Genomic DNA, 115,343 nt, shown 5'->3' with positions numbered 1-115,343 from the left:
CCCACCCTGAGATCGAGATCGTGGCACGCGTGGAAGCCGGTTACCTTGCTGCGCCGGCTCAGGCTGCGACGCAGGACATCTTGCAGTCGAACCCGGACCTCGACGTCGTGGCTGCTTCGAGCGATGCGATGGCTGCGGGGATCGAGCTGGCTGTGAAGGCGGCGGGAGTTGAGGACCAGGTGAAGATCATCGGCCTGGCTGGGGGACAGCGGGGCCTGGCGAAGGTCCGCAGCGGAACTTGGTTCGGCACGGTGATGATGTACCCCTTCGATGAAGGCATGTATCTGGTGGACCAAGCGGTTCGCGCGGTGCGCTCGCAACGGTTCAGGGCTGGCATCAACCCGGCTGAGGAGTTGGCCTGGCCCATGGTGTTCACCAAAGAGAACAGCGCGGAGTTCGGAGACTATTCCGGACAGTGGGCTGGCTGAGACCCCCACACCTTCAGACATCTAACTTGAGCCGGGAAACCCGGCGGATTTGGGCCGGGAATCGGCCAGGAAAGAGTTTGCTATGCGATTCGCAGTTGACACTGGTGGAACTTTCACTGATCTCGTGATTGAGGATGACGACGGCACGCTGCAGGTCTACAAGTCGTCGACGACTCCGGACGACCCTGTGGAAGGTGTGCTGAATGTTCTCTCGGTTGCCGCTGAGGCTCGTGGAGTTGAACGGTCAGAACTCCTGGCTGGTGATGGTTTGTTCATCCATGGAACGACGAGGGCCATCAATGCGATCTTGACTGGCGGTACGGCCAGGACTGCGTTGCTTGCAAGTGAAGGACATCCGGACACTCTGTTGTTTCGGGAGGGGGGACGGACTGACCCGTTCAACTACACCAAGGCCTACCCGGAGCCGTACATTCCGCGGTCGTTGACTTACGAGGTTCCGGGGCGTATTGGCTCCGCAGGTGAGGTCGTGCGTGAGTTTGATGAAGCTGCAGTTGTTGCGCACATCGGCGTGCTCAAGTCGATGCAGGTCGAGGCGGTGGCAGTGTGTCTGCTGTGGTCGACGCTGAATCCTGCTCACGAACTGCGGGTCGGTGAGTTGCTCGATGAGCACCTGCCGGGTGTTCCTTATACGTTGTCGCACCAGCTGAACCCGATTTTGCGCGAGTACCGGCGTGCTTCGTCCACGGCGATCGATGCTTCGCTCAAACCGCTGATGCAGGAGTACTTGGGGAGTCTTGAACGACGTCTTCGTGAAGCAGGTTTCGATGGGCGGGTGTTGATTCTTACTTCGAATGCGGGTGTGTTGGATGCATCGTTTGTGGCTGAGCAGCCGATTCACTCGATCAATTCCGGTCCCTCGATGGCTCCGGTGGCGGGCCGTCACTACGCGCTTGTTGATGCAGACGCCGACACTGCAATTGTGGCTGACACCGGTGGCACGACATATGACGTGAGCCTGGTCCGTAAGGGCAGGATTCCGACCACTAGTGAGACGTGGATCGGCGAGCCGTTCTTCGGACACATGACTGGGTTTCCCAGTGTTGATGTGAAGAGCGTGGGGGCCGGCGGCGGCAGTATCGCCTGGGTTGACGAGGGTGGGCTGCTCCGGGTGGGGCCCCAGAGTGCGGGTGCGAAGCCGGGACCGGTTGCTTATGGTCGCGGAGGTACGCAGCCCACCGTTACTGACGCGAGCCTTGTCCTTGGCTACATCGACCCGGCGTACTTCTTGGGTGGGAAGATGAAGCTCGACATCGATGCGGCTCGGGTGGCGATTGAGGAACATGTCGCATCGCCTTTGGGGCTGAGTGTCGAGGACGCTGCCTCAGCCATCATGACGCTGGTCACTGAGGGGATGGTTACGGCCATCGAGGAGATCACTCTGAACCAGGGAGTTGATCCCGCCAAGGCAGTGCTGGTCGGTGGGGGCGGTGGCGCGGGTTTGAACTCTGTGGCTATTGCTGCACGACTCGGCGCTGAACGTGTGGTCATCCCTGAGACGGGTGCGACGCTGAGTGCGGCCGGGGCGCTGATGAGTGACCTGAAGGCTGAGTACGCCATGACCCTGATCACGAACACGGGAGTGTTCGACTTTGAGAGCGCGAACGCTGCTCTGGCCGAGCTCGAGGGCCGGTGCCGACAGTTCGCCAGCACGGTGGGAACAGCCGATGAGTCAGTTCACATTGAGTTCGCGCTGGAGGCAAACTATCCGCAGCAGGTCTGGGAGTTGCAGGTTCCTCTTGCCGGTGATCGGATCGAGAACGAGAACGATCTGCAGTCGTTCCGCGACGATTTCCATGCCCTTCATCTCGACGTTTTCTCGGTCAACCAGGAGGAGGCCGAGATTGAGGTGATTGGTATCCGCGCGGTCGTGCGCTGTCGACTTCGTGAGGACAGCGTTGGGCGGGTTCCGAGGAACCCTGGCAATGCGACTTCCGGGATTCGTCGTCTCATGTATTTCCCGGAGACTGGTTACGTGGAGGCTGAGGTTTACCGGCTCGAGTCGATGCCTGTCGACGAGGTATTCCGCGGCCCAGCGGTCGTGGAATCCCCGTTCACCACCGTGGTGATCGACCCCGGTGCAACGGTGACCCGAGGAGACTCAGGGAGCCTTGTCCTGACACCTCCCAACCAGGCCGCCGATCAAGGTGATCGCAAAACGGTTTCGGTCGCCTCAGATCCTGCCCAACTTGCTGTCCTCACCAACCGAATGCAGGCCGTGGTGAGATCGATGCAGAACACGCTCTTCAGGACAGCACGATCGGGGTTGATCAACACTGGTCGCGACTTTTCCTGTTGTTTGGTCACGGGTGGTGACGAACTCCTTGCTGCGGCCGAGAGTCTTCCCATCCATGTGCTCGCCGGTCCCGACCTGAGTGCACAACGGATGAAGGAACTGCACCCCGAGCTTCACGCCGGCGACGTCTTTCTCCACAATTCACCGTACGCCGGGAACTCGCATGCGGCCGATCATTCCCTCATCGCCCCGGTCATCGACGCGGATGGGATCCACCGGTTCACTGTCGTGGTCAAGGCTCACCTGGCAGACTGCGGTAACGCCATCCCAACTACCTACAATTCGGTTGCGCGTGACGTCTACAACGAGGGTGCACTGATCTTCGATTGCGTGAAGGTCGAGGACAGGTACAACCGCGTCGACGACGTGTTGAGGATGTGCCGGCTGCGACTGCGAGCACCCGAGATGTGGTGGGGCGACTATCTGGCCATGATGGGTGCGGTGCGTACCGCTGAGCGCGAACTGCTCGGACTCGGCGAGGAATATGGCTGGGACGTCCTGGAGGAGTACGTCGATGCGTGGTTCGACTACAGCGAGGACAGGATGGATCGGGCGATCAGGGCGTTGCCTGCTGGGAAGGCGAGCGGGAACACTGCATACGACCCGTTGCCAGTCCCCGGACTGGAAGCCGGCGTTCCCATCAACGCCAAGGTCGAGGTGCGATCCGGTGAAGGAATGATCGCGATCGACCTCACCGAGAACCCCGACTGTGTCCCCGCCGGAGTCAACACCACTGAAGCCACCGCCCTCACCGGCGCGATGATGGGCGTATTCAACAGCATCGGTCCCGGCGTCCCCACGAATGGCGGCAGCTTCCGTCGACTTGACATCACCCTGCGCGAAAACTGTGTCGCGGGAATCCCACGGCACCCGGTCAGCTGCTCATCAGCGACCACCGGGATCCCGGAACGGATCATGAGCGCTGTGCAACAGGCCATCGCCGAGTTGGCTGACGGTTCCGGTATGGCCGCCTCTGGAGCATGCTTGTCCCCATCGAACGCCATCGTGTCGGGAACCGATCCACGTCATGACACCCCCTTCGTTGACATGCCGTGCCTTGGAGCTACCGGCGGCCCCGGAAACCCATGGGCCGACGGCTGGCTCTCCTACGCCGGGGGCTGCGCAGGCATGAACGCATGGGAAAGCATCGAGTTGGCAGAAATACTCCGTCCGATGCGCATCGAGACTTCACGGCTGCTTCCTGATACCGAGGGCGCCGGCCAATTCCGGGGGAGTAACTCTGTCCTGGTGGAATTCACCCCCGTCGACACCTCGATGGAATGTTCGGTGACCACGGACAACACGGTGTTCCCGGCGGGAGGTGCACGTGATGGGCTGCCCGGCGCTGCTGGCTGGGCAGGGGTTCGTGACACGGACGGACAAGAGAAGCAGGTGAGTGGCTACGCGCACCTGGTCCTGTCACCAGGGGAGCGACTCATCTCTAAGTCCAGTGCTGGCGGAGGCTACGGATCGCCACACCAACGCGACCCCGAACAGGTCCGTCACGACGTCGTCGAGGGATACATCTCGAAGAACAGGGCCGCAAGCATCTACGGCGTCATCGTCAACCCCGACGGCACCATTGACACGACACCACGAACCACTCGGTCGGCTCCTCTTACCGAAATTGCCGAGCGCAATGCTTCCGGAGAGTAGAGATACGCGCCTTCCGCTCATGCGCCTTGAGGGTGTGGCGAAACGATTTGGAGGCGTGCAGGCGGTAAGCGGAATTGACATCGCTATACCGTCAGGGACTGTGGTCGCCCTCGTTGGCGAAAATGGTGCAGGTAAATCCACTCTGGGCAAGATAATCGCTGGCGTCCATCGTCCGGACTCCGGACGGATACTGGTAGATGGCGTTGAGGTCACTCTGGGATCGCCCCGGGATGCACTGAGTCACGGGGTTGCATTGGTGGCGCAGGAACTCGCCCTAGTTCCAGAGATGAGCGTTGTCGACAATGTTTTTCTCGGGTTCGAGTCTCGAGGTAAAGGATTCATCCTTGACCGAGGCAACCGGCGACGATTTGAAGAGCTGCGGCATAGCGTGGGATTCGACCTTGATCCAGACGACCTGGCTGGGAATCTCCGAGTTGCTGATCAGCAGAAGGTCGAGATCCTACGAGCTCTTGCGAGGGACGCCCGGATCATCGTCATGGATGAGCCTACTGCAGCCCTCACTCGTGAAGAGGCTCAAGGACTTTTCACGATAGTGCGTCGGCTCACCAGCCAGGGGACCTCGATCGTCTTCGTCTCTCATTTCCTCGAGGACGTGCTCGGACTGGCTGACACCATCGTCGTGCTCAAGGATGGCAGGCACATCCGGACGACTTCAGCTGCGTTGGAGACTCCGGCCTCGTTGGTGTCTTCGATGATCGGGAAAAATGTCGACCTCTCTATGCCTGATAAGCGACACGTACCCGATTCCGCGCGATGCCTTTTGTCGGTCCACGGGCTAACTCGCTCTGGCGCTTTCGAGGACGTGTCCTTTGATGTTAGGGCTGGTGAGATCGTCGGGTTGGCTGGCCTGATGGGATCGGGTCGGACCGAGGTCTTGCGAGGGATATTCGGTGCTGAGCGAGCTCGAGGAACCATCGAAGTCGACGGAGTCGCAGCGCGCATGACCCACCCTCGGGGGGCTACGAAGCGAGGGATTGGCATGATCCCCGAAAGTCGCAAGGACCAAGGCCTGATCATGGGGCAGTCGATCCGGAACAACATCACCTTGGCGAGTCTCCGTCGGCACAGCCCCTTTGGCTTTGTTTCCAAACGAAAGGAAATGTGGACGACCGATCAACTCCATGGGCGGCTCGACATTCGCACGCTTGACAGCGAGGCACCCGTGCTCGCCTTGTCCGGTGGAAATCAGCAGAAAGTGCTGTTCGCCAAATGGCTAGCCTTTGGTGCCAAAGTTCTACTTATTGATGAGCCAACACGAGGGGTGGACGTTGGGGCCAAAGCGGCCATTCACCAACTGATCACCGACATCGCAGCCCAAGGAGTGGCGGTTGTTCTTGTTTCGTCGGAACACGAAGAGGTAGTCGGTTTGGCGCATCGGGTTCTCGTGCTGAGAAGGGGCCGCATCGTCGAAGAGCTCGCCGGAGAGAACCTTACAGAGACCCGGGTTGTGCAGGCCGCCTTGGGTGCGATCCCCCGAGTGTCACCACCCATCGCGAACCTGCATGTCCAGGACAATCACATGATCTATGAGGAAACCTCATGAATGCTGCCATCGATATCCCAACTCAAGGTGCTCAGCGCTGGTTCCGGTTGGCTCCGCTGCGCGATTTCGGAATTGTGTTTACCCTCATCACACTATTCATCGCATTGGCTCTCAGTTCGCCGGCCTTTTTCACGCAGAGGAATCTGCTCAATATCGCTGATCAATCGGCGCCGCTTGGGATCCTAGCTTGCGGTGCGACGCTTGTGTTCATTGCAGGCGGGTTCGACTTGTCAGCCGGTGCGACCTTCGGATTGGCGGGTGTCATCGCTGCGACGGTCGCACTCGAGGTCGATATTGTGTCGGGTCTACTGGCCGGAGTTCTATGCGGCGCCGTTGTGGGGTTGGTCAACGGCATGCTCACGACAGTTGGTCGCATCAATGCGCTGATTGCAACCTTGGCCTCGAGTGTGATCATCACAGGCATTGCGCTGGTGATCTCGGATGGAACGTTGATCCGCGTAGATGATGAACGGTTCACAACGCTCGGACAGGGCCAGATCTTCGGGGTCTCTTATGCCGTTGTCGCCTTCGCTCTCGTCGTCATCCTTCTAAGTCTGGCCTTGCACCGCATGACGTGGGGTCGCTATTTGTATGCAGTCGGCGGGAATGAAGAAGCCGCGAGGCTGTCCGGTCTGCGAGTCAACGCGTTGCGAACCACTACCTACGTCGTTGGTGGTGCCCTTGCCGGGCTGGCTGGAGTCATCGCCGCATCCCGCGTCGGCACTGGCCAAGCTAACGCGGGAGGAAATGACCTTGTCCTGGATGCGATTGCCGCCGTCGTGATTGGTGGGACTTCCATACTCGGGGGAGCGGGTGCAATCTGGCGGACTGTCGTAGGCGTCTTCGTTCTGGCACTCATCCAGAACGGTTTCAACTTGCTGGGTGTGGATATTGTTTTCCAGCGCTTCATGTTCGGACTGATTCTCCTACTCGCCGTGGGGATCGATGCCCGAGCGCGGCGAGATTCGCGATGAAGCAGCCGCTAAAATCAGAAAATCTCCAAGAATCGAGACCGTCATGAAGCCTCAATCTTTCACCTATCATGTCGCTCGGTCGGCAGCGGACGCCTTGGAGCTTCTAGCCGCTGAAGGCGACGATGCGAAGATCATCGCTGGCGGGCAGAGCCTAGTGCCGCTCATGAATTTTAGACTCGCCCGTCCGACCGCGCTGATCGATATTTGCCAAGTTCCGAATTCAGACAAGATTGTGATGGATGATTCGGGTCTCCGATTTGGGTTCAGCGTGCGGCATAGTGACGCCCTGCGGTCATCTCAGGTGCACGGTGCGTCGCCCTTGATCGGTCAGGCGTTGAAGTGGGTCGGTCACGAAGCGATTCGAAACTGGGGCACGTTGTGCGGCAGCACGGTGCATGCAGATCCTGCGGCCGAGTTGCCTGCAGTTTGGCTCGCGTTGGATGCAGAAATGGTTATCCTTGGGCCGCGGAGCGAGCGGCGACTTTCGGCGGAATCCTTCTTCAGATCATATTTCACGACCGCTTTGCAGTCCGATGAGATGCTCACGGAGATCCATGTCCCGCATGCTCCTGACGTCAGACTCCGACGGACAGCGTTCCACGAGATAGCTCGCCGCCATGGTGATTTTGCGATCGTCGGCGCGGCCGTGGTCATTGATCTGGATGAGGAGCAGCGAATTTCTTCTGCACGAATCTCGGTAATGGGTGCTGGCGAAGTTCCATTGCGTGTGCACTCCGCAGAGGCCCTGTTGCTAGGCGCGCGCCTCGACGATGTTCAAGCGCACGCGAGTGCTGAGGCAGAAGTGCGCAGTGTCATTCGGCCGCCCGACGACAGTCACGGATCATCTGAGTTTCGAAGGAAGGTGACCGGCACGTTGGTTCGTCGTTCACTTGCCGACTGTGCGGGGTTCCCATCGATGCTAGGAGATATGGCATGACGAGCGAGCAGCAACTCCACCGCGTGAACGTGATCGTTAATGGTGAACTCAAGTCGGCTCAGGTTCCGGCTCGCATGTTGCTTAGCGACTTCCTGCGTCATGAACTCGGACTTTTTGGAACGCACGTGGGATGCGAGCAGGGCGTTTGTGGCGCGTGCACCGTTGTCATCGACGAGAAGATTGCTCGCTCGTGCACAACATTCGCGGTTCAGGTCCAAGGCAAGGAGATCCGGACCGTCGAAGGGCTAGCGAGTGACGATGAACTACATCCGATCCAGGAGTCGTTTCGTCGCTGCCACGGACTCCAGTGCGGGTTCTGCACTCCAGGCTTCTTGATGGCAACCGAGGCACTGCTTGCCGAGAACAATGATCCCACCGAACATGAGATTCGTGATTTCTTGTCAGGAAACGTGTGCCGATGCACCGGATATGTGGGCATTGTCGCAGCGGTAAAGGACGCGGCCTGTCGTCTGCGTAGCGGGGAAGGGGAAGGCGAATGACGGACAAAGACATTTCCGCAGGGAGGTATGTGGGCGCGCGAGTAGCGCGTTCAGAGGATCCGCGCCTAATGCGGGGCCAGGCGCGCTTTCTGGATGACGTTGAGTTGCCCAGAATGTTGCACGCCGCATTTGTGCGCAGCCCCCTGGCTCACGCACGCTTGCTCAGTATCGACGTGGAAGCAGCTCAGCAGGTGCCGGGAGTCGTAGGGGTTTTCACCCTGGAGGATCTCGCCGGCGTCGGTCCGATCCATGCGATCGGCCCGCGCCCTGAGGTGAAGTCAATGGCGCGAGCCGTGTTGGCTGATGGCAAGGTTCGCTTCGTTGGTGAAGCTGTCGCCGTCGTGGTTGCCAGTTCTCGCTACATTGCGGAGGACGCATGTGAACTCGTCGAAGTTGAGTATGAGGAACTCACCGCGATCTCAAGCGCCAAGTTGGGGATTATGCCGGGTGCTGAGGTGCTGGACGAAGCTATGGGCGACAACCATATCTCCCATATTGAACGAACCGGAGGAGGAGATGTCGAACAGGCCTTCTCTGAAGCGGAGCACGTTGTCGGAATCTCATTTCATCATGGTCGGGTTGGAGCGCTTCCATTGGAGACGCGTGGTGTCATAGCTGATTGGGACCAGGGCACCTCCACCATGCGAATCTGGAATTCCACACAGATGCCGCATTTACTCCGGGCGCTCATCGCCGGGCCCTTGGGCTTGGCAGAGACTAGACTCGAGATCTTGGTGCCCGCGGTGGGAGGCGCCTTTGGCCTCAAGGCCAGTGTGTATCCCGAGGATGTCGTTATTCCAGCGGTTTCTCGGTTGATAGGCCGGCCGGTCAAATGGATTGAAGACCGCTACGAAAACTTGGCCGCGAGTTCGCACGCCAAGGAGATGGACATGGAAATGGAAATTGCCGTGGCACCTGACGGCAAATTTCTTGGAATGCGAGCCAAGACTCTCAGTGATTCCGGTGCCTACTCGATGCCACCTTTCCAGGCGCACCACGAATCACTCGGCGCGGTGAACTGTATGACCGGAACCTACGACATTGCGGCGGCAAGTTATGTCGCCGATGCCGTCCTGACCAACAAGGCGCCCCTCGGCGTTTACCGTGGAGTTGGTTGGACCGCTGGCCAAACAGTCCGGGAACTTCTCGTTGATAAGGTGGCAAGGACCATTGGTCGCGATCCAATCGAATTACGTCTTCAGAATTGCATTCCGGATGAGCCTTACAATTCGGTGATCGGTCCTCGTTACGATGGAGGAAGTTACCGCCGAGCGTTGGAAATGGCCACGGCCATGGTCGATTACGTCGGGATTCGTGACCGTCAAGTTGAACAACGGCAGCGGGGACGGTATGTCGGTGTAGGAGTCAGTCCGTATGTCGAACCTACTGGGTTTGGAGCGCGGATCGGGAACGAGTTGGGTTACCCAGGAAAATACTATGATACCGCGTCCATTTCCATTCAAGTAGATGGCTCCATTTACGTAATGACTGGCCTGCATTCTCAGGGTCAGAGCCACGAGACTACTTTTGCCCAACTGGCAGCAGATGGTTTGGGGGCGCGAATTGAGGATATCCGCATTATTCAGGGCGACACGAAAAGTACCCCATATTCAGGTGGGACGTACGCCAGTCGGAGCGCACTCATCGGCGGCGCAACCATTGGCCGCGCGGCAGCTGAGATGAAGGGACGTCTGAGGGCTCTCGCTGCGGACATGCTAGAGGCGAGTGCTGAAGACATAGAGATATCGCGAGGTAAAGCCTTTGTGCGGGGGGCTCCGTCGCAAAGCAAATCCATCGCCGAGATCTCTGCCTATGTGCACTTTGGTGGTGGATCTTCGATCGTTAACCTAGACGAAGGGGCATTGTCGGTATCAAGCTCCGCAGCTCCGGACGGCAGCTACAGCAACGGCTGTGTAGCGGCAGTAGTCGAAGTGGATATCGATACCGGGAAGGTTCACGTCGAAAAGGTGGTCTCCGTAGAGGATTGCGGAGTCATGCTTAACCCGATGGTGGTGGAGGGCCAGGTTGCGGGTGCCATCGCGCAGGGTATTGGTGACGCCCTGTTGGAAGAGCACTCCTATAATGAGGACGGTGTCCTGATGTCGGCGAGTCTTCTTGACTACCTGTATCCGTCCTCGATGGAGGTGCCTGACATCGTCGTGGGTCACATTGAGACTCCTGCTCCCGGCGGGCATGGTGGGTTCAAGGGTCTAGGCGAAGCTGGCACTATCGCAACGCCGGCAGCAGTTTTGAATGCTATTACCGACGCATTGAGTCCGTTCGGAGTGCAGTTAGATAGTACTCCCGTGGGGCCGAGCAAGTTGTTGGGTTTGATCGAGGATGGACGTCGCGTTCAGAACGATGTGACATTGAATTGACTCTCGGTCTTTCTAACGAGGTCGCTCTGCGAAGCTTCCGGGGGTCGAGAGCATCGACTGTTGGGATCGGAGGAACCGGGAAAACTGGTCCGCTGCCTGCATCCGACCTGTTAGGCAGCACGATCAGGAGGTGGGATAGTTTACTATCCCACCTCCTTGGCTTTCCCTAGTCGGACAGTGCTTGGCGCGATTCTTTGGGATATGGGGCACAACTCCGAATGCGCGAGCCAAGCGGGGGATTGCAGACGACTGAGCCAAGTCGATTACATGTGTCACAAAAAGTAGAGGTGACCTGTGGCCGAGTCGAGTATCTGTGTATTTTGATGCGTCCCGTTGCGAGCAGTGGAGGGCGGCACCAACTGGAGCCGGGTGGCGGGCATCAGGAGAGACCCGACCTGAGGCGCCACCAGTAATGCCAGAAGCTGGCTCCGCGCCGACGTCCAAACCGATCAACTACACAGTGGATCGCTGCTCAAGTTTTGTACACGAGCGGCTTCGGTTCAGTCATCAAGAGTGGCCGTACCCGAACGCCTGAGGATGGTGTGAGCCTTGAGGGCAAGCCACAAGTCGCACACGTCTTCGGTTGAGGAAAGTTGTCGGCCGGTGAGGCTTTCGATGCGACTGACGCGCCCGATCAAGGTCTGTCGATGAACGAAGAGCCGTTTTGCTGTCGCCTTCCAACTGCGGTTCTCTTCCAAGAAGGCGATTAGCGTGCTAACCAACTCGGTCCCGCGAGATGCGTCATAAGTTATGAGCGGACCGAGTACGTTCTCCACGATTAACTCGAGGCCACTTGACTCCATCGGCAACCATTGAGGCGATGGGGCGTCGACATATTGCTGGAGAGGCTGTTTGGCCGCTACCGCAGAGCGCAAGGCCCAACGCGCCTGCCGCTGACATGCCAGCAAGTCAGTGTCGCCCGTAGAGGGTGAACTCAAGCCGATTGCGCTTTCGGGAAGGTGCTTGCTAAGGACGTTGGCAAACGTATCCAGCGTTCCCGTGCTAATCCTGCTGAGAATCGCGCCTCTCTCGCCACGCTTGGTTACGTAGTGCTCGAAGCCATGTTCGACCAAGTAGTTGTGCACGTCGTTCCAGCCGTGCGAGGTCTCATCGAGCGCTACGATCGCGAAGCAAAACTTCTGGCCTGGATCGGTGTCCGTGAAGAGCTCACCTATCGTGTGGCTCTGTTGTTGATCCGACTCATATAGGATACGTGCAAGACGCTCACTTCCTTCGCGACGTACTTGTTCCCGGTGTTTGAGTAGGTCGCCCGCAAGGTGGCTTAGGATCGTTCCGACGTGATGCATGGAAAGCAAGTCTGGTTCTTGCTGACCTCTAATCCGTGTCACCAGCACACCAACCGGTCGCAACTGGACGTGCACCGGGAGCAAGTAGACGGCCCCCTCATTTTCGGGCAGAGTCACCTCTTCTGGGTAGCGGATGGCTGGGTTATCAAGCACTCGGTCGATGACGTCCTGCGGGACGTGGAAAGCCGGTACATCGATTTCCTCAAACAGCGATGCGCCGCTGCGTGTCACTGCCCATATGCGGAAGCCGGTGACCTGTTCGAGTCGACGGACTATCTCGCCAGTCTCCATCAGACTTTGACTGGCCTCACCGAGAACTCCGTAGGTGCGAAGGTGCGTCGTGAGGCGTCGATGCAATGCATCCTGATTAGCTAAGGCCACAGTTTCCGAGATGGCAATAAAAGGTACGCCGCCACTTACCTCGACGAGGGGGACTTGGAGATCCTCCGATAGCTGGAGGAGTTCCGCGGAAAGGGATGGCGCGTGCATACCGACGCCGATGGCGACTCCGGAAACGCCGATATCGGACAGGCGCTGCAGATAGGTGACCTGGCTCGCGACATCTTTCGGGATTGCCAAACCTGTGGTCATCAGAAGTTCCTTGCCTCGAAGCCATCTAGTCGGGTCCTCCAGTTCGCTGAGATGCGCCCATCGGACGTGCTTGTGGACACCTGAAGCGCCAGCTATCAGGGTGCAGCCCAACTCGGGATGTTCCAGCAGCTGTTCAATCGTGATCATGCTTGCCGTTGCTCCGTTCGATGACGTCCTGTGGTGGAAACTGCAAAACGAATTCAGTCGCCTACGAGCCCGGTATGCCCAGCAGCCCTCAGGTGTTCATGCGGACAATTTCCATACATTCGTCCTGTGACACTACAACCCATCGAAGTGGCTGCGACAGTGGGTAGCCGCCCCAACGTCCGAGCGCCACTGGGTATAGGCACTGATCGATGTAGTCACCAGTAGAGTGTGCGCATTTTGGGGTCCGAGGATGCTGAAGTTGAGGCGCAGGGCTCGCTCAAAGTTCCAATATCAGGTCACGTGTGCTTGCGGGCGACGTCGGTGTCGGAGTCGCCATGGCAAGTCATACTTTCGTCCACTGTCCCAGGCGAACCGTGGTCACACACACTGCGGAGAGAATCTTTTTGGTGACTTTGGAGGATGTATGACCAGGCAGAGCAGTTTCGATATCAGCCAGCACTCGCTTGATGGTGAGGTCCACGCCTGATGAATGAGCCCGACGTTACGCGGTCACAGCCCCGAGTCGTCGTACTCGGCGCCGCCGGCGAGGTTGGCGCATGGGTTGCACGTGAACTCGCGGATTGCGCTGACATTGGCAGCGTCCTCCTGCTCGACGTGGACAGCAAACGGCTCGAGGAGGTTGTGGCGAGTACCAATGGGTCGCACGTGGAAGGGCAGGTGGTAGATCTTGCGGATCGTGATGCCATGCTCGCCGCTCTGCGGGGTGCTGATCTCCTCATGAATTGCACGAGCTTGACCCTGTTCGACGAGGTCATCACCTTGGCGATCGAGGCGGGAGTTAATTATGCGGACCTCATCTCGGAACCCACCTCGGCCCAGCAGCGTGCAGCGGCAGATGCCGGCATTACGGCTGTGTCTGGTCTGGGGTCGAGTCCAGGTCTCACCAATGTGCTCGTCCATCATGCACATCAAGAACTCGCTTCCGTCGAGGAGGTGCACATCCAAGGAGTGGCTTGGCGGGCAGTGGCGCCTTCCCCGGGACTGCTGGATACAATTCTCTGGGAACTCGCGGATGACACGCCGACACGGCAGTACTTCCAGAACGGGCGATATCACTGGGCCGCGTCCATGGATGGCTCACGGGTTGCGGAGTTCCCCGAACCCATCGGGAAGCAGCACGTCTACATCGTCTCTCACACCGAGCCGCGGACACTTCCCAAGCACTTTCCTGAGTTGAAATTCTGCGCAATGCGTGTGACCTGGCCGGTCGAGCTCATGAATGATATCCGCATTTTGAACAAGTATGGGCTGCTCGATTCAGCGGAGATCCCTGGAATGCCAGGTGTGACACCGCTGGCTGCGACCCGTGCTCGGATCTGGCAGAAGTGGGGTGGCGTGCGCACTGCTCCCTGCCTACTCTTCACACAAGTGGAAGTGCTTGGAACTCAGGACGGTCGAACCATTCGCCGGGTGTACGACCTCACGCATCCCGTGGACTGGGGAGATGTCGCCACAGGTAGACAGACCGGCATTTGTGCAGCAGTGGGAGCCCATCTGCTCGCCAAGCATGGATCCGGACCAGGAAAGGGCTTCGTTGACCCCGAGGTCTATTACGATCCGAATGAGTTCATCGCCGAGTTGAGGAAACGAGGGACTCTCGAGCTCACATGGACGGATAGTGAAGTTTCGACCAGTCTGCCACTTGAGCGGGGTAACTGAGAGCACGATAGGCGCCACACGCCGCGCTGGTACTGACGATTCGACGAGATAGATAGCTTGACGATCTGTGCTTCGAGTCTCCTGGGGCACGAAGCACAGATCGTGCACCCTGGACGGGTTTAGAGGAGTAGGCAGGCATGGAGAACTACACGGTTGACGTGATCGCAGGCGATGGGATCGGGCAAGAGGTCGTCCCTGCCGCACTCGGCTGTCTGGATGCGGTGGCGCGACGAGATGGGTTCAGCTTCGATTGGCGGCACCGTGACTGGGGGGCGGATCGCTACCGTCTAGATGGTGAAATGATGCCAAGAGACGGGCTTGACCAGATCGCCGACGGAGACGGGATCTTCCTTGGGGCTGTGGGAGATCCTGAGATTCCAGACCATGTCAGTCTGTGGGGATTGCTCATCCCGATCAGACGGGCCTTCCTTCAATATGTCAACCTCAGACCTGTGCGTTTGCTTCCCGGCGTGAACTCACCTTTACGGGATGCCGCAGGGCTAGACGTTGTGGTTGTTCGCGAAAACATTGAAGGCGAGTACTCCGAGATGGGAGGTCGGGCGTACCAGGGCGAACCGGAGGAGGTAGCCACCCAACTGGCGCTCTTCAGCCGTGCTGGAATTACCAGAGTGGCTAGATACGCTGCGACTTTGGCCTCTAGCCGTTCCGGATCACTGGTATCGGCGACCAAATCGAACGGGATCATCCATTCGATGCCGTTCTGGGATCAGGTGATCGCGGAGGTACTAGTGGATTATCCCGACGTCCGGTTGGAGTCTGTGTTGATCGATGCGCTTGCGGCGCGAACCGTCCTGAGGCCGCTGTCGCTTGATGTGATCGTCGCATCGAACCTATTCGGTGATGTTCTCTCCGACCTGGTAGCCGCTGTCGGTGGTTCGATTGGCGTTGCCCCGTCGGCAAATCTGAACCCCGAACGGGAGCATCCTTCCATGTTCGAGCCAGTACACGGTTCGGCACCGGACATCGCGGGTAAGGGGGTCGCCAATCCTGTTGGTCAGATCTGGGCCGGCGCCTTGATGTTGGAGCACATCGGACAGCCCACTTCGGCCCGGACACTCATGTCAGCTCTTGAGGGTGTGTTGGCTGACGGAATTCGCACACCTGACCTTGGGGGTACCTCAGGGACTAATGAAGTGGCTGCGGCGATCGTCGACAGGCTGCAGTCTCAGGCCAGCGAAACGCTGGTGATGCGGAAGCCATCAACATCTGTCTCTGGATCAGGTTCGAACGAGGGGGGGAAACCATCTTTCGGGGCGCTAGGTCACGAGCGCGGTACGCCCGAAAGGTTCGCTAAGTCGCGATCGAAGGAGACTAAGAGATAGTGGACCGGGTTTTAGATGTGGCGATGAAGGCTGCTCTGGTTGCGGGAGTTCGGACAGATCGGACTAATACGGCTGCAGTGGTTCGAGGAACAGTCTCGGGAGGTTGGTCCCATGGGGACATTGAGTGACGCCTTCGGCCGCACGGCTTCTGACCTACGGGTCTCGTTGACGGACCATTGCAATCTGCGCTGCACCTATTGCATGCCAGCTGAAGGTCTCGCCTGGTTGCCTGACGAGTCTGTGCTCACCGACGATGAGTTGGTGCGCCTGATTGGTATCGCAACCTCTCTGCTGGGAGTGCGCGAGGTGCGTTTTACTGGGGGCGAGCCCTTGCTACGTAGAAGTCTTGTTGACATCGTTCAACGCACCGCCGCCCTCGAGGCGGCCCCCGAGATATCGTTGACCACGAATGCACTCGGGCTGGCCCGCAAAGCGCAGTCGCTCGCTGCAGCGGGACTCGACCGAGTCAATGTCAGCCTCGACACCATTCGCTCTGACACCTTTACCAAAATCACCCGACGTAACCGGCTGCACGACGTAATCTCCGGCCTTGAAGCTGCCCACGAAGCCGGACTCGGTCCGGTGAAGATCAACGCCGTTCTGCTCCGCGGGGTTAATGATGACCAAGGTCCGGAGCTCCTTCGCTGGGCGCTGGCACGTGATTATCACCTGCGCTTCATCGAGCAGATGCCGCTGGATGCGCAGCACGGGTGGCGTCGGCACACGATGATTACAGCCGACGAGATTCTTGCGTCACTCAGCACAGAATTCGAGTTGTCGCCAGCGAGGGAGTCGCGCGGGAGTTCCCCCGCCGAGCTCTTTGTGGTCGACGGTGGTCCTGCCACCGTGGGCGTGATTGCGTCGATCACGCGTCCATTCTGCGGGGACTGCGATCGAGTCCGGCTGACGGCTGACGGCCAGGTGCGCAATTGTCTCTTCGCCCACCAGGAGTCTGACCTACGGGGTGCTCTTCGTGCAGGAGCTTCCGACGAGGAGTTGGCCCAACGTTGGGTTGCCGCCGTGGCAGGGAAGTTGCCGGGCCACGGCATCAACGACTCAAGATTTCTCCAGCCAACCCGTCCCATGTCTGCGATCGGAGGCTAGGAGAACATGCCTCAAACAGTGGCCCCGACGGAGCGCTTGACAGCGATTGTCGCACGAATCGCTTACTGGCCCACGACCATACGTTGCCCGAGGCCATACTTCTGAAACCTTGGCGGGCGAGAACAACAGACGCACGCAGTAGTCCCAACTCACCGAGTTATGGCTGTGACACGAGGAGATCAAGAACCCTGCTCAGGAGTAGTCCGGCAGTACTTATGTGCGGAAACGGGTAGGGAAGCCCGGCGCCAAATCGAATCGATGCCGAGTCTCCGGGGAGCGAGTGAAGGCGAAACTATGGATCGCCTCTTACGAAACTTAAGGATATACGGTCATGCAGGTTCTCATATTCGGCCTAGTCGTTCTAGGGGCCGGTCTGATCCTCGCCATACATGGAGAATGGGCGCTTTCTGCAGTTGAGTGGGTGTTAGGGCTCAGTTTCGTGACAGCAGCCATTGTCCGCATGTCGGCCAGGGGAGACTGAAGCCCGCGCGGCACTCAACTACCTCACACAGAGACGCTGCTTGCTGCAGTCCCGTTCGCATGATCGAGGAAACGAGGGCTCACCACGGTGACGGTGCTCAGCGAAGAGGACATCGCCGCCGATCTGGTCGCGACGCTGCCCCACGAGCATGTCCGGGCGATGCTGGTCGATTGGGCCGGCGACACCATCGACCCGGTCGCCGCCGCTAGCGGCGAGGTCCCCCGAACGGTGCCGTTCGTCGCGGTGCTGCCTACTCGGGCACCTTGTTTTGCCGGGCGTATCTGACATGAAGTCACGGGCGTGGACGTACCCAACGAACCCCATCTGAGCCGTCGGCCCGCATCCGGTCCTCGGGCTCGTCGTTTGACTCGTCGACGCCCGCCACTGGACCGCCGGCAAGCTGCCCCAATGGGCTCGGCTACTTGATGGAGGGTCAGCGAGTCCGGGCCGGTGATGTACAAGGCCTGCGCACCAAGCGCTGATCCCGTTGTGATTCCAGGTCTTCGTGCCGCAACTGGGGCACGTCAACCTGTCACCCGAACCTGCAGCAGTCCCATCGGGTCTGCTGCATAGCCTCGTGACAGGACGACGTGAGCCTGAGCTCTCCCACAGCGGGCCACCGAGATGATCGCCGGGTATCGAACTTCGTTTGTCCAGGTGAGGTTGCAGTGGTTTTCTTCACTGCGGTCAACATCCGCACTCAGACCGCGGCGGGCCCCTATGCACCTAGGGACTCGAGCAGTCCGGACCGATCAAGCTCGTCGAGAATTCTTCGTGGGGCGGACAGACCGCCCATTGCGCTCAGCACGCTGATCCCGCTTGTGACGCCGAGTCTCGTTGCACTTGGGGTGGATCTGTCACCTGGTCCTGAAGCGGGCCCGGTTGTAGTTCTACGTCTCGCGGTCAACCAGAAGGAGCCTGCTGCATTGCGTGAGTGGATTTGTCGCATATCTGCCGTCATTATCGTGTCATGGCAAAGACCACCCTTATCCAGATCACTGACGACTTGGACGGATCCAAGCACGCCCAGGAAATCTCGTTCGCATTCCAAGGTACCGATTACACAATCGACCTTGGGAAGAAGAATCTTGCTGGCCTGGAGAAGGCTCTGAAGCCGTACATCTCGGCTGCCACCAAGGTCCCGAGGAGTTCGAACAGAACAAGCCGCTCGACGAAGCCTAAAGCCACCAATCAGAATCTCACTGCTGTCCGGAAGTGGGCCGCGAGCAATGGCCTCGAGATATCCGATCGCGGCCGCATCCCCAAGGCGGTACTCGAGCAGTACTCGGCAGCTCAAGACGGCTGAGTCAAAAGCGTTGCGGCACATGACGACGAAGCCGAGAAAGGCGCGTTCGGCTCACACTCGACCGTAGCCCGGTATCCAGGATTGAGGCCCTGCGGGCTCTTCGGGCTGTCACCTATTCGTGCGGAAACCCGGCTAGCGGCGGGGCGGAGCAATCGTTCACCGCACTGAGGCAAGGGGTAGCAGGTTCAATTCTTTCCCCCGACCTCCGGTGAGTGACCATCCGTCGCTTCGGGCGTCCATCCTGGGGTGCAGCGTCTTGGGTGCTAGGTGGTTGACGTGTACTCGTCGGCGGCCTCGTTGTAGTTCTCGTCCTTGGTTCGATCCGTGGTGAAAGCGGTGTCGATGGCTGCGCGGGTGCGGTCGGCGCTGGTGGGCATGAGGTGGGTGTAGGTGCGACGTCGCGTCCGAGTAGCGCCGCCGCGACTTCGAACTGCTGTCGGGCTGCTCGCATTAGGGACTGCACTTCTCATCGCCATGCACGCCACGGCGGAGGCCGTGGCCGCTGGTGCTCCGGGGTGGTTGAACCTTGGGGTTCTCGGGCTCGGGTGGGACGCAATCAAGTTGATGCTACTGGGCTTGCGGACGCTGATGCTTTGGATCGGCTCGCTCGGCAGGCCGAAGGCCCGCCACAATCTGGGCGACGACGCGTCGATCCGCGCATCGGCAAACGTCGCGCCTACCCTTGTGAGGTGAGTGCGACTAGGTGGAGGGACGTCGATCTCAACGTCATCGGACCCCAGCGCCCCGACGAGCCGGTTCTCGCACGCCGAGTTCGCTTTCACCAGTCGTGGTATCGCGCCGCCGTGCTCGGGCTACCTAGCTTCGGCGTGACCGCAGGAAGGGCTCCGCGGGCGCTCGGAAGCATTTTGACGGATGCTGATGCGGTGGCTGGGCACAACTTCACTTCGGAGGCGTCTCAGCGTCTCTACCAGCGACGCCGGGCAGCAGGGTGGGGCGTTGACCCGGTCCGTTGCACAAAATACCTAACCTCGAGCCAGACGCTCACCCTAAACCTGCTCGGCACGATGCAGGAATCGCCTCGGTGGGCGGCACGAGCGCTGGGACTTCTTCTCGACCGGCCGGACCTCGAGCGGATCACCGGTGTGTGGGTCGAATATGCCCCACGGCGCCGCAGCGAGTACCTCAACGATATGACGCGCATCGATGCCCTGGTCCAGGTGCGTACGCGTTCGGGCGACGAGCTGGTCGCGATTGAGACCAAGTACGCCGACAGGTTCAACAGCAGGCGGGTCGACATCGATAAGCGGCCGTATCGCGAGCTCGCTGCACGCGTAGGGGTCTGGAACGACCCGGATGCGGTTTTTGGTGCGCCGCAACTAAATCAATTGGTCCGATGTCACGCCCTTGGGGTGGCAGTGACCGAGGACCTGCTGGGGCGTGCGGTGGTGCCGCACCTGCTCGTCGTGCACCATCGCGACGACTTGTCCTCACGGATCCTGGTCGACGACTATGCCGACCACCTCGCTGACTCTGATTTAGTTGATGCCCGCACCCTCGATCAACTCGTGGATGCGCTGACTCACACGGCGGCGTCACCTGGTCAGCGGAGGATCGCACGTGCCCTCGAGCTGCGCTATGTCGCTCAGGCCGAGAGCGAGGCCGCGTGGTTAGCGTCGGGAGATCGGTCGCTCAGAGGTGGGAAGGTTTCCGGACCTGGCTCCACGCGATGAAGTCGGGACCGGGCCACGCAAGACGATCTGCTGGGGCGTCGATTCCGTGACGAAGCCATTCTTCCACCCAAGCGGTGTTGCTGGGCAGGAATGGCAGTGCGCCGATGCCTACTTCGTCGATGGCCCCAAAGTACGGATGCTCCACCCACGCCTGGGAATCGCCTTCGCCGAGGGGGAACAGGGCAGCAGCTCGAACCACTGGACGACCCCGCCGATACCTCGGGTACTTCACGGTTATGGCGTCACGATATCTGTGCAACTGGCCGATGGCGTCCGCTGGCGGTCCCGGACACCCGAACGTCCGTACGTACTCAGGGGTGGAGTCGACGCGGTACTTGGCGTCGAGCAACAGCAAGACCGGCGGCATATCATCGCGAAGCAACTCGATAACGATGTCGGGCCGCTGCGGACCCGACCGCATCTGATACTCACGGTTATAGGTGACGTTGGCGGCACAGGTGGCGGCCTGGATCTTGACCGTGCTCTTCGCGCCCGGGACGAGGTTGAGCCGGACACCGGTGTCGCGCAGTTCGATCAGGTCGAAGACGTCGATCGGTGTGTCGAGAACCTCGGAGACCTGGTGGACCACAGCGAGGAAGCACCAGATCTCGTACAGCTCTGAGAGATCCCGCATGGGGATGTTGACCGCGTCGCCACCAACGATTAGCGACATGTTGAGCCGGAGCAGAGCCTGGTATGCCTCGCGGTAGCCCGGGCGGCCCTGCAGCGTCAGCGACGTGAACCCCTGAGCGACGATAGGCGCGGCGTCCGTGAGCGGCGACGTGCTCAGGAATGGCACCAGCGACTCTTCCATCGCTGCGAGCTCGTTCGCGATCGCGACGTTGCGGGCGCTCGGCTTTCCCTTGCGGTTCGACTGTGATGCCTCGTGGGCCTCACGCAACTGGGCCAGCGAATTCGTCGCCCTCTCCAACTGCACGCGCAGCCAGCGGTTCTCCGGGCTGTCCAGCGTCTCGTACGGCTGCGATGCGGGAAGGCGGGACCTGTGGCGGCCGATGCCAGGCGAGACCTGCCAGCTGCCCTCGCCACTACCGCGGACCACCGCCCGAAGGGTCGCGGCCGAAGGGCGACGGATGCGCTCGGCCGCGACCAGCTGAGTCTCGCGCACGAGCTGCTGGTGCGGATTCGCTGCGATGTACGCCAGCGCCTGCTTCAGCCCCTGCACCTCCTCGCGAAGAAGGAGAAGCCATTCAATCTGGCGTGTCGCCGGATCAGAGCCAGTGCTGGCGCCACGGGTGGTGGCGCGGAGGAACTCAAGTACCAGCTGACGCGCCAGACCCGTGACGCTGTCCAGGAGCTCCTCGTAGTCGGTCTCGTAGTCGAGCTTCGACGGGCGCACCTCGACGATTACCTCGATGCTCGACTCGTCATCGCTGATCAGGAATCGACTGTCTCCGACCTGCGAGCGGAAGTTGATGTTTCCGCTGAGGACGTCTGCGTACCCCGGGATCGGGCGTACGTCGCGGACCAGCGCGGGGTCGAGGTGGGCCATGGTGGGCTGGTTGCCGACCTTGTTGACGATGCTCAGCCGGTAGTTCGTCTCTTCGACCAGGCGTGCACCGACTCCGTCGTATGTCCGCGCCTCGGGATGGCTCGTCGTGCCATCGGCCGTGACTTCGAGGACGCGGTCCCGGCCCTCTGTCGTCACGCGGAGGCGAGGCTGCTGAGCGCCGGCGCGCCCCTCCCACACGCTCGCCTTGTTGACGCCCTCGACGGTGATGTCCCAGCGGTCAGTCTGGATACGAAGGCTCATGGGTCAGACCCAGTACGAGGTGAATCCGGTCTGGTCGAGCCGCTGCTGCATCAACCGGACGCGGTCGTCGGTCCGCGGGAAGCCAGACGGGCTCTCAGAGCCGGAAGCCTCGCTGGGGCTGGAGGTGGTCCATCCAGCCAGATCCACGAGCACATCACGCAGGAGCGCGCCGCCGCCCTGCAGGCGAGGGAGCACCTTCATGCTGAGGCAGAGGTCGAGCGGCGCGATGACGGTCTCGTCGCGAGTGACGAAGTGCTCCGCCGAACCGGCAGCGTTGAGGCAGAACAGCGCAACCTCGTCACGCACCCGGAACCCGACCTGCAATTGCGCGCGCTGCAGCGACTCGTTGGCCCGGATCAGCGCGTTGACGGCCTCGACGATGGTCTGGTTCGACTCAACATCGGGAACGTCAGCGAGTCGCAGGTGAGCCGGCGACCACTCAGGCGCCTTCCAGACAGCCGGGGCCGGGAGCGAGGCGGCGGTTGTGCCGTAGACCGACAGGTCGACCTCGGAGAGCTCGAGGACGAACGCGCGGTCGAGTACCTTGCGGGAGAAGTCGTGGGTGGTCTCGTCCATGTTGACGGTGCCGATGACCGAAACGTTCGGCGGCAGGTAGACACCACTCCAGTCGATGCCACCCTGCTCGTTCGCAGACAGGTCAGGGGCCAGCAGGTTCAGCGGCGGGCTGATGGCCGTCCCCTGGTCAGTCCAGCGACGGTTCTCCATCACGCTGAGAACCTCAGCGAAGTAGTACTCCACCCGGGCGACGTTCATCTCGTCGAGCACGAAGAAGAACTGGGTGTCTTTCTCCTGCATCGCCCGCTGACAAAGGGTCAGCAGGTGGCCGGGGACGAACTCACCGCCGAGACGCTCGTAACCCAGCAGGTCGCTGGAGTCAGTCCAGTCGGGACGGACCGGCACGATGACGACCTTCGCGCCGGTGGCCTCCGCGACGAGCTGCGGCAGCTTGGTCTTACCGGTGCCCGAGATGCCAGCGAGAATCAGGAACGGCTTGGTCTGCAGCGCCGTCACGAACGTCGCGACCTGCCAGGGCTCGAAGGTGAACCCGGACGCCTCGATGTACTCGCACACTTGGCCGATGCGACCCGACGCCTGCGAAGGCGCCTGGCGCGGTCCGGATGACTGTTGCGGCAGGTAGGTGCGCGGATCCGCGGCCTCGTCGGCGAACTTGAGCGTCACAGGAGGGTCTCCGCTTCGGCGTCGGTGTCCTCACCGCTGGCCTCAGCGACGTCGGGCTGGTCGGCGTCTGTGTCGTCAGCCTCGAGCCGGAAGAGCGCGGCGACGTCTTCGTCGGTCAGGCCGATCTCCTCGGCGACCATTGCCTCGAGTTCAACGCGCGTCGGCAGGCTGCCGCCCTGACCCTCGAGGTCCGTGGACCGGAAGAACCAGACCGCGATGTCGATCAGTCGCGGGGGCTCCAGGCCACCGGCACGCTTCAGCAGGAAGGTGCACAGCTGAGCCTCCGAGATGGGCCGGCGCGCGATCGACTTGGGGCGGGTCTTCTGGATGATCTCCAGCGGGGAGTCAGCCTGGGTGGCCCAGCCGTGCATGGTGTTCGATGGGCCGTTGGACGGGAACTTCGGACCCTTGAACGCGGCCTCGCTGCCGAACGGGTTGAAGTAGGGCTTGTCGACGTCGTCGGGACTGGCCCAGTTGGTGAGCTCGTTGACGGCCTGCACGTAGTCCGACACAGATTCGGCGACCGCCACCTGCTGCGTACCGGCAAGCTTCAGCGTCCGCAGTGCGATGAGGAACTCGCACATCCGCTGGCGGGCGGACGACCGCTCGAGCTGCTCGACGGCGTGGCGGATCTCGGCTTCGGCCAGATACTTGGGCACTCAGTCCTCCTGCTCAGCTAGCTCGCGCAGCGACGTCGCCATTTCCTCGCAATAGTCGGGGTTCAGGTCGATACCGATGCTGCGGAAGCCATTCTTGCGAGCGAAGCGCAGCGTGGTGCCGCTTCCGCCAAATGGGTCGAGCACGATGCCGTTCTTCGGTGTCGTCGCAAGCACGGGGATGCGCACAAGCTCTTCGGAGAACGAAGCCTTGTGCTTCTTGTTGCCACGGGACGGTCTCACGACCCAGGTCGACAGGGGCGGCAGCGTTCCTCCAGTCGAGGACACCCGCCCGACCGGGGCGCGGTCGTAGTAGTACCAGCGTTCCTTCGTCATGTGGAACACGTACTCGTGGCTCATCGATGACCGGTCGCGAACCTGGTCCGGGATCGGGTTTGGCTTGATCCAGACGTTGTCGTTGCGAACGAGCCACCCCGCGTCCTGCATCGCGATCGCGAAGCGGTGTGGAATCAGCAGAAGCTGCTTCGGGCGAGCCCAGAGACCGTCGCCTGGGAGGTCCTGCGGACGTACGCCGAAGCGCCGCGCACCTTGCTTGGCTTCACTGCTCTTGTGGGCACCCTTACCGCTCCAGTAGGTGTCGCCTAGGTTCACCCACATGCTGCCGGTGTCCTTGAGGATCGGCCGGCAGAGTTCGAAGATCTCAACGAGGGCGTCGACGAACTCCTGCGGGTGCTGCTCGAGGCCGATTTGGCCGTCCACGCCGTAGTCCCGCTGGCCGTAGAACGGGGGCGAGGTCACGATTGAGTCGACCTGGACACCCTCGTTCGCTAGGACCTGCAGCACCTTCGACACGTCGTTGTTGAAAACCAGCGACCGGCTGTCGGAGAAGTAGGCCTGCTCTTTGAGCGCGGGGCTCTCGAATAGCGACTGCGGGGTCTCCACAGGATGCAGGGCTCGGTTGGCCGGGGTGTCCTTCAAACGACCGTCCGGGAGTCGTGAAGCACTGGAGGGGACATGGGGAGCGCGCGATGCCGCTCGTCTAGCCATGTGAAACCCCTTCGCCCTGAACTGCTTGGTCTGAATCTACCGTCCGGATTGGCTTCAATCTTGGAGGCGACCACCGACAGTTCGGTGTCGGCATGATCAGAGCCGGTCGATCCACGTATCCGCGTCGCGGTTGTCCCAGGCACTGCCGGAGGTCTGAGCTGGCCCCTTGCGCGCGGCCAACTCCTCGGTGATGACTCGGGCCTCGGCGACTGTGAGGTCACGGAGCGAGGCAACCGGGCGGCCGGCCAACTCGACTACAAGAGATTGACGCTCTTCCATCGTTATCAGGCCGAGGTCGTCGAGACCCTTGCGCAGTGAGGCGATCTGCCAGGCAGGAAGGGTCTCGGTGCTGGGCGCCGGCTGCTGCGGCTGGACCGGGCGGGGATCTGCCAAAAGGCCGTCATCCACAGCATCAGCCTATGTTGTCTCCCCGAACTCGTCGATTCTCCCTCAGCTTGGGGGCCTTCGCGCTAGCGTCTGAGCCTGTCCGAAGATTGATCTTGCGCGGGAGGATCACGAGTGGCAACGGTCGCCAACCACATCGACGCCGTAGACCAAGTCGTCTGCTCCAACATCTCCACGTTGGCTAACCAGCGAGACCTCCTGTCGCAGAACGTGCTCGGTCAGTTGCGGAATCTGGTTGAAGGGGTTGCCGTCCTCCTGCACACGGCGAGCGGGGATGCCGAGCATGACTACGCTGCCATCGAGGCCGCGCTGGCCTGGGTGAAGGCCAACGGGCGTCTCAATTTCGTCAGCAAGTTCCACGCGCTCCTCCAACCGTCCACCTCCCACTACACCTTCGACGAAGACACGTCCGAGCGACTCATGCTCCGTTACCACGAGTACCTGCTTCGGCTGCGGATCTTGCTGCGTGGCGAGGCCGGCGTGGATATCCTCGGCAACCTCGAATCCTTCCCTCTGGACCAAGACCCGGCACTTGCCGAGTACCACGAGAAGATTGCCCTCGAGGTCGACAAGCCCGGGCGAGCGACCTCTGAACGCTGGGATCGCTACTACATCCACAAGACCCGCCCCTTCGTCACGGGCGGTCGCGTCTACTACGAGGTCACCTTCTACAAGGCGGTCAACCGGGTCAGCAAGGCCGACCGCATCATCGGTTTCACCAGCATCGACATCGCGGACAACTACTCCGCCAACCTCGGGCTCCAAGCGGCCACCATCGAGGTGTTCGGCCAGCAGATGCCGGTGACCCTCATCAGGAACTGGGAAGTCTCCATCCGTCCCTGCGAGCTGGAACACTTCGCGAGCATCGTCGGTCAGGACACCAAGAAGGTGCGTACCGACTCCGCCGAGTACAAGTTCGTGATGGGCCGCCTCACCGCTGGCTCGACACTGCTCGACTCATCGACGCCACGCCCGAGCGCTACGACGACCTGAAGGCGCGGGGGACTGTCAGCACCAAGAACCCGCAGATCTTCCCCGCGATGGATGAGGCGCGCTGCATTATTCGAGGAGAGCGGCGTGGGCACAACGTTCTCCGCTACCTGCTCTTGCGGATGCGCAACGAGGTCCTCAAGGCGCAGTACTACTGGGAGCCCAACACCCGCTTGTCGAACCTGAACCTGAGCTACGGCTGCATTCCCTTTGACGACATGCCGTTCTGTACGGCGCCGCGGGCGCACAACCCCCGCTTCTGGGACCTCATCAACAGCCTTGACCCCGACGGCCGGACCCATGAGTTATTGGCACGGCGAGTTCAGCGCAACGTGGAGGACAGGGGCGTCCTCTACACGCCGGTCGCAGAACTGGAGGACCTCGGCGACGTGGGCGACCTCATCGACACCTACAACGGGAACCTCTATTACACCCATCGCCCGGCCCGAGACCTCGTCCTCGACAAGGGCCACGTGTTCATCCAGGGATACGAGGACGACACCTACGACATTGTGACCATGTTGGAGGAGCATGCGGCTGGGGGAGTGAGCGGCTACACCGCGGCGGTGGAGCAGTGGCTTGGCACCACGGCGCACGTCGTTGACGACCCGGCGAAGAGGGAGGCACTCATCACGCTTTTCGCCCAGTCTCGGGTCGCGCTGGTCTACGGAGCGGCAGGCACGGGAAAGACGCGCATGGTGGACCACATTGCGAGCTACTTCGCCGGCAACCCGAAGCTGTTCCTCGCAAACACCCACCCTGCGGTCGAGAATCTGCGTCGGCGGCTGACCGCGCCGAACGCGATCTTCCGGACCGTCGCCAGCCACAAGCACACCCCGAGCGGCGAGTACGACGTGCTGGTCATCGACGAGTGCTCAACCGTGAGCAACTCGGACCTGCTGGCCATCCTGGAGACGACAAACTTTAAGTTGCTCGTCCTCGTGGGCGACGTGTTCCAGATCGAGTCCATAAGGTTCGGCAACTGGTTCAACGTCATCCGGTCCTACGTCCCGGCAGCGTCCGTCTTCGAGTTGACGACTCCCTACCGCACGAGCAGCGACGCCTTGGTCGACCTCTGGAGCAAGGTCCGCACCCTCGATGATGGCATCACTGAGGTCATTGCACGGAACGGGTACTCCACGCCCCTGGACGCCACGCTTCTCGCGAAGAACTCCGCTGACGACATCATCCTCGCCCTCAACTACGACGGGCTGTACGGCATCAACAACATCAACCGCTTCCTTCAGGCCAGCAACCCCAACCCCGCCGTGGCCTGGGGCCCCGCTGTCTTCAAGGTCGGCGACCCCGTGCTGTTCGCAGACACGAATCGCTTTAAGCCGCTGATCTACAACAATCTCAAGGGGACCATCATGCGCGTTGAGTCCGAAGACGGGAGCATCCAGTTCGATGTTCGGCTCGACCGACCCGTCACCGGGCTCGATGTAGATGGCTACTTTGATCTCCACTGGGTGGCTGACTCGACGGTCCGGTTCTCGGTCTACGACATAGACATCAGTGATGAGGACGACGACCTCGACACGACCACTGTGCCCTTCCAAGTGGCCTACGCGGTAGGCATTCACAAGGCACAAGGTCTTGAGTACGACACGGTGAAGATCGTCATCACCAGCGCCAACGAGGACGACATCAGCCACAACATCTTCTACACGGCCATCACACGGGCGCGGCGGGAACTGCAAATCTACTGGTCGCCGGAGACCCAGCAGACAGTCCTCAGTCGGCTGCAGGTCGGCGATACGAGGAAGGACGTAGCACTGCTATCGAACCGGAGGAGGCTTGTCCCGATCCGCGGTGGGTGAAGGCCAGCTTCTTTCGCGGGGAACGCGCACCACGTCCACCACGGGTGGAGTTTGATCTTTGACAGGTTTCGGGGCCACTCAGAAACACGCTGAGTGCCGGGACACACTGGTGCCACACGCGAACGAAAAACGACCCGACACTGGAAGACGCTGGAAGGCGTCTTCGCAGGTCAGGGACCGCTTCCAAGCACTCAGCCGGTGGGCGTCACCGATGTCCTGGGACATGACAGTCACCCACGCGGGAATAGACCTCGTAATAGAGCTCGAACTCGCACGCCGCCGTAGTCGCCGCCCGAGGGCGGTCATCGACAGGTTCCTTACGCGGCCAGGGTGGTCCGACGCGCTGCGGTGGGGCTCCGGCTCGCGTTCCTACGCGAGCGCCTGCGGTAGATGACACGAGGGCGCGGTTTGGGCGCGCTTTGAACCTCCGAGGGGCGCAGAGCTGTGCAGCCACCTACACCGCCTTCGGCATGCAAACCTACAGGTCAACGGTCACTTCGCGCCGTGGAACGCAGTGATCCGCAAGCGACCGCGCGCACGCTCAGAATCATTCGTGTCTTCCAGATGACGCACCATGTCGAATGCGTTGCTTTTGCTCTTCTCAACCGGCTCTGTCCTGCGATGACTCGATCTCGGCCGAAGTCGCCGAACGCTGTGATTTCGTCCCGAGACCTCCGACAGTCCGTGTTGTCGACGCCAACTGGCCGCGAGAACATCTTTTGTGTGAGTGCATTCGGAGCTGCCAGGTCGGACAGCAGGCGCTCGCCGCTGAACACACAAGAGCGGTAGTCGAGGGTTCATCGCGGTCAAGACCGCAATGATGCTTGCCACTGGCGGGGCCGGCCACCTGCAACGCCATTCTCGTCGATGCCGGACAGAGGGATAAGCATGACTGCCAAGGGGGCGTGCTCGCCGACTTGAAGGTGTCCAAAAACAGGCCAGAAACTCTGTCAACGACTGGCAACGATCGCCAGCGCGATAGGACCAGGGTCCACCGTTTGTGCAGGTCAAGTGTCATTTGCCGGTAGAAGACGTCAACTCGTGTCAATGGCTCAGTTCACTCGGAGCGGCTCCGGAGGGCTCAAGGTGCACGGCCCGAATGGCAGCCGGAACCTGCCCGCGGCGTACGTGCGAGAACACGTCGAGCTGGCCTACGCCACCACGGTGTGCGGCGCCCAGGGCGACACCGTCGACCACGCTCACTTCGCACTCGGCGACAGCACGACCGCGGCATCGGCGTACGTCGCGATGACTCGCGGGCGCAAGTCGAACGTCGCCCACCTGGTTGCCGAATCCGCAGATGACGCCCGGAGGCAGTGAGTGGCCGTGTTCGCGCGCGACCGGGCCGATCCTGGACCCGGACACGCCGCGCAGGTGGCGAAGGAGGACATCGAGCGGTACGGCTCGAATGCGCCGTCACACTCCGCGAGCCTGCAAGCGCCACTGCCGAGAAGCGGCCCACGACGTCCACCTCAGCCGGTGCCCACGACGCCACCGCGTTCGCACGGCATCGGCCGGTGACGAAGAAAACTCGCCACAACTGATCGCAGGGAGACCGCCAGGGACATAGGTGACCAAGAGAGGCTGGTCTCGACGTGAGCAGACATTGGCTGTCCGATCAGGACCGCGGGACGTTGCCTCTCCCTCTGTGAGGCCACCACATCGCAGGTGGCCACCGATGGAAGGCAACGCAATGACACCCATCAACATCCCGACCGACCGGGACGACAACGCACTGATCCTCTTCGAGGAGTTCTGCGACCTCATCCGCACACCGCAACGGACCGTCCACAACTGGCGGCGACGAGGTGTCGGGCCACGCTGGACCCGATTCCAAGGCATCGGCCGCCTCTACATCACTGTCGCCGAAGCCCGGCGCTTCCTCGCCACAGCCACGTCTCCGCGATCGGAGGAGAGCCCCGATGCATGACCGGCGCGGCATCCCGACTTACCTCAGCCTCGAAGAAGCCGCCGAGTGCATGTCGGTCTCGGTCAAGACCATCCGCCGCTGGATCGCTGCCGGCACCCTGCCGGCCTACCGCTGCGGCAAGCGCGCGATCCGCATCAAGCTCGACGACCTGGAAGCCGCGCCAAGACAGATCCCGTCAGCTCGCTGATGAATCAGTGCTTCGGCTGTGACGGGTCCGATGCTGGTCATTGCGCCCCATCCACAGTCCAGCCGGCGGCCGCGGATCTCTTGCGCGCTAGATCGGCCAGCCGTCCAGATGCGGCCTGTTGGTAGCGGTGAGCCGCGGACGGCGTCGAATGACCGCCCAGCGCCATGAGTTCGGCGAGCGTGGCGCCGTGACGTGCTGCCTCTGTGAGCGCACCGTGCCGCAGGTCGTGGAAGTGCAGGTCCGTGCGACCGATCAGTCGGCGCGCCTCGTACCAGCCCCATCCCTTGGTGAGTTCGCGGCCGTCCTTGGTGATCTTCCCGGCCTTGCCGTAGAACGCGCTGGGGGAGAGGTGGCCACCCGTGCGGCCAGGGAACAGCAGTCCCTCGGCGCCTGGCGCTGCGTGCTCGAGCAGGTGCGCGCGGATCGCTGCGAGCAGGTGCGGGGGAATCGGTACATCACGGATTCCGGCGTCACTCTTTGGTGCCTTGGCGACGACGCCGGCTGACCTCGAGCGGACCACGCCGCGCCGAACCTTCAGGGTGCCGGGGGAGCCGGCCTCCGCGCTCTTGGCCGGAAACTTCACATCCTTGCGGCGCAACTCGGCCAGCTCACCGAAACGTAGGCCGGTGCCGTCTGCGAGCAGCACCATGAGCTGGTGCCGCTCGGGCATCGCCTTGACGATCGTGGCGACATCCTCGGCAGATGCGAGGTCGACGCGACGATGACGGGCCGTTGAGCCACCGCCCCGGATGTTGCAGGGGTTGAACGGGATCAGAGCGCGACCTGAGTTCTGTGAAGGATCGGCAGCTGTGGCGAGGATCGCGCGCAGCAGCGAGTAGGAGTGTGCCTGTGTGGTGGCCCTGCCGCTCATGGCTGTGTCGTACCAGTGCGCCACGGACTCGGGCGTAATCGCCTTGAGGGTGACGCGTCCGAACGTGGGGAGGATGAAGCGGTCGAGCAGATCCGTGTAGTGATCGCGCGTGCGGTCGGCCAGGGGGCGTCCCTTCACCCGTCGAGCTTCGACCCAGCGCGGAGCGTACTCGGCCAAGGTAGGGAGCTTCTGGATCCGCTGTGCGGAGCGGTCGGCCGGTGATGTCCAGCTGCCGGTGCTGATGAGGCGGCGTTCATCGGTGAGCCACGCCTGGGCATCTTCCTTGGTGTCGAACGTGTGGGGAGCGTTGTGCCGCACGGGCTCGCCCTTGTCATTGCGTCGCCCCTCCGGGTCGGCGTACCGGGCGCGGTAGCGACCGCTCGGAAGCTTGCTCACCTGCCCGAACCTGCGCCGTTCCTTGGTCCCCGCCATGCCGCCCACACCTCTGATTCGTGTCCACTCCGTGTCCACCAGGAGTCTATACGTGTCCATAGATGTCCGTTAGCGAGACACGTGACTGGACCTCATAAGTGCAGCTCAGATGGTGTTTTGGCAGGTGATATCCAGTGTCGCGATTTGCCGGGCGTACTGGTTCGAACCCAGTATCGCCCACCAGAGGTCCGCGGACCTGAGCCCCCTCTCGAGGGGGCTCTTCTGCTGTGCGACAGGGAGCCGTCAGCGGAGGTTCTCGGGAAGCAGGGCCCGACAGCCGTCACCCCTGCAGGTGCGTGCGTCGGCCAGCACCTCGTGCAGCTGCGCGATCAGTTCCTCGCGGCCGGGCTGCGTCGCGAGGTTCTCGTACTGCTCCGGGTCGGCCACGACGTCGTACAGCTCGGTGTCGACGACCTTCCTGGACACGCCAGGGTCGTAGTTCCACTCGGTGTAGAGGTAGCGGCCGGTCCGGATGCCGGTGACGCGCCCCTGGAGCATCTTCTTGCTGTGAGCACCGACGGGTTGACGACGCTTGAGCCGGCGGGTGTCGAGCTTGTTGGGAGGCGTCTCGGTGAGGACGACGCGGCTCCAGGCATCACCACGGGACTCATCGCCCAACCGAGCCACGTCGATGAGGCTGCGCCCGTCCGTGGACCCGGGGACCCGGGCATCGGCCAGGTCGGCCAAGGTCTCAGCGAAGTCGATCGACAGGAACGGATCGCTGCGCACCTCGCCCCTGGGGATCCCCGGGCCACGCATGAGCACCGGGACTCGGAGGGACGGTTCGTAGGGGAGCACCTTGCCGCTGGGGATGTTCTGCTCGCCGAGGAAGAACCCGTTGTCGCTGGTGAAGACGACGGCGGTGTTGCCGAGCTCGCCGGTCCTGCGCAGGCGACCCATCATGCGCTTGACCGCGTGGTCGACCGAGCGCAGCGCCTCGGCGCGCTGGCGGGCCAGCTCGAGCACCTGCGCCATCGTGTCCCGGGAGATGTGGCCCTTCATCCGGTTCGGCTTGTCGCTCTGGTCGCGATCGCGCCAGTGCGCACCGGGAGCCTGCCTGATCCGCTGGTCGAAGCTGCCCCACAACCGCTGGGGCCGAGCCGGGGTCGCCAGGTTCGTGGGGTCGTCGGGCTCCCGCGGACCGCCGACGTGGGGGGCGGAGAAGGACACGTAGTGGAAGAACGGCTCCGACTCCCCGGCCGCCTCCTGGATGACGTCGCTGGTGAGCCGCGCATAGGCGTCGGTCTGGTACTGCCCCTCGAGGCTGATGTAGCCGCGACCATTGTCGTTCAACGTGGTGTCGAAGTAGCGGTAGGTCCCGCCGTCGTTCGGGTCCGACGGGTCGAGGCCACCGTCGATGGAGGCCTGCCAGGTGTCCCAACCCGGTGGCACGTACTGCGTCGAGGTCCCGGCGGTCCGTCCGGGCTCGGGCCCGGTGCCGTACTCGTTGAGATACTTGCCCATGTAGGAGGTCCGGTAGCCCGCCCCCTTCAGCCAGACCGGGAGCGTCGACGAGTCGTCGAAGGCCGTGAACCCCCAGGGAGGAACCTGCGACCACACCTGGTGGTTGTGCGGGTACTGCCCGGTGAGGACGGAGGCCCGGGCGGGGCAGCACAGGGGCAGGCTCGCGAACCCGTTGGTGAACGTGACGCCCCGGTCGCCGATCAAGCGCCGCACGTTCGGCATCCACCTGAGGTCGTCGGCGCGCATGTCGTCGACCATGATCATCAGGACGTTCGGTCGCTGGAGCCTGTCGGCCTCGACCTTGACGGGCGGGCCGCCGTCCTCGCTGACGAAGACCCGCACGTGGTGCGATCCCGTGATGCACGATCGGGGAAGGTCGAGGCGGGTCAGCAGCGAGGTGGGCTCAGCGGTGATCCTGGGCTCACAGGGCTCGTCGGCGTTCGGAGCGGCCGACGTGCGGGACGTGCGGGACGTGCGGTTGCTGCGGTCCAAGGTCGTGGTGTGGTCGTTGACGGTGACCGTCATCGACCTCTGCCACGGCTCGGTTGCGTCGCGGACCGAGACGCTGACCACGGAGCCGGAGTTGTCGACGTACACCGTGTGGGTGGGCGAGCCGTCGGCGGCGGGATCACTGGCTGCTGCCTGGGGAGCCGCATCGTGGCGCACCTGGTTGACGACCGTGAGTCCTCCGGCCAACAGTGCAGCTCCAGCCGCGACGAGCGCGACGCGGCCCCTGATCCGCATGACATCCCCCGATTGACGTGCCTGACCGTGCTCGACCGCACGGCGGGCCCACATCCTAGGACGCTGCCCCGAGCTCGGGACCGGTTCGGCGCCATCGTGACCAAGCGGTGATCTGGCAGCTGGGGGCCTCGGCACGGCCGCGCGACGGGCGTCCGACAGAAACCGGCGCGCGACCACCCGCAGCCGGCCGATACGATCGGGGCGTCGCCATCTGCGACTGCCGTCGATCAACCTCCCAAGGAGCACTCGTGTCCGACATCCAGGTCGTCCTCGCCCACGCCGATGCGCGCGCGGAGCAGACCGTGACGACGGGCACGAAGGCCTGGGAGCTGTTCAAGGAGTCGCCCGACGTCGTTGCGGCGCGGGTCGTCTCGAACGATGGCGAGGGCGTCCTCAAGGACCTCGCCTACGAGCTCTCCGACGGCGACGTCGTCGAGGGCGTGACCATCGAGAGCAGCGACGGTCGCGACATCCTGCGCCACTCGACCGCCCACGTGTTGGCACAGGCCGTGCAGGAGCTCTTCCCCCAGGCCAAGCTCGGCATCGGCCCGCCGATCCAGGACGGCTTCTACTACGACTTCGACGTCGAGCCCCCGTTCGTGCCCGAGGATCTCGTGAAGATCGAGACCAAGATGCGCAAGATCATCAAGGAGAACCAGCGCTTCGAGCGCCGGCCGATCTCCGATGCCGACGCCATCAACGAGCTCCAGGACGAGCCCTACAAGATCGAGCTGATCGGCCTGAAGGGCGGCGGCCACGCCGAGGATGCCGCCGAGGGCGCCAACGTGGAGGTCGGTGAGGGCGAGCTCACGATCTACGACAACATCAACCGCAAGGGCGAGGTCGCCTGGAAGGACCTGTGCCGCGGCCCGCACCTGCCCACCACCAAGCGCATCCCGGCGTTCAAGCTGATGCGCTCGGCGGCCGCCTACTGGCGTGGTGACGAGAAGAACAAGCAGCTCCAGCGGATCTACGGCACCGCGTGGGAGACCAAGGAAGCCCTCGACGAGCACCTGCACCGCATCGAGGAGGCCGAGCGTCGCGACCACCGCAAGCTCGGTCGTGACCTCGACCTGTTCAGCTTCCCCGACGAGATCGGCTCCGGCTTGCCGGTCTTCCACCCCAAGGGTGGCGTGATCAAGCGGGCGATGGAGGACTACGTCCGTGAGCGCCACATCGCCGAGGGCTTCGACTACGTCGGCACGCCCCACATCGCCAAGGAAGGTCTCTTCCACACCTCGGGCCACCTGCCCTACTACGGCGAGGGGATGTATCCCGCGCTCGACGTCGACGGCATGGACTACCGCCTCAAGGCGATGAACTGCCCGATGCACAACCTGATCTTTCGGTCCCGGCAGCGCTCCTACCGCGAGCTCCCGCTGCGACTCTTCGAGTTCGGCCACGTCTACCGCCACGAGAAGTCCGGCGTGATCCACGGGCTGACCCGGGTGCGTGGTTTCGCCCAGGACGACTCGCACTCCTACGTCACCCCTGAGCAGGCGCCGGCCGAGGTGGAGCACCTGCTCAACTTCATGCTCTCGCTCCTGCGAGACTTCGGCATCGACGACTTCTACCTCGAGCTGTCCACCCGTGACGCCTCGAAGGACAAGTTCATCGGCTCCGACGACGACTGGGAGGCCGCCACGAAGGTGCTCGAGGACGTCGCTGTCGCGACAGGGCTCGAGCTGGTCCCGGACCCGGGTGGCGCGGCCTACTACGGCCCGAAGATCTCGGTGCAGGCACGCGATGCCATCGGCCGCACCTGGCAGATGGGCACCGTGCAGTACGACTTCAACCAGCCGTCCGCCGACCGGTTCAACCTCGAGTACGTCGCCGCTGACGGCTCGCGCCAGCAGCCGGTGATGATCCACTCGGCCAAGTTCGGCTCGATCGAACGGTTCATGGGCGTCCTCGTGGAGCACTACGCCGGCGCCTTCCCGCCCTGGCTCGCCCCGGTCCAGGTGCAGGGCATCCCGATCGCGGAGCGCCACAACGACTACCTGCTCGAGCTCGCCAGGAAGATGAAGGCACAGGGGCTGCGGGTCGAGGTCGACCTGTCCGACGACCGGATGCAGAAGAAGATCCGCAACGCACAGCTGCAGAAGGTGCCGTTCATGGTGATCGCCGGTGACAACGACGTCGAGGCCGGTGCGGTCTCGTTCCGCTACCGCGACGGCCGTCAGGACAACGGCGTGCCGCTGGACGAGGCGATGGCCCGGGTGGCCGCGGCCGTCGAGTCCCGCGAGCAGGTCTGACCGGGAGCGGCCCGATGACCGCCGACGAGAACGGCCAGCAGGGCACCGGACAGCCTGACGGGTTGGAACGGATCTGGACGCCGCACCGCATGGCCTACGTGCGCTCGGACATGACCGGTGACGGTTGCCCGTTCTGCAACATCCCCGCGATGCCCGATGAGGACTCACTCGTGGTGGCGCGTGCTGAGCACTGCTACGTGGTGCTCAACCTGCACCCCTACAACCCCGGTCACCTGATGGTCGTGCCCTATCGCCACGTCGCAGGGCTCGAGGACCTCACCAGCGACGAAGCGGCCGAGCTCATGTCGCTCACCCAGCGAGCCATCGTGGTGATCCGTGCGGTGAGCAACCCCCATGCGTTCAACGTCGGGCTCAACCTCGGCGGGCCGGCCGGCGGCTCGCTGGCGGACCACCTGCACCAGCACGTCGTACCCCGTTGGTCGGGAGACGCCAACTTCATCACCGTCGTCGGCGGCACCAAGACCCTGCCGCAGCTGCTGCAGGACACCCGTGACCTGCTCGCCGACGCCTGGGACTCCGCCGGGCTGCCTCCCGAGGAAGCCGGCCGGTGACCGGTGACCTCGAGCTGGCGAGCCGCCTGGTCCGTGAGGCCGGTCGCCTGGCCGCGCGGATGCGTGCGGAGGGGGTCGGGGCCCAGCAGAAGACGAACGTCGCCGACATCGTCACCGCTGCCGACCATGCGGCCGAGGCGCTGATCGTCGAGGCGCTGCGCGCCGAACGCCCCGACGACGCGATCGTGGGAGAGGAGGGCGCCAACCACGCGGGCGCGTCCGGACGCACCTGGGTGATCGACCCCGTCGACGGCACCTACAACTTCTTCCGCGGGATGGACTGGTGGTGCTCGGCGCTGGCCCTCACCGAAGGCGACGACGTGCTGCTCGGCGCGGTCCACCACCCCGCCACCGACCGGGTGTATCTCGGCGGGCCCGGCCTGGCGGCGACCAGCAACGGGGAGCCGCTCCCAGCACTGGTCGACGTTCCGGCCGAACGCGCGTGCGCGTCGACCTACCTGCATCCGCCGTTCTACGACGGTGAGGTCGGCGAGGCCTTCGGTCGGGCGATCCAGCAGGTCGCAACCCTGAGGATGCAGGGCTCGGGGACGATGGACTGCGTGGGGATCCTGCTCGGGCACTGCGACGTGATCTTCCAGCACACGGTCCCCGACTGGGACCGGCTCCCGGGGGCGGCACTGATCCGCAGCCTGGGCGGGGTGGCGCGCGTGGTCCACGCGGCCGGCGTGGACTGGCACGTGGCCGGCGCCCCCTCCGTCGTGGCGACGGTCGTCGAGGCCCTGGTCGGCGAGACCCGCGACGGCAGGTAGTCTGCAGCCGCCATGTTGGAGAGATTTCGCGCGTTCTGGACCAGACTGCTCAACCCCATTGCGAGGTTGTTCATCAAGCTCGGCATCAGTGCCGACGCGGTGACCTTGGTGGGCACCCTGGGCGTCTGCACCGGTGCCCTGGTGTTCTTCCCCCAGGGCAAGCTCCTGGCCGGCGTCCTGTTCATCACCGCCTTCGTCTTCAGCGACCTCATCGACGGGCACATGGCGCGGGTCACCGGCAAGACCAACCGGTTCGGCGCGTTCCTCGACTCGACGCTCGACCGCATCGGTGACGGTGCGATCTTCGGCGGGCTGGCGCTCTACTTCGCCGGCCCCGGGGACAGCCGCCTCTACCTGTGGCTGTCGCTGATCTGCCTGGTGATGGGGTCGGTCACCTCCTACGCACGCGCCAAGGCCGAAGGCATGGGCTACCACGCGAAGGTCGGGATCGCAGAGCGCTCCGACCGTCTGGTCTCCATCCTCGTGATGACCGGCCTGGGCGCGATCTTCGACCTCCCGATCCTGATGGAGGTCACCCTCTGGGCCCTCGCCGTGGCCAGCACCGTCACCGTGCTCCAGCGGGTCTGGACGGTCCGCCAGCAGGCGTACGCCGAGGCCGCGAGCTCCTGAATCCCCAGCCCTGAGGAGGGCTGTCCCCGTGTCCGAATTCCGGGCATTCGGGGCGGTTCACCTGAACGGTGTACAGGCGACTAGTCTTGAGCCATGGCAACTGATTCCACTGATTCCACCGTCGCTGCCGCTGCGCAGGCGACGGGTACCTCCGGCGTGAAGCGCGGCATGGCCGAGATGCTCAAGGGCGGCGTCATCATGGACGTCGTCACCCCCGAGCAGGCCAAGATCGCCGAGGACGCCGGCGCCGTCGCCGTGATGGCTCTCGAGCGTGTGCCCGCCGACATCCGCGCCCAGGGTGGCGTGTCCCGGATGAGCGACCCCGACATGATCGACGGGATCATCGCGGCGGTCTCCATCCCCGTGATGGCCAAGGCCCGCATCGGCCACTTCGCGGAGGCCCAGATCCTGCAGTCGCTGGGTGTCGACTACATCGACGAGTCCGAGGTGCTGACCCCGGCGGACTACGCCAACCACATCGACAAGTGGAACTTCACAGTTCCCTTCGTGTGCGGTGCCACCAACCTGGGTGAGGCGCTGCGTCGCATCACCGAGGGCGCGGCGATGATCCGCTCCAAGGGCGAGGCCGGCACCGGCGACGTCTCCAACGCGGTCACCCACATGCGCACGATCAACGGCGAGATCCGCCGCCTCGGTGCTCTGTCGGCCGACGAGCTGTTCGTCGCCGCGAAGGAGCTGCAGGCGCCGTACGAGCTGGTCAAGGAGGTTGCCGAGAAGGGCAAGCTCCCCGTGGTCCTCTTCACCGCCGGTGGCATCGCCACCCCGGCCGACGCCGCAATGATGATGCAGCTCGGGGCCGAGGGTGTCTTCGTCGGCTCGGGCATCTTCAAGTCCGGCAACCCGGCCGAGCGGGCCGAGGCGATCGTCAAGGCGACCACGTTCTTCGACGACCCCGACGTGGTCGCGAAGGTCTCGCGTGGCCTCGGCGAGGCGATGGTCGGCATCAACGTCGAGGACATCCCGCAGCCGCACCGGCTCGCCGAGCGCGGTTGGTGACGCGCAGCCGATGGTGATTCGAGGAGCCCGGCGCACACCTGAGGAAGAGCTGGTCGACTTCGCCCGCCTCCAGGTGCGGGCCGGGCTCCTGTCGCCCGAGCAGATGGAGGCCGAGGTCGTCGAGGCGACCCGGGCCGAGATGCCGGAGACGGACGCCTCGATCATGGCGCGTGCATGGCTGGCCGGCGCGCGGAAGGACCTGGCTGCCGAGGCATCCACGTGGCCTGCGACCACCGACCACGACCGCCTCCAAGCGGTCTTCGCCGAGTGCTCGGAGCACGGGGTCCGGGTCCTCCAGGGCGTTGAGGACCACTGGAAGGCGAAGGAGTCCCTGGCATCGGACGCCTCGGACGGCCTCCGTGGTGTCATCTGGTTCACCCAGCCCGACGTCTGGCACGCGATCGACGAGGGCATGCTCGAGGTGAACCTGTGGCACGCCTCGACGGCCAACGCGGCACCGGGGGACCACCTGCTCGAAGCAGTGCTCTCGTGCTTCTCACGGCACGGGTTGTCAGCCAGGTTTGACGAGGGGCGGATCGAGGTCTCGGCCTTCTGGCACCGCCGTCCCTGACGTCACGACGGGGACGATCGGACCTGGGCCCCGGCATGGCTCGATCGGACCATGCCTGTGGTCCTTTCGGGCCATTTGTGGCACGGTTCGGAACATGGGGAGCAGTAATCCCCGTTCTCTTTGTGGAAGCGGCTCGGACCACCCCAGCCGCAGAGCGTTCACGAATCCCGGGAGCATGACATGAACAAGTCCACCAAGGGCGCAATCGCCGCCGGTGCCGCTGCGGTCCTACTGCTCGGCGGGGCCGGATCTCTCGCCTACTGGAGCGACAGCGTCGATCTCCCCGGGGGCAACATCGCCGCGGGCGAACTTGCCCTCAGCAACCCGAGCTGTGACGAAGGCTGGGTCTACGGCCCCGACAATGCCAAGGCGGGCTCCTCTGTTTCCCTGATCGTCCCGGGAGACACGATCGTCAAGGAGTGCACCTTCACCGTGGCTGCCTCGGGTGACAACCTCGCGGCGACACTCGAGACCCCGGACACTGTCGACTACACGGTGACCAGTTCTCCTGCGCCCACCACGCTCCAGCTCGACGTGGACGCGACGTACGTCGACCAGGAAGGCGCCCCTGTCCCTGCCCAGGTCACCAGCGCCGACGACGGCGACACGATCACCTCGACCCTGGCAGTGACGTTCCCCTTCGGTGACGCAGCGACGATCAACGCCAATGACACGCAGAACCTGACGGCGACCCTGAACGCGATCACGGTGTCACTGACCCAGACCGAGTCCTGATCGTGCCGGGCCCACTCGCGTGGGTCGGCCGGGTGCTCGCCTGGCTGGTGATCCTGGGTGTCGTGGCGGCGCTGGTCGTGGCGGTGCTCGTGCCCAGGGTCGCCGGCGCGACGCCGTACACGATCCTCACGGGGTCGATGCAGCCGAGCTACCCACCAGGCACCTTGGTGGTGGTCAGGCCCGCCGACGTCGGTGACATCGGCGTCGGCTCGGTGATCACCTATCAGCTCGAGTCCGGTGAGCCGACCGTGGTCACGCACCGAGTCGTCTCGTCGGGCGTCAACGGCAAGGGTGAGGTGGAGTTCCGGACGCAGGGTGATGCCAACGGGACTCCCGACGAGTTGCCGGTCCGACCGGTGCAGGTCCGGGGAGAGCTCTGGTACTCAGTGCCCTTCATCGGCCACGTGAACAACTGGCTCAGCGGCAAGGAGCGGCAGATGGCGGTCTACGTCGTTGCTGGGCTCCTGCTCGGCTATGCCGCGTTCATGCTGACCAGCTCGCTGCGTGACCGACGGCGGAACCGTGGGGCAGCATCGTGAAGCACCTGCTCGGGAAGCTCGTCCTTGTCGCCGCGCTGGCCCTTGGCGTGCCGTCGCCGGCCGTTGCGGCGGACGAGGTGGGAGTCAGCTGGGACGGACAGTCCTGGTCGAGTCACCTTGCCGAGCCACTCTTCGACCCGAGCGTCCGGTGGGTTCCGGGGGATGTCCGTGAGGTGTCGTTCTTCGTGCGCAACCAAGCCTCCGACGCGGGCCACCTCACCATCTCGGTGGAGAGTCGAGACCGCGACCACCTGCTGCGCAACGGGGACATCGACCTGTCCGCCAAGGTCGGTCGCGATCGGAGGGTCCGGTTGGAGCAGACCGACAGGACGTTCCGGCTCAGCAGCGACTCGCTCTCGGGCGGGGAGTCACGCAGGATCCGGATCAGGGCCAGCTATGACCCGACGTCGACCAACGCGACGCAGCGTGATGACCTCGCGCTCTCGTTCCGCGTCACGCTGGCCGACGCGAGCGCGACGAACGGGGGAGCTGTCACGGACGGCTCACCCGATGAGTCAGACCGGCTCCTGCCGGGCACTGGTGCTCCAGCAACCGGGTGGCTCATCGTGACTGCTGGAGTGGGGATGGGTGTGGGGGCGGCGTTGATGCGGCGCAAGGATCGGAAGGAGGCGGGAACGGGTCATGGGACGACACACTGAGACGTGGCCCAACACCGGTCGGAAGAGCGCCTGGCAGGTGCTCCGCTCCGCCAGGACGCGTGCTGTGCTCAGCCTCGGCCTGCTGTTGGGCTTCGGATCGATCGGCACCTATGCCTACTGGAGCGACACTGCGGTCGTTAGTGGCGGGCCCATCTCCTCGGGGACGATGGACCTGCAGTTCGACAGCAACGGAGCTGTCGGTCCGGGCGCGAACTACGCGAAGACCACGATCTCGTGGAGCGGTCTTGTGCCCGGTGAGCGCAAGGCGTTCAATCTCGACGTCAGGAACGTCGGAGATCCGCCGTTGACGTATGTTGCGACGGCGACCCAGGGCGCCTCCCCGGCGTGGAGCTTCGTCGGCACGCCGATCACGGTGCAGCTCTTCACCGGCAGGGCCCAGCCCGTCGCGGCCTATCCCCAGGTCGACACGTGCAGCGGAACATCCCTCGCACCGGCGAAGAATGTCGACGGGACGGCCAAGTCACTGACCGACACGGCCCAACAGATTGCTGCGAGCGGCACGCAACAGGTCTGTGTGATCGTCGGACTCGATCTCGCCGCGACGAACGCCAACCAGGGCAAGACGGGCTCGGTTGCGCTGACCTTCACCGCCAGCCAGAAGACGTCATGACCACGCGGGTGAGATGGACCCACTGGATGCGAGAGGGCGCGCTCTGGTCCGGTGCCGTGCTGGGCGCGCTGTGCCTGGTGCTGAGCGGACTCGCCCTGGCTCTCGACGCGCGTCCGCTGGTATTCAAGTCCGGTTCGATGTCGCCGGAGATCGAGGCTGGGGCGCTGGCCCTGGCCAAGGAGGTGCCGGCAACGGAGCTCCGGGTGGGCGATGTGGTGAGTGTCGAGACCGGGCGCAACGTGCGGATCACCCATCGCATCGTCTCCATCGACCACACCGATGACGGAGTCATCCTGCACCTGAAGGGTGACGCCAACCCTGCACCTGACGCAGAGGCCTACCCGGTCGAAGACGCCTACCGGGTGTTCCTCGACGTCCCCTGGGCAGGTCACGTCGTCAACGCCGCGAGCACTCCGGGGGGATTGTTGCTGTGCGGTGCCTTCGTCTCCCTGCTCCTGGTCTCGGCCTTCGGCCGAGGCCAGGACGAGGATGCTTCTGGGAAGCGCGATGCGGAGCGCTCCGGGTCGGGTGGGAACGCCCCGGATGCGACCGCTGGCTCCGTGGGCGACGGGACGGGCCTTCGCCGAGTCTCCCGCATGATCGCTCTGGGCACCTCGGCCGCGGTCCTCCTGGCCGGGGGAGTGGCGTCGGCCCCCACCGGCACGCTGGCCACGTTCTCGGACACCTCGCAAGTTTCGTCGGGCTCGATCACGGCCTTCACCGTCAAGGGCCCTGCCAGTGTCACCTGTGTGCAGTCCAGCGGGCTCGACAACTACTGGTCGGATGCACGTTGGCCGAATCCGTATCCCCAGGTGAACTACACGGCCGAGCTCTGGAGGGCGCCGAACCTCGGCTCAGAGTCCTACATCCGAAGCATCCCGGTCGCGAACCCCGTGACCAACGGGGTGCCGGACCAGTCGGTGCTGGCGGTCCGCTTCAATCCAGCGGACCTGCCCACTGCGCTGGCCTACTACAAGGTCTACGTCTCGGCACAGGTCAAGGGCGCGCCGACCTGGACGTCGAGCCGGGTCGCCATCGACCGGCGCATCTACCGCGGAGCCGTCTACGTGACGTGCGCTGGCCTGGATCCCATCTGATCCGAGCCGAGATCACTCCGGTGGGGCGAGCCTGTTCACCAGCTCTCCCACATCACTGTCGCTCGCTGCGTCATGTCCGGCTCCCGCCCAGAGGGCCATCGCCTGCGGATCACCTGCAGCCGCGGCCGCCGTGCGGATCGGCTTGGTCATGTGGTGCACGTTCGGGTACGCCGAGGGCGCCTCGCCGTCGTGCTCCCGGACGAAGTCGTTGACCAGCGCCCGGGCGGAACGGCCCGAGAACGCGCGGGTCACCACCGACTCGCTGAACTCGCGGGAGGTCAACGCCTGCTTGTGGGCGGCGGGGGCCTTGCTCTCCTGACAGGCCAGGAACAGTGTCCCGACGGAGACGGCGACCGCGCCGGCGGCCAACAGGGTGGCCACGTCCTCGGGTCCTGACACGCCACCGGCGGCGACGACGGGGAGCCCGCTCGCGGCGACCGCGGCGGTGGTGAGAGCAGCAGCACCCAGCTCGTTGGGCACGTCCGAGACGTTCCACGTCCCGCGGTGTCCACCGGCCTCGCTTCCCTGGGCCACCACGAAGTCGGCGCCGAGGGCGACGGCCTGCTGTGCCTCGTGGGCGGAGGTCACGGTGAACCCCACCGACGTGCCGACCTCTTGCAATGCGATGACGGTCCGGGGCGGCACCGGCCCGAACGTGAACGTCACGGCATGGACGGGGTGCTCCAGCAGCCACGCGACCTTGTGGTCGAAGGTGTCGTCGTCGAAGGCGGGGTCGCCGGGCTCGACGCCGTACTTCGCGGCGGTCGGGACCAAGCCTGCACGATAGGCATCGAGGCGTGAGCCGAGCTCCATCGAGCGGTCGGTCTGCGGGGTGAACAGGTTGATCGCCACCGGCGCGTCCGTCAGCCCTTGGTACGCCGCCACCTCCGCGGCCATGGCGGGCACGGACAGGTAACCGGCGGCCAGGAAGCCGAGGCCACCGGCGTTCGACACGGCGGCCGCCAGCTCGGGCGTGGTCGCTCCGGCCATCGGCGCGGACATGATCGGCAGCGGCCGGTTCCAGATGTTCATGGCTTCGACACTAGGGGACCGGTCGGAGCACGGGAGGTCAGGTCGCGCCCAGGTCCTCCAGCAGGGGTGCCAACCGGGAGAGCTCCTCGAGGTGGTCGGCGGACAGATCCCGGATCCGGCGTTCGCCCTCGGGGGTGAGGCGCAGCCGCACTGCCCGGTGATCGGCCGGATCGCCGTGCCGGGCGAGCAGGTCGAGGGCGACCACGCGGTTGACCAGCTCGACGGCGGTGTTCGGACGGATGAACAGGTACTCGGAGACCTGGCGCACGGTCGGCCCGTCGGTGTCGGGGTGGCCGCGCACGGCGAGCAACAACTGGTGCTGGCTACCGGTCAGTCCGTGCTCGGCAGCGCGGTCGGCGCTCCACCGCTCGAAGGCGCGCAGCCGGGTCCGGATGGCGAGGAGCCGCTGGTACTCGTGCTCGCGCACCGGCGGCCCGGGGGCAGGTCTGCTCACGTGGTGGCTCCATTCGTCCGGAACTGCTCGCCACCGTTAGCCTAATACCTCGTAATACGACATGTTCAGCAGGAGGCACCCTTGTCGAACGTCCCGCTCACGGCGCCCGGAACACGTGGCGCGCCCCGCGACGTCGGCCACCTGGGTGACTTCAGTGCCTCCCCGCGAATCCTGCTGATCGCGCTGCTCGCCATTCCTGTCGGTGCCCTCGCGGCGCTGGTCTCGTGGCTGCTGCTCAAGCTCATCGGCTTGATCACCAATGCCGTGTTCCACCAACGCTGGGACACCGCCCTGGTCGCCCCGGGCGGTGGCGACCATCCGTGGTGGTTGCTGCTCTGCGCCCCGGTCGCCGGAGGCCTGGTGATCGGTCTCATGGCACGGTTCGGCTCCGAGAAGATCCGCGGCCACGGCATGCCCGAGGCGATCGAGGCGATCCTGCTCGGTGGCAGCAAGGTCCAACCGCGGGTCGCCGTGCTCAAGCCGGTCTCCGCAGCGGTCTCGATCGGCAGCGGTGGCCCCTTCGGTGCCGAGGGGCCGATCATCATGACGGGTGGTGCGGTCGGCTCCCTGCTGGCCCAGCTGCTCAAGCTGACCGCGGACGAGCGCAAGACCCTGCTGGTCGCCGGAGCAGCCGGCGGCATGGCAGCGACCTTCAACTCGCCCCTGGCCGCCATCGTGCTGGCGGTCGAGCTGCTGCTCTTCGAGTGGCGACCACGCAGCTTCATCCCGGTCGCGACCTCGGTCGCGGTCGCCACGCTGGTGCGCCACCCGATCCTCGGGGAAGGGCCGCTGTTCCCCGTCACCTCGCACTTCGAGGTCTCCACCCTGGCTGCAACCCTGTGCGTCGTCTCAGGCGTGGTCTCCGGCCTGCTCGCCGTGATCGCCACCTGGCTCGTCTACGCGGCCGAGGACGGCTTCCACAAGCTCCCCATCCACTGGATGTGGTGGCCGGCCATCGGTGGCCTGGTGATCGGGATCGGTGGCCTCATCGAGCCCCGCGCCCTCGGCGTCGGCTACGACGTGATCGCCGCCGAGCTGCAGGGCACCATCGGCCTGGACCTGGTGATCGGGATCCTGGTCGTGAAGACGCTGATCTGGTCGCTGTCGTTGGGTTCCGGGACCTCAGGCGGCGTGCTCGCCCCGATCTTCATGATCGGCGGTGCGTTGGGTGCCCTGGAGGCACAGGTGTTCCCCGACGTCGGCCCGGGCTTCTGGGCCCTGGTCGCCCTCGCCGGAGTGATCGGGGGAGTCATGCGCTCACCCCTGACCGGCGTCGTCTTCGCCATCGAGCTCACCGGACGGTTCGACGTCGTGCTCCCGCTGTTGATCGGGGCATCCGCTGCGTTCGCCGTGTCGGTGCTCCTGCTGCGGCGTTCCGTGCTCACCGAGAAGATCGCCCGACGGGGCTACCACCTGTCGCGTGAGTACGACGTGGACCCCCTGGAGATCCTGTTCGTCAGCGAGGTGATGTCCGACGACGTGGTGACCTTCGAGGACGACCTGCCCGCCCGCGATGCGTTGGCCGCCATCACCGGGGTGGACCCGAGCCACGTCGCAGCACGCCGGCAGCTGCTCTACCCCGTCGTGGGCGCCGACGAGTACCTGCTCGGGGTGGTCACCCGCACCAGCCTCGAGACTGCCGAGCACGACGGCCTGGGCCACCTGACGGTGTCCGACCTGAAGAACTCGTCGCCGGTGGTCACCCACCCCGACGAGACGTTGCGAGTCATCGCCACCCAGATGGCGGCCGCCGACGTGGACCGGATGCCGGTCGTTGCCCGGGAGGACGAGACCCGTCTGGTGGGCATGGTCTCCCTGACCCAGCTGCTCGCCGGCCGACTGCGAGACCTGCAGGAGGCACGTGAGGCACAGCGGGTGCTGCGGCTGCGGGTGATCCGCCCGCAGTGGCGGGGCAGGGGTTCCACCTGGGGGAGTCGCGACTGAGTGCCGCGGTGCTGGTCCTACGATTCGGCCATGCCCTTCTCGTCCACAAGCCCGACCGTTGGCGTCTTCGCACTGCAGGGCGACGTACGCGAGCACCTGCGCATCCTGACCGACCTCGGCACCAACGCCATCGGCGTACGCCGTCCGGAGGAGCTCGAGGCCTGCGACGCGTTCATCATCCCCGGTGGTGAGTCGACCACGATGTTCAAGCTGGCCCGCACCTTCGATCTCTTCGAGCCGATCCAGCAGCGCATCGCCGACGGCATGCCCACCTTCGGCACCTGCGCCGGGATGATCATGCTGGCCGACCGCGTCGAGGACGGAACGGCCGACCAGGAGACCCTGGGCGGGCTCGACATCACGGTCCGCCGCAATGCCTTCGGCCGTCAGGTCGACTCCTTCGAGGGTGAGCTGGAGTTCGACGGATTCGACGAGAAGGTGCACGCCGTCTTCATCCGCGCCCCATGGGTGGAGCGCACCGGCGAGGCCGTCGAGGTGCTTGCCTGCGTCGAAGGGGGAGCGGCTGCGGGTAGGGTTGTCGCCGTTCGCGAGGGAAACGTGATGGCCACGTCCTTCCACCCCGAGGTCGGAGACGACGACCGCATCCATCGCTACTTCGTGAACCTCATCACGACGTCGTAGGACCCGGCGCCGGTCGCCGGGTCCAGCACACCAGAAGAGGGAGCGCATGTCCGGACACTCCAAATGGGCGACCACCAAGCACAAGAAGGCCGTGGTTGACGCCAAGCGCGGCAAGCTCTTCGCCAAGATGATCAAGAACATCGAGATCGCGGCGAAGATGGGCGGCCCCGACCCGTCCGGCAACCCGACCCTCTTCGACGCGATCCAGAAGGCCAAGAAGCAGTCGGTCCCCAACAAGAACATCGACTCGGCGGTCAAGCGCGGTGGCGGTCTCGAAGCTGGCGGTGTCGACTACGAGACGATCATGTACGAGGTCTACGGACCCCAGGGGGTCGCCATCCTCGTCGAGTGTCTGACTGACAACCGCAACCGTGCCGCGATGGAGGTGCGCACCGTCGTGACCCGTAACGGCGGCACCCTCGCCGACCCGGGCTCGGTCTCGCGGCTCTTCGACCGCAAGGGCGTCGTGGTCGTGGCCAAGTCCCAGGAGACGGACGGTGCCACCAAGGAGGTCGGCGAGGACGATGTCCTCGAGGCGACCCTCGATGCCGGCGCCGACGACGTCAACGACCTGGGCGAGTCCTGGCAGGTGCTCTCCGAGTCCGCCGACGTCGTCGCAGTGCGTACGGCGCTCCAGGAGGCCGGCGTCGACTACGACTCCGCCGATGTCGAGTTCGTGGCAAGCATGGACATCCCGGTCGACAAGGAAGCCGCACTCAAGGTGTTCAAGCTGGTCGACGCGCTCGAGGACCTCGACGACGTGCAGAACGTGTTCTCCAACGTCGACGTCCCCGAAGACGTGATGGCCGAGATCGAAGCCGACAACGAGAACTGACCGATGTCCTGGCTGCGAGGCCTCGTGTCGCTCTTGCTTGCGCTGGGGCTCTTCGCTGCCTGTGACAGTGCGGGCGACTCCAAGGGGAAGCCCGAGTCCGGTGCGACGACAGTTCGCCCCGAGTCGGTCGACAAACTGGCCGACAGCCCGTTCGGCAAGGTGCTGACCTGGTCGGCGACAGGTCCGAACGTGGTGTGGGCCGTCACGACCGCGACCAAGTCCTGCAAGTTCTGCGCCGCGCTGTGGAAGAAGCAGGGCGACGCCGGTTGGCGGCGGGTGCACACCTTCGCGGAAGTGAAGCGCGGTCAGGACGACGGCTACGGCTACACGCCTGTCGACCATGAATCGCTGGCGATGTCCGCCGATGGGAAGCACGGCCTGTTCCAGTGGGAGACCAGCGGCCTGATGCGCACGACGGATGGCGGCCGCACCTGGGCCCATCTGCCGGCACCGAAAGGAGACCACGACGCCAAGGCGTTCGGGTTCGGTGTGCACAAGAACTGGTTCGTCATGGTCGACGGTCGGGGTCGCGTCTGGCGCACTGCCGTGGGCCAGGTGGCTTGGGAGGAGATCACTCCCGATGGCGTGGGTCGCGGAATTGACGAGCTGCGCAGCTCGCAAGCCGGGCTGGCGCTCACGGTGGTCACCCCGCGGGGCGAGAGTGTGCTCCTCAGCACCGACGCCGGCGGCAGTTGGCAGACGGTCTCCAGTGATCGAATGTCCGAACAGTGCATGGTTGAGCATGCCTCCGTGGAGGTCCTGGTCAGCTCGTGTGAGCGGTACGGCAAGGCTTCGTGGAGTGAAGCGAGCACCGACGGTGGGAAGACGTGGAAGCGTGGCCCTGACTTCAAGTACGGGACGATCAGTGGCGTCTTCCCGGTCGGACAGTCGGGCTCTGTGGTCGTCGAGCGCAACCTGAGCACCCTGGTTCTGGTCCGGGAGGACGGGACCAGCAAGGAGTTGCCGATGCGCACGGCCCCCAGCGGCGGCGAGTTCCGTGCTGTCGGCCGGAACGCGGTCTTCTACAGCGACGACGTCAACCTCTTCCGTTCGCGCGACGGCGCGGAGACCTGGGAGCAGATCTCTCCGGATCGTGTGACTGGCTGAACCGGCGTGGTCCGGGGTGTCGTGCCCGGTCCTGGCGGTCGACGTTGCTACGTTGTTTCCGAACAGGTGTTCGGACGACTGAAGGACTGGCCATGCGCGTGCTCGGCATCGACCCCGGCCTGACCCGCTGTGGCATGGGCGTGGTCGAGGGCGAGATCGGTCGAGCCCTGACGATGGTCGACGTCAACGTCCTGCGCACATCGTCGACCGAGCCGATCCCGACCCGACTGGTCACGATCGAGAAGGGCGTCGACGCCTGGCTCGACGAATACCGTCCCGATGCGGTCGCCGTCGAGCGGGTCTTCGCCCGGTCCGACGTCTCGACCGTGATGGGCACCGCCCAGGCCAGCGGCATCGCGATGGTCTGCGCCGCCCGCCGCGGGATCCCCGTCGCGCTGCACACACCAAGTGAGGTCAAGGCCGCGGTCTCCGGCAGCGGCAGGGCCGACAAGGCCCAGGTCACCGCGATGGTGACCCGCATCCTGCGCCTCGAGAAGCCACCCAAGCCCGCCGATGCCGCCGATGCCCTCGCGCTGGCGATCACCCACATCTGGCGCGGAGGAGCCCAGTCGCGCATCGACGCGGCGGTGGCCAAGGCCAAGGTCGGCCGCCCGTGAACACCACCATTCGCACGCAGACCAGATTCACCACGAGGAGCCAGCAGTGATCGCATTCGTCAGGGGCACCGTCGCCGGGGTCACCCTCAACAGTGCCGTCGTCGAGGTCGGGGGAGTGGGCCTCGAGTTGATGTGTACGCCGGGGACGCTGGCCACCCTTCGCGATGGTGAAGAGGCGATCCTGCCCACCAGTATGGTCGTGCGCGAGGACTCGCTGACCCTCTTCGGTTTCCTCGACGACGACGAGAAGGCCTGCTTCGAGCTGCTGCAGACCGCCAGTGGGGTCGGCCCGAAGCTGGCCCAGGCGGCCCTCGCCGTTCTCGCTCCCGATGACCTGCGCTCCGCGGTTGCCGGCGAGGACGTCAAGACGCTGACCAAGGTGCCCGGCATCGGTCAGAAGGGCGCCCAGCGCATCATCCTCGAGCTCAAGGACCGCATCGGTGCACCCACCGGCAAGGCCCAGGGCACGCGTACCGGCATCACGGCCAACGCGGGCGGTTGGCGCGAGCAGGTGCACGAGGGGCTGGTCGGACTCGGCTGGTCGACGAAGGAGGCCGACAAGGCGCTCGACGTGATCGAGCCCGAGGCCGGCGACAATCCGGAGGTCGGCGCCATGCTGCGACGCGCCCTCCAGACGCTGCGGAAGGCCTGAGCATGGCTCCGTCCAGCCCTGACCGCTCGGGTTCCGGCCTGCCCGGCACCAATCAGCACCGCGAGCAGTTCACCTCCGACGCGACCGGTCCTGACCAGTTCAGCGCGGCCGAAGAGGCCGAGATCTCCCGGCTCACCTCCGCGGACGCGGCCGGAGACGAGCGCGCGATCGAAGCGGCCCTGCGCCCCAAGTCGCTCGCCGAGGTCATCGGCCAGCAGCGGGTCCGCGAGCAGCTCGGTCTCGTGCTCGACGCGGCCAAGGCCCGGGGGAGTGCGCCCGACCACGTGCTGCTCTCGGGGCCTCCAGGGCTCGGCAAGACCACCCTGGCGATGATCATCGCCGGGGAGATGGGCGCTCAGCTGCGGCTGACCAGTGGTCCGGCGATCACCCACGCCGGTGACCTGGTCGCGATCATCTCCGGCCTCAACGAGGGCGACGTGCTCTTCGTCGACGAGATCCACCGCATGTCGCGAGCCGCCGAGGAGATGCTCTACATGGCGATGGAGGACTTCCGCGTCGACGTCATCATCGGCAAGGGGCCGGGCGCCACCGCCATCCCACTCGAGATTCCGCCGTTCACCCTGGTCGGCGCCACCACTCGCGCCGGGCTGCTCCCGGGCCCGCTGCGCGACCGGTTCGGATTCACCGCCCACCTCGAGTTCTATGAGCCCGAGGACCTCGACCAGATCGTGCATCGCAGCGCGGGACTGCTCGACGTACCCCTCACGGACGATGGGTCGGCCGAGATCGCCGGCCGCTCCCGGGGCACGCCGCGCATCGCGAACCGCCTCCTGCGCCGGGTGCGCGACTATGCCCAGGTGCGTGCGGACGGAGTGGTCAGCCTCGACGTCGCGCACAAGGCGCTCGACCTCTACGAGGTCGACCAGTCCGGGCTCGATCGCCTCGACCGTGGCGTCATCGACGTGCTCTGCCGCCGCTTCGGAGGGGGACCGGTGGGCCTGTCCACGCTGGCCGTCGCCGTCGGTGAGGAGCGCGAGACCGTCGAAGAGGTCGCCGAGCCGTTCCTGGTGCGCCTGGGCCTCCTGGCCCGGACGCCGCGGGGCCGGATCGCCACCCGAGCCGCGTGGGAGCACCTCGGCCTCACCCCGCCCGCCCCCGACGTCGGTGAAGCCACCCTCTTCGAGGACTGAGTGGCCAGCAGCACGGCGACACGTTCGTGTGGATCCTCCGGCACCTGACGCCGGAGCTTCCACACCGAAGGTGCGGGGCACCTGCGGTGCGACCGCCGGTACGTCGCGATTCAGGTTGCAGGGTGAAAGCCGGTTAGACTTCGCCTCGATTGAGTCTCTTTGCCCGCTTTTTCGAGAGGTCGGATCCCCTTGAAGGACCTGCTGTCCTTGCTCCCCATCATCGCCATCTTCCTGATCTTCTGGTTGCTGGTGATCCGCCCCGCGTCGCGTCGCCAGAAGGAGATGCGCCAGGTCCAGCAGGAGCTGCAGGTGGGTGACGAGATCATCACCAACAGCGGCATCTTCGGCACCGTTGCCCGGCTGGAGGATGACAAGCTCGGCATCGAGATCGCCAACGGTCTCGTCGTGATGATGGCGCGCGGCGCCGTGGCCGGCGTGGTCCCTGCTGCGGGGCGCGTCGAGCTGGAGGACGCCGATCTTCCCGAGACCACCGACCAGGATGCACCGGAGACCCGCGAGCAGGAGAAGTAGGCGTTGCCCCAGATCGACGCCGATGCCGTGGCCTCGGCCATGGAGCGGCTGATCCGGGACGTGCCCGACTACCCGAAGCCGGGAGTCGTCTTCAAGGACATCACTCCGCTGTTGTCCGACCACGACGGTTTCACTGCCGTGGTGGAAGCCTTGGCCGCAGCCGGTCGTGATGCCGACGGCAACGTGGTCGTCGACAAGGTGGTCGGCATGGAGGCGCGCGGGTTCATCCTCGCGGCTCCCGTGGCGCTGGCCCTGGGCACCGGCTTCGTCCCGGTCCGCAAGGCCGGCAAGCTGCCCTGCGACACCCACGCGGTGTCCTACGCCCTCGAGTACGGCGAGGCCACCCTCGAGATCCACACCGATGCGATCGCGCCCGGCGAGCGTGTGCTGCTGATCGATGACGTGCTGGCAACCGGCGGAACCGTTGCCGCAACCCGTGAGCTGGTCGAGGAGTGTGGCGGCGTGCCGCACGCAGTCGCCGTACTCATGGAACTGACCTTCCTGCCCGGACGCGCGACCATCGGCGACCTGCCGCTGGTCACGCTCGGACAGGTCTGAACCCGCTCACCCGAGAAAGACCGAGGAACAGCTGTGACTTCTGACCACTTCGCATCCTGGAAGAGCCGCGAGGCGTTGGCCGAGGCGATGATCCCGATCATCGGCACGCTCTATCGTGAGCGTGACGTCACGATCCTGGTGCACAGCCGCTCGCTGGTGAACAAGTCGGTGATCAGCATCCTCAAGACGCACCGCGCCGTGCGTCAGATCGAGGGGCGCGAGCTCCGCATCGAGGACACCATGCCCATCCTCCAGGCGCTGGCCGAGCTCGACCTCGGTCCGGCTCGCGTCGACATCGGCCAGATCGCCGTCGCCTTCGCGGAGAACCCCGACGGGCTCTCGATCGAGGAGTTCACCGCGCGCGAGGTCGCCGGGGCCACGGGTGAGAACAAGATCAGCCAGGAAGGTCCCCGCGACGTCGTCCTCTACGGCTTCGGTCGCATCGGGCGCCTCGTGGCCCGCCTGCTCGTCGAGAAGGCCGGGTCGGGCAACGGCCTGCGGCTGCGTGCCGTCGTGGTCCGCAAGGGTGGTGAGGGCGACCTCAAGAAGCGCGCCTCGCTGCTGCGCCGGGACTCGGTGCACGGCGCCTTCAACGGTTCGATCCACATCGACGCCGACAACAACACGATCTGCGCCAACGGCAACACCATCAAGGTGATCTACGCCAACGACCCGACCGAGGTCGACTACACCGACTACGGCATCGACAACGCGGTCCTGATCGACAACACCGGCAAGTGGCGTGACCGCGAAGGCCTGTCGAAGCACCTGCGCCCCGGCATCTCCAAGGTCGTCCTCACCGCCCCGGGCAAGGGGGACGTGAAGAACATCGTCCACGGTGTGAACCACGAGACGCTGCGTGAGGACGACAACATCCTCTCGTGCGCCTCCTGCACCACGAACGCGATCGTTCCGGCGCTGAAGGCCCTCAACGACGAGTACGGCGTCGAGCACGGCCACGTCGAGACGGTGCACTCGTTCACCAACGACCAGAACCTGCTCGACAACTACCACAAGGGTGACCGTCGCGGCCGCTCCGCTCCGCTGAACATGGTGCTCACCGAGACCGGTGCCGCCTCTGCCGTCTCCAAGGCCTTGCCCGAGCTGACCGGCCACATCACCGGCTCCTCCATCCGCGTCCCCACCCCGGACGTGTCGATGGCGATCCTCAACCTGACGCTGGAGAAGGAGACGACTCGCGACGAGCTCACCGAGTACCTCCGCGCCACCTCGCTGCACTCGCCGATGAAGCGCCAGATCGACTTCATCGCCTCGCCGGACCTGGTCTCCACCGACCTGGTCGGGTCGCGCGCGGCCTGCATCATCGACGCGAACGCCACGATCGTGCACGGCAAGCACGCAGTGGTCTACGCCTGGTACGACAACGAGTTCGGCTACAGCTGCCAGGTGGTGCGCGTGGTCCAGCACATCACCGGTGTGCAGTACCCGCTCTTCCCCAAGGCCTGAACCGACCGACGTGCCGTGGGTGCGGGCAGCTGCTCGCACCCACGGCACTATGCTGTTCCAATGGAAGAGCAGACGCACGCCGGGCCCGCCGGGCAGGCGCGCGCCGCGGAGCCGTCGGGCTCCCAGACCGGTCGTGGAATGCGTGCCCGGCTGGCGCGCATCGGGTCCCGGCCACCGGTCGGCAACCCGGTGCTGGAGCCCCTCTTCCGGTCGGTGAAGGCGAACCACCCGAAGGCTGACCTGGCCCTGCTCGAGCGTGCCTACGTGACGGCCGAGAAGTTCCACGGCACCCAGATGCGCAAGAGCGGTGATCCCTACATCACCCACCCGCTGGCGGTCACCACCATCCTGGCCGACATCGGGATGACCGAGCCGACCCTGGTGGCCGCACTCCTCCACGACACCGTCGAGGACACTCCCTACACGCTCGACCAGCTGCGCTCCGACTTCGGGGACGAGGTGGCTCTGCTCGTCGACGGGGTGACCAAGCTCGACAAGGTGCAGTACGGCGACTCCGCCCAGGCCGAGACGATCCGCAAGATGATCGTGGCGATGTCCCGCGACATCCGGGTCCTGGTGATCAAGCTCGCCGACCGGCTGCACAACATGCGCACCCTGCGCTACGTGAAGCAGGAGACCCAGGAGCGCAAGGCTCGCGAGACCCTCGACATCTATGCGCCACTGGCCCACCGGCTGGGCATGAACACGATCAAGTGGGAGCTCGAGGACCTGGCGTTCGCCACCCTGCACCCGAAGATCTACGACGAGATCGTCCGCATGGTCGCCGAACGAGCGCCCTCACGCGACCAGTTCCTCAGCGAGGTCATCGAGGCCGTCGAGATCGACCTGAAGGAATCCAAGATGCACGCTCGGGTGACCGGGCGTCCGAAGCACTACTACTCGATCTACCAGAAGATGATCGTCGGGGGCCGCGACTTCTCCGACATCTACGACCTGGTCGGGATCCGGGTGCTGGTCGACGACGACCGCGACTGCTACAGCGTGCTGGGCGTGATCCACTCACGGTGGAACCCGGTGCTGGGTCGGTTCAAGGACTACGTCGCCATGCCGAAGTTCAACATGTACCAGTCCCTGCACACCACGGTGATCGGTCCCCAGGGCAAGCCGGTCGAGATCCAGATCCGCACCTTCGCCATGCACCGTCGCGCCGAGTACGGTGTCGCGGCGCACTGGAAGTACAAGGAGGACGGCCGCAACGGCGTCGACACGGACCGAAGTGCCGAGGGCGAGGACATGTCCTGGGTCCGCCAGCTGCTCGACTGGCAGCACGACGTGGAGGATCCGGGGGAGTTCCTGGAGTCCCTGCGGTTCGAGATCAACCGCACCGAGGTCTACGTCTTCACCCCGCGCGGTGACGTGATCGCCCTGCCGGCAGGTGCCACACCGATCGACTTCGCCTACGCGGTGCACACCGAGGTGGGCCACCACACCATCGGGGCACGGGTCAACGGACGCCTGGTGCCCCTGGAGTCCACGCTCGACAACGGCGACGTGATCGAGGTGTTCACCTCCAAGGCTCCCAACGCCGGTCCTTCACGCGACTGGTTGACGTTCGTCCGCTCGCCCCGGGCCCGGTCGAAGATCCGCCACTGGTTCACCAAGGAGCGTCGTGAGGAGGCCATCGAGCAGGGCAAGGAACAGATCGCCAAGCTCATGCGCAAGGAAGGCCTGCCGCTCAAGCGGTTGCTGTCCCACGAGTCACTGATGCTGGTCGCCGACCAGCTCAAGCTCGCCGACGTGAGTGCCCTCTACGCCGCGGTCGGCGAGGGCAACCTCGGTGCCCAGACCGTCGTACGCCGGGTGATCGACCTGCACGGTGGCGACCAGGGCGCTGCGGAGGACCTCGCCGAGGGCGTCACCATCACCGGCCGCCGCGGCCGCAGCCGGCTCACCCACGGGGGCGACTCGGGCGTCACGGTCAAGGGAGCCGACGGCTTGTGGGTGAAGCTGGCCAAGTGCTGCACGCCGGTGCCTCCCGACGAGATCCTCGGGTTCGTGACCAAGGGCGGTGGGGTGTCGGTGCACCGTGCCGACTGCACCAACGCGTCCAGCCTGCGCGCCCAACCGGAACGACTCGTCGAGGTGGTCTGGGAACCGACCACGAAGTCCACGTTCCTGGTCAACATCCAGGTCGAGGCCCTCGACCGAGCCCGCCTCCTCTCCGACATCACCATGGCCCTCTCCGAAGCCCACGTGAACATCCTCAGCGCCTCCCTGGTCACCTCGCGTGACCGGGTCGCCAAGAGCAAGTTCTCCTTCGAGATGGCCGACGCCATGCATCTCGACTCGGTGCTCCGCGCGGTGCGTTCGGTGCCCGGCGTCTTCGACGCCTACCGCATCACCCAGTGAGTCGACGCCTCGCGCTGGTCGGAGTGGCCTCGTTCCTGTGCTTCTGGGCCTGCGACGCCCTCGCCGTGCTGCTGGCCGCTGACGACTACTCCGTGCGTCGCGACATGGTGTCCGCCCTGGCCGGGAGAGGTTCCTCGGTGGGATGGCTCGGGGAGACGGCCATCGCGGCGTTCGTCGTCGGCCATGCCTGCGCGGCCGCAGTGATGCTGACCGGGTGGCGGACGAAGCTGGCCGGGGCAGTGATGGGCCAAGGGGCGTTCCTGATGGCCGGGCTGCTGGTCTTCCGCGGTCACTGCCCGGAGGGCGAGGCAGGGTGTGGCAGGGGAGGCAACCACGTGGTGGACCTGGGCACCACCCTGCATGCCGTCTTCGGCAGCACCTATCTCTGGATGATGCTGGTCGGTCTCCTCGTGCCCCTCGCCTCCGCCTACTGGGAGAGGGGCCCGACGCGTTGGGTGGCGCTGTCGTCGGTGGTGGCGTGGCTGGCCTCGTCCACGGCGGCGAGCGTCTTCGTCGACAACGGGCCGACCGCAGGAATCTGGGAACGGCTCTGGCTGGGGAGCATCGCGGCCTGGCTGCTGCTCGTGTGCCTGGTCGGCCTGCGCGACGCCCGTCGCGGGTTTGAACCGCGGGTCTGAGGGCAAGGTCCCGGTCGACATCGCCTCGGAGGTGACGACATGGCCAAGGTTCCCGAGAACCTGTGTGACCTTGCCGCGGACTGCCTGTCCGCAGCACAGGACGTGACCGACGCGTGGTCCCGGGAGCAGACCACGTTCGCCGTGCCACCGGGGGCCGCGGGGAACACCTCCTCCGGCGTCAGCCTGCTCAACGCCCACACAGGTGTCACGGAGTCAGCCGCGTTGTTCATGGGGCGGCTCAGTGGGGTGCTGGAGCAGGACATGGACGACATCTACGGGTGTGCCTTCACCTGGTCGTCGGCCGACGAGGAAGCGGCGCGAAACGCCGAGTCGTCGTACCCACTGCCTCCCGAGCCTTCGCCCGGACCTTCTCCCGAGCCGTTCCCCGAGGACGGTCCGCACCCCCAGCCCGACCCCCAGCCCGACCCCAGGCCCGACCCGCAGCCTGAGCCTGAGCCGAAGCCGACCGGACCCAGCGAGCTGCCCACCCCGGCCAACCACCCGAGGAGGAGCTGAGATGGCGCTGGGAATGTGGAACCTCGGAGCCGATCCGGGCACGCTGGAAGCGGCGGCCACCGGGTGGGGTGACGTCAAGCAGCAGCTCACCACGACCGCCGAGGACATCACCTCCGCGAGCGGCAGGGTGATCCGTGCCGGGTGGGAGGGCGACGACGCCGACGCGTACGACGAGCACCGACGACTCCTGGTGAAGGACATCAACCTGGCCGCTGCTGCGGCCGGTGGGGTGGAGGACCGCCTCGACAAGGTGGGAGGTTCGCTGCGGGCGGCCAAGGCCCACCTCGATGAGTCGTGGTCCACCGTCGCGGGAATCCCCCATGCGGTCCGGGGAACCGTGGTCACGTTCCGACCTGCCGATGACGACGAGCAGGCGAAGGTCACCGCAGCGATCGCTCGGGCCCGGGAGATCCGGGACACGCTGGACGCCGTGCTGGTCAAGGACGTCGCCCAGCTCAACGAGGCGAAGGACGACTTCGACACGCTGGCCCGCAACTGGGTGGACGAGGGTCGCTACGACGACTTCGAGAGCCCTGCGACCGGGCAGCGACCCGGCATCATCACCGACGGGGACACGACGATCGTCAACACCGGCAGCGGCGACGACACCGTCAAGATCCATGACGATCCCCATCGCGGCGACCAGATCGTCGAGATCAACGGACAGGTCTACCGGATCCCGGCTGGTCAGGAGATCGTGATCCGCACCGGCGAGGGCAACGACACCGTGGAGCTTCCCTCGGACAGCCGGATCAGCATCACCTTCGTCGGCGGAGAGGGCGATGACATCTACAAGGGTGGTGCGGGCGACGACACCGTCGTCGGCCTGAGCGGCCACGACCGACTCTTCGGTGGGGATGGCGCCGACCGGATCTCCGCGGGCGCCGACCGGGACTACGTCGACGGCCAGAGCGGGGACGACGTGCTCCGGGGCGGCCAGGGCAACGACACCATCTACGGCGGCGACGACACCGAGGACGGAGAGGTCAGCGACGACCGCCTGATCGGCAACGAGGGGCAGGACTACCTCGAGGGCGGACACGGTCAGGACACCCTCGAGGGCGGGGACGGCGACGACATCCTCTCCGGTGGTCGCGACGACGACACGATCCACGGAGGCGACGGCGACGACGTGTCGTACGCCGGTCGCGGCAAGGACACGACCTACGGCGGCAGCGGCACCGACACGTCGTACGACGAGTCGCAGGACTCCTCCCAGGGGGCCCGGGTCATCCCGATCACGATCAAGGACGTGCCCGACTTCATCAAGATCGAGGGATCGCCGGAGTTCCAGGCTCGCGTTCGCGCCGACCTGGAGATGCTGGCCTCGTCGCCGCGCGGCCAGATGATGCTGGCCAACCTGCTCGAGAACCACGAGAACTCCGGGTTCGCCGGCATCGGCCGGGAAGGGCTGACCATCCGGGAGTACAACAATCCGGACGACCCGTTCAACAGCACCGCGCACGACGGAGCTCTCGGGGGCAACGTCATCAACTACCGTCCCGACATGGACACGATCGACGACGGGCCGCCGTCCGTGGTGCTCTACCACGAGATGGCCCACGTCTACGGCTACATGAACGGCACGAACCAGCCGGAGGAGTACCAGGGCGACGACACCCAGAACCATGGGTTCAAGGAGCTGGAACGACAGGCGGCCGGCCTGCCGATCGACCACGACAACGACCCGGACACCCCCGAGGTCATCGACCCCGACCACCCGATCGAGTTCACCGAGAACGGGTTGCGCGAGGAGATGGGGGCACCGCACCGTGACCACTACTGATCGCTGGAGGCGGGTCGTCGCCGGGGTGGGTGCGCTGCTGCTGGGTCTGTTGGTCACCGGCTGCGGGGAGTCCGGCGGACCGGACGACTCCGGTCCGGCCGGGATCGAGGACGGCGGGGAGCCCGCCGACCCGAAGGGGGCCGAGGCGATCGCCGGTGTCGAGCTCGCCGCCAGGATCGAGGTCCACGACGACACCGTCCGCATCGACTACGTGCTCACGAACAACTCCTCCGAGCAGGTGCACGTGCCGAATCGTGTCGGGCGCGGCGACGAGTACGGTCGCGTCGCCCAGGACTCGAACTTCGTCTACGCGACGGGCACGGCCGACGGGGGAGTCGACCTGAGCAAGCGGGTCTTCGCGACTCCTGACACCGACGAGATGGCGTGGGGCCACGCCCCCACGGTCGGAGTCAGCACCGTGGCTCCGGGCGCACGGCTCAAGGAGTCACTGACCGTGCCCCGCCCCCTGGAGCGCCACCAGCCGTGGGGGAGTGACTACGGTCACGGGAAGGTCAGCCTCCCGGAGCCGGTGGAGCGGATCCGGTTCTGTCTCGGGGTGCTGCCCCATCCGCTGCCGCCGGCTGCAGCGCTGCACCGGGTCGCGGACGGCTGGGAGATCAGCCACGGCAACGTCGTGAACGCGGCCCAGCATCTCTACTGCTCGGAGCCGGTCCAACCCTGAGTCGTCAGTCGGCTCAGCCGGAGAAGTCCTCAGCGGCCCTGCGGGCCATGTCGAGGAATGCCTGGCGCGAAGCCAGGCTCTCCTCGAGCTCCTTGACCCGCTTGTCGTTGCCGGCTGCCTTCGCCTTCTCCAGGTCGGCTGTGGTCTCGTCGATCGCGGACTGGAGCTTGCCGATCATGTCGTCGGCCCGTGCCGACTTCTCCGGATCGGTCTGCTTCCACTTCTCGTCCTCGACGCCCCGGATGGCCTGCTCGACCTTGCGGATGCGAGCCTCCAGCGGCTTGATCTTGTCGCGGGGAACCTTGCCGGCCTCGTCCCACCGGTCAGCGATGTCCCGGAAGGCCCGCTTGGCGGCCTCGACGTCGGTGACCGGGAGCAGTGCCTCGGCCTCGACGAGAAGCTGCTCCTTGACGACCGCGTTGGCCTCGAACTCCTTGTCGAGCTCGGCGTTGGCCGCGTCGCGCGCGCCGAAGAACGCGTCCTGGGCGCCGCGGAAGCGCTTCCAGAGCGCCTCGTCGACCTCACGAGGTGCCGGGCCGGCGGCCTTCCAGTCGCGCATCAGGTCGCGGTACTTTCCCGCGGTCGGGCCCCACTCGGTGGAGCCGGCCAGGGCCTCGGCCTCGGCGGCCAGCTTCTCCTTGATCACCCGGGCGCCGTCCCGCTTCTCGTGCTGCTGGGCGAAGTGCGCCTTCCGGCGACGGGTGTAGCCGGTCCGGGCCGTGGAGAAGCGGCGCCACAGGGCGTCGTCGCTGCCACGGTCGAGACGGGGCAGGGCCTTCCACTCGCCGAGCAGGTCACGCAGTCGGTTCGCCCCGTTGCGCCAGTCGTCGGACTGGGCCAGCCTCTCGGCCTCGGCGACGATGGCCTCCTTGCGTTCCTTGGACTCGGCGACCTTCTGTGCCCGTTCCGCCTTGCGGGCCTCGCGCTGGGAGGCGATCACCGGGGCGAGGCTGTCCAGTCGCGCCGCCAGGCCGTCGAGGTCCCCGACCGCGTGGGCGTCGGTGACCTGCGTGCGGACGGTCTTGACCGACTCCGTCGCCTCGTCGGGAGCCAGGGCACCACCGCGCACCCGCTTCTCGAGCAGCTCGACCTCGAAGGCGAGCGCGTCGAAGCGATCAGTGAAGAACTTCAAGGCCTCCTCGGGCGTGCCTTCGGGGTACTGCCCGACCGCCCTTTCACCCTCGGACGTGCGGACATAGACGGTGCGGTCGTCGGCCACCCGACCCCATGGGGACTCCTGCTGCGCGCTCATGGTCGCCCATCGTAGTCAAAGGGTGCGTGGTCCTCGGTAGGCTGACCTCCGAAAGTCGCTCGAGGCTCTCTCGACGTCTCGACAGATTCCCCATTCGCAACGAAGGATTCACTGTGTTCATTGCCGGCTTCCCTGCGGGCCAGTTGGGCGCCAACTGCTACTTCGTCGGCGCCGAGGCCGGCGGGGAGTGCGTCATCATCGACCCCGGGCAGGACTCTGCCGAGGGCGTTGACAGGCTGGTCGAGGAGCACTCGGTCAAGCCGGCCGCGATCCTGGTGACCCATGGTCACTTCGACCACATGTGGCAGGCCCAGGTCGTCGCCGACAAGTACGACGCGCCCCTGTGGATCGGCGCCGACGACCGGCACCTGCTCAAGGACCCGATGGTCGCGATCTCCAACCAGAGTGCGTCCATGCTCCGTCAGCAGTTCGGCATGGACGAGCTTCCCGACTTCCGTGAGCCGGGCCGGGTGCACGAGGCCGTGGAGGGCTCGGTCATCGAGATCGAGGGCCTGACCATGGTGGTCGACCACGCCCCGGGCCACACGCCGGGCACGGTTCTCTACCGCACGACCTACGAAGGCCCCGAGGACGTCTCCCAGCTGATGTTCTCCGGTGACTTCCTGTTCCAGGGATCCATCGGCCGAACTGATCTCGTGGGGGGCGACCACTCCGAGATGCTCGAGAGCCTGCGCAGCAAGGTCCTGCCCCTCTCCGACAACATCGTGGTCTTCCCCGGCCACGGAGAACAGACCTCGATCGGCCGGGAGCGCGCGACCAACCCGTTCCTCCTCGAGCTGCAGGACACCCCGGTCGACGGTGGTCAGGCATGAGCCGTTCCGTCCCGAAGCCGTTGAGCGGCTTCCCTGAGTTCCTCCCCGCGCAGCGCGAGGTCGAGCGCCAGGTGATCGAGAGCCTCGCGCGCACCTTCGAGCTGCACGGATTCGCCAACATCGAGACCCGTGCCGTCGAGCCGCTCGACCAGCTGCTGCGCAAGGGCGACACCTCGAAGGAGGTCTACCTGCTCCGCCGCCTCCACGAGGAGTCCGCGGAAGGGCATGCGGGCATCGGGCTGCACTTCGACCTCACCGTGCCCTTCGCGCGCTACGTGCTCGAGAATGCCGGACGGCTCGAGTTCCCGTTCCGCCGGTACCAGATCCAGAAGGTGTGGCGCGGTGAGCGACCCCAGGACGGCCGCTTCCGGGAGTTCGCCCAGGCCGACATCGACATCGTCGGCCAGGGGGAGCTCGGCTTCCACCACGACGTCGAGATCACCCGAGTGATGTTGCGGGCGCTCACTGAACTGGCCGATCCCACATCGATCGGGCTCCCGGGGTTCACCCTGCAGGTCAACAACCGCAAGCTGATCCAAGGCTTCTACCTCGGGCTCGGCCTCAGTGCTGACAACGGGGACGTCGACGAGACGATGCGCCTGATCGACAAGCTCGACAAGATGCCGGCCGAGAAGATCCGCACGTTGCTGATGGACGAGGCCGGCCTCAGCTCGGAGCAGGCCGACCAGTGCCTCGCGCTGGCCGGGATCAGCACCGAGGACGAGTCGTTCGAGGAAGCGGTGCGCGCACTCGGTGTCACCCACGACCTCCTGGACGAGGGCCTCGCCGAGCTGGCAGAGCTGATGCGTGCCTGCGCCGACCTCGCCAGCGACAAGGTCCGGATCCGCGCGGAGCTGAAGATCGCCCGCGGCCTGGACTACTACACGGGCACGGTCTTCGAGACCCGTCTCGACGGCTTCGAGTCCATGGGATCGATCTGCTCGGGCGGGCGCTACGACTCCCTCGCCAGCGACGGACGCACGACGTACCCCGGGGTGGGCATCTCCCTGGGCCTCAGCCGGGTGCTCGTGCCGCTCGTCAACAAGGCCGGGCTGACGGCCGACAGGTCGGTGCCGAGCGCAGTCCTGGTGGCGCTGGCGGACGACGGGTCCCGGGCAGCCAGCGATGCGATCGCCGACGCGCTGCGCGCCAACGGCACGCCCTGCGAGGTGGCCGCGAGCGCCCAGAAGTTCGGCAAGCAGATCAGGTACGCCGAGCGACGCGGCATCCCGTTCGTCTGGTTCACCGACCGCGACGGCAACCACCAGGTCAAGGACATCCGGTCCGGTGTGCAGGTCGACGCCGACCCCACCTCCTGGACCCCGCCCGAAATGGATTTGAAGCCGACGATCGTCGGCAACGACAATCAGTGACCACCAGCTGTGGTCTTCACAGCTGTGGTCCTCGACAGCACGACCCAACCCTCACCTAGGAGCAACATCCCGTGATCCGCACCCATGACGCCGGCGCCCTGCGCGCCGAGCATGTCGGCCAGACCGTGACCCTCGCCGGGTGGGTGGCGCGTCGGCGAGATCACGGTGGTGTCGCCTTCATCGACCTGCGTGAGGCCAGCGGCGTCGCCCAGGTCGTGATCCGCGACGAGGCTGTGGCCCACAGCCTGCGCAGCGAGTACTGCCTCAAGATCACCGGTGAGGTGTCCCTGCGACCCGAGGGCAACGCCAACCCGAACCTGCCGTCGGGTGAGATCGAGGTCATCGCGACCGACGTGGAGGTCCTCTCGACCTCCGCCCCGCTCCCGTTCCCGATCGACGACGCCGCAGCCCACGGGTCCGGCGAGGTCGGGGAGGAGGCGCGCCTGAAGCACCGCTACCTCGACCTGCGTCGCAGTGGTCCCAACAGCGCGCTCCGGCTGCGCAGCAAGGTCAACAAGGCCGCCCGCGACGTGCTCGACCAGCACGACTTCGTCGAGATCGAGACCCCGACGCTGACCCGGTCGACCCCTGAGGGCGCCCGCGACTTCCTGGTGCCCGCGCGACTGCGACCGGGCAGCTGGTACGCACTCCCGCAGAGCCCGCAGCTGTTCAAGCAGCTGCTCATGGTCGGCGGCATGGAGCGCTACTACCAGATCGCGCGTTGCTACCGCGACGAGGACTTCCGAGCCGACCGCCAGCCCGAGTTCACCCAGCTGGACATCGAGCTGAGCTTCGTCGACCAGGACGACGTCATCGCGCTGATGGAGGAGATCCTGGCCGCGATGTGGGCCCTGATCGGTGAGGAGATCCCGCGCCCGATCCCACGGATGACGTACGCCGACGCGATGGCCCGATACGGCTCCGACAAGCCCGACCTGCGCATGGGCAACGAGCTCGTCGAGTGCACCGACTACTTCAAGGACACCCCGTTCCGGGTGTTCCAGGCGCCGTACGTCGGTGCCGTGGTGATGCCGGGTGGTGCGAGCCAGCCGCGCAAGAAGCTCGACGCGTGGCAGGAGTGGGCCAAGCAGCGTGGCGCCAAGGGCCTGGCCTACCTCCTCATCAAGGAGGACGGTGAGATCACCGGCCCCGTGGCGAAGAACATCTCCGAGGCCGAGCGCGAGGGCATCGCGGCACAGGTCGGCGCGCAGGCAGGTGACTGTGTCTTCTTCGCGGCAGGGCCGGCCAAGTCGAGCCGGGCGCTGCTGGGAGCCGCGCGCCTCGAGATCGGACACCGGTGCGGCCTGATCGACGAGGACGCCTTCGCGTTCACGTGGGTGGTCGACGCGCCGCTGTTCGAGCCGAGCTCGGAGGCCGTGGCGAGCGGCGATGTCGCCGTGGGCGACGGTGCCTGGACCGCCGTGCACCACGCGTTCACGAGCCCGAAGCCGGAGTTCGTCGACACGTTCGACACCGACCCCGGGCCGGCCCTGGCCTACGCCTACGACATCGTCTGCAACGGCAACGAGCTCGGCGGCGGCTCGATCCGGATCCACCGTGAAGACCTCCAGAAGCGCGTCTTCAAGGTGATGGGCATCAGCGAGGAGGAGGCCCAGGAGAAGTTCGGCTTCCTCCTGGACGCGTTGAAGTTCGGTGCGCCGCCCCACGGTGGCATCGCCGTCGGCATGGACCGCATCGTCGCGATCCTGGCCGGGACCGACTCCATCCGCGACGTGATCGCCTTCCCGAAGAGCGGTGGCGGGTACGACCCGCTCACCGAGGCACCCGCCCCGATCACCGCTGCGCAACGGAAGGAAGCCGGCGTCGACGCGGTCCCGCAGGAGGACTCGTCGCCGTCTGCCTGAGGCGACGGACACTCAGCGGACAGTCGAGACCAGATCGTTACCGCTGAGTGACCGTTTAGCCGCTCCTGCACCCGTAGAGTCACGCCCGTCAAGCGGGGTTTCCCCGGGTGTGTGCAAGGAGGCGAGATGTCGAGTTCGACCGAACCGAAGGTCGGCGGTGAAGCGGCCCAGTCGGTGGTCGACACGGCGGCGCCCGTCACGAGCGTGGCCAGCAAGTCGCCGATGCAGCTGGCCATGGGTCGCCTGCGCAAGGACAAGCTGTCCCTGATCGCGTTGGGCTTCGTGCTGTTCTTCGTCCTGGCTGGTCTGACCTCGCCCCTGGCGGTGCACTTCGGATGGATCGACCCGCTCACCACGCACCTCGACCTCACTGACGAGTTCGGCCGGCCGACCGGCAAGTGGGGCGGCATGTCGTCGGACCACCTCCTCGGGATCGAGCCCGGCATCGGCCGTGACACCTTGGCCCGGCTGTGGTCGGGCGTCAGCCTGTCGCTGTTCATCGCGCTGTCGGGCACCGCGCTGGCGATGATCCTGGGGGTCGTGCTCGGCATCGTCTCCGGTGTTGCCGGTGGCTGGACCGACGCGATCATCGGTCGCATCATCGACCTGACCCTGGCGTTCCCGCAGACCCTGATGCTGCTGGCCCTGGCCAGCACCGGTCTGATCATGGTGCAGAAGTTCCTCCACACGCCGGCCGGCAACCCCACCGCGGCGGTCTACCTGATCGTGGTGCTCGGTCTGTTCGGCTGGACCGGCATCGCCCGCATCGTGCGTGGTCAGGTGCTGTCGCTGCGTGAACGGGAGTTCGTGCACGCGGCCACCATGATGGGCGCATCCAAGTTCCGGCTCTACTTCCGCGAGATCCTGCCCAACCTCTGGGCTCCGATCCTGGTCACCTTCACGCTGATGATGCCGGCCTTCGTCTCGGCCGAGGCCGCGCTGGCCTACCTCGGCGTCGGCATCAACGCACCGACGCCCACGCTGGGCAACATTCTCAACGCTTCGATCAGCTACGCCGACGTGGTGCCGACGTTCTTCTTCATCCCGGGCTTCACGATCGCGGCGATCGTCGTCTCGTTCAACCTGTTGGGCGACGGCATCCGGGATGCCCTGGATCCCAAGGGACACCAGTGACGCACCAACACCCAGATCTCGGCGGCACAAAGTCGTCGACCGTGCTGCACCCAGTGCCGCACACACAAGGAGGATGGAATGAGTAAGAAACTGAAGAGGGCACTCGCAGCTGGTTCTGCGCTGGCTCTCGGTTTGGGACTCGCCGCGTGTGGCGGCGACTCGGGTGGCGGTGGCTCCGCCAACGACGAACCCGGCGAGAAGGGGGGCACTCTCCAGTACATGCAGTCCTTCCTCTACGAGAGCGCGGACCCGCAGCGCATCTACTACGGCGTCCAGCTGGCCCAGTGGCGTCGCGTCCTGTACCGCGGCCTCGTTGCCTTCCCGATGTCGGAGGACCCGGAGGAGGGCACCACTCCGGTTCCCGACCTCGCGACCGACACCGGCACCGTGAGCGACGGCGGCAAGACGTGGGAGTTCACGCTCAAGGACGGTGTCAAGTGGGAGGACGGCTCCGACATCACCTGTGCGGACGTCCAGTACGGCACCAGCCGCGTGTTCGCCAACGACGTCATCATCGGTGGCCCGAACTACACGCTCAGCTACATCGACGTCGACGGCTACCCGGGCCCCTACAAGGCGACCCCGGAGCAGCAGAAGGCCTTCGAGGAGGCAGTCAGCTGCTCGCCCGACAACAAGACGGTCACGTTCCACTTCAACAAGCCGTGGGCCGACTTCAACCAGGCGGCGGCCGGCATGATGATGGTCGACCCCTACAAGGAGTCGTTCGACGAGGGTGACCGCAGCAAGTGGAAGGTCCTGTCCAACGGGCCCTACAAGGTCGAGGGCGGTGTCTGGGACAAGAACAAGGGCGCCACGCTCGTCCGCAACGACCAGTACGACCCCGAGACCGACACCCCGGACACGCTGCGCAAGGCGCTCCCGGACGAGATCAACTGGGTCATCAACGGGTCCGAGACCGCTGGTGAGCTCTTCAACGACCGCCTGATCCAGGACCAGGGCGACGACCAGTACGCGATCACCTCGGCGCGCGTCACCGCGCAGCAGCTGCCGAAGGTGCAGAGCGGCCCGGTCAACGAGCGTTACCTCAACGTGGTCTCGCCGTTCACCGACTACCTGGTGCTCAACGCCAAGACGCTGACCGACGCGAAGGTGCGCGAAGCACTGGCCGTCGGCCTCAATGCGGAGGGCTACATCAAGGCCCTCGGTGGCGAGCTCGTCGCCGAGCCTGCTGACTCGATCGTCAACCCGGGCACGGCTGGCTACCAGCCCAACCCGGCGTTCGAGGGAATCTCCGACGGTGCGGGCGACCCGGCAGCTGCCAAGGCGCTCCTCGAGGAGGCCGGCGTGAAGATGCCGTACGCGATCAAGCTCTCGTACCCCAAGACGCCGACGGCTGACAAGGCCATGGCCGTTCTCCAGGAGTCGTGGAACAAGGCTGGCTTCGACGTCACGCTCGACGGCCAGGGTGACACGTACTACGACGTCATCGCCCAGCCCGACAAGGACTCCGACGTCATGTGGGCCGGTTGGGGTTCGGACTGGCCGTCGGCCATGACGGTCATCCCGCCGCTGTTCGACAGCCGACCGAACATCTCGAAGACCACCTGCGGCAACGACTACGGCTGCTACGACAGCGATGAGCTGAACAAGATCATCGACGAGGCCGCCAACGCCTCGAACGTCGAGGACCAGCAGGCCAAGATGCAGGAAGCGGATGCGTTCCTGGGCAAGGAATACGCCTACATCCCGCTGGACAACCAGAAGTTCAACTGGCTCCACGGCTCGAAGGTCACCGGGTTCACCACGACCCCGGCGTCCTCCAGCTACCCGGAGCTCGGCCTGATCGGCGTCTCGCAGAAGTAGGTAGAGACGCTCTCTCAACCCTGATCCCTGGGCGCTCGTCGCACGACGGCGGGCGCCCGGGGATCACCCGGGTGTGTGGACACACACGCACCTGCACCCGCGTCCGTCCGGACGCTCCCTAGATGACTGAGAAGGTGGACACAGATGTGGGCCTACGCTGCACGCCGAATCGTGATCGGGGTGATGTTGCTGCTGGCACTGACCTTGGTCACCTTCGTGCTCTTCTTCGCCAGCCCTGCCGACCAGGCACGCCACGCTTGCGGCAAGCAGTGCACGGATGAGCAGGTCGCCGTCACCGAGAAGGCTCTCGGCTACGACAAGCCCGTCTACGAGCAGTGGGGGTTGTTCGTCAAGGGCCTGGTCTCGGGACGCGAGTTCCCGGCCGACCCCGAGCTGAAGAAGACGCACCCTGAGTTCATCACCGACTGCGACGCACCCTGCCTGGGCTACTCCAAGACCAACGGCAAGACCGTCAACTACCTCATCGGGGAGGCGGCTCCGGTCTCGGTGTCGCTGGCGGTCGTGGCCGTCGTGATGTGGTTGGTGTTCGGCGTGACGCTGGGCATCGTGGCCGCCGTGGTCAAGGGATCCATCATCGACCGAGGAATCGTCGGTCTGACACTCCTCATCTATGCGTTCCCAACATTCTTCCTCGGCGTCTTCTTCCTGAAGTTCGTCGTGATCAAATGGGGGATACTCGCCTATCCCGGCTATGTCTCGATAGCCGAAGGCGGGGTTGCCACCTGGCTCAACAACCTGCTCCTACCGGGAATGACACTCGCCCTGGTGTTCCTCGCCAGCTATGTGCGCATGACCCGAGCGTTCGTGCTCGAGTCGCTCGGTGAGGACTACATCCGGACCGCGCGCGCCAAGGGGCTCACCAGCCGCAGGGTCCTCTTCAAGCACGCGCTTCGCGCGGCGCTCACGCCGCTGGTCACCATGACCGGCATCGACTTCGCGTCACTGCTGGGTGGGGCGATCATCACCGAGCAGGTCTTCGCCTACAGCGGCATGGGCAAGCTGACCGTGGACTCGTCCCAGGCATGGGACCTTCCGACGATCATCGGGATCGTCGTGGTTGCAGGAACGTTCGTCATCCTGGCCAACATCATCGTTGACATCTGCTACGCGCTGATCGACCCGCGCGTCCGGCTGGGCTGAGAGGGCTGCAGCATGGATCACTTCCTCACCGTCCAAGACCTTCAGGTCCACTTCACCACCGCGGACGGCATCGTCAAGGCCACCGACGGGCTCTCCTACACGCTCGACCGGGGGAAGACACTCGGGATCGTCGGAGAGTCCGGTTCGGGCAAGTCGGTCTCGAGCTCGGCGATCATGGGGCTGCACCAGGGCACGTCGGCGCGCATCGAGGGCCACGTCTGGTTGGACGGCGTCGACCTGCTCACCTTGTCGAAGCCCGAGATGCGGAAGCTGCGCGGCAAGGATGTCGCGATGATCTTCCAGGACCCGCTCTCGGCGTTGCACCCCTACTACACCGTGGGTCACCAGATCTCCGAGGCCTATCGAGTGCACAACGCGGTCTCCAAGAAGCAGGCGCGCAAGAAGGTCGTCGAGATGCTCGACCTGGTCGGCATTCCGCAACCGGAACGACGCTTCGACGGGTTCCCGCACGAGTACTCCGGCGGCATGCGCCAGCGCGCCATGATCGCGATGGCGTTGATCAACGACCCCAGCCTCCTCATCGCCGACGAGCCGACGACGGCGCTCGACGTGACGGTGCAGGCGCAGATCCTGGACCTGCTCCAGAAGCTGCAGGAGGAGTTCAACACCGCGATCATCATGATCACCCACGACCTCGGTGTGGTCGCCGAGATGGCTGACGACGCACTCGTGATGTACGCCGGCCGGGCGGTCGAGTACGGCCCCGTCAGCGAGGTGCTGACCCGCCCGGAGATGCCCTACACCTGGGGCCTGCTCTCCAGCGTCCCGGACGTGACCGCAGACACCGACGTTCGCATGGTGCCCATTCCCGGGAACCCGCCCAGCCTGTTGAACCAGCCGCCCGGTTGTCCCTTCGAGCCGCGCTGCGTGCACTCTCCGAAGGTGCCCGGTGACCTGTGCCGGACCACCTTGCCGGAGCTGCTCGAGGGTCCGCGCGGTGGTGGCCACCTGACCCGTTGCCACCTTCCGAACCCTGATGTGATCTACGAAACCGAAGTGGCCCAGGACGTCATTCCCGTGCAGTCTGAGGAGCGCTGACGATGGCTAACGCACCCACGAGTCAACCGGACGGCGAGCCCTCGGTGGGCGTCGACCAGCCCGAAGCCCGGCCGACCCTGGACGAAGTGCTCCAGCAGTCGCACCTGCCGACCAAGCTCGACCCGACGGCTCCGCCGATCCTCACCGTCGACAACCTGAGGATGTACTTCCCGGTGCGCTCCACCGGTGTGATCCGACGCAAGATCGGTGATGTCCAGGCAGTTGACGGCATCTCGTTCGAGATCCCCCGTGGAGGGTCCTTGGGCCTCGTCGGCGAGTCCGGTTGTGGGAAGTCCACCGCCGGCCGCGCGATCACCCGGCTCTACAAGCCCACCGGTGGTTCCGCGAAGTTCGGCGACCGTGACCTGGTCGACTTGTCGACGCGCCAGCTGAAGCCGCTGCGTCGCGACGTGCAGATGATCTTCCAGGACCCCTACAGCTCGCTGAACCCGCGGCACTCCATCGGGTCGATCATCGGTGCTCCGTTGCGGATCCACAACATGGTGCCGAAGAAGCAGACGCTGAGCCGGGTCCAGGAGCTGCTCGAGGTCGTCGGCCTGAACCCTGAGCACTACAACCGTTACCCGAACGAGTTCTCCGGTGGCCAACGGCAGCGCATTGGGATCGCTCGTGCGCTGGCGCTGCAGCCGAAGCTGATCGTGGCCGACGAGCCGGTCTCCGCGCTCGACGTGTCGATCCAGGCGCAGGTGATCAACCTTCTGCAGGACCTGCAGAAGGAGTTCGACATCGCCTTCCTGTTCATCGCGCACGACCTGGCCGTGGTTCGGCACTTCTGCCCCGAGGTCGCGGTGATGTACCTCGGCAAGATCGTCGAGATCGCGGACCGGGAGACGCTCTACCAGCGTCCGAACCACCCGTACACCCAGGCGCTGCTCTCCGCGGTGCCTGACGTGAAGCAGGCCGCGATCGGTGGCCGTCGGGAGCGGATCATGCTCGAGGGCGACGTCCCGAGCCCGATCAACCCGCCGTCCGGCTGCCGGTTCCGCACCCGTTGCCCGCTCGCCAGGGAGATCTGCGCCAAGGTCGAGCCGCCGATGATCCAGATCGGCCCCCGGCACAAGGTGGCCTGCCACTTCGCGGGGGAGCTGGGCAACCACCCGCACGACCCGGTCACCGCCCGCATGCTGGGTGTCGACAACGACGGCAACCCGGACCCGGGGGCCTCGCCGACCGAGATCGAGGAGTCCCCGGGGTTCAACGACGTCTGGTTCGACCTCAAGGAACGCCGCACGGTCAAGCCCTCCTGACCCTGCACGGAGCACGACGCACCAGCCCCGCGACCACCGGTCGCGGGGCTGGTGCGTCGTTGACGGCAGGCCCGGTCACGTGGCAGCCCCTCTCCACCCGAGGCGTGACCTGAGCGTCCGCCCCGACACGCACAACGGGCCAGGACTCTCGGACTCGACCCTCGAAGCCGTCGTCGTGCATGTCCGCAGGGCCGGCCACCCTGAAGACCGGCCACCCTGAAGACGGGCCATCCTGAAGACGGGCCACCCTGAAGAGCGGGCACCCTGGAGACCGGGCGGGCTCGGCCTGCTCGATGAGCGCGCCGCTTCGAGGTCGGCCTAGGGTGGTCACGTGGATGAGGGACTGTTCGACGCGCCCGGCAGGCCGACCGGGGCAGCGGGTTCGCTCGCAGGCAACACGCACGCCAGCGCACCGCTGGCGGTGCGGATGCGCCCGCGCACCCTGGACGAGCTCGTCGGGCAGCACCAGCTGCGGGCCGACGGGTCGCCGCTGCGCCAGCTGATCGAGAGCGACCGCTCGATGTCGTTGCTGCTGTGGGGGCCCCCGGGGACGGGCAAGACCACGATCGCCTCTATCCTGTCGCAGCAGACGAACCGCACGTTCGTGGAGGTCTCGGCCGTCGCGGCCGGCGTCAAGGAGGTCCGCCAGGCGATCGACGCCGCTCGCTCCGAGCTCGTCCACACCGGGCGCGAGACGGTGTTGTTCGTCGACGAGGTCCACCGGTTCACCAAGGCACAGCAGGACGCGTTGCTCCCGGGTGTCGAGAACCGGTGGGTCACGCTGGTCGCCGCCACCACGGAGAACCCGTTCTTCTCTGTCATCTCACCGCTGCTGTCCCGTTCACTCCTGCTGCGCCTCGAGTCCCTCACGGACGTGGACGTCCGCGTGGTCGTCCATCAGGCGTTGAAGGACGACCGCGGGTTGCAGGGCGGGTTCGAGCTCGAGGAGGACGCGCTGGAGCACCTGGTCCGTCTGGCCGGGGGAGACGCGCGCCGGTCGCTGACCTACCTGGAAGCAGCCGCCGGCGCTGCGGCATCCAAGGGTGCGTCGACCATCACGCTCGAGATGGCCGAGACCGCGGTCGATCAGGCCGCGGTGCGCTACGACCGACAGGGCGACCAGCACTACGACGTCATCTCGGCGTTCATCAAGTCGATCCGCGGGTCCGACGCCGACGCCGCCCTGCACTACTTGGCGCGGATGATGGAGGCAGGCGAGGACCCCCGATTCATCGCGCGACGACTGGTGATCAGTGCCAGTGAGGACATCGGCCTGGCCGATCCGACGGCCTTGACCACGGCCGTGGCCGCAGCTCAGGCCGTGCAGCTGATCGGCATGCCCGAGGCGCGGCTCAACCTGGCCCAGGCCACCATCGCGCTCGCGGTCGCGCCGAAGTCGAACGCCGTGATCAAGGCGATCGACGCAGCGAGCGCCGACGTCCGTGCGGGCAAGATCGGGCAGGTCCCGCCACACCTGCGCGACGCCCACTACGCGGGTGCCAAGGACATCGGGCACGGCAAGAAGTACACCTACTCCCACGACGAGCCGTTCGGCATCGCCCAGCAGCAGTACGCTCCCGACGAGATCGGCGACGCGGCGTACTACCAACCCACCAGCCTGGGGGCGGAAGCGACGATCAAGGAGCGGTGGGAACGCGTGCGCAAGATGATCCGCGGTGCGCGATAGGGTCGGGCACCATGACCAGTGACGACCTCCTCGTGCCCGCCGGGTTGGGCTTGGTCGTGCTCGTCCTCGTGGTCCTCCTGGTGCTCGTCACCGTCGGCCTGCGTCGCGAACGTGCGCGTTCTCGCGCCGAGCTCGAGGCCACCCGTGAAGAGGCTGCCGAGCTGCGTCAGCGCGTGGATGCGCTGACCCACCGCATCGAGGTGCGCACCACCCCCGATGAGTTCGTGATCACCGACGTCGGCTCCCGCCCCGACGCGAACGACCCCGACGCGAACGACCCGGGTACGAACGACCCGGGCGCGAGCTCCGCGGGCGACCCGGAGCGGACCGACGGCCCGCAGCGCATCGAGGGCAAGCTGTTCGTGGACCTGGTCATGCGCGAGACCGTGGTCAAGGCTGCGTCACTGACCCACGGCGTACGCCGTGCACTGGCGCCCGCGACCCGCAACCGGATCCGCTTCGCGATGAAGCAGGAGATCAAGCGATCGCGCAAGCAGCGGCGCATCGAGTTCCGCGAGGTACGCCGTGAGATGGCCGCGCGCCGGGCAGCGGAGAGCGCGGACGCTGATCGGTCCGAGGGGCGCATCGAGGGGGCAGCATGAGCCGCACCCTCTGGTTCGCCGCGGGCGCCGGCGCAACCGTCTACGCGATGAACAGGGCCAGACGCCTGCGGGAGACCTTCACCCTGGACGGACTCCGCGACCGGGCCAGCGGGATCGCGGCCGGAGCCCGCGTCTTCCGCGAGGAAGTCGCCCAGGGCAGCGCCGACAAGGAAAACGAGTTGCGGGAACGGCTCGGGCTGGTGCCTCATGGGACACCTGAACTGGAGTCCTCGGGCGGGAAGCACCGCCTCGAGGCCGCTCACCAGGACCCGCCACGCATCACCACCACGAACATCTCGGGCACGAACCAGGAAGGCACCAACTGATGGACACCTCGGAGATCCGACGGAGGTTCCTCGCGCACTTCGAGAACGCCGGGCACACGGCCGTCCCCTCGGCCTCGGTGCTCGTCGACGACCCCAACCTGCTGTTCGTCAACGCCGGCATGGTGCCGTTCAAGCCCTACTTCCTGGGCCAGGAGACGCCGCCGTACGACCGCGCCACCAGCGTGCAGAAGTGCGTGCGCACCCCCGACATCGAAGACGTCGGCAAGACCACCCGCCACGGCACGTTCTTCGAGATGTGCGGCAACTTCTCCTTCGGTGACTACTTCAAGGAGCGGGCCATCGAGCTCGCCTGGGACCTGATCACCAAGCCCATCGACGACGGTGGGTTCGGGCTGGACGCCAACCGGCTCTATCCCTCGGTGCTCGCTGGGGACGACGAGGCCGTTTCCCTGTGGTGCAAGGTGACCGGGCTGCCGGAGGAGCGCATCGTCCAGCTCGGCCCCAAGGAGAACTACTGGTCGATGGGCGTCCCCGGTCCGGGCGGGCCGTGCTCGGAGATCCTCTACGACCGCGGCCCCGAGTACGGCCCTGACTTCGACGCGACGACACTCGGTCCGGACATGCCGTTCGAGCTCGAGGACCGGCTCCTCGAGATCTGGAACCTCGTCTTCATGCAGGACGAGCTCTCCGACGTGCGCAGCAAGTCCGACTTCGACATCTCCGGCTCCCTGCCGAAGAAGAACATCGACACCGGCATGGGCCTCGAGCGGGTCGCGTTCCTGCTCCAGGGCAAGCAGAACATGTACGAGATCGACGTGATGTTCCCGGTCATTGAACGGGCCATGGAACTGACTGGGAAGACCTACGGTGACAACCCCGAGGACGACGTCCGGTTCCGGGTGATCGCCGACCACGTCCGCAGCTCGATGATGCTGATCGCCGATGGGGTGACCCCCGGCAACGAAGCACGCGGCTACGTGCTGCGCCGCCTCCTGCGTCGCGCCGTGCGTTCGATGCGCCTCCTGGGGTACGACGACCCGGCGTTGCCCGAGCTGATGCCGATCAGCCGCGACAGGATGGGCGAGACCTACACCGAGCTGCACTCCGACTGGGAGCGCATCTCGCGCGTTGCGTACGCCGAAGAGGTGACCTTCCGCAAGACGCTCCAGGCCGGCACCCAGCTCTTCGACGTGGCCGCTGGTGACGTGAAGAAGTCCGGAGGCACCAGGCTGAGCGGCGACCAGGCGTTCGCGCTGCACGACACCTACGGCTTCCCGATCGACCTGACCCTCGAGATGGCTTCCGAGGCCGGCCTCAGCGTCGACCACGAGGGCTTCCGCAAGCTGATGGGCGAGCAGCGCGAGCGGGCCAAGGCCGACGCCCGCGCCAAGAAGGGCCAACACGCCGACACCGGTGTCTACCGCGGCATCCTCGACTCCAACGGTCCCACCGAATGGTTGGCCTACGAGACCCTCGAGACGGAGTCGTCCACCCTGGCGCTGCTGCAGGAGGGCCGCTCGGTGACGACGCTGGCCAACGGTGACGTCGGCGAGCTGGTCCTCGACCGCACGCCGTTCTACGCCGAGTCCGGTGGACAGTCGGCCGATGCCGGCATCATCGAGTTCGACGGCGGCCGCCTCGAGGTCCTCGACGTGCAGCGTCCGATCAAGGGCCTGGTCGTGCACCAGGTCCGCGTCGTCGACGGTGAGTTCCAGCCCGGCGCGAACCTGCACGCCCAGGTCGACCCGCAGTGGCGGATCGGGGCGCGCCAGGCCCACTCCGGGACCCACGTCGTGCACGCCGCGCTGCGCGAGGTGCTCGGGCCCACCGCGCTCCAGTCGGGCTCCTACAACCGGCCCGGCTACCTGCGCCTCGACTTCGGCTGGACCCAGGGCCTCACACCCGGTCAGTACGCCGACATCGAGCAGATCTCCAACAACGCACTGCGCGCCGACCTTCCCGTCTCCTGGGACTACATGACCCTGCCCGAGGCCAAGGACTGGGGCGCGATCGCCCTGTTCGGCGAGACCTACGACAACTCCAAGGTCCGCGTCGTCGAGATCGGTGGCCCCTGGTCGCGCGAGCTCTGCGGTGGCACCCACGTCGACCACTCCTCCCAGATCGGCACCATCGTGCTGACCGGTGAGTCGTCGGTCGGCTCGGGCAACCGGCGCATCGAGGCATTCACCGGGGTCGAGGGCTTCGACTACCTCGCGCGTGAACGTGACGTCGTCAACCAGCTGACCGGTCTGTTGAAGACGCAACCTGACGACCTCGTCGACCGGGTCCAGGACATGGTCGAGCGGTTGAAGGCGGCCGAGAAGGAGATCGAGAAGGCCCGGGTCGGGCAGCTGCTCGCCCGCGCCGGCGAGCTCGCTGCCGGAGCCACGGTGATCGACGGGGTCCACGTCGTGGCGCACCGCGCAGACGGTGCCGGTGGCGGCGACGTGCGCACGCTGGCGCTCGACATCCGTGGCCGCCTGCCCCAGGGGCAACCCGGGGCGGTGGTCGTGATCGGGGCCGTCGACGGCAAGGTCGCCGCGGTCGCCGCGGTCAACGACGAAGGCCGGGCACGTGGCGTGAGCGCCAACGCGCTGATCCGCGCCGTCGGCCCGCTCCTGGGTGGCAAGGGCGGTGGCAAGGACGACGTCGCCCAAGGCGGTGGCACGGACACCTCACGCATCGACGAAGCGCTCGCGCTCGTCGGGACCGAGGTGCACCACAGCGCCGGGCAGGCCTGACCTTGCGCCACGGCGTACGTCTCGGCATCGATCCCGGGGATGCCCGCATCGGCGTCGCCCGCAGCGACCCCAGCGGCTTCCTGGCCACCCCGGTGGAGACCGTGCAGCGCGGTGCCGGTGACCTCGCCCGACTTGTCGAGCTGGTCGCCGAGGAAGCCGCCGTGGAGATCGTGATGGGGCTGCCACGGTCCCTGTCCGGCGCAGAGGGCCCGGCCGCGGCCAAGGTGCGCCTATTTGCCGCCGAGCTGGCGAGCCTGGTTGCGCCGGTGCCGGTGAGGCTGTGTGATGAACGCTTGACGACCGTCACCGCGGAGTCGATGCTTCGAGAACGCGGCAAGAAGGGCGCCAAGAGACGAGCAGTGGTCGACCAGGCCGCGGCCGTCGTGATCCTCCAGCATGCGCTGGATGCGGAGCGGGCTCGGGGGAGCGCACCGGGGGAAGTGGTCACGACGCCACCGACAGAAGGGTCCAACCAGCAGTGACCGAGCACAACCACGACCAGCCGGCGGACGAGGGACTGGACCAGCTGGGCCTGCGTCACGACGAGTCTGCGCCGGACACCCCCGAGGAGACCGAGCCGGCCGAGCGGACAACGCCTCGGCGCGCCGGTGGTTCGCGTCGTGGCCCGGCCAGGCGAGGCGGTCTCGGCTGCATCCTCGTGCTGGTCGTGGTGGGCCTGCTCGTGGCAGGCATCGCGCTGCTCGGTGCCAAGGGCATCAACTGGGTCAAGGACCAGTTCGGCGAAGCCGAGGACTACACCGGGCCGGGGAGCGGCTCGGTGGTCGTGGTCGTCGATCCCGGCGACACCGCGACGGACATCGGACGAGCCCTCGAGGAGTCCGACGTGGTGGCCTCGGTCGAGGCGTTCACGGAGGCCGCCGCGCGCCGCTCCGAGGAGGCCGCGGGCATCCAGCCCGGTTCCTACGGGATGAAGAAGAAGATGAAGGCGGACGACGCCTTGTCGGTCCTCGTGGACCCGAAGAATCGTGTGGCCGACCGGATCACCATCCCTGAGGGCCTGCGCGCGGTCGACGTGGTCGCCCTGCTGGCGAAGAACACCGACTTCTCCAAGAAGCAGTTCGAGGACGCGCTGTCCAAGGACATCGGCCTCCCTGCGTACGCCGACGGCAACGCCGAGGGCTATCTCTTCCCGGCCACCTACGAGTTCGAGCCGAAGGCGAAGCCGGTCGACATGCTGCGCGCAATGGTGACCCGGTGGCGCCAGGCGGCTGACAAGGCCGGCCTCGAGCAGTCCGCCGACAAGCTGGGCTACACCCCGCAGGAGGTGATGACCGTGGCCGCTCTCGTCGAGGCAGAGGGTCGCGGCGACGACATGCCGAAGATCGCCCGGGTGATCTACAACAGGCTCGAGAACCCCGGCACCGCCGGCACCATCGGGCGCCTCGACATCGACGCCACGGTCAACTACGCACTTGGCCGCAACCTGGGCGTCGCCATCAGCACCGAGGAGATCGACTCCGTCGCGGACTCGCCCTACAACACCCGTCGTCAGACCGGGCTGCCCCCCGGCCCGATCGAGGCGCCCGGCGACGAAGCGATCCGCGCGGCTCTCAACCCGACCCCGGGTGACTGGTACTACTACGTGACCGTCGACCTCAAGACGGGCGAGACGAAGTTCGCCGAGTCCTACGACGAGTTCCTGCAGTACAAGGCCGAGCTCAACGAGTACTGCACCGGTTCCGAGGCCTGCTGATGCCGGCACGGCAGCACTGCGCCGTGCTGGGTGATCCCATCGGGCACTCGCTCTCGCCGACGCTGCACCGTGCCGGCTACGCCGCGCTCGGGCTGGACTGGAGCTACGACGCCCACCAGGTGGGCGAGGTCGACCTCGCCGACTTCCTCGACGGACTCGACGACACCTGGCGGGGGTTGTCACTCACGATGCCGCTGAAGCGCAGGGTGCTCGGACTCGCCTCCAGCGTCTCCGAGCGCGCTCGTCTGGCGGGTGCGGCCAACACCCTGGTGCTCAGGGCGGGGGAGCGGGCCGCCGACAACACCGACATCCCGGGTGCGGTCGCGGCGATCCGGGAGAAGCACGGCGGCGCGCTGAAGTCGGCCACGATCCTCGGGGGCGGTGCCACGGCGACGTCGATCGGCGTTGCCCTCCTGGAGCTGGGTGTGGACCGCGTCGAGCTGTTGGTCCGCTCGGCCGCGCGGGCCGAGGAGACCCTCGAGGTCCTGCGCGGGCACCCGTCACGGCCCCAGGTCACGATCGGGGCCCTGGACGAGGCACCGGTGCAGACCGACCTCGTCGCCTCCACCATCCCGGCGTCGGCCCAGTCGCGGAGCCTCGTTGCCCGGTGCGCTGGGGCGGACGTGCTCTTCGAGGCCCTCTATGACCCGTGGCCGACACCGCTGGCCGCCTCGGCCGGCGACCGCGCGCTGGTGGGCGGGCTGGACCTGCTGGTCCACCAGGCGGCGTTGCAGTTCGAGATGTTCACCGAGCACCCGGCTCCGCTGGACGCCATGCGTGCCGCCGGTGAGTCCGTCCTGGCCGAACGGGCCGCGTCCGCGCCACCGACGTCGTAGGGTCTGCTGCCATGGACTGGGGCGCGCATCTCGACACGGCACTGGTGTGTGCCCTCGTCGGGCTGGTCTCCGGATGGTTCGTGCCGCGCCTGGTCGCAGGGTTGCCCGAGCCGGCTCCCTCGGGGTCGGAGCAGGTCCCGGCCGGGTCCGACGGTGCCTCCTCCGGCACGGGCCGGGCGGCGGACCCGACCGCACCCCCGTCGGCGCGACCCGACGAGATCGGAGCCGCGCGCTCGGTCACCCACGATGACGACCCGAAGCCGCTGTACTCCGACCTGGCCGCGGTCCCGCGCATGTCCTGGTGGACAGCCGGTTGGTCGGCGCTGGTGGCAGGACTCCTCGGCGCCTCCCTCGGGTGGGCGTGGCCGCTCGTCTACCTGCTGCCGCTGGTGCCGATCGGTGTGGCCCTGGGCTGGGTGGACCTGAAGACCCGGCTGCTGCCCCGTGCCATCGTCCTGCCGACCTATCTGCTGATGCTGGTGCTGCTGCCGCTCTCGGCGGTGTTCGCCGGGGACCTCGACGCGCTGGTCCGGGCCGGCATCGGTTGGCTGGCGGTCGGGTTCGTCTACTGGTTCCTGTGGCGCTTCACGCCCGGCATGGGGTACGGCGACGTACGCCTGTCCGGGATCCTGGGGATGGCGCTGGGGTTCCTCGGCTACGGCGAGCTGCTCGTCGGTTCGTACGCCGGGTTCGTGATCGGGGTGGTCGGATGGGTCCCCCTGAGGCTGTTGCGCCTGACCAAGGACCGCAACTTCCCGTTCGGTCCGTTCATGCTCCTCGGTGCCGTCGTCGGGGTCCTGTGGGGCGCAGACCTTGCCGCCCATCTCGTCGGTGGACAGGGCTGATCGCGCCACGCACCCCGCGTGAAAGACTGGGCCCATGCTGCGTTGGCTCACTGCGGGCGAATCCCACGGCCCGTCACTTGTTGCGATCCTCGAAGGCCTGCCTGCCCACGTGGAGGTGACCTCCGACGACATCGCCGACTCGCTGGCGCGCCGCCGGCTCGGGTACGGCCGCGGCGCCCGGATGAAGTTCGAGCAGGACCAGGTCACCATCATCGGTGGTGTCCGCCACGGGAGGACCCAGGGTGGGCCGGTCGCGATCCAGGTGGGCAACACCGAGTGGCCCAAGTGGGAGCAGGTCATGTCGGCCGACCCGGTGGATCCCGAGGTGCTCGACAGCCTGGCCCGCAACGCGCCGCTGACCCGCCCGCGGCCCGGTCACGCCGATCTCGCCGGGATGCAGAAGTATGACTTCGACGAGGCCCGCCCGATCCTCGAGCGCGCCTCTGCCCGAGAGACCGCGGCACGCGTCGCGCTCGGCCGTGTGGCCAGCAACTTCATCGAGCAGACGGTCGGAGCCCGGATCGTCTCCCACGTCGTCGAGCTCGGCGGCGTCGCTGCTCCCTACGGTCTCGTGCCCGAGCCGGACGACGTCGAGAGGCTGGACGCGGACGACGTGCGTTGCCTCGACCCCGAGGCCAGCAAGCAGATGGTCGCCGCGATCGACCAGGCCCACAAGGACGGCGACACCCTCGGCGGGGTCGTCGAGGTGGCCGTCCACGGCCTGCCCCCGGGCCTGGGCTCCCACGTGCACTGGGACCGGCGGCTCGACTCGCGGTTGGCGGGCGCGCTGATGGGCATCCAGGCGATCAAGGGCGTCGAGGTCGGCGACGGATTCGGCCTGGCCGCGATCCCCGGCTCCAAGGCCCACGACGAGATCGTGCCCACCGCAGAAGGCATCCGGCGTACGTCGGGTCGCTCCGGCGGCACCGAGGGCGGAATGACGACCGGTGAGATCCTGCGGGTCCGTGCCGCGATGAAGCCGATCGCCACGGTGCCCCGGGCGCTGAGGACGATCGACGTGTCGACGGGCGAGGAAGCCGTGGCCCACCACCAACGCTCCGACGTGTGCGCGGTTCCGGCCGCCGGGATCGTGGCCGAGGCGATGGTGGCGCTGGTCGTCGCCGAGGCGATCGTGGAGAAGTTCGGTGGCGACTCGGTGGGCGAGACCGCGCGCAACTGTGCGACGTACCTCGGCGCCATCAAGTTCAGGTGAACCTCGACGAGCACGACCAGCCGGCCGCCCGCCGGGGGCCCCGGGTGGTCCTGGTCGGCCCGATGGGTGCCGGCAAGACCACCGTCGCGGCCCTGCTGGCCCAGCGCTGGAGCACCACCGTGCGCGACACCGACCAGGATGTCGAGGCCGCGGAGGGCCGCAGCATCTCCGACATCTTCGTCGACTCCGGGGAGGCCTACTTCCGCAGCCGGGAGCACGACGCGGTGGCCGATGCCCTGCGGGAGCACGACGGGGTGCTTGCCCTCGGGGGTGGCGCGGTCCTCGACGAACGAACCCGCGCCGCGCTGGCCGACCACGTGGTCGTGCAGCTCAAGGTCGGCCTCGCGGACGCCGTGAGGCGTGTGGGCCTCGGGGCCGCGCGCCCCCTGCTGCTCGGCAACGTCCGGAGCCGGATCAAGGGACTGCTCGACGAGCGAGCCCCGATCTACGCGTCCGTCGCGACGTTCGCCGTCGACACCGACGGCCGCAGCCCCGACCAGGTCGCCGACGAGATCGTCGACCTGCTGGAACCGAACCGATGAGGGAGCAATGAGCACCGAGTCCACCACGCTGCATGTCGGCGGCGCCTCGCCCTACGACGTGGTCGTCGGCCACGGACTGCTCGACCACCTGCCGGGCATGCTCGGTGACGGTGTCCAGCAGGTCGCCCTGCTTTTCCCCGGGGAGCTCGGGGAGCTGGCCCAGCCCGTGCTCGACGCCCTCGTGGAGCAGTACGACGTCCTGGCCCTGGGCCTGCCCGATGGTGAGAACGCCAAGACCGCATCCGTGGCCAACGACTGCTGGGAAGCGCTCGGTGAGCGTGGTTTCACCCGCTCGGACGCGGTCGTCACCGTGGGTGGCGGCGCGACCAGCGACCTGGGCGGTTTCGTCGCTGCCAGCTGGTTGCGGGGGGTCAAGGTCGTGCACCTGCCGACCACCGTGCTGGGCATGGTCGACGCGGCGGTCGGTGGCAAGACCGGCATCAACACCGGTGCCGGGAAGAACCTCGTCGGCGCCTTCCACGAGCCGGCCGGTGTGCTCTGCGACCTGTCGCTGCTCACCACCCTTCCCGGCCAGGAGCTGAGGGCCGGGCTGGGCGAGGTGATCAAGTGCGGCTTCATCGCCGACCCCGAGATCCTGCGCCTGGTCGAGGCCGACCCCGCCGCCGCGCAGGACCCGGCCTCGCCCGTGCTGCGCGAGCTCATCGAGCGCGCGATCCAGGTGAAGATCGACGTGGTCGTCGCCGACCTCAAGGAGACCGGTGGCGTCGACGGGCACCCGGGCCGCGAGGCGCTGAACTACGGCCACACGATGGCACACGCGATCGAGCGGGCCACCGACTACGAGATCCGACACGGCGAGGCCGTCTCCGTCGGCTGTGTCTACGTGGCCGAGCTGGCGCGCCGCGCGGGCGTGCTCTCCGACGACCTGGCTGCACGCCATGCCGCAGCGTTCGCCCTGGTGGGACTGCCCACCTCCTGGGCAGGCGCAGGGTTCGACGACCTGCTCGAAACGATGCGGGTCGACAAGAAGTCCCGGGGCAACCAGCTGCGCTTCGTGGTCCTCCACGAGCTGGGCCAGCCACGCGTGCTGGCAGGTCCCTCGGAGGACGACCTGCGGGCGGCGTACGACGTGCTGTCCGGCGGTGCCCGATGACCAGGGTGTTGGTGCTCAACGGCCCCAACCTGGGTCGCCTCGGCAAGCGTCAGCCCGAGATCTACGGCCACACGACGTACGCCGACCTGGTCGACCTGTGCGTCTCGTGGGGGACGGAGCTGGGCCTCGAGGTCGAGGTCCGCCAGACCAACCACGAGGGTGAGCTGCTGGACTGGCTCAACCAGGCCGCCGACGACGCCACCCCGGTCGTGCTGAACGCTGCGGCCTGGACCCACTACTCCTGGGCGGTCTTCGACGCCTGTGCGCAGCTGGGTGCGCCCCTGGTCGAGGTGCACATCTCCGATCCCTCACAGCGTCCCGAGGAGTTCAGGCACACGTCCGTCGTGACACCCCACGCGGTGCGAGTGATCGCCGGGCAGGGTGTCGACGGCTACCGCCAGGCGCTCGAGGTGCTCGCCCGGGGCTGACCCGGAACCGCTGCGCCGACTCGCGCGTCCAAGCCGATGGCCGCCCGGCCGATCGGCGAGAAGGAGTGCGCGATGGACAAGTCAGTGACCGTGAGCCTCAAGGGAGTCGTGCTGGCCGGCCTGGGGCTGGTGGTCCTGCTGGCGGCCTACCTCATCGGGACGGCCGGGCACCCTTCCGGCTCGACTGCCCAGGCCGCTGCGGAGACGGAATCGGCCCCCCACCGACTGACCATGGTCGGTGTCGGTGAGACGACAGCAGTCCCGGACCAGGTCTCCTTCACCGTCGCGGTGAAGGTGGTGGACCCGCAGCTGGAGACCGCGCTCGACGAGTCCAGCGGCACCATGGACCAGGTGTTCGCCGCCCTGAAGGGGTTCGGCGTCACCAAGCGCGACATGCAGACCACCGGGCTGTCGATGGACCCGGTCTACGAGTACCCGACCTACGGACCGCCCGTGCTCAAGGGCTACCGGGTCACCCAGAGTGCCCGGATCACGATAGACGAGCTGGCCGCGGCCGGACGCGCGATCGCGGCCAGCGTCGGCACCGGCGGCAACCGGGTGCGGGTGAACGACATCCGTCTGGGCATCTCCGACCCCGAAGCCGTGCTGGGCCGGGCCCGCAGGGCCGCCGTCGAGCAGGCCGGCACCAAGGCCGAGGAATATGCGGAGGCCTCCGGCCAGGAGCTCGGGGACGTGGTGGACCTCAAGGAGGTCTCGGGGAACCCCCATGCGGTCGCGGTGCCGCAGCTGGCCTACCGCGCAGAGCTCGACGCGGCCAAGGCCGTGCCGATCCGGGCGGGGGAGTCGGACCTGAAGGTCCGGGTGCGGGTGGTGTGGGAGCTGGAGTGAGGCACGCGTTTCGTGTGCGGCCCCAGCGGCTATAGACTCAGCCGCCGCGGCCCACCTCGGGACGCACGTCCCGATCTCCCACAGCGAAGAGGCACACACGCGCATGGCAACCACGAACGACCTGAAGAACGGCATGGTTCTCAAGCTCGAGGGTCAGCTCTGGACCGTCGTCGAGTTCCAGCACGTCAAGCCCGGCAAGGGCCCGGCGTTCGTGCGCACGAAGCTGAAGAACGTCGAGTCCAACAAGAACGTCGACAAGACGTTCAATGCCGGCACCAAGGTCGAGACTGCCAACGTCGACAAGCGCACCATGCAGTACCTCTACAACGACGGCTCGTCCTACGTGTTCATGGACACCGACACCTACGACCAGCTCGAGGTCACCCCGGAGATCGTCGGCGACGCCGCCAACTTCCTGCTCGAGAACCAGGAAGCGATCGTGGCCACCAACGAGGGCCGCGTGCTCTTCGTCGAGCTGCCCGCCTCGGTCGAGCTCCTGGTCAGCCAGACCGACCCCGGCCTGCAGGGTGACCGCTCCACCGGCGGCACCAAGCCCGCCACCCTCGAGACCGGCCACGAGATCCAGGTGCCGCTGTTCATCTCGACCGGCGAGAAGGTCAAGGTCGACACCCGCGACTCGTCGTACCTCGGCCGGGTCAAGTCCTGATCGTGCTCGACCTGAGGATGGCAGCCTGATGGCGGCTCGCACCAAGGCGCGCAAGCGCGCGCTCGACCTGCTCTTCGCGAGCGAGATGCGGGGCGAGGGTCCGGTCACCGCGCTCGACCGTGCGGTGGCCGACGGCGAGGGGCCGACCAACGAGTACACCGCGACCCTGGTTCGCGGTGTCGTCGAGCACCAGGCCGAGATCGACGACCTGCTGGCCCGCGCCGCCGAGGGCTGGACCCTCCAGCGGATGCCGGCCGTGGACCGCAACGTCCTCCGCCTGGCTGTCTTCGAGGTGCTCCACGTGGACGACGTCCCGGATGCGGTGGCGATCTCCGAGGCGGTGAACCTCGTCCGCGACCTCTCGACCGACGAGTCGCCCGGTTTCGTGAACGGCATCCTCGGCACCATCGTGCGCAACCACACGTCCTGAGCCCGACCTCCTCCGGAGGCGGCACCGGCCCCGGGACGTCCTCGTCCTGATCGGGTGACGGTGTGTGGCTGTCGCTGCCCGGTCGTCGCTGCCCGGCTGTCGTTGCCCGTCCTGCCGGTGACGTGACCCAGGTCTCATCACGTCGTTGGGTCTTTCGTGAACCTCTCCCGTCGTGACCTGCTGCAGTCCGGACTGGCCGTCGGTGCCGTCGCCTCGCTGAGTGCGGTGGGGCTCGGTTCGGCGGCGTACGCCGACCCGTTGCTGAGGTCGGGCACCGCAGCCGCCCGGCTTGCTCCGACCGGCACGACCTTGGAGCGGACCCTTCTCCGCGGTCCGGCCGGCGCAGACGGGTACGTGCACGTGGCCGTCGGCCCGGGGGAGCCGCACACGGTCCGGACCGACCTCGGAGCCCCGGCCGGGTCCGGGCGGGCTGAGCGGAGGCGAGGACTCCTCGCCTTCGCCCACCTGACCGACATCCATGTCGTGGACGCCCAGTCGCCGATGCGGTTGGAGTGGCTCGACCGCTTCGACGACCAGGACGAGCCCGGCGACCTCGAGACCGGCCTCACCTCGTCGGCGTACCGACCGCACGAGATGCTCAGCGCCCACGTGGCAGAGGCCATGGTGCGCGCGATCAACAGCGTGGGTGTCGGGCCGGTGACCGGGATCCCCCTCGACTTCGCCCTGCAGACCGGCGACAACTCCGACAACGCCCAGCTCAACGAGGTGCGCTGGAACATCGACCTGCTCGGCGGCGGGGCGACGGTCACGCCGGACTCGGGTGACCTGGGCCGTTGGGAGGGCGTGGCCGACAGTGAGCGGCTCCACTACGACGTGCACTACTGGCACCCGGAGGGCAACCCGCCGCTGTCCCAGGTCGACCAGGCCCGCCGTCTCCACGGCTTCCCGGTGGTCAAGGGGTTGCTGAACGCGGCGCGTCGACCGTTCACGGCGCAGGGGCTGGACATGCCCTGGTACTCAGCGTTCGGCAACCATGACGGCCTGGTCCAGGGCAACTTCCCTCCCGCCACCCTGGGCGTGGGGTTGAACGCCGTCGCCACCGGAGGCCTCAAGCTGATCTCGCCGCCCCTGGGTGTCTCCCTCGCCGACCTCGTGCGCTCACTGCGACTGGACTACCTCGGGCTGCTGCGCAGCCTGGCACTGACACCGATGGTCCGGACCGTGACGGCCGATCCGGACCGTCGCATCCTCGGTCGCTCCGAGGTGGTGGAGGAGCACTTCACCACCACGGGTCTGCCCGTCGGCCACGGGTTCACCGAGGAGAACCGGGCAACGGGCACGGCCCACTACAGCTTTGACCGCGGAGGGATTCGCTTCATCGTCCTCGACACGGTGAACCAGAACGGCAACTCCAACGGCTCGCTCGACCAGGCCCAGTTCGAGTGGTTGGGTGCGCAACTGGCCGCCTCTCGCGACCGTCTGGTGATCATCTCGAGCCATCACACCAGCGACACCATGGACAACCCGCTGGTGGCCACAGGGGGAGAGGTGGCCCCGCGGGTGCTCGGGCCCGAGGTGGTCACGTTGCTCCTCGAGAACCCCCAGGTGATCGCCTGGATCAACGGTCACACGCACACCAACCAGGTCTGGGCACGGCGCCGTGACGGCCTGCCCGGTGGCTTCTGGGAGATCAACACCGCCTCTCACGCGGACTTCCCGCAGCAGTCACGGCTGGTCGAGATCGTGGACAACCGTGACGGCACGCTGTCCCTCTTCACCACGATGCTCGACCATGACGGCCCCGCGGCGTACGGCGGCCGCATCCAGGACCCGGTCTCCCTGGCCGGGCTGGCCCGCGAGCTCAGCGCCAACGACTGGCAGGAGCGTGAGAACGATCGGCGAGGAAGCGTCGGCGCTCGCAACGTGGAGCTGCTCATCATGGCGCCGGCGCTGGCCTGAGAGGTGGGCCCTGCATCCCGGTGGTCGAGCGGACCGTTCGGGCGGATCGGGTCAGGGCGGTCGGGTCCGGGCGGTTCGGGTCAGAGCGGTTCGGGTGCGCCGAGCGTGAACGTGGTGCCGGTGATCACCGCGCCGCGGTGCCGCCCGGGGGTCAACCAGCTGGGAAGGCCGTGGTCGGAGTCGACGGTCACCATGCTGGATGCCAGTCGCATGCGTCCACGGGCCTGGAGACGGGTGCCACGCAGGCTGCCGTCAGGGAATTCCTGGGCGACCATGGCGCGGCTGAAGACCGGCAGGCGCGGCCCCTTGGCCGTGGGGGCGGCCGACACCTTCCAGCCCGGGCCGCTGGCGCTCTGCGCGGTGAAGCAGGACCCGGCCCCCGGTGAACCGGTGAAGTCAGCCAAGGCCTTCGGGATCGCCCAGTTGTCCCGGCCCCCGACCAGGCTGCTGGGTGAGTCGACCGCCATGAACGGGATCGTCGCGATGAAACGCCGGCCGCGGCGGAAGCCGATGGCTCCGAAGACCTCGTCGTAGACACCCACAGGAGTGTCGGCGTACCGGACCATGCCGCCGACGACCACCGCGGCACGCGCCCGGTCGCGCAGCGACGGCGGTAGGGCGTCAGTCGCCTCCGGCGTGGCACGGCTCCACCAGACCACCGCGGAGGCGCGAACCGTCCAGGGGGCCGGAGCCGTGTTCTCGGGAAGGGAGGTGACGAGGGCGTCGTCCAACGCGGTCTCACGGACGCCGGACACCGCGGCAAGGTCGAGGGGCATGGCCGCATCCTGTCGTCGGACGGGTGCAACCTGCAAGCAAAGGGTGCAGAGTGTGGACATGGACGTTGATGTGGTCGTGCTCGGACTCGGTCCCGGTGGCGAGTCACTCGCCACCCAGCTGGCCAAGGGTGGGCTGCAGGTGGTCGGGGTGGATCGGCGCCTCGTGGGTGGTGAGTGTCCCTACTACGGCTGCATCCCGTCGAAGATGATGATCCGCGCCGCTGATGCGCTGGCCGAAGCGCGCAGGATCGACGGGCTCGCCGGTGACGCCACCGTGAGGCCCGACTGGTCCCCGGTCGCGGCCCGCATCCGGGACGAGGCCACCACGGACTGGGATGACCGGGTCGCCGTGGATCGACTCGAGGAGGCGGGTGTCGAGTTCGTCCGCGGCCACGGGCGACTCACGGCACCCGGCGTCGTCCAGGTCGACGACCAGACGTACGTCGCGGCGTGCGGCGTGGTGCTCAACACCGGGACCGAGCCGGCCGTCCCATCGATCGCAGGACTCGAGGACACCCCGTTCTGGACGAATCGGGAGGCCGTCCGCGTCACGGACCTGCCGACCTCGCTGATCGTCATCGGCGGCGGCGCGATCGGTGTCGAGCTGGCCCAGGCGTTCTCGCGATTCGGGGTCCAGGTCACCATCGTCGAGGCGGCGCCGCGCGTCCTCGCCCCCGAGGAACCCGAGGCGAGTGCCCTGGTCACGCGGTTGCTCGAGAGTGAGGGAATCCGGGTGATCGTCGGCGCGGAGATCCAGCAGGTGGGCCACGACGGAGCATTCACCGTCACGGTCGGCGGAGAGGAGCTCAGGTCCGAGCAGCTCCTGCTGGCCACCGGCCGGCGCAACAACCTGGCCGACGTCGGGCTGGACACAGTGGGCCTCGACCCCGCGGCCAAGGTGCTGGACGTCGACGAGTGGATGCGCGCCGGCGAACGGCTGTGGGGGATCGGCGACATCACCGGCAAGGGTGCCTTCACCCACGTGTCGATGTACCAGGCCGACGTCGCGGCCCGCGACATCCTCGGACAGGGCGGCTCACCCGCCGACCACCGCGCCGTCTCGCGGGTCACCTTCTCCGACCCGGAGGTGGGATCCGTCGGGCTGACCGAGCAGGCGGCCCGAGATCGGGGCGGCGACATCCGCACGGGTCTCTCCGAGGACTTCGGCGCTCGTGGATGGATCGCGAAGGCCGATGGACTGGTCAAGCTGGTCGCCGACGGTGAACTCCTCGTCGGCGCCACGTCGGTCGGGCCGTCGGGTGGGGAGGTGCTGTCGATGCTGGCCGCGGCGGTTCATGCCAAGATCCCGGTCGAGACCCTGAAGACGATGCACTTCGCCTACCCGACCTTCCACCGCGCGGTGATGACAGCACTGGCCGACCTGTGAGCCGCGCCCTCCGTCGGTGACTGCGTTCCGACGGCGCTGGCCGACCCGCCCTCGTTGCGGTGGGCGAGGCCGACCCCCTGCGCAGCGCCAGCACCCGGCCTCGACCGGCGTGTCCCAGGTCATGTCCACGGTGGGTGGGCCGCGGCGGAGAACGGTCGGGCTGGTGCTAGAGTTCGAGCCGTTCGACATCCTTTAACGAGCCGTCCCGTGAGGCGGAGAAGGAGGTCAAGCGGCCTGTGCCCACGCACCAGCCCGACCCCGAGACGACCAGTCCCCGTTCCGGCTCCGCCGACGAGGGACCCAGCGATCCGGGCACCACGGACCTGGGGAACGTCGTCCTCGACGCCCGTGACATCTCCCGGGCCCTGACCCGGATCTCCCACGAGATCCTCGAGCGCAACAAGGGTCCCGAAGACCTGGTGCTGCTCGGGCTCCACACCCGCGGCGTGCCGTTGGCCAGGCGCATCGGCGAGCGCATCACCTCGGTGGAGGGCACTCCCGTCGCGGTCGGTTCGCTGGACGTGACGATGTACCGCGACGACCTCCGGTCTCAGCCCACCAGGGGTCCGCAGAAGACCGCTCTCCCGTCCACCGGCATCGACGGTCGCACGGTCGTGCTCGTCGACGACGTGCTCTTCTCCGGTCGCACGATCCGGGCCGCGCTCGATGCGCTGAACGACCTCGGCCGGCCCGCCGCCGTACGCCTGGCGGTGCTGGTCGACCGCGGGCACCGCGAGCTCCCGATCCGGGCCGACCACGTCGGCAAGAACCTGCCCAGCGCCCGCAGTGAACGGGTCAGCGTCAGGCTGGACGAGATCGACGGACGCGACGAGGTCCGCATCTCCCAGATCGGAGCATCCGCGTGAAGCACCTGCTCAGCATCGACGACCTCAGCGTCGACGACATCCAGACGCTCTTCGAGACCGCTGGCGAGATGCACGACGTGCAGCGCCGGCAGGTCAAGAAGCTGCCCGCACTGCGCGGTCGCACGGTGATCAACCTCTTCTTCGAGGACTCCACCCGAACCCGTTCCAGCTTCGAGATCGCGGGGAAGTGGCTCTCCGCCGACACCATCAACATCACCGGGAAGGGCTCATCGACCTCCAAGGGCGAGAGCCTGCGTGACACGGTCCTCACCGTCTGCGCGATGGGAGTCGACGCCCTGGTGATGCGGCACTCCGCGAGCGGGGCCGCCAAGCAGGTCAGTGAATGGGTGGATGCGTCGGTCATCAACGCCGGTGACGGCACCCACGAGCATCCCACCCAGGCGTTGCTCGACGCCTACACGCTGCAGCGCCGACTCGGCCCTCTCGAGGGCCGCCACGTCGCCGTCGTCGGAGACCTCACCCACAGCCGGGTCTTCCGCAGCAACGTCCAGTGCCTGACCAAGCTGGGCGCCGAGGTCACCGTGGTCGCCCCGCCGACCCTGATGCCCAGCGGCGTGGAGGCCTGGTCGAAGTCGGCCGGGTTCACCACGTCCTACGACCTCGACGACGTCTTGCCGAGCGTGGATGCGGTGATGATGCTGCGGGTGCAGCGCGAGCGGATGGCCGGTGGCTTCTTCCCCAGCCCGCGCGAGTACACCGTCGGCTACGGGCTGACCCGCAGCCGCCTGGCCACGCTCAAGCCGGACACCCCGATCTGCCACCCGGGACCGATGAACCGTGGCCTCGAGATCGCGCCCGAGGCCGCGGACGCCGCGGCCAGCGCGGTGCTGGACCAGGTCTCCGCCGGAGTCGCCGTCCGGATGTCCGTGCTCTACCACCTGCTTGCCGGAGAGGAAACTGCATGAGCAGCGACAAGCTCGTCATCAAGGGAGCCTCCCTGCTCGGCGACAAGACCACTGACCTGCTGGTCGAGGGCGGGGTCATCCGCGAGATCGGCAAGGTGTCCGACAAGGGCGCCCGAGTCGTCGACGCCGACGGACTCGTGGCGCTGCCCGGTCTGGTCGACCTGCACACCCACCTGCGCGAGCCCGGTCGCGAGGACGCCGAGACGATCCTCACCGGGTCGCAGGCGGCCGCGGTCGGCGGGTTCACCGCGGTGCTGGCGATGGCCAACACCAACCCGGTCACGGACACCGCCGAGAGCGCCGAGCGGGTCCTCGACCTGGGCCGCGCGGCCGGCATCGTCGACGTCCACCCGGTCGGCGCCGTCACCCGCGGTCTCGCCGGAGAAGAGCTCGCCGAGCTGGGCCTGATGGCCCGCAGCCGCGCCAGGGTGCGGGTGTTCTCCGACGACGGCAGGTGCGTCGCCGATCCCCGCGTGATGCGTCGCGCCCTGGAGTACGTCAAGGCGTTCGGCGGCGTGATCAGCCAGCACTCCCAGGACCCTGACCTCGCCGGCGGGGGAGCCTGCTGCCACGAGGGCGAGCTGTCGGGTCGACTCGGCCTGCCGGGCTGGCCGGGGATCGCCGAGGAGGTGATCGTCGCCCGTGACGTGATGCTGGCCCGGCACACGGGTTCGCGGGTGCACGTCGCCCACGTCTCCACAGCCGGATCGGTCGAGGTGATCCGCTGGGCCAAGGCGCAGGGGATCGACGTGACGGCCGAGGTCACCCCGCACCACCTGCTGCTGACCACGGACCTGCTGGCCGGCTACGACCCGACCTACAAGGTCAACCCACCGCTGCGCCCGGCCGAGGACGTCGAGGCGCTGCGCCAGGCACTGGCCGACGGGACCATCGACGCGGTGGCCACCGACCACGCCCCGCACGCCCGGCACGACAAGGAGCACGCCTTCGTCGATGCGGCCTTCGGCATGCTCGGCCTCGAGACCGCGCTTGCGGTGGTCAACACGGTGATGCGCGGCAACGACCTGCTCGACTGGGCCGGTGTCGCGAAGGTGATGGCCAGCAACCCGGCCCGCATCGCGGGGCTCGACGACCAGGGCCACGCCATCGAGGTCGGCGCCCCCGCCAACCTCACCCTCATCGATCCCGACGCCCAGGTCATCGTCGACCGGGACGCGTCGGTCTCGCTCTCCCGCAACAACCCCTGGCACGGACGCACCCTCACCGGTGCGGTGCAGGCGACGCTGCTCCGCGGCGTTCCCACTGTCCTGGAAGCCGGGCTGACCATGGAAAGCAGGCTCGTATGACTGGCTCAACCACCGGCGCACTCCTCGTCCTCGAGGACGGCCGGGTCTTCCGCGGCGAGTCCTACGGGGCCACCGGGGAGACGTTCGGCGAAGCGGTGTTCTCCACCGGCATGACCGGCTACCAGGAGACGCTCACCGACCCGTCCTACCACCGCCAGGTGGTCGTGATGACCGCTCCGCACATCGGCAACACCGGGGTCAACGACGACGACCGCGAGTCGAAGCGGATCTGGGTCGCCGGCTACGTCGTCCGCGATCCCGCCCGCGTGCCCTCGAACTGGCAGTCCGTGCGCAGCCTCGACGAGGAGCTCACGGAGCAGGGAGTCGTCGGCATCTCCGGCATCGACACGCGCGCGCTCACCCGGCACCTGCGTGAGCGAGGCGCCATGCGGGTGGGCATCTCCTCGACCGAGACCGACCCCGACGCCCTGCTCCAGCGGGTCCTGGCAGCCGGAGAGATGAAGGGCGCCGAGCTGTCCGACGAGGTCTCCACCCGTGAGGCGTACGTCGTCCCAGCGGTCGGCGAGAAGAGGTTCACCGTCGCCGCCCTCGACCTGGGCATCAAGGCGAACACCCCACGGATGATGAGCGAGCGTGGCATCGAGGTGCACGTGCTCCCGGCCACCTCCTCCCTCGAGGAGGTCAACGCGGTCAGCCCCGACGGGTTGTTCTTCTCCAACGGACCCGGTGACCCCGCGGCCACGACCGGCCAGGTCGAGCTGCTCAAGGGCGCGCTGGCCCAGGGCCTGCCCTACTTCGGCATCTGCTTCGGCAACCAGCTCTTCGGTCGCGCGCTCGGCTTCGGCACCTACAAGCTGAAGTACGGCCACCGCGGCATCAACCAGCCGGTGATGGACCGGACGACGAACAAGGTCGAGGTCACCGCCCACAACCACGGGTTCGCCGTGGACGCACCACTCGAGGGCAGCACCAGGACGGAGTTCGGTGACGCCACCGTCTCCCACGTGTGCCTCAACGACGATGTCGTCGAGGGCCTCGAGCTGCGTGACGACGCCGGCACGCTGAAGAGCTTCTCCGTCCAGTACCACCCCGAGGCCGCCGCCGGCCCCCACGACGCGGCGTACCTCTTCGATCGTTTTGTCGACCTGATGGAGTCCTCGGTTTCGAGACGGTCGCAGAGCGACCTCCTCAACCAGCGGACAGAAGAGGAAGCCTGAGATGCCGAAGCGTGAAGACATCAAGTCGGTCCTGGTCATCGGCTCCGGGCCGATCATCATCGGCCAGGCCTGCGAGTTCGACTACTCGGGCACCCAGGCGTGCCGGGTGCTCAAGGCCGAGGGCCTGCGGGTGATCCTGGTCAACTCCAACCCGGCCACGATCATGACCGACCCCGAGTTCGCCGACGCGACGTACGTCGAGCCGATCACCGCCGAGTACGTCGAGAAGGTGATCGCCAAGGAACGCCCCGACGCGCTGCTGGCCACCCTCGGCGGGCAGACCGCCCTCAACTGTGCGGTCGCACTCGACAAGGCCGGCATCCTTGAGAAGTACGACGTCGAGCTGATCGGCGCCAGCATCGAGGCCATCGACCGCGGCGAGAACCGCCAGGTGTTCAAGAAGATCGTCGACGACCTGGGCGGTGAGTCCGCGAAGTCCGTGATCTGTCACTCCGTCGAGGACCTGCTCGCCGGCGCCGAGGAGCTCGGCTACCCGATGGTGGTCCGCCCGTCGTTCACCATGGGTGGCACCGGCTCGGGCATGGCCTACGACGAGGCCGACCTGCGTCGCATCGGTGGGTCCGGCCTGGCTGCCAGCCCGACCACCGAGGTGCTCCTCGAGGAGTCGATCCTCGGGTGGAAGGAGTACGAGCTCGAGGTCATGCGCGACACCGCGGACAACGTGGTGATCATCTGCTCGATCGAGAACCTCGACCCGATGGGTGTGCACACGGGTGACTCGATCACCGTTGCCCCGGCGATGACGCTCACCGACCGCGAGTACCAGAAGATGCGCGACCTCGCGATCGGCATCATCCGTGAGGTCGGCGTCGACACCGGCGGCTGCAACATCCAGTACGCCGTCAACCCGGCCGACGGTCGACTGATCGTCATCGAGATGAACCCGCGGGTCTCCCGCTCGAGCGCGCTGGCCTCCAAGGCGACCGGCTTCCCGATCGCCAAGATCGCCGCGAAGGTGGCCATCGGCTACACCCTCGACGAGATCCCCAACGACATCACCGAGCAGACCCCGGCCAGCTTCGAGCCCAGCCTCGACTACGTCGTGGTGAAGGTCCCGCGCTTCGCGTTCGAGAAGTTCCCCGGCGCGGACCCGGTGCTGACCACGCACATGAAGTCGGTCGGCGAGGCGATGGCCATCGGGCGCAACTTCACCGAGGCGCTGCAGAAGGCGCTGCGCTCCCTGGAGAGCAAGGACGCGGTCTTCGACTGGACCCACCGCTGGGTGGAGCTCGACAAGAGTGCTCTCCTGGAGGAGATCAAGGTGCCCCACGACGGGCGCCTGCGCAAGGTGATGGACGCGATCCGTGCCGAGGCGACCGCGGAGGAGCTCTTCGAGGCGACCAAGATCGACCCGTGGTTCCTCGACCAGCTGATGCTGATCAACGAGGTGGCGGCCGAGATCGCCGACGCCGAGGGGCTCGAGCCGGCGTTGCTGCGCAAGGCCAAGCGGCACGGCTTCTCCGACGCCCAGATCGGCAGGATCCGCAACATGAGCACCGACGTGGTCCGTGGCGTCCGCCACGCGCTCGGCGTCCGCCCCGTGTTCAAGACCGTCGACACCTGCGCCGCTGAGTTCGCCGCCGCGACGCCGTACTACTACTCCTCCTACGACGAGGAGAGCGAGGTGCTGCCGCGCGAGAAGGAAGCGGTGATCATCCTCGGCTCGGGCCCGAACCGGATCGGCCAGGGCATCGAGTTCGACTACTCGTGCGTGCACGCCAGCCTGGCGCTCAGCGAGGCCGGGTACGAGACGATCATGGTCAACTGCAACCCCGAGACCGTCTCCACCGACTACGACACCTCCGACCGGCTCTACTTCGAGCCGCTCACCCTCGAGGACGTGCTCGAGATCGTCGACGCGGAGCGCGCCGCCGGACCCGTCGCGGGGGTCATCTGCCAGCTCGGCGGGCAGACGCCGCTCGGCCTGGCCCGGGGCCTGGAGGAGGCCGGCGTGAAGATCGTCGGCACCTCCCCGGCGGCGATCGACCTGGCCGAGGAGCGCGGGGCCTTCGGTCGGGTGCTGGCCGAGGCCAACCTGCCGGCCCCCAAGCACGGCACCGCCACGTCGTTCCCGCAGGCCAAGCAGATCGCCGAGGAGATCGGCTACCCGGTGCTGGTTCGCCCGTCCTACGTCCTCGGTGGCCGGGGCATGGAGATCGTCTACGACGACGACGCGCTCGAGGCCTACCTCGCGAAGTACGTCGCCAACGGGCTGATCAACGAGAAGCAGCCGGTCCTCGTCGACCGCTTCCTCGACGACGCGGTCGAGATCGACGTCGACGCGCTCTTCGACGGCGAGGAGCTCTTCCTCGGCGGCGTGATGGAGCACATCGAGGAGGCCGGGATCCACTCCGGCGACTCCTCCTGCGCCCTGCCGCCGATCACCCTGGGCAGCTCGGAGGTGCAGCGGATCCGCGAGTCCACCGAGGCGATCGCCCGGGGAGTGGGAGTGCGCGGCCTGCTCAACATCCAGTACGCGATGGCCTCCGACGTGCTCTACGTGCTCGAGGCCAACCCACGTGCCTCGCGCACCGTCCCGTTCGTGTCCAAGGCCACCGCCACCCCGTTGGCCAAGGCGGCCTCACGGGTCATGCTCGGCGCCACCATCGCCGACCTGCGCGCCGAGGGCATGCTCCCGGCCGAGGGCGACGGCGGTCACCTGCCCGACGGGTCCCCGATCGCGGTCAAGGAGGCCGTGATGCCGTTCAACCGGTTCCGGATGCCCGACGGCAGTGTCGTCGACGCGGTGCTCGGCCCGGAGATGCGCTCGACCGGCGAGGTGATGGGCTTCGACGCCAACTTCGGCACCGCCTTCGCCAAGGCCGAGACCGCGGCCTACGGCTCCCTCCCGCTGGGTGGCAAGGTCTTCGTCTCGGTCGCCAACCGCGACAAGCGCCACATGATCTTCCCGATCAAGCAGCTCTCGGAGATGGGCTTCGAGATCCTTGCGACCGCAGGAACGGCGGAGGTGCTGCGCCGCAACGGGGTCACGGCGTCGGTGGTGCGCAAGCACGCGGAGGGCACGTCCCCGGAGGGCGAGAAGACCATCGTCGGCCGGATCCTCGACGGCGAGATCGACCTGGTCGTGAACACGCCGCACGGCACCACCAGTGGTGGTTCGCCGCGCGTCGACGGCTACGAGATCCGGACGGCGGCGATCCTCACCGACATCCCGTGCGTCACCACCGTGCAGGGTCTCGGCGCCGCGGTGCAGGGCATCGAGGCAATGAAGCGCGGCGAGATCGGCGTCCGCAGCCTGCAGGAGTGGGCCGAGCACACCTCGCGCGGCCAGGTGTCATGACGGTCTACCACCACCTGTTCGACCACGTCCTCACCCGGACCGACCCGGAGCGGGCGCACCACGCCGCATTCCGGGCGATCCGGGTGGCGTCTCCGGTGACCAGGGCGGCCAGTCGTCGCGTCGCCCGGGGTGAGCCTGTGCAGGCGATGGGGCTGTGCTTCCCCAACGTGCTCGGCCTGGCCGCCGGCTTCGACAAGAACGCGGTCGGCATCGATGCCCTCGCCGCGCTCGGGTTCGGCCACGTCGAGATCGGCACGGTCACGGGTGAGCCCCAACTGGGCAATCCCAGGCCGCGTCTGTTCCGGTTGCCCGAGGACCGCGCCGTGGTCAACCGGATGGGCTTCAACAACGAGGGCGCCGAGGCGGTGGCGCAACGGTTGCAGGCTCGTGGCGCAAGAGTTGCCCGTTCGCGCAGCAACGACCGCGCGTTCGCGCGGACGGTGCTCGGGGTGAACATCGGCAAGACCAAGGTGGTGCCCGACGACGACCAGGCCGCCGTCGTGGCGGACTACGAGAAGTCCACGGGGCTGCTGGCGCCCCACGCCGACTACTTCGTGGTCAACGTCAGCTCGCCGAACACACCGGGCCTGCGCAACCTGCAGGCCGTCGAGAAGCTCGAACCCCTGTTGCAGGCCGTACGCCGGCGAGCCGACGCGGTGACCGCCTCACGGCTCCCGCTGCTCGTCAAGATCGCCCCCGACCTGGCTGACGACGACGTCGCCGCGGTGGCCGACCTGGCCGTCGCCATCGGGCTCGACGGCATCATCGCCACCAACACCACGATCTCGCGCGACGGCCTGAGCAGCCCCGCCGACCGGGTGGTCGAGATCGGAGCCGGAGGACTCTCCGGCCGACCACTGAGCGAGCGCTCCCTCGACGTGCTGCGCCAGCTGCGCAGCCGGGTGGGTGACGACCTCACCCTGATCGGCGTCGGCGGGGTCACCACCGTCGATGACGCGCGCCAGCGTCTCGCCGCCGGTGCGGACCTGCTCCAGGGCTACACCGCCTTCGTCTACGAGGGGCCACTGTGGCCCGCGCGGATCCTGAGGGGGCTGGCCACCCGATGACCGATGACCGTGGGCCCGTGCACGTGACCGGACGCGTCCTCACGGTGAAGAAGGTGGGTGCCTACCGTCACCTGACGGTGGCCGCGCCCGGCATCGCCGAGCGGTTCCGGCCCGGCACCTTCGTCGCGGTCACGGTCGGAGACCTCACCCCGCGCACCCACCTGGCCCGACGCAGCCTGTGGATCACCGGGGTCAGGCCCACCGGGGCCCACGGCGCCACCGTCGAGATGGTGGTCGAGGCCAACGGGGTCGGCACGCAGTGGCTGGCCGGCCTGGCCCAGGACGACCACCTGGAGATGACCGGCCCACTCGGTCGCCCCTTCGCACTGCCGAAGGAGTCCGTGGCCTGCCTGCTGGTGGGTGAGGGCTACTCGGCCGGCGTGCTGTTCCCGTTGGCCGAGCGCCTGCGGGAACGCTCCTGCGTGGTCACCATGCTGCTCGGAGCCACCGACGAGCCGCACCTGCTGGGGGCGCTCGACGCGCGTCGATCCGCGCGGTCGGTCTCCGTGGTCACCGGCGACGGCTCGGTCGGACGCCGCGGCACCCTGGCCGAGGCGCTGCCCGAGCTGCTCGCCTCCACCGGCGCCGACGTGGTCTACGGGGCCGGGTCGATCCCCACCCTCCATGCGGTCGCCGCCGCGGCAGAGCACCACGGTGCGTGGAGCCAGGTGGCCGTCCAGGTGGCACAGCCGTGTGGCACCGGCCTCTGCCAGGGATGCCCGTTGCCCGTGGTCGGCGAGGACGGCGTCGGCCGGGTCGTGCGCGCCTGCGCCGAAGGTCCGGTGATCCGCGGTGACCGGGTCCGTTGGACGGAGCTGGTGTCGCCGTGAACCTCGGGAACCCCGTGATGATCGCCTCCGGTTGCGGAGGAACCGGGCGCGAGCTCGACGGACTCGGTGTGCTCGACGCCGTCGGTGCCTTCGTCACCCGCACCATCACCCTCGACAGCCGGGTCGGAGGTGCCGCCCCCCGGGTCGCCGAGTCGCCCTCCGGCCTGGTCCATGCGATCGGCCTGCAGAACCCGGGGATCGACCAGTTCCTCACGCGCGAGCTGCCGTGGTTGGCAGCCCGCAAGGTGCCCACCCACGTGTCGATCGCCGGCGCGACCCTGGGGGAGCACGTCGACCTGGCCCGTCGCCTCGGACAGTCACCCGGAGTCTCCGGGATCGAGGTCAACCTCTCCGCGCCCGACGCGTCGGTGTGGGGGTTGTTCGACGCACAGGAGCCCTTCCAGGCCGCCCGCGTCGTGGCCGCCGTACGCCGTGACCTGCCGCGCGGCATCGCGGTCCATGCCAAGCTCGCGCCGGACCTGAGCCGTGTCGTGGAGGCGGCCCGAGCCGTCGTCGAGGCCGGGGCCGACGCGGTGGTGCTGGTCAACGCAGCACCCGCGCTGCTGGCCGACGGACGCACCGGCGGACTGAGCGGCCCGGCGATCCGGCCGCTTGCGCTGCGCTGCGTCCACGAGGTCCACTCGGCCCTGACCGACCTCCCCGTCATCGGTGCCGGTGGCATCGTCGAGACCTCCGACGCACGCGAGTTCCTCGCCGCAGGGGCCGCCGCGGTGCAGATCGGCACGGCCCTGTTGCACGACCCGACCACCGCCGCCCGCATCGCGGCCGACCTTGGAGGAGAGACCCCTTGAGCAACACCACCTTCGGTGCCCGGTTCCGCGCCGCGATCGAACGGCACGGCCCCGTGTGCGTCGGCATCGACCCGCACGCCGAGCTGCTGCGGGCCTGGGGCCTCGATGACGACGTGGCCGGGCTCGAACGCTTCGCGCTGACCGTCGTGGAGGCCGTTGCCGGTGAGGTCGCCGTGGTCAAGCCCCAGTCGGCGTTCTACGAGCGCCACGGCAGTCGTGGTGTCGCCGTCCTGGAGAAGGTGATGGAGCAGGCCCGAGCCGCAGGGATCCTGGTGCTGCTCGACGTCAAGCGCGGCGACATCGGCTCCACCTCGCAGGCCTACGCCGATGCCTACCTCGAGCGCACCTCTCCGCTCTTCGCCGACGCCATCACCGCCAGTCCCTACCTCGGCTTCGGCTCGCTCACGCCGATGATCGACACCGCGCTGCGCAACGACGCCGGCGTCTTCGTGCTGGCCCTGACCTCCAACAAGGAGGCACCCGCGGTGCAGCACGCAGTCGACGCCGACGGCCGCACCGTGGCCGGTTCCGTGCTCGAGTCCCTGCGTGGGCTCAACGCCGGCGCGGACCCCCTCGGCTCCATCGGTGCGGTGGTCGGAGCCACGATCGGCGACGTGGGGGAGAGCTTCGACTTCAACGGACCGATCCTGGTCCCCGGTGTCGGCGCGCAGGGCGGCACCGTTGCCGACGTACGCCGCATCTTCGGCGCTGCCGCCGCCAACGTCACGCCGAGCAGCTCGCGCGCCCTGCTCGGGCAGGGCCCCAGCATCCCCGGTCTGCGCGAGGCTGCCCGGCGGGCCAACGACGAGTTCCGGGGGCTGGTCGCGCGATGAAGGCGGTCGTCGCGCTCCTCCTGGCGCTGCTGCTGCCGTTGGCCGGCTGTTCACAGAGCCGGGAGGACGTTCGCGACGACTACTGCGCCCAGGTCAAGGAGGACGGGCCCGACCTGATCCGCATCTCCGACGAGGCAGGAGCCGAGGCCTTCGAGCAGATGCTGCCGACCTTGGAGGGGTTGGCAGAGAAGTCTCCCCAGGACCTCCAGGACGAGTGGCAGGTCTATCTCAATGCGTTGCGTGGTTGGCGCGATGCCCTCGAGAAGTCGGGGGTGGAGGCCTCCGACCTGGCCGGCGGGATGCCCGAGGACCTGGGCCGCGAGGACAAGCGCCGGATCCGTGGAGCAGCGACGGTGCTGCGCAGCCAGCAGGTCTCGGCCGCGTCGTCCGGGATCGAGCAGCACGCACTGGACGTGTGCGGAACAGCCCTGCTCTGAGCGCGACGAGATTCGTCGGCACCCGTGATCGAGGACCCAGCGTTGCCGTTCGTCGGGGGCTGTGACTACATTGACCACACATCCGCCTGCGCACGATTGACGAGGATCCGCACCCGTGGCCCTGCCCCCACTCACTCCTGAACAACGCCAGGCTGCCCTGGACAAGGCTGCCAGCTCCCGTCGGGAACGTGCCGAGGTGAAGAACCGCCTCAAGAACTCCGGAGCCTCGATCATCGAGGTGGTCCGCGAGGGCCAGACCAACGAGGTCATCGGCAAGATGCGGGTCATCGACCTGCTGCAGTCGATGCCCGGTCTCGGGAAGGTGCGGGCACGCCAGCTGATGGAGCGTCTCAACATCGCTGAGAGCCGCCGCGTCCGCGGGCTCGGCGTGAAGCAGGTGGCAGCCCTCGAGGCCGAGTTCTCCGCACGTGGCTGACGAGTCGACCGCGAGCGCATCCAGCCGGTTGGTCGTCCTTGCCGGGCCGACCGCGGTCGGCAAGGGCACGGTGGCGGCGGTGATCCGTGACGACCACCCCGAGGTGTGGATCTCGGTCTCGGTGACCACCCGTGCTGCCCGCCCCGGTGAGGTCGACGGTGTCCACTACCACTTCGTCTCCGACGAGGAGTTCGACGCGATGATCGCGCACGACGAGCTGCTCGAGTGGGCCGTCGTGCACAAGGCCGCCCGCTACGGCACGCCGCGGCGTCCCGTCGAGCAGGCGTTGGCCGCCGGGAGGCCGGCCCTGCTCGAGATCGACCTGCAGGGTGCTCGTCAGGTCAAGGTCAACATGCCCGAGGCCCTGTTCGTGTTCCTCACGCCACCGTCCTGGGACGAGCTGGTGCGCCGCCTGGTCGGCCGGGGCACCGAGGACGAGCGGGAGCGTGAGCGCCGACTCGAGACCGCTCGCGTGGAACTGGCTGCCGAGAGCGAGTTCGACATCACGATCGTGAACCGTGAAGTTCACGCTGCAGCCACCGAGTTGGTAGCATTGATGAAGGCTCCTCTGCGAGCCTGATCAACGATCAACCGGGCCCATCAACACTGGGCCCTCCTATCGACTACTTGTGAGGCGTGTGCGCGTGTCTGTCCCCACCGGCGAGGGTGTCACCAATCCCTCGATCGACGAACTGCTCACCAAGACGGACTCGAAGTACAAGCTGGTCCTCTACAGCGCCAAGCGGGCCCGTCAGATCAACGCCTACTACTCGCAGCTGGGCGAGGGCCTGCTCGAGTACGTCGGTCCCCTGGTCGACACCCACGTCCAGGAGAAGCCGCTGTCCATCGCCTTGCGCGAGATCAACGAGGACCTGCTGACCTGCGAAGACGTCGACCCGGCCGAGCTTGCCGCCGAGGAGGCCGCTGCCAAGGCTGCCGCGGCCGAGGCCGAGTCGAGCGTCTCCGAATAACGACGACACCCGGAGCTCCGATGACGGATCCCTTCGTGACCGGCTCCCACGACGACGTGGCCGCTTCCCCGACGGGGAGGCGGCCTCGTGTCGTCCTCGGAGTCAGCGGTGGCATCGCCGCCTACAAGGCCTGTGAGCTCCTGCGTCGCTTCACCGAGTCGGGCCACGACGTCACGGTGGTCCCCACGGCTGCCGCCCTCGAGTTCGTCGGTGCTCCCACCTGGGCGGCGCTGTCCGGCAAGCCGGTGGCCACTGACGTGTGGACCGGCGTGCATGCCGTGCCCCACGTCCGGATCGGCCAGGACGCCGACCTCGTCGTCGTCGCCCCGGCCACGGCCGACCTGGTCGCCAAGGCTGCCCACGGCCTGGCCGACGACTTGTTGACCAACACCCTGCTGACGGTGCGATGCCCCGTCGTGTTCGCCCCCGCGATGCACACCGAGATGTGGGAGCATCCCGCGACCGTCGCCAACGTGGCCACGCTGCGTGCACGCGGCGTGATCGTGGTCGAGCCCGACGAGGGCCGCCTGACCGGCAAGGACACCGGCAAGGGCCGCCTGCCCGACCCCGCGGAGATCTTCGAGCTCGCCGTCGACGTGCTCAACCGCGACGGCGCCGAGCTCGACCTCGCCGGTCGACGCGTGGTGGTCTCCGCCGGCGGCACCCGCGAGTACCTCGACCCGGTGCGCTTCCTGGGCAACCGCTCGTCGGGGCTGCAGGGCTACGCGCTGGCACGCACCGCCGCGGCCCGGGGAGCCGAGGTGACGCTGGTCGCGGCCAACGTCTCCCTGCCCGATCCGGCCGGGGTGAAGGTGGTGGCCGTCTCGACGACCGCCGAGCTCCGCGACGCCGTGGTGGCGGCGACCGCGACCGCCGACGCGGTGGTCATGGCTGCCGCGCCCGCCGACTTCCGGCCGACCTCGGTCAGCGACGCCAAGATCAAGAAGTCCGACGACGGCTCCGCGCCCAGCATCGAGCTGGTCCAGAATCCCGACATCCTCAAGCAGATCTCCCACGATCGCGCCCGCCCCGGCCAGGTGATCGTGGGATTCGCCGCAGAGACCGGTGACGCGTCGAGCTCGGTGCGTGAGCTGGCCGTCGCCAAGCTGGCCCGCAAGGGCTGCGACCTGCTGGTCGTCAACGACGTCAGCGGGGGAGCGGTGTTCGGCAGTCCCGACAACGAGGCCGTGATCCTCTCCACCTCGGGGGAGGCACGCCAGGTCCCCCGGGGCAGCAAGGGCGCACTCGCACACGCCATCTGGGACCAGGTGCTCACCCGTCTGCACTGAGCCCCGGGGCACGGACCCCTGAGACGGATGTCACGTAACTCGGGGGCTGGACTATCGTTTTTGAAGACACACCAACGATTCGGGAGTGAGATCCACTGTGGCTGGACGCCTTTTCACGTCGGAGTCGGTGACCGAGGGTCACCCCGACAAGATCGCTGACCAGATCAGCGACACCGTTCTTGACTACCTCATGGAGAACGACGCCGACAAGGAGAACCTGCGCGTCGCCGTGGAGACCCTGCTCACGACGGGGCTGGTCGTTGTCGCCGGAGAGGTGCGCACCAACGCCTACGCTCCTGTCGCCGAGCTGGTCCGCAAGAAGATCCTCGAGATCGGCTACGACCACTCCGACAAGGGCTTCGACGGCACCACGTGTGGCGTCCAGGTCGCGATCGGCGGCCAGTCGGTCGACATCGCGGCGGGCGTCGACGACGGGCACGAGTCGCGCGTCGGCTCGTCCGACGACGACCTCGACAAGCGCGGAGCCGGCGACCAGGGCCTGATGTTCGGCTACGCCTGCGACGACACCCCCGAGCTCTTCCCGCTGCCGATCAAGATCGCGCAGACGCTGTCGGAGAAGCTCTCCGAGGTGCGCAAGGACGGCACGCTGCCCTACCTACGTCCCGACGGCAAGACCCAGGTCACCATCGAGTACGACGCCGAGGGTCGGCCGGTGCGCATCGACACGGTCGTGCTCTCGACGCAGCACGCCGCCGAGATCGACCACCCCACCCTCGAGGGCGACATCAAGAAGCACGTCATCGACGCCGTGCTCCAGGGCTTCGACATCGACTCCAGCGACTACCGCATGCTGGTCAACCCGACCGGCAAGTTCGTGGTCGGTGGCCCGATGGGTGACGCCGGCCTGACCGGTCGCAAGATCATCGTCGACACCTACGGCGGCATGGCGCGTCACGGTGGTGGCGCGTTCTCCGGCAAGGATCCCTCCAAGGTCGACCGCTCCGCCGCCTACGCCACCCGCTGGGTGGCCAAGAACGTGGTGGCCGCCGGGCTGGCCAAGCGCTGCGAGGTGCAGGTCGCCTACGCCATCGGCAAGGCACACCCGGTCGGGGTCTTCATCGAGACCTTCGGCACCGGCACGGTCCCCGACGAGGACATCCAGAAGGCGGTGCTCGAGGTCTTCGACCTGCGTCCCGCCGCGATCATCCGTGACCTCGACCTGCTGCGCCCGATCTATGCCAAGACGGCCGCCTACGGTCACTTCGGTCGCGAGCTCCCCGAGTTCACCTGGGAGCGCACCGACCGTGCCGACGCCCTGAAGGCCGCCGCCACCGCCTGACCCGCTCGTCCCGCTTCCCCGGACACCCGGGGAAACAGGTGCTCCCCGGCCGAGATCTCGGCCGGGGAGTTCTGGTTCCGGCCGGGGAGACGTGCCCGTCCGGCCACCCAGGCCGACAGTCAGCGGTGGAGTCGCGGCCCCCGGGGCCAGAACATCATCAGTGTCCGCGGTTGCTGGTAGGAATGGCCCCGATGACCAACCCGACGTACGACGACTCCGCCGGGCAGCCCGAGCTGCTGCCGGGCCTGGTCCGTGCCCGTGCGCGCAGGGGGAAGACCTCGGCGAAGAGGCCGGAGGCCACGCTGGCCAGCGTCGCCCCCGTGGCCCAGGTGCTGGTGGACATCCCCTTGGCACACCTCGACCGCGAGTTCGACTACGCCGTCCCGGAGTCCATGGCCGAGACAGCCGTGCCCGGGGCGCGGGTCAAGGTCCGGTTCGCCGGACAGGACGTCGATGCGTTCGTGCTCTCTCGCTCCGACGCGAGCGAGCACGCCGGCCGCCTCCAGCCGTTGCGGCGGGTGGTCAGCGCGGAGCCCGTGCTGAGCCAAGAGGTCGCCGCCCTCAGCCGTGCGGTGGCGCAGCGGTATGCCGGCAGCCGCGCGGACGTGCTCCGGTTGGCGGTCCCCCCGCGGCACGCGACCACCGAGAAACATCCGAGCACACCCGCCCCGCCGTTCGCGGCACGGCACGACGACGCGACCGCAGCGTGGCGGGAGGACACCCACGGAGCCGCGTTCGTGGAGGGCCTGGCCGCTGGTCGATCACCGCGAGCCGTCTGGTCCGCGGGCCCCGGCACCGACTGGCCACGGCGCCTCGCCCACGCTGCGGCGGCGACCCACGCCAGCGGCAGGGGAGCCATCCTGTGCGTGCCCGACGGGAAGGACCTGGCTCGTGTCGACCAGGCGCTGACGCAGCTGCTCGGCTCAGGGCACCACGTGGCGCTGAGCGCGGAGAGCGGTCCGTCCGCTCGCTACCGCGACTTCCTCGCCATCTCCCGTGGTTCGACCAGGATCGTGGTCGGCACCCGGGCCGCCGTCTTCGCCCCTGTCCACCACCTCGGCCTGCTGGCGATCTGGGACGACGGCGACGACCTCTATGCCGAGCCTCGCGCGCCCTATCCGCACACCCGGGAGGTGCTCCTCCTGCGGGCGGAGGCCGAGAAGGCCGCCGTGCTGGTGGCGGGGTTCGCCCGCACCGTCGAGGCCGAGTACCTCCTCTCCACGGGGTGGGCCGCCGAGATCGCGCCCTCCCGCGGAGCGATCCGTGACCACCTCACGGTCTCGGTCACCGGGGCGACCGACCGTGAGCTGGAACGCGACCCGATGGCCCGGTCGACCCGCTTCCCGGCCCGCGCGTTCGAGGCGATCCGAGCCGGCTTGACCCGTGGGGGACCCGTTCTGGTCCAGACACCGCGCGCCGGGTACGCAGCGAGTCTCGCCTGTGAGCGCTGTCGCACGCCCGCCAGGTGCACGAGCTGCCGGGGCCCGCTGCGCATCACCGGCAACGCACGCCCTCCGTCGTGCTCGTGGTGCGGCGTCGACCACGCCGGTTTCGCGTGCCCGACGTGTGGTCACCACGGGCTGCGAGCGCCCGTGCGCGGGGATGCCCGCACGGCCGAGGAGCTGGGCCGCACGTTCTCGAGCGTGGTCGTGCGCACCTCCAGCGGAGACCGCGTGCTCACGGAGGTGGGGGACAAGCCGGCCATCATCGTCGCCACCCCGGGGGCGGAGCCGGTGGCCGAGGGCGGCTACGCCGCGGTGGTGCTCCTCGACACCTGGCTGGCACTGGGGCGGCTCGACCTGCGCACCGGGGAGGAGGCGCTGCGGCGGTGGATGAACGCGGCCGCGCTCAGTCGGCAAGGTGGGCACGTGGTGGCGGTCGGTGATCCAGCCGAGCCCCCGCTCCAGGCGCTCGTCCGGTGGGACGCCGGCGGGTTCGCCCGTCGGGAGATGGACGAGCGACGGTCGGCCCACCTGCCGCCGGCCAGCCGGCTGGCGACGATCACCGGGAGTCCCGGGGCCGTCGATGACGTCCTGACCCTGCTCGACGCTCCCGCCGCCACCGAGGTGCTGGGACCCATCCCGGTCGAGACCCGCGAGGGCACGCCGACGGAGTCCCGGGTGGTGCTCCGCGCGCCCCGGCAGAGCGGCAACGCCCTCAGCGAGGCGCTCGGCGAGCTGCAGCGCCTGCGCTCGGCCCGCAAGCTGGATCCGGTCAGGGTGCAGGTCGACCCGCCGAGCCTGTGAGCCGGCAGCCAGGACCCGTCCGGCATGCCTCGCCACGGCTCGGTGCCCAGAGGCCTTCTAGACTGTCCCGCGCACTCGACCGCTAGGAGAACCGTGGCCATCCAGCCGATCCGCCTCTTCGGAGACCCGATCCTGCGCAGCCGCGCGATCGAGGTCACCACCTTCGACAAGGAGCTCCGCACCCTGGTCTCGGACCTGACGGACACCATGCTCGACGCACCCGGAGCCGGACTGGCCGCTCCCCAGATCGGGGTCGGCCTGCGGGTGTTCACGTGGAACGTGGACGGCGAGGTCGGCCACCTGGTCAACCCGACCCTCGAGCTCTCCGAGGAGCAACAGCTCGGTGCGGAGGGATGCCTCTCCTTGCCCAACCTGACCTATGACTGCCTGCGCGCGCTGTCGGTCGTCGCCAACGGGTTCGACATGCACGGCGAGCCGGTCACCATCAGCGGCTCCGAGCTGCTCGCTCGCGCGATCCAGCACGAGACCGACCACCTCGACGGCGTGCTCTTCATCGACAAGCTCGACGTCGAGGCCCGCAAGCACGCGATGCGCACCATCCGTGAGTCCGACTGGTTCGGTCTCGAGAAGCCCACGGTCAAGGTCTCACCCCACCCCACGAACGGATTCGGATTCTGATGCGCGTCGTGTTCGCCGGCACCCCCGAGGTCGCGCTCCCGGCCCTCGACGCCATCGCCGAGTCCCCGCACGAGCTGGTCGGCGTGGTGACTCGACCCGACGCTCCGTCCGGTCGCGGACGCAAGCTGGTCGCCTCACCCGTCGCCCAGCGGGCCGAGGAGCTCGGCGTCCCCGTGCTGAAGCCGGAGCACCCACGCGACCCCGACTTCCAGGCCGCGCTCAGGGCCCTCGAACCCGACTGTTGCCCGGTGGTGGCCTACGGAGCGCTGCTGCCGCAGTCGGCGCTCGACATCCCCGAGCACGGCTGGGTCAACCTGCACTTCTCCCTCCTCCCCGCGTGGCGGGGTGCAGCGCCGGTGCAGCACTCGATCTGGGCCGGCGACGAGATGACGGGTGCCACCACGTTCCGCATCGTGAAGGCACTCGACGCAGGACCCACCTTCGGCGTGATGACCGAGTCCGTCCGCCCCACCGACACCGCCGGAGACCTGCTGGGCCGGTTGGCGGAGGGCGGTGCCAGCCTCCTGGTTGCGACGCTCGACGGAATCGCCGACGGCGCGATCGAGGCCCGTGAGCAGAGCGACGAGGGGGTCAGCTTCGCCCCCAAGATCCTCGTCGAGGACGCTGCCATCGACTGGACCGAGCCAGCCATCCGCGTCGACCGCCGGATCCGGGCCTGCACGCCCGGGCCCGGCGCCTGGTCGACCCACGAGGGGGAACGGATCAAGATCGGTGCGGTGCGCATCGACGACACCCACGAGCGCCTCGAACCCGGCGTGCTCGCGGTGAGCAAGAACGCGGTGCACGTCGGCACCGGCACCGAGCCGGTGAAGCTGGGCGAGGTCAAGGCGTTCGGCAAGAAGCTGATGAGTGCTGCCGACTGGGCCAGGGGCGTGCGCCTCGAGGCCGGCACCCGTTTCGGCGACGCGTGAGGACGGTTACGGTCACTCCCATGACCAGTCGCAAGGCGACACCCGACGACATCTCCGACATCTGCCTCGCCCTGCCCGAGGTGGAGCTCGGCACGTCATGGGGCGACCGGCCGACCTACAAGGTGCCCCGGGGCGACAAGGGCAAGGGATTCCTGCTCCACCGGAGGGCGCACAGGAGCGCCGTCGATCCAGTGACGGGCGAGATGTACGACGACCTCCTGGTGATCCACACGCCCACGCTGGAGGACAAGGAGGCGTTGGTGGCCGATCCGCGTCTTCCGTTCTTCACCGTCGACCACTTCGACGGGTTCAAGGCTGTCCTGGTGCAGGAGTCCCGGCTCGGAGAGGTCGATCTCGAGGAGCTCACGGAGATCATCACCGACGCGTGGGCGAGCAAGGCGCCGAAGCGTCTCGTGAGGGAGTTCTTCGCGAAGGGATCCACGGATGGCTGACCCGCGGCGCGGCGGCAACCGCGGGCACCGCGGGCAAGGAGGGCGTGGAGGGCCGAGACGCTCCGGGGGCAGGCCACCGGTGACCCGCGCCTCGGTGGACGCCCCGCGCGCGGCGGCGTACGACGTGCTCAAGGCGGTGCGGGTCGATGACGCCTACACCAACCTGGTGCTGCCCCACGTGCTGCGCAGCGCTGGTCTCGAGGGGCGTGACGCGGCCTTCGTCACCGAGCTCGTGTCGGGGACCCTCCGTCGGCAGGGCACCTACGACGCCATCCTGGGAGCCTGCGTCGACCGACCGCTGGCCAAGGTCGAGGCGAAGGTGCTCGACGCGCTGCGCCTGGGCGCCCACCAGGTGCTCTCGATGCGCGTGCCCGCGCACGCTTCGATCTCGACCACCGTCGACCTGGTGCGGGCCCGTGTCGGCCAGGGGCCGGCTGGCTTCACCAACGCCGTGCTGCGCAAGGTGAGTGCCCACGACCTCGACCAGTGGATTCGTCGGGTGGCCCCGACCGACCCGGTCGGCTTCGCCTCCATCGCCCACTCCCACCCACAGTGGATCGTCAGCGCCCTGTCCGACGCACTGTCCGCGTGTGGTCACGCGGAGGCGTCCGCCCTGGATGCGCTCCTCGCGGCTGACAACGACAACCCGCAGGTGACGCTCGTCGCCCGTCCGGGACTGGCCACGGTCGATGAGCTGGTCGCCTCGGGGGGAGAGGTCACCGGCCGCTCGCCGTACGCCGTGCGCCTCACCGGCGGTGACCCGGGCGCGGTGCCGGCCGTGGCCGAGGGCAGGGCCGGTGTCCAGGACGAGGGCTCCCAGCTGGTCGCGCTGGCGCTGGCCGCCGCCGAGCTCGCCGGGCGCGACCAGCACTGGCTCGACGCGTGCGCCGGCCCCGGTGGCAAGTCGGCGCTGCTGGCAGCCCTCGCCGCCGAGGGTGGCGCCCTGCTGCTCGCCTCCGAGCTGCAGCAACACCGTGCCGAGCTGGTCAGGCGGGGCACCCGCGCGGCCTCCGCCGGTCTGAGTGGTGTGGTGGTGGCCGACGGCACCCGTCCGGCCTGGCGTCCCGGCTCGTTCGACCGGGTCCTCGTCGACGCGCCCTGCTCGGGACTGGGGGCGTTGCGTCGCAGGCCCGAGTCCCGCTGGCGGCGCCGGCCCAAGGACCTGGCCGACCTGGTCCCCGTCCAGCGGTCGCTCCTGGCCACGGCGTTGGACTCGGTCCGCCCGGGTGGGTTGGTCGCCTACGTGACCTGCTCACCGGTCCTGGCCGAGACCAAGGACGTGGTCGAGCAGGTGCTGGCCGGTCGGGACGACGTCGGCGTGGTCGATGCCGCAGCAGTGCTGGCGGACCTGCCGGGCGTGGACGTCGCGGAGTGCCGAGGCCCGCTGCCGGGCACGGTCCAGCTGTGGCCACACCTGCACCGGACCGACGCCATGTTCCTGGCCCTGTTGCGACGATCCTGAACTAGGTTGGGCGCATGGCCACCGCGAAGTCACCGTCCGTCGAGATCGAGGTCGACAACCGGGTGGTGCGGGTCAGCAACCCTGACCGGGTCTACTTCCCCGAGCTGGGCCTGACCAAGCTCGACCTGGTCGACTACTACGTGTCGGTGGGCGACGGCATCGTCAACGCCCTGCGCGAACGCCCGTGCATGCTGCACCGCTTCCCCACGGGGCTCGACGGCGAGAAGGTGCACCAGAAGCGGGTGCCGCGCGGTGCCCCTGACTGGCTGGAGACCGTCGAGCTGCACTTCCCGAGGTGGAACCGCACCGCCGACGAGCTCTGCGTCACCGAGCTGGCCAGCGTGGTCTGGGCGGTCCAGATGTCCACGGTGGAGTTCCATCCGTGGAACAGCCGGCGGGCCGATCCTGAGAAACCGGACGAGTGGCGCATCGACCTCGACCCCGGCCCGGAGTCCGACTGGTCGCAGGTGCAGCGGGTCGCCCGGGTCGCCCATGAGGTCCTCGACGAGCTGGGGGCCACCGGCTTCCCCAAGACCAGCGGGGGATCGGGCCTGCACGTCTACGTCCGGATCAAGCCCGAGCACGGCCACAAGGAGGTCCGCCGCGCAGCCCTGGCGTTCGCCCGTGAGGTGGAACGTCGTGCACCCGAGGACGTCACCACGACGTGGTGGCGCAAGGACCGCGACCCCCGTCACCTCTTCGTCGACTACAACCAGAACGCACGCGACCACACCATCGCGGCGGCGTACTCCGTGCGGGGTGTGCCCTCGGCGCGCGTCTCGACACCGGTGCGCTGGGACGAGATCGACACGGTCGAGCCCGACGACTTCACGGTGCTCACCGTGCCGGCACGGTATGCCGAGATCGGCGACCTCCATGCCGACATCGACGACCACGTCTTCGACATCGCGCGCCTCCTCGAGTGGGCCGACCGGGACGAGAGCGAAGGGGCTGACCCGCCCGTCGACCCCGAGGAGTGACGAGGCCACCGGGGCCCTCAGCCCAGCGCGCGCACCGCGTCGAGGGTGTCGATCTCGGCCACCGGCTTGTCGTCGCGATAACGGAGCACGCGCGCGAAACGCAGCGCCACGCCGCCCGGGTAGCGCCGGGAGGTCTGCACGCCGTCGAAGGCGATCTCGACGACCTGCTCCGGTCGGACGAAGACCACGTGCCCTTCTCGATGCGTCTCGAGCTCGAGGAACCGCTCGGTCTGCCAGGCCAGCATCTGGTCGGTCATTCCCTTGAAGGTCTTGCCCAGCATCACCAGCTCACCGGTCGCCGCGTCATGGGCGCCGAGGTGGATGTTGGAGAGCAGTCCGCGACGGCGCCCGCTGCCCCACTCGACCGCCAGCACCACCAGGTCGAGGGTGTGCCGGGGCTTCACCTTGACCCAGCCTGCGCCACGCCGGCCCGCAGCGTAGGGAGCGGCCGGGTCCTTGACGACGACTCCTTCGTGCCCGGCGGCGAGGCGTTCGGCGAAGAACGCCTCGGCCTCCGGCACCGAGTCGGTGAGGACGCGCGGCACCACGTGTGCCGGGGCCACCTGCTCGAGGTGGGTCCATCGCTCGTGGGCGGGTGCGTCGACGAGGTCACGACCGTCGAGGTGGAGGAGGTCGAAGAAGTACGTCGACAGGGGGATCTCGGCGGCCATCCGGTCAGGGTCGGCGCTGCTCATGGTGCGAGAGCCGGTCACCTGGAAGGGCGCCGGCCGACCGTCCGTCTCGGCGATCACCTCGCCGTCGAGGACGGCCTCCCGCACGGGCAGGGCCCGGACCGCGGCGACCACCTCCGGCAGGCGATCGGTGACGTCCTCCAGCGTGCGGGTGAACAGCCGGACGCTGCCGGATGCGACATGGGCCTGGATGCGGATGCCGTCGAGCTTGCTGTCGAGTGCGACCGGGCCGGTCACGGCGGCGGCAACGTCGGGAGCCGAGGCGGCGAGCATGGGGCGCAGCGGGCGGCCCACCTCGAGCCTGACCTCGAGCAGGGCCGGCTCCCCTCCGCCGAGCGCGATCCTGGCCACCGGCCCCGCGAAGCCGGCCAGCATCACGCCTCGGCGCACCGCCTCCTCCGGGACGGCGGCCGCCTGCGCGATGGCCTTGAGGAGTACGCCGTCACTCGCGCCCTGCCGCATCTCTCCGGTGATCAGCGCGCGGAGCCATTGCTGCTCGGGCTCGGTCGCGCGCGAGAAGAGCTGGGTGACCGCCGTTGCCCGGCCGGCGGTGGATCCCGAACCCGAGAGTGCGCCGATGGAGCTCAGCGCGGCATCGACGTCGGCGACGGAGAGAGTCGAGTCCGTGGCGGCCGGGGGGAGCGATGCGAGTCCTCGCCAGCTGACACCGATGCGCCGTTGCGGAAGGACCCCGGCCAGGTAGTCGGCAACGACTTCGACCGAGGCCCCGGAGTCGGCGGCCGCGGTGAGCGCCGCGGCGACGGCGGCGACCTTCTCGTTGCGTGACCTGGTCGCGGCCACCGCCTGGGACGTCCTGATCACCGATTCCAGCTGCATGCACCCAGCATGCCCGACGACCCCGACAGCCGACCCCGGCCAGCACAGGGATGACGGGGCGGAGCCAGCCGAGGTGGCAGCCGGGGCAAGCAGCTCCCGGTCGTCGCAGGTCTCAGGAGCGTCGGGTCCGCACGCAGCACCAGCCGTCGGCAGGTTCGAGACATGCCTGAAGGGCGTCGGCACCGAGTCCTTCGGCGACTCCCTGGACATAGTGCTGGTTCAGGCCACAGACCAGGGCGGTGTGCTCCTTGGCCAGGGTGTCGAAGGGGCAGTTGGCCAGGAGCACGGTGTCGTCCTCGACGCGGGCCTCGTAGCCCTGGTCCGTCAGGGTCTCGCTGAGCCTGTCGAGGTCGTCCTCGGAGCGGGAGGCAGAGGTGGAGCCCGCCGCTCGTCCTTCGTCGGTGGCGGCCGCGTCCATGGCCGCGGCCATCGACGTCCCGTCGGTGGCGGCGCGCTCGACGGCCGAGGCCAGGATGTGGCCGACCAGGTCGTAGCGACGTGGGGGGAGGGACACGGCGAACTCTCGCTCGCCGCGGCGGTAGAGCTTGCTCGGCCGTCCGGCGCCCGGCCCGGAGCGGCCGCTGAGCCGGCGGAACTCGGTCTTCAGCAGCCCCTCGTCGACGAGCTTGTCGAGGTGGAACTTGGCCGTGTGCGTCGCGACGCCGACGGCGGTGGCGGCCCGTTCCCGGCTGACTGCGTCGGTCTGGGACACGACGTACTCGTAGAGAGCGCGACGCACCGGCTCGGAGAGGGCACCGATTCCCGTTGCCTGGGATGCGAGGTCCACGACACGGCCTTTCTCAAGGGGAACGACATTGACTGTACGCCTCGTACAAGACTAAAGTAGAAAACAACGTCCTTTAGAAATCGAGGCACATCATGACAACTCAACAGTCTCCCGTCAGCAGCACCACTCCTGCGGGGAACGCGCCGGTGGAGCGCGCGTTCTTCCTGCTCCGCACGGTGTTCACCGTCGCTCCGATCGCGTTCGGGCTCGACAAGTTCGCCGGCATCCTCACCGACTGGGACCACTACCTGGCCCCGTGGATCAACGACATCGTGCCGGGCTCGGCGCACCAGGCGATGATGCTGGTGGGCGTGATCGAGATCGTGGCCGGCATCGCCGTGGCAGTCGCGCCCCGCTTCGGGGGCCTCCTGGTGGCCGCCTGGCTCGCCGGCATCATCGTCAACCTCGTCACCATGGGGGACTACTACGACGTGGCCCTGCGTGACTTCGGCTTGCTGGTCGCGGCCCTCGCCCTGGCACTGCTGGCCCAGGCCCGTCACGAGTCCGCGAAGCGATGACGGCGACCCCGCTGCGCCCGCGCATCACGCATGCACGGGAGGAGGTCGACCCGGTGGTGGTGGAGGAGGCCGCGACAGCC

At 67.1% G+C, this 115,343-nt stretch carries 106 protein-coding genes (2 of these 106 cut by a window edge); 92 read left to right on the top strand and 14 right to left on the bottom strand.

The window, feature by feature from the left end:
• The 7 genes from ncot_RS10310 to ncot_RS10275 all read left to right on the top strand — a co-directional run.
• A protein-coding gene (locus tag ncot_RS10310) for a sugar ABC transporter substrate-binding protein (RefSeq protein WP_168617533.1) crosses the window boundary here: on the top strand, positions 1-428 show its 3' end. The gene continues 499 nt to the left of window position 1, outside the view; the window shows 428 of its 927 coding nt (coding positions 500-927); its start codon lies off the left edge, out of view; the stop codon is at positions 426-428.
• Between the two features lie 82 nt (positions 429-510).
• A complete protein-coding gene (locus ncot_RS19470) occupies positions 511-4,398 on the top strand; it encodes a hydantoinase B/oxoprolinase family protein (protein ID WP_277345707.1) in 3,888 nt (1,295 codons plus the stop codon).
• The gene (locus ncot_RS10295; RefSeq protein WP_168617532.1) at positions 4,382-5,962 is read left to right on the top strand and encodes a sugar ABC transporter ATP-binding protein; all 1,581 of its coding nucleotides are present in this window, start codon (positions 4,382-4,384) and stop codon (positions 5,960-5,962) included. Before ncot_RS19470 ends, ncot_RS10295 begins: the two co-directional genes overlap by 17 nt.
• Positions 5,959-6,936: an ABC transporter permease gene (locus ncot_RS10290; RefSeq protein ID WP_168617531.1), complete on the top strand. Its 978-nt coding sequence runs from the start codon at positions 5,959-5,961 to the stop codon at positions 6,934-6,936. The genes ncot_RS10295 and ncot_RS10290 overlap by 4 nt, the downstream gene beginning before the upstream one ends.
• Complete coding sequence (locus ncot_RS10285; protein WP_168617530.1) at positions 6,908-7,873, top strand: xanthine dehydrogenase family protein subunit M; 966 nt, start codon at positions 6,908-6,910, stop codon at positions 7,871-7,873. The genes ncot_RS10290 and ncot_RS10285 overlap by 29 nt, the downstream gene beginning before the upstream one ends.
• Positions 7,870-8,373, top strand: coding sequence for a (2Fe-2S)-binding protein (locus ncot_RS10280; protein WP_168617529.1), 504 nt, complete (start codon positions 7,870-7,872; stop codon positions 8,371-8,373). Before ncot_RS10285 ends, ncot_RS10280 begins: the two co-directional genes overlap by 4 nt.
• Positions 8,370-10,751, top strand: a complete 2,382-nt coding sequence (locus ncot_RS10275) for a xanthine dehydrogenase family protein molybdopterin-binding subunit (RefSeq protein WP_168617528.1) — start codon at positions 8,370-8,372, stop codon at positions 10,749-10,751. The genes ncot_RS10280 and ncot_RS10275 overlap by 4 nt, the downstream gene beginning before the upstream one ends.
• Before the next feature lie 500 nt (positions 10,752-11,251).
• Here ncot_RS10275 and ncot_RS10270 read toward each other — a convergent pair whose 3' ends face one another.
• A complete protein-coding gene (locus ncot_RS10270; RefSeq protein ID WP_168617527.1) occupies positions 11,252-12,796 on the bottom strand; it encodes a PucR family transcriptional regulator in 1,545 nt (514 codons plus the stop codon).
• A 486-nt stretch (positions 12,797-13,282) separates the two neighbouring features.
• Here ncot_RS10270 and ncot_RS10265 point away from each other — a divergent pair, with 486 nt between their 5' ends.
• From ncot_RS10265 to ncot_RS10240, 6 genes are all read left to right on the top strand, one after another.
• Positions 13,283-14,476, top strand: coding sequence for a saccharopine dehydrogenase NADP-binding domain-containing protein (locus tag ncot_RS10265; protein WP_168617526.1), 1,194 nt, complete (start codon positions 13,283-13,285; stop codon positions 14,474-14,476).
• Between the two features lie 137 nt (positions 14,477-14,613).
• Positions 14,614-15,819: a tartrate dehydrogenase gene (locus ncot_RS10260; RefSeq protein WP_168617525.1), complete on the top strand. Its 1,206-nt coding sequence runs from the start codon at positions 14,614-14,616 to the stop codon at positions 15,817-15,819.
• Positions 15,820-15,930: 111 nt separating this feature from the next.
• Positions 15,931-16,923 carry a GTP 3',8-cyclase MoaA gene (gene moaA / locus ncot_RS10255; protein ID WP_168617524.1) on the top strand — a complete coding sequence of 331 codons (993 nt, stop codon included), beginning with the start codon at positions 15,931-15,933 and terminating at the stop codon, positions 16,921-16,923.
• Between the two features lie 568 nt (positions 16,924-17,491).
• Positions 17,492-17,689, top strand: a complete 198-nt coding sequence (locus tag ncot_RS10250) for a hypothetical protein (RefSeq protein ID WP_168617523.1) — start codon at positions 17,492-17,494, stop codon at positions 17,687-17,689.
• Positions 17,690-18,374: 685 nt separating this feature from the next.
• On the top strand, positions 18,375-18,710 hold the full coding sequence (locus ncot_RS10245; RefSeq protein WP_168617522.1) for an Lsr2 family protein: 336 nt from the start codon (positions 18,375-18,377) through the stop codon (positions 18,708-18,710).
• Between the two features lie 689 nt (positions 18,711-19,399).
• Positions 19,400-20,401 (top strand): hypothetical protein, encoded by a 1,002-nt coding sequence (locus tag ncot_RS10240; RefSeq protein WP_168617521.1) that lies wholly within the window; start codon positions 19,400-19,402, stop codon positions 20,399-20,401.
• On the opposite strand, the gene ncot_RS10235 is transcribed toward ncot_RS10240, so the two are convergent.
• From ncot_RS10235 to ncot_RS10215, 5 genes are all read right to left on the bottom strand, one after another.
• Positions 20,361-22,172 (bottom strand): DUF2357 domain-containing protein, encoded by a 1,812-nt coding sequence (locus tag ncot_RS10235; RefSeq protein WP_168617520.1) that lies wholly within the window; start codon positions 22,170-22,172, stop codon positions 20,361-20,363. The two genes, ncot_RS10240 and ncot_RS10235, sit on opposite strands and share 41 nt — an antisense overlap.
• A gap of 3 nt (positions 22,173-22,175) precedes the next feature.
• On the bottom strand, positions 22,176-23,372 hold the full coding sequence (locus ncot_RS10230) for an AAA family ATPase (RefSeq protein WP_168617519.1): 1,197 nt from the start codon (positions 23,370-23,372) through the stop codon (positions 22,176-22,178).
• Positions 23,369-24,031 (bottom strand): hypothetical protein, encoded by a 663-nt coding sequence (locus ncot_RS10225; RefSeq protein ID WP_168617518.1) that lies wholly within the window; start codon positions 24,029-24,031, stop codon positions 23,369-23,371. Before ncot_RS10225 ends, ncot_RS10230 begins: the two co-directional genes overlap by 4 nt.
• Positions 24,032-24,967, bottom strand: coding sequence for a site-specific DNA-methyltransferase (locus ncot_RS10220; protein WP_206064929.1), 936 nt, complete (start codon positions 24,965-24,967; stop codon positions 24,032-24,034).
• Positions 24,968-25,132: 165 nt separating this feature from the next.
• Positions 25,133-25,444: a hypothetical protein gene (locus ncot_RS10215; RefSeq protein WP_168617516.1), complete on the bottom strand. Its 312-nt coding sequence runs from the start codon at positions 25,442-25,444 to the stop codon at positions 25,133-25,135.
• A gap of 111 nt (positions 25,445-25,555) precedes the next feature.
• Here ncot_RS10215 and ncot_RS19465 point away from each other — a divergent pair, with 111 nt between their 5' ends.
• The 5 genes from ncot_RS19465 (at position 25,556) to ncot_RS10195 (ending at position 30,368) form a co-directional block, all read left to right on the top strand.
• Positions 25,556-26,434, top strand: a complete 879-nt coding sequence (locus tag ncot_RS19465; protein WP_206064928.1) for a hypothetical protein — start codon at positions 25,556-25,558, stop codon at positions 26,432-26,434.
• Between the two features lie 119 nt (positions 26,435-26,553).
• Positions 26,554-28,251, top strand: coding sequence for an ATP-dependent RecD-like DNA helicase (locus ncot_RS19460; protein ID WP_206064927.1), 1,698 nt, complete (start codon positions 26,554-26,556; stop codon positions 28,249-28,251).
• A gap of 1,047 nt (positions 28,252-29,298) precedes the next feature.
• Positions 29,299-29,571, top strand: coding sequence for a helicase C-terminal domain-containing protein (locus ncot_RS10205; RefSeq protein ID WP_206064926.1), 273 nt, complete (start codon positions 29,299-29,301; stop codon positions 29,569-29,571).
• Between the two features lie 358 nt (positions 29,572-29,929).
• On the top strand, positions 29,930-30,181 hold the full coding sequence (locus ncot_RS10200) for a hypothetical protein (protein ID WP_168617515.1): 252 nt from the start codon (positions 29,930-29,932) through the stop codon (positions 30,179-30,181).
• Positions 30,174-30,368 (top strand): helix-turn-helix domain-containing protein, encoded by a 195-nt coding sequence (locus ncot_RS10195; protein WP_168617514.1) that lies wholly within the window; start codon positions 30,174-30,176, stop codon positions 30,366-30,368. Before ncot_RS10200 ends, ncot_RS10195 begins: the two co-directional genes overlap by 8 nt.
• A gap of 37 nt (positions 30,369-30,405) precedes the next feature.
• Here the strand turns inward: ncot_RS10195 and ncot_RS10190 are convergent, their stop codons facing one another.
• Together ncot_RS10190 and ncot_RS10185 are read right to left on the bottom strand one after the other, a co-directional pair.
• Positions 30,406-31,635 (bottom strand): site-specific integrase, encoded by a 1,230-nt coding sequence (locus ncot_RS10190; RefSeq protein ID WP_206064925.1) that lies wholly within the window; start codon positions 31,633-31,635, stop codon positions 30,406-30,408.
• A gap of 279 nt (positions 31,636-31,914) precedes the next feature.
• Positions 31,915-33,933, bottom strand: coding sequence for a sulfatase (locus ncot_RS10185; RefSeq protein WP_168617512.1), 2,019 nt, complete (start codon positions 33,931-33,933; stop codon positions 31,915-31,917).
• Positions 33,934-34,127: 194 nt separating this feature from the next.
• On the opposite strand from ncot_RS10185, the gene thrS reads away from it, so the two are divergent.
• The 11 genes from thrS to ncot_RS10130 all read left to right on the top strand — a co-directional run bounded on the left by thrS (position 34,128) and on the right by ncot_RS10130 (position 43,355).
• Positions 34,128-36,134 (top strand): threonine--tRNA ligase, encoded by a 2,007-nt coding sequence (thrS, locus tag ncot_RS10180; protein ID WP_168617511.1) that lies wholly within the window; start codon positions 34,128-34,130, stop codon positions 36,132-36,134.
• Between the two features lie 14 nt (positions 36,135-36,148).
• Positions 36,149-36,706, top strand: coding sequence for an HIT domain-containing protein (locus ncot_RS10175; RefSeq protein WP_168617510.1), 558 nt, complete (start codon positions 36,149-36,151; stop codon positions 36,704-36,706).
• Positions 36,703-37,476, top strand: a complete 774-nt coding sequence (locus ncot_RS10170; RefSeq protein WP_240937853.1) for an inositol monophosphatase family protein — start codon at positions 36,703-36,705, stop codon at positions 37,474-37,476. Before ncot_RS10175 ends, ncot_RS10170 begins: the two co-directional genes overlap by 4 nt.
• Positions 37,477-37,488: 12 nt before the next feature.
• Positions 37,489-38,106 carry a phosphatidylinositol phosphate synthase gene (gene pgsA / locus ncot_RS10165; protein ID WP_168617509.1) on the top strand — a complete coding sequence of 206 codons (618 nt, stop codon included), beginning with the start codon at positions 37,489-37,491 and terminating at the stop codon, positions 38,104-38,106.
• 93 nt (positions 38,107-38,199) lie between these two features.
• Complete coding sequence (pdxS, locus tag ncot_RS10160) at positions 38,200-39,123, top strand: pyridoxal 5'-phosphate synthase lyase subunit PdxS (RefSeq protein ID WP_168617508.1); 924 nt, start codon at positions 38,200-38,202, stop codon at positions 39,121-39,123.
• A 10-nt stretch (positions 39,124-39,133) separates the two neighbouring features.
• The gene (locus tag ncot_RS10155) at positions 39,134-39,694 is read left to right on the top strand and encodes a hypothetical protein (RefSeq protein ID WP_168617507.1); all 561 of its coding nucleotides are present in this window, start codon (positions 39,134-39,136) and stop codon (positions 39,692-39,694) included.
• Positions 39,695-39,874: 180 nt separating this feature from the next.
• A complete protein-coding gene (locus tag ncot_RS10150) occupies positions 39,875-40,429 on the top strand; it encodes an alternate-type signal peptide domain-containing protein (protein WP_168617506.1) in 555 nt (184 codons plus the stop codon).
• A 2-nt stretch (positions 40,430-40,431) separates the two neighbouring features.
• Entirely contained in the window at positions 40,432-40,968 is a 537-nt protein-coding gene (locus tag ncot_RS10145; RefSeq protein ID WP_240937852.1) for a signal peptidase I, read from the top strand.
• The gene (locus ncot_RS10140; RefSeq protein WP_168617505.1) at positions 40,965-41,627 is read left to right on the top strand and encodes a hypothetical protein; all 663 of its coding nucleotides are present in this window, start codon (positions 40,965-40,967) and stop codon (positions 41,625-41,627) included. The genes ncot_RS10145 and ncot_RS10140 overlap by 4 nt, the downstream gene beginning before the upstream one ends.
• A complete protein-coding gene (locus tag ncot_RS10135; RefSeq protein ID WP_168617504.1) occupies positions 41,611-42,258 on the top strand; it encodes a SipW-dependent-type signal peptide-containing protein in 648 nt (215 codons plus the stop codon). The genes ncot_RS10140 and ncot_RS10135 overlap by 17 nt, the downstream gene beginning before the upstream one ends.
• Positions 42,255-43,355, top strand: coding sequence for a signal peptidase I (locus tag ncot_RS10130; protein ID WP_168617503.1), 1,101 nt, complete (start codon positions 42,255-42,257; stop codon positions 43,353-43,355). The genes ncot_RS10135 and ncot_RS10130 overlap by 4 nt, the downstream gene beginning before the upstream one ends.
• 12 nt (positions 43,356-43,367) lie before the next feature.
• On the opposite strand, the gene ncot_RS10125 is transcribed toward ncot_RS10130, so the two are convergent.
• Positions 43,368-44,387: a nitronate monooxygenase gene (locus tag ncot_RS10125; protein ID WP_168617502.1), complete on the bottom strand. Its 1,020-nt coding sequence runs from the start codon at positions 44,385-44,387 to the stop codon at positions 43,368-43,370.
• 37 nt (positions 44,388-44,424) lie between these two features.
• The gene (locus ncot_RS10120) at positions 44,425-44,841 is read right to left on the bottom strand and encodes a MarR family winged helix-turn-helix transcriptional regulator (RefSeq protein WP_206064924.1); all 417 of its coding nucleotides are present in this window, start codon (positions 44,839-44,841) and stop codon (positions 44,425-44,427) included.
• An 81-nt stretch (positions 44,842-44,922) separates the two neighbouring features.
• Between ncot_RS10120 and ncot_RS10115 the strand changes: the two genes are divergently transcribed.
• The 15 genes from ncot_RS10115 to ncot_RS10045 all read left to right on the top strand — a co-directional run bounded on the left by ncot_RS10115 (position 44,923) and on the right by ncot_RS10045 (position 60,337).
• Positions 44,923-46,785 (top strand): chloride channel protein, encoded by a 1,863-nt coding sequence (locus tag ncot_RS10115; protein WP_206064923.1) that lies wholly within the window; start codon positions 44,923-44,925, stop codon positions 46,783-46,785.
• Between the two features lie 30 nt (positions 46,786-46,815).
• Positions 46,816-47,427 (top strand): pyridoxal 5'-phosphate synthase glutaminase subunit PdxT, encoded by a 612-nt coding sequence (gene pdxT, locus ncot_RS10110; RefSeq protein WP_168617501.1) that lies wholly within the window; start codon positions 46,816-46,818, stop codon positions 47,425-47,427.
• Between the two features lie 46 nt (positions 47,428-47,473).
• The gene (locus ncot_RS10105; protein ID WP_168617500.1) at positions 47,474-48,262 is read left to right on the top strand and encodes a YebC/PmpR family DNA-binding transcriptional regulator; all 789 of its coding nucleotides are present in this window, start codon (positions 47,474-47,476) and stop codon (positions 48,260-48,262) included.
• 3 nt (positions 48,263-48,265) lie between these two features.
• Positions 48,266-49,369 (top strand): hypothetical protein, encoded by a 1,104-nt coding sequence (locus ncot_RS10100; protein ID WP_168617499.1) that lies wholly within the window; start codon positions 48,266-48,268, stop codon positions 49,367-49,369.
• A gap of 92 nt (positions 49,370-49,461) precedes the next feature.
• Positions 49,462-49,986 (top strand): crossover junction endodeoxyribonuclease RuvC, encoded by a 525-nt coding sequence (gene ruvC, locus ncot_RS10095; protein ID WP_168617498.1) that lies wholly within the window; start codon positions 49,462-49,464, stop codon positions 49,984-49,986.
• Between the two features lie 46 nt (positions 49,987-50,032).
• The gene (ruvA, locus tag ncot_RS10090; protein WP_168617497.1) at positions 50,033-50,638 is read left to right on the top strand and encodes a Holliday junction branch migration protein RuvA; all 606 of its coding nucleotides are present in this window, start codon (positions 50,033-50,035) and stop codon (positions 50,636-50,638) included.
• 2 nt (positions 50,639-50,640) lie between these two features.
• Entirely contained in the window at positions 50,641-51,789 is a 1,149-nt protein-coding gene (ruvB, locus tag ncot_RS10085; RefSeq protein ID WP_168617496.1) for a Holliday junction branch migration DNA helicase RuvB, read from the top strand.
• Positions 51,790-51,978: 189 nt separating this feature from the next.
• On the top strand, positions 51,979-52,320 hold the full coding sequence (yajC, locus tag ncot_RS10080) for a preprotein translocase subunit YajC (protein ID WP_240937851.1): 342 nt from the start codon (positions 51,979-51,981) through the stop codon (positions 52,318-52,320).
• A 39-nt stretch (positions 52,321-52,359) separates the two neighbouring features.
• Entirely contained in the window at positions 52,360-52,878 is a 519-nt protein-coding gene (locus ncot_RS10075) for an adenine phosphoribosyltransferase (RefSeq protein ID WP_168619285.1), read from the top strand.
• Between the two features lie 33 nt (positions 52,879-52,911).
• The gene (locus ncot_RS10070) at positions 52,912-54,345 is read left to right on the top strand and encodes a glyceraldehyde-3-phosphate dehydrogenase (RefSeq protein ID WP_168617495.1); all 1,434 of its coding nucleotides are present in this window, start codon (positions 52,912-52,914) and stop codon (positions 54,343-54,345) included.
• A 138-nt stretch (positions 54,346-54,483) separates the two neighbouring features.
• Positions 54,484-56,715, top strand: coding sequence for a bifunctional (p)ppGpp synthetase/guanosine-3',5'-bis(diphosphate) 3'-pyrophosphohydrolase (locus tag ncot_RS10065; protein ID WP_168619284.1), 2,232 nt, complete (start codon positions 54,484-54,486; stop codon positions 56,713-56,715).
• A complete protein-coding gene (locus tag ncot_RS10060; RefSeq protein WP_168617494.1) occupies positions 56,712-57,353 on the top strand; it encodes a DUF998 domain-containing protein in 642 nt (213 codons plus the stop codon). Before ncot_RS10065 ends, ncot_RS10060 begins: the two co-directional genes overlap by 4 nt.
• A 39-nt stretch (positions 57,354-57,392) precedes the next feature.
• Positions 57,393-57,869 carry a hypothetical protein gene (locus ncot_RS10055; RefSeq protein ID WP_168617493.1) on the top strand — a complete coding sequence of 159 codons (477 nt, stop codon included), beginning with the start codon at positions 57,393-57,395 and terminating at the stop codon, positions 57,867-57,869.
• Position 57,870: 1 nt separating this feature from the next.
• The gene (locus ncot_RS10050; protein ID WP_168617492.1) at positions 57,871-59,655 is read left to right on the top strand and encodes a M91 family zinc metallopeptidase; all 1,785 of its coding nucleotides are present in this window, start codon (positions 57,871-57,873) and stop codon (positions 59,653-59,655) included.
• On the top strand, positions 59,642-60,337 hold the full coding sequence (locus tag ncot_RS10045) for a hypothetical protein (RefSeq protein WP_168617491.1): 696 nt from the start codon (positions 59,642-59,644) through the stop codon (positions 60,335-60,337). The genes ncot_RS10050 and ncot_RS10045 overlap by 14 nt, the downstream gene beginning before the upstream one ends.
• A 13-nt stretch (positions 60,338-60,350) precedes the next feature.
• Here the strand turns inward: ncot_RS10045 and ncot_RS10040 are convergent, their stop codons facing one another.
• The gene (locus ncot_RS10040; protein ID WP_168617490.1) at positions 60,351-61,589 is read right to left on the bottom strand and encodes a DUF349 domain-containing protein; all 1,239 of its coding nucleotides are present in this window, start codon (positions 61,587-61,589) and stop codon (positions 60,351-60,353) included.
• Positions 61,590-61,702: 113 nt separating this feature from the next.
• Between ncot_RS10040 and ncot_RS10035 the strand changes: the two genes are divergently transcribed.
• The 24 genes from ncot_RS10035 (at position 61,703) to ncot_RS09920 (ending at position 87,981) form a co-directional block, all read left to right on the top strand.
• The gene (locus ncot_RS10035; RefSeq protein ID WP_168617489.1) at positions 61,703-62,422 is read left to right on the top strand and encodes an MBL fold metallo-hydrolase; all 720 of its coding nucleotides are present in this window, start codon (positions 61,703-61,705) and stop codon (positions 62,420-62,422) included.
• The gene (hisS, locus tag ncot_RS10030) at positions 62,419-63,795 is read left to right on the top strand and encodes a histidine--tRNA ligase (protein WP_168617488.1); all 1,377 of its coding nucleotides are present in this window, start codon (positions 62,419-62,421) and stop codon (positions 63,793-63,795) included. The genes ncot_RS10035 and hisS overlap by 4 nt, the downstream gene beginning before the upstream one ends.
• A gap of 71 nt (positions 63,796-63,866) precedes the next feature.
• A complete protein-coding gene (aspS, locus tag ncot_RS10025) occupies positions 63,867-65,660 on the top strand; it encodes an aspartate--tRNA ligase (RefSeq protein ID WP_168617487.1) in 1,794 nt (597 codons plus the stop codon).
• Between the two features lie 126 nt (positions 65,661-65,786).
• Positions 65,787-66,794: an ABC transporter permease gene (locus ncot_RS10020; RefSeq protein ID WP_168617486.1), complete on the top strand. Its 1,008-nt coding sequence runs from the start codon at positions 65,787-65,789 to the stop codon at positions 66,792-66,794.
• A gap of 78 nt (positions 66,795-66,872) precedes the next feature.
• The gene (locus ncot_RS10015; RefSeq protein ID WP_168617485.1) at positions 66,873-68,618 is read left to right on the top strand and encodes an ABC transporter substrate-binding protein; all 1,746 of its coding nucleotides are present in this window, start codon (positions 66,873-66,875) and stop codon (positions 68,616-68,618) included.
• A 144-nt stretch (positions 68,619-68,762) separates the two neighbouring features.
• Entirely contained in the window at positions 68,763-69,779 is a 1,017-nt protein-coding gene (locus ncot_RS10010; protein WP_168617484.1) for an ABC transporter permease, read from the top strand.
• Between the two features lie 12 nt (positions 69,780-69,791).
• Positions 69,792-70,838, top strand: a complete 1,047-nt coding sequence (locus ncot_RS10005; RefSeq protein WP_168617483.1) for an ABC transporter ATP-binding protein — start codon at positions 69,792-69,794, stop codon at positions 70,836-70,838.
• A gap of 2 nt (positions 70,839-70,840) precedes the next feature.
• Complete coding sequence (locus ncot_RS10000; RefSeq protein ID WP_168617482.1) at positions 70,841-72,106, top strand: dipeptide ABC transporter ATP-binding protein; 1,266 nt, start codon at positions 70,841-70,843, stop codon at positions 72,104-72,106.
• Between the two features lie 331 nt (positions 72,107-72,437).
• Positions 72,438-73,793, top strand: coding sequence for a replication-associated recombination protein A (locus ncot_RS09995; RefSeq protein WP_206064922.1), 1,356 nt, complete (start codon positions 72,438-72,440; stop codon positions 73,791-73,793).
• An 11-nt stretch (positions 73,794-73,804) separates the two neighbouring features.
• The gene (locus ncot_RS09990) at positions 73,805-74,395 is read left to right on the top strand and encodes a hypothetical protein (protein ID WP_168617481.1); all 591 of its coding nucleotides are present in this window, start codon (positions 73,805-73,807) and stop codon (positions 74,393-74,395) included.
• Positions 74,392-74,721 (top strand): DUF6167 family protein, encoded by a 330-nt coding sequence (locus ncot_RS09985; RefSeq protein WP_168617480.1) that lies wholly within the window; start codon positions 74,392-74,394, stop codon positions 74,719-74,721. Before ncot_RS09990 ends, ncot_RS09985 begins: the two co-directional genes overlap by 4 nt.
• The gene (gene alaS, locus ncot_RS09980; protein WP_168617479.1) at positions 74,721-77,423 is read left to right on the top strand and encodes an alanine--tRNA ligase; all 2,703 of its coding nucleotides are present in this window, start codon (positions 74,721-74,723) and stop codon (positions 77,421-77,423) included. Before ncot_RS09985 ends, alaS begins: the two co-directional genes overlap by 1 nt.
• Positions 77,424-77,425: 2 nt before the next feature.
• Complete coding sequence (gene ruvX / locus ncot_RS09975) at positions 77,426-77,905, top strand: Holliday junction resolvase RuvX (RefSeq protein WP_168617478.1); 480 nt, start codon at positions 77,426-77,428, stop codon at positions 77,903-77,905.
• On the top strand, positions 77,902-79,137 hold the full coding sequence (mltG, locus tag ncot_RS09970; protein WP_168617477.1) for an endolytic transglycosylase MltG: 1,236 nt from the start codon (positions 77,902-77,904) through the stop codon (positions 79,135-79,137). Before ruvX ends, mltG begins: the two co-directional genes overlap by 4 nt.
• Positions 79,137-79,973: a shikimate dehydrogenase gene (locus ncot_RS09965; protein ID WP_168617476.1), complete on the top strand. Its 837-nt coding sequence runs from the start codon at positions 79,137-79,139 to the stop codon at positions 79,971-79,973. Before mltG ends, ncot_RS09965 begins: the two co-directional genes overlap by 1 nt.
• Before the next feature lie 11 nt (positions 79,974-79,984).
• Positions 79,985-80,818, top strand: a complete 834-nt coding sequence (locus tag ncot_RS09960) for an A24 family peptidase (protein ID WP_168617475.1) — start codon at positions 79,985-79,987, stop codon at positions 80,816-80,818.
• A gap of 34 nt (positions 80,819-80,852) precedes the next feature.
• Entirely contained in the window at positions 80,853-82,031 is a 1,179-nt protein-coding gene (gene aroC / locus ncot_RS09955; RefSeq protein WP_168617474.1) for a chorismate synthase, read from the top strand.
• Positions 82,028-82,573 (top strand): shikimate kinase, encoded by a 546-nt coding sequence (locus ncot_RS09950; protein WP_346766617.1) that lies wholly within the window; start codon positions 82,028-82,030, stop codon positions 82,571-82,573. The genes aroC and ncot_RS09950 overlap by 4 nt, the downstream gene beginning before the upstream one ends.
• A 7-nt stretch (positions 82,574-82,580) precedes the next feature.
• Positions 82,581-83,687: a 3-dehydroquinate synthase gene (gene aroB / locus ncot_RS09945; RefSeq protein WP_168617473.1), complete on the top strand. Its 1,107-nt coding sequence runs from the start codon at positions 82,581-82,583 to the stop codon at positions 83,685-83,687.
• Complete coding sequence (locus ncot_RS09940) at positions 83,684-84,115, top strand: type II 3-dehydroquinate dehydratase (RefSeq protein ID WP_168617472.1); 432 nt, start codon at positions 83,684-83,686, stop codon at positions 84,113-84,115. Before aroB ends, ncot_RS09940 begins: the two co-directional genes overlap by 4 nt.
• A gap of 72 nt (positions 84,116-84,187) precedes the next feature.
• A complete protein-coding gene (locus ncot_RS09935; protein WP_168617471.1) occupies positions 84,188-84,964 on the top strand; it encodes an SIMPL domain-containing protein in 777 nt (258 codons plus the stop codon).
• Between the two features lie 103 nt (positions 84,965-85,067).
• Complete coding sequence (efp, locus tag ncot_RS09930) at positions 85,068-85,631, top strand: elongation factor P (RefSeq protein WP_168617470.1); 564 nt, start codon at positions 85,068-85,070, stop codon at positions 85,629-85,631.
• 28 nt (positions 85,632-85,659) lie between these two features.
• Positions 85,660-86,061: a transcription antitermination factor NusB gene (gene nusB / locus ncot_RS09925; RefSeq protein WP_168617469.1), complete on the top strand. Its 402-nt coding sequence runs from the start codon at positions 85,660-85,662 to the stop codon at positions 86,059-86,061.
• A 156-nt stretch (positions 86,062-86,217) separates the two neighbouring features.
• Positions 86,218-87,981 (top strand): TIGR03767 family metallophosphoesterase, encoded by a 1,764-nt coding sequence (locus ncot_RS09920; RefSeq protein WP_168617468.1) that lies wholly within the window; start codon positions 86,218-86,220, stop codon positions 87,979-87,981.
• A gap of 80 nt (positions 87,982-88,061) precedes the next feature.
• On the opposite strand, the gene ncot_RS09915 is transcribed toward ncot_RS09920, so the two are convergent.
• Positions 88,062-88,757 carry an acetoacetate decarboxylase family protein gene (locus ncot_RS09915; protein WP_168617467.1) on the bottom strand — a complete coding sequence of 232 codons (696 nt, stop codon included), beginning with the start codon at positions 88,755-88,757 and terminating at the stop codon, positions 88,062-88,064.
• Between the two features lie 58 nt (positions 88,758-88,815).
• On the opposite strand from ncot_RS09915, the gene ncot_RS09910 reads away from it, so the two are divergent.
• The 22 genes from ncot_RS09910 to ligD all read left to right on the top strand — a co-directional run bounded on the left by ncot_RS09910 (position 88,816) and on the right by ligD (position 112,429).
• Positions 88,816-90,144, top strand: a complete 1,329-nt coding sequence (locus ncot_RS09910; protein WP_168617466.1) for an NAD(P)/FAD-dependent oxidoreductase — start codon at positions 88,816-88,818, stop codon at positions 90,142-90,144.
• A gap of 323 nt (positions 90,145-90,467) precedes the next feature.
• On the top strand, positions 90,468-91,010 hold the full coding sequence (gene pyrR, locus ncot_RS09905) for a bifunctional pyr operon transcriptional regulator/uracil phosphoribosyltransferase PyrR (protein ID WP_206065353.1): 543 nt from the start codon (positions 90,468-90,470) through the stop codon (positions 91,008-91,010).
• Positions 91,007-91,936 (top strand): aspartate carbamoyltransferase catalytic subunit, encoded by a 930-nt coding sequence (locus tag ncot_RS09900; RefSeq protein ID WP_168617464.1) that lies wholly within the window; start codon positions 91,007-91,009, stop codon positions 91,934-91,936. Before pyrR ends, ncot_RS09900 begins: the two co-directional genes overlap by 4 nt.
• A complete protein-coding gene (locus tag ncot_RS09895; protein WP_168617463.1) occupies positions 91,933-93,243 on the top strand; it encodes a dihydroorotase in 1,311 nt (436 codons plus the stop codon). The genes ncot_RS09900 and ncot_RS09895 overlap by 4 nt, the downstream gene beginning before the upstream one ends.
• Positions 93,240-94,421 carry a glutamine-hydrolyzing carbamoyl-phosphate synthase small subunit gene (gene carA, locus ncot_RS09890; protein ID WP_168617462.1) on the top strand — a complete coding sequence of 394 codons (1,182 nt, stop codon included), beginning with the start codon at positions 93,240-93,242 and terminating at the stop codon, positions 94,419-94,421. The genes ncot_RS09895 and carA overlap by 4 nt, the downstream gene beginning before the upstream one ends.
• A 1-nt stretch (position 94,422) precedes the next feature.
• Positions 94,423-97,743 (top strand): carbamoyl-phosphate synthase large subunit, encoded by a 3,321-nt coding sequence (gene carB, locus ncot_RS09885; RefSeq protein WP_168617461.1) that lies wholly within the window; start codon positions 94,423-94,425, stop codon positions 97,741-97,743.
• Entirely contained in the window at positions 97,740-98,810 is a 1,071-nt protein-coding gene (locus tag ncot_RS09880) for a quinone-dependent dihydroorotate dehydrogenase (RefSeq protein WP_168617460.1), read from the top strand. The genes carB and ncot_RS09880 overlap by 4 nt, the downstream gene beginning before the upstream one ends.
• Positions 98,807-99,640 carry a dihydroorotate dehydrogenase electron transfer subunit gene (locus tag ncot_RS09875; protein WP_168617459.1) on the top strand — a complete coding sequence of 278 codons (834 nt, stop codon included), beginning with the start codon at positions 98,807-98,809 and terminating at the stop codon, positions 99,638-99,640. Before ncot_RS09880 ends, ncot_RS09875 begins: the two co-directional genes overlap by 4 nt.
• Positions 99,637-100,452, top strand: a complete 816-nt coding sequence (locus ncot_RS09870; RefSeq protein ID WP_168617458.1) for a nitronate monooxygenase — start codon at positions 99,637-99,639, stop codon at positions 100,450-100,452. Before ncot_RS09875 ends, ncot_RS09870 begins: the two co-directional genes overlap by 4 nt.
• Complete coding sequence (pyrF, locus tag ncot_RS09865; RefSeq protein WP_168617457.1) at positions 100,449-101,285, top strand: orotidine-5'-phosphate decarboxylase; 837 nt, start codon at positions 100,449-100,451, stop codon at positions 101,283-101,285. Before ncot_RS09870 ends, pyrF begins: the two co-directional genes overlap by 4 nt.
• Entirely contained in the window at positions 101,282-101,722 is a 441-nt protein-coding gene (locus ncot_RS09860; RefSeq protein ID WP_168617456.1) for a hypothetical protein, read from the top strand. Before pyrF ends, ncot_RS09860 begins: the two co-directional genes overlap by 4 nt.
• A 115-nt stretch (positions 101,723-101,837) precedes the next feature.
• On the top strand, positions 101,838-102,158 hold the full coding sequence (mihF, locus tag ncot_RS09855) for an integration host factor, actinobacterial type (RefSeq protein WP_168617455.1): 321 nt from the start codon (positions 101,838-101,840) through the stop codon (positions 102,156-102,158).
• Complete coding sequence (gene gmk / locus ncot_RS09850; protein WP_168617454.1) at positions 102,151-102,738, top strand: guanylate kinase; 588 nt, start codon at positions 102,151-102,153, stop codon at positions 102,736-102,738. The genes mihF and gmk overlap by 8 nt, the downstream gene beginning before the upstream one ends.
• Before the next feature lie 58 nt (positions 102,739-102,796).
• The gene (gene rpoZ / locus ncot_RS09845) at positions 102,797-103,129 is read left to right on the top strand and encodes a DNA-directed RNA polymerase subunit omega (protein ID WP_206064921.1); all 333 of its coding nucleotides are present in this window, start codon (positions 102,797-102,799) and stop codon (positions 103,127-103,129) included.
• Between the two features lie 20 nt (positions 103,130-103,149).
• Complete coding sequence (gene coaBC, locus ncot_RS09840; RefSeq protein ID WP_168617452.1) at positions 103,150-104,418, top strand: bifunctional phosphopantothenoylcysteine decarboxylase/phosphopantothenate--cysteine ligase CoaBC; 1,269 nt, start codon at positions 103,150-103,152, stop codon at positions 104,416-104,418.
• Positions 104,419-104,515: 97 nt separating this feature from the next.
• Positions 104,516-105,718 carry a methionine adenosyltransferase gene (metK, locus tag ncot_RS09835; protein ID WP_168617451.1) on the top strand — a complete coding sequence of 401 codons (1,203 nt, stop codon included), beginning with the start codon at positions 104,516-104,518 and terminating at the stop codon, positions 105,716-105,718.
• Between the two features lie 191 nt (positions 105,719-105,909).
• Entirely contained in the window at positions 105,910-107,964 is a 2,055-nt protein-coding gene (locus ncot_RS09830) for a primosomal protein N' (protein WP_206064920.1), read from the top strand.
• Positions 107,965-108,057: 93 nt separating this feature from the next.
• Positions 108,058-108,603: a peptide deformylase gene (def, locus tag ncot_RS09825; RefSeq protein ID WP_168617450.1), complete on the top strand. Its 546-nt coding sequence runs from the start codon at positions 108,058-108,060 to the stop codon at positions 108,601-108,603.
• Positions 108,603-109,535: a methionyl-tRNA formyltransferase gene (gene fmt, locus ncot_RS09820; RefSeq protein WP_168617449.1), complete on the top strand. Its 933-nt coding sequence runs from the start codon at positions 108,603-108,605 to the stop codon at positions 109,533-109,535. The genes def and fmt overlap by 1 nt, the downstream gene beginning before the upstream one ends.
• 20 nt (positions 109,536-109,555) lie before the next feature.
• On the top strand, positions 109,556-109,987 hold the full coding sequence (locus ncot_RS09815) for an MmcQ/YjbR family DNA-binding protein (protein ID WP_168617448.1): 432 nt from the start codon (positions 109,556-109,558) through the stop codon (positions 109,985-109,987).
• On the top strand, positions 109,980-111,449 hold the full coding sequence (locus tag ncot_RS09810) for a transcription antitermination factor NusB (protein WP_168617447.1): 1,470 nt from the start codon (positions 109,980-109,982) through the stop codon (positions 111,447-111,449). Before ncot_RS09815 ends, ncot_RS09810 begins: the two co-directional genes overlap by 8 nt.
• 14 nt (positions 111,450-111,463) lie before the next feature.
• Positions 111,464-112,429: a non-homologous end-joining DNA ligase gene (ligD, locus tag ncot_RS09805; protein ID WP_168617446.1), complete on the top strand. Its 966-nt coding sequence runs from the start codon at positions 111,464-111,466 to the stop codon at positions 112,427-112,429.
• Positions 112,430-112,446: 17 nt separating this feature from the next.
• On the opposite strand, the gene ncot_RS09800 is transcribed toward ligD, so the two are convergent.
• Both ncot_RS09800 and ncot_RS09795 read right to left on the bottom strand, forming a co-directional pair.
• On the bottom strand, positions 112,447-113,958 hold the full coding sequence (locus ncot_RS09800) for an ATP-dependent DNA ligase (RefSeq protein ID WP_168617445.1): 1,512 nt from the start codon (positions 113,956-113,958) through the stop codon (positions 112,447-112,449).
• A 112-nt stretch (positions 113,959-114,070) separates the two neighbouring features.
• Positions 114,071-114,745 (bottom strand): transcriptional regulator, encoded by a 675-nt coding sequence (locus ncot_RS09795; protein ID WP_168617444.1) that lies wholly within the window; start codon positions 114,743-114,745, stop codon positions 114,071-114,073.
• 92 nt (positions 114,746-114,837) lie between these two features.
• On the opposite strand from ncot_RS09795, the gene ncot_RS09790 reads away from it, so the two are divergent.
• The gene (locus ncot_RS09790; RefSeq protein WP_168617443.1) at positions 114,838-115,263 is read left to right on the top strand and encodes a hypothetical protein; all 426 of its coding nucleotides are present in this window, start codon (positions 114,838-114,840) and stop codon (positions 115,261-115,263) included.
• Positions 115,260-115,343: the beginning of a GTP cyclohydrolase I FolE gene (gene folE, locus ncot_RS09785; RefSeq protein ID WP_168617442.1), read on the top strand. The gene runs 525 nt beyond the window's last position; 84 of the gene's 609 nt are visible here — the first part of the coding sequence; it begins with the start codon at positions 115,260-115,262; its stop codon lies off the right edge, out of view. The genes ncot_RS09790 and folE overlap by 4 nt, the downstream gene beginning before the upstream one ends.

Source organism: Nocardioides sp. JQ2195, from assembly GCF_012272695.1.
In the GTDB taxonomy this organism is placed as follows: domain Bacteria; phylum Actinomycetota; class Actinomycetes; order Propionibacteriales; family Nocardioidaceae; genus Nocardioides.
Note: the sequence above shows the minus strand (reverse complement) of the source record. Positions and strands in the feature narration are given on the sequence as shown.

What these genes read in the sequence shown, in the direction of transcription:
- ncot_RS19470 (WP_277345707.1), top strand. Translation starts at nt 511, where the DNA reads ATGCGATTCGCAGTTGACACTGGTGGAACTTTCACTGATCTCGTGATT.
- ncot_RS10295 (WP_168617532.1), top strand. Translation starts at nt 4,382, where the DNA reads ATGCTTCCGGAGAGTAGAGATACGCGCCTTCCGCTCATGCGCCTTGAG.
- ncot_RS10290 (WP_168617531.1), top strand. Translation starts at nt 5,959, where the DNA reads ATGAATGCTGCCATCGATATCCCAACTCAAGGTGCTCAGCGCTGGTTC.
- ncot_RS10285 (WP_168617530.1), top strand. Translation starts at nt 6,908, where the DNA reads ATGCCCGAGCGCGGCGAGATTCGCGATGAAGCAGCCGCTAAAATCAGA.
- ncot_RS10280 (WP_168617529.1), top strand. Translation starts at nt 7,870, where the DNA reads ATGACGAGCGAGCAGCAACTCCACCGCGTGAACGTGATCGTTAATGGT.
- ncot_RS10275 (WP_168617528.1), top strand. Translation starts at nt 8,370, where the DNA reads ATGACGGACAAAGACATTTCCGCAGGGAGGTATGTGGGCGCGCGAGTA.
- ncot_RS10270 (WP_168617527.1), bottom strand. Translation starts at nt 12,796, where the DNA reads ATGATCACGATTGAACAGCTGCTGGAACATCCCGAGTTGGGCTGCACC.
- ncot_RS10265 (WP_168617526.1), top strand. Translation starts at nt 13,283, where the DNA reads ATGAATGAGCCCGACGTTACGCGGTCACAGCCCCGAGTCGTCGTACTC.
- ncot_RS10260 (WP_168617525.1), top strand. Translation starts at nt 14,614, where the DNA reads ATGGAGAACTACACGGTTGACGTGATCGCAGGCGATGGGATCGGGCAA.
- moaA (WP_168617524.1), top strand. Translation starts at nt 15,931, where the DNA reads ATGGGGACATTGAGTGACGCCTTCGGCCGCACGGCTTCTGACCTACGG.
- ncot_RS10245 (WP_168617522.1), top strand. Translation starts at nt 18,375, where the DNA reads ATGGCAAAGACCACCCTTATCCAGATCACTGACGACTTGGACGGATCC.
- ncot_RS10235 (WP_168617520.1), bottom strand. Translation starts at nt 22,172, where the DNA reads ATGAGCCTTCGTATCCAGACTGACCGCTGGGACATCACCGTCGAGGGC.
- ncot_RS19460 (WP_206064927.1), top strand. Translation starts at nt 26,554, where the DNA reads ATGCGCAACGAGGTCCTCAAGGCGCAGTACTACTGGGAGCCCAACACC.
- ncot_RS10205 (WP_206064926.1), top strand. Translation starts at nt 29,299, where the DNA reads ATGGCTCAGTTCACTCGGAGCGGCTCCGGAGGGCTCAAGGTGCACGGC.
- ncot_RS10200 (WP_168617515.1), top strand. Translation starts at nt 29,930, where the DNA reads ATGGAAGGCAACGCAATGACACCCATCAACATCCCGACCGACCGGGAC.
- ncot_RS10195 (WP_168617514.1), top strand. Translation starts at nt 30,174, where the DNA reads ATGCATGACCGGCGCGGCATCCCGACTTACCTCAGCCTCGAAGAAGCC.
- ncot_RS10185 (WP_168617512.1), bottom strand. Translation starts at nt 33,933, where the DNA reads ATGTGGGCCCGCCGTGCGGTCGAGCACGGTCAGGCACGTCAATCGGGG.
- ncot_RS10175 (WP_168617510.1), top strand. Translation starts at nt 36,149, where the DNA reads ATGACCGCCGACGAGAACGGCCAGCAGGGCACCGGACAGCCTGACGGG.
- pgsA (WP_168617509.1), top strand. Translation starts at nt 37,489, where the DNA reads ATGTTGGAGAGATTTCGCGCGTTCTGGACCAGACTGCTCAACCCCATT.
- pdxS (WP_168617508.1), top strand. Translation starts at nt 38,200, where the DNA reads ATGGCAACTGATTCCACTGATTCCACCGTCGCTGCCGCTGCGCAGGCG.
- ncot_RS10155 (WP_168617507.1), top strand. Translation starts at nt 39,134, where the DNA reads ATGGTGATTCGAGGAGCCCGGCGCACACCTGAGGAAGAGCTGGTCGAC.
- ncot_RS10150 (WP_168617506.1), top strand. Translation starts at nt 39,875, where the DNA reads ATGAACAAGTCCACCAAGGGCGCAATCGCCGCCGGTGCCGCTGCGGTC.
- ncot_RS10135 (WP_168617504.1), top strand. Translation starts at nt 41,611, where the DNA reads ATGGGACGACACACTGAGACGTGGCCCAACACCGGTCGGAAGAGCGCC.
- ncot_RS10130 (WP_168617503.1), top strand. Translation starts at nt 42,255, where the DNA reads ATGACCACGCGGGTGAGATGGACCCACTGGATGCGAGAGGGCGCGCTC.
- ncot_RS10125 (WP_168617502.1), bottom strand. Translation starts at nt 44,387, where the DNA reads ATGAACATCTGGAACCGGCCGCTGCCGATCATGTCCGCGCCGATGGCC.
- pdxT (WP_168617501.1), top strand. Translation starts at nt 46,816, where the DNA reads ATGCCCTTCTCGTCCACAAGCCCGACCGTTGGCGTCTTCGCACTGCAG.
- ncot_RS10105 (WP_168617500.1), top strand. Translation starts at nt 47,474, where the DNA reads ATGTCCGGACACTCCAAATGGGCGACCACCAAGCACAAGAAGGCCGTG.
- ncot_RS10100 (WP_168617499.1), top strand. Translation starts at nt 48,266, where the DNA reads ATGTCCTGGCTGCGAGGCCTCGTGTCGCTCTTGCTTGCGCTGGGGCTC.
- ruvC (WP_168617498.1), top strand. Translation starts at nt 49,462, where the DNA reads ATGCGCGTGCTCGGCATCGACCCCGGCCTGACCCGCTGTGGCATGGGC.
- ruvB (WP_168617496.1), top strand. Translation starts at nt 50,641, where the DNA reads ATGGCTCCGTCCAGCCCTGACCGCTCGGGTTCCGGCCTGCCCGGCACC.
- ncot_RS10075 (WP_168619285.1), top strand. Translation starts at nt 52,360, where the DNA reads ATGGAGCGGCTGATCCGGGACGTGCCCGACTACCCGAAGCCGGGAGTC.
- ncot_RS10065 (WP_168619284.1), top strand. Translation starts at nt 54,484, where the DNA reads ATGCGTGCCCGGCTGGCGCGCATCGGGTCCCGGCCACCGGTCGGCAAC.
- ncot_RS10055 (WP_168617493.1), top strand. Translation starts at nt 57,393, where the DNA reads ATGGCCAAGGTTCCCGAGAACCTGTGTGACCTTGCCGCGGACTGCCTG.
- ncot_RS10050 (WP_168617492.1), top strand. Translation starts at nt 57,871, where the DNA reads ATGGCGCTGGGAATGTGGAACCTCGGAGCCGATCCGGGCACGCTGGAA.
- ncot_RS10040 (WP_168617490.1), bottom strand. Translation starts at nt 61,589, where the DNA reads ATGAGCGCGCAGCAGGAGTCCCCATGGGGTCGGGTGGCCGACGACCGC.
- hisS (WP_168617488.1), top strand. Translation starts at nt 62,419, where the DNA reads ATGAGCCGTTCCGTCCCGAAGCCGTTGAGCGGCTTCCCTGAGTTCCTC.
- ncot_RS10020 (WP_168617486.1), top strand. Translation starts at nt 65,787, where the DNA reads ATGTCGAGTTCGACCGAACCGAAGGTCGGCGGTGAAGCGGCCCAGTCG.
- ncot_RS10015 (WP_168617485.1), top strand. Translation starts at nt 66,873, where the DNA reads ATGAGTAAGAAACTGAAGAGGGCACTCGCAGCTGGTTCTGCGCTGGCT.
- ncot_RS10010 (WP_168617484.1), top strand. Translation starts at nt 68,763, where the DNA reads ATGTGGGCCTACGCTGCACGCCGAATCGTGATCGGGGTGATGTTGCTG.
- ncot_RS10005 (WP_168617483.1), top strand. Translation starts at nt 69,792, where the DNA reads ATGGATCACTTCCTCACCGTCCAAGACCTTCAGGTCCACTTCACCACC.
- ncot_RS10000 (WP_168617482.1), top strand. Translation starts at nt 70,841, where the DNA reads ATGGCTAACGCACCCACGAGTCAACCGGACGGCGAGCCCTCGGTGGGC.
- ncot_RS09990 (WP_168617481.1), top strand. Translation starts at nt 73,805, where the DNA reads ATGACCAGTGACGACCTCCTCGTGCCCGCCGGGTTGGGCTTGGTCGTG.
- ncot_RS09985 (WP_168617480.1), top strand. Translation starts at nt 74,392, where the DNA reads ATGAGCCGCACCCTCTGGTTCGCCGCGGGCGCCGGCGCAACCGTCTAC.
- alaS (WP_168617479.1), top strand. Translation starts at nt 74,721, where the DNA reads ATGGACACCTCGGAGATCCGACGGAGGTTCCTCGCGCACTTCGAGAAC.
- ncot_RS09965 (WP_168617476.1), top strand. Translation starts at nt 79,137, where the DNA reads ATGCCGGCACGGCAGCACTGCGCCGTGCTGGGTGATCCCATCGGGCAC.
- ncot_RS09960 (WP_168617475.1), top strand. Translation starts at nt 79,985, where the DNA reads ATGGACTGGGGCGCGCATCTCGACACGGCACTGGTGTGTGCCCTCGTC.
- aroC (WP_168617474.1), top strand. Translation starts at nt 80,853, where the DNA reads ATGCTGCGTTGGCTCACTGCGGGCGAATCCCACGGCCCGTCACTTGTT.
- aroB (WP_168617473.1), top strand. Translation starts at nt 82,581, where the DNA reads ATGAGCACCGAGTCCACCACGCTGCATGTCGGCGGCGCCTCGCCCTAC.
- ncot_RS09940 (WP_168617472.1), top strand. Translation starts at nt 83,684, where the DNA reads ATGACCAGGGTGTTGGTGCTCAACGGCCCCAACCTGGGTCGCCTCGGC.
- ncot_RS09935 (WP_168617471.1), top strand. Translation starts at nt 84,188, where the DNA reads ATGGACAAGTCAGTGACCGTGAGCCTCAAGGGAGTCGTGCTGGCCGGC.
- efp (WP_168617470.1), top strand. Translation starts at nt 85,068, where the DNA reads ATGGCAACCACGAACGACCTGAAGAACGGCATGGTTCTCAAGCTCGAG.
- nusB (WP_168617469.1), top strand. Translation starts at nt 85,660, where the DNA reads ATGGCGGCTCGCACCAAGGCGCGCAAGCGCGCGCTCGACCTGCTCTTC.
- ncot_RS09915 (WP_168617467.1), bottom strand. Translation starts at nt 88,757, where the DNA reads ATGCCCCTCGACCTTGCCGCGGTGTCCGGCGTCCGTGAGACCGCGTTG.
- ncot_RS09910 (WP_168617466.1), top strand. Translation starts at nt 88,816, where the DNA reads ATGGACGTTGATGTGGTCGTGCTCGGACTCGGTCCCGGTGGCGAGTCA.
- ncot_RS09895 (WP_168617463.1), top strand. Translation starts at nt 91,933, where the DNA reads ATGAGCAGCGACAAGCTCGTCATCAAGGGAGCCTCCCTGCTCGGCGAC.
- carA (WP_168617462.1), top strand. Translation starts at nt 93,240, where the DNA reads ATGACTGGCTCAACCACCGGCGCACTCCTCGTCCTCGAGGACGGCCGG.
- carB (WP_168617461.1), top strand. Translation starts at nt 94,423, where the DNA reads ATGCCGAAGCGTGAAGACATCAAGTCGGTCCTGGTCATCGGCTCCGGG.
- ncot_RS09880 (WP_168617460.1), top strand. Translation starts at nt 97,740, where the DNA reads ATGACGGTCTACCACCACCTGTTCGACCACGTCCTCACCCGGACCGAC.
- ncot_RS09875 (WP_168617459.1), top strand. Translation starts at nt 98,807, where the DNA reads ATGACCGATGACCGTGGGCCCGTGCACGTGACCGGACGCGTCCTCACG.
- ncot_RS09860 (WP_168617456.1), top strand. Translation starts at nt 101,282, where the DNA reads ATGAAGGCGGTCGTCGCGCTCCTCCTGGCGCTGCTGCTGCCGTTGGCC.
- coaBC (WP_168617452.1), top strand. Translation starts at nt 103,150, where the DNA reads ATGACGGATCCCTTCGTGACCGGCTCCCACGACGACGTGGCCGCTTCC.
- ncot_RS09830 (WP_206064920.1), top strand. Translation starts at nt 105,910, where the DNA reads ATGACCAACCCGACGTACGACGACTCCGCCGGGCAGCCCGAGCTGCTG.
- fmt (WP_168617449.1), top strand. Translation starts at nt 108,603, where the DNA reads ATGCGCGTCGTGTTCGCCGGCACCCCCGAGGTCGCGCTCCCGGCCCTC.
- ncot_RS09815 (WP_168617448.1), top strand. Translation starts at nt 109,556, where the DNA reads ATGACCAGTCGCAAGGCGACACCCGACGACATCTCCGACATCTGCCTC.
- ncot_RS09810 (WP_168617447.1), top strand. Translation starts at nt 109,980, where the DNA reads ATGGCTGACCCGCGGCGCGGCGGCAACCGCGGGCACCGCGGGCAAGGA.
- ligD (WP_168617446.1), top strand. Translation starts at nt 111,464, where the DNA reads ATGGCCACCGCGAAGTCACCGTCCGTCGAGATCGAGGTCGACAACCGG.
- ncot_RS09800 (WP_168617445.1), bottom strand. Translation starts at nt 113,958, where the DNA reads ATGCAGCTGGAATCGGTGATCAGGACGTCCCAGGCGGTGGCCGCGACC.
- ncot_RS09790 (WP_168617443.1), top strand. Translation starts at nt 114,838, where the DNA reads ATGACAACTCAACAGTCTCCCGTCAGCAGCACCACTCCTGCGGGGAAC.